Here is a 114,775-nt window from a genome sequence, read left to right as displayed (position 1 = left end):
GGGGCGTCATCACAAACACGTTGAGCGCACCAAACCGGTACTCACCCCGGCGGGTAGGCCGCAACTGATACCGAATCAACTGCGACTCGCGGGGGCTCAGCGTGGCCCGAAACAAGACGTCGCGCCGTTGAAACTGCACCGGAATTTCGTCAATTACGTCGACCGGTGTTCTGAACGGGTAGCGGCTTTCCAGAAAAATCGTCACCGGGTTCGCGTCGCCATTGCTGAACCGGTCGGGGGCTTCGCGTCGGGCAAACAAAGCATTTGGCCCCGTTGGCCGAAACAACAAAAGGGCCTCGATCAGCACCAGCAACCCAAACACAGCCAGAGCCACCTGCACCAAAGGCAACAAAACGGGAAAGGCATACGCCAACACAAACGCTACGGCAAACCCCAGCCAGGTAAGCCAGAACCGGATTGAGACGTACAGGGCACGAATAAAGGTCATAGGGAGGGCGGTAGCGGGGTCAGGAGGTAATCAGTTACTTAATTCAGCTTCGATGTCTTCTTCCGTAACCGGGTTGTTCGAATCTTCGGGTTGGGTGATGCCTTTTACGCGGTTGGCCTGCCAGAAAAACTGCGCATCCTGCAACGCCCGGCGGGCATCGGTCGGGCGACCCATCTGCCGGTACGCCCGGGCCTGGTAAAACAAGACCAGCGGGCTTTCGGAAGTGGCGTTTTTGGCCGCCTGTTCCAGATCAGCCAAGGCTTTGTCGGGTTGTTGTAGGGCCAGATACGCGATGGCCCGGCTCACGTACTGTTTGTAGTTGACCCACTCGGCTCCGTGTTTTTTGGCGAGCGAATCAATACCGATACTAAACTCCCGAATAGCTTCGGCATGGTGCCCCAAATTACGCTGGGCAAGGCCTTTATGGTAGCTAACCGGATAAATACCGTCGGTATCGTCGAAGCCGGGCGTGAGCGCGTCAAACGCATTGAGGTAATGGAGGGCCCGGTCATAATCGCGGAGGGTGTAGAGGTAAACGCTTCCGGCGTTGCGATACTGTTTCGGGTCGATTTGGGTGCTTTTTTCGAGCAGTGCAACCCCTTTTTCGTAGTCGCCCTGCGTCAGATACGCCATGGCTTTCCGGCTCAGGGTTTCGCCCGTAACGGCAGCCGTGGTATCAAGCCGGGCGAGCATTTTTTTAGGGCCAACGCCCCAATAAACGGTCTGCGTATTCCGGTTAAGAGTCAAAAGCCAGGCCAGTTCCACCGTCGAGTCACCCGGCCGAATCAGACCGACACGCCCCCGCTGCGGGTATGCCAGCAGCGGGCAAATGGCCAGAAACAGGAGCAATGAGGCTTTCATCAGAAGACGTCCGTAATCTGACCATTCGAGAGCCGAATCGTCAATGAAACATCGATATCGTATTGCCGGTCGGGATCGCTAAACAAGCTACCCGGCAACTGACTATTGATCAGCATCCGCAGCTGATCGGTTATTCGTTTATCAAACAGACGCCGTTTGTAGTCGGCGCTATATTCCTGAAATTGCAACGGTCCGCGCTCGCCCTGACAGTTTTGCACAAACGACACCCGAATTAAACCCGTCGCATCGGGCACATCGACAGGTTTGTATTGTTGGCGCAACAGGGCGGTTGTTTTCCGCAGACTTGCCGGGTTTACCGAAAACATACCAAAGTTGGCCCGCATACAGTTGGCGCAGGTCTGAAACCCCGTCGGGCCGAGGGGTTCGCCCGACCCTAAGGCCCGCACCCAACGGAGGGTTTCGTGGCAACTGTCGGGCCCTGAGCTGCCAACCAACCGGATGGTACCCACCTCATTGCTCACCACCTGCCAGCACTCGCGCACATCGCCAGATTGCTGACCGGCACTGCCCCGAATGAGCAAAAACACCGATCCATCCAGTTCGGTCAGTTGGGCATAATGGGCGGTTTGGGTCCGGGTTTGCCGATTCCGAAGGCCCACCCGCCCATCGGCCGCAAACAGATACTCTACCCGGTCCGATTGCCATACCTGCCCCGCCAGCCGTTGCCACACCACCTGCTTGTCCATAGTCACAGCCCGAAACCGCCGGAACGTCAGGGGCACCACCTGCCCAATGCGTAGCTGATTCCCCTGGAGTGTAACCAGGCCCGGCGCGTAGTGCGTGGTATCGAGCCGCAACACCGGCCCGGTCAGCGCCCACGTACCCGTTCGGGGCTCGTCGGTGTTATCGAGCCGCCCCAACTGCCAGGTACTGTCGGGGCGCAGGTCCATGTAGGCGACAAGTGGGCAAACCCGATCCAGGTCGTACTCGATAGCCACCCCAATCCAGCGTCCGGTGAGGGCCTCACGCGTGAGTGGCTGGGCGGGGGCTAAATAGGCCAGCAATAGGCCCCAAATACCCAGAAAAACCCGCACCGGTCTTCGCTGACTTATTCGTAACCCATCCGTTTGTACCGTTTTCATTCGTTATTACTGGGTATGCGTTCACTTACCGGGGCACCTCAATCCGTTCCACTATCTGCCCAATTACCTCGTCGGCGGTGCCGCCCTCCATCTCGCGTTCGGGCGTAAGCAACACCCGATGCCGGAGTACCGGGTAAGCCAGCTCCTGCACATCTTCGGGCGTTACAAAATCACGACCCCGCAACGTTGCCAGGGCTTTGGCACTGTTGAGCAAGGCCACCGACGCCCGGGGCGAGGCCCCCAGATATAACGATTTATTGGACCGAGTGTCGCGTACAATCTGCGCGATGTAGCCAAACAGATTGTCTTCCACATGCACGCGCTGCACACTGTCGCGCAACTGAGTCAATTGGTCGGCGGTGAGCACGGCCTGCACGGCCGCAATGGCATCGGTCAGGTGTCGGCGCTGATGGTGCCCGCGCAGAATAGCCACCTCATCGTCGGCTTCGGGGTAATCGACCACAATTTTGAACAGAAATCGGTCGAGTTGGGCCTCGGGAAGCCGGTAGGTTCCCTCCTGCTCCACCGGGTTTTGGGTGGCCAGCACCATAAAGGGCGGGTCGAGGTGGTAGGTGGTGCCGTCGTTGGTAACCTGCCGTTCTTCCATAACCTCAAACAGGGCCGCCTGCGTTTTGGCCGGGGCGCGGTTTATTTCGTCGATGAGTACGATGTTGGCAAACACCGGCCCCGGCCGAAACAGAAACTCCCCCGTTTTGGGTTGAAACACCGACGTACCGAGCACATCGGAAGGCATCAGGTCGGGGGTAAACTGAATCCGGCTGAATTGCACCGAAATGGTTTTTGCCAGCAGCTTGGCCGTGAGGGTTTTTGCTACACCCGGCACGCCTTCCAGAAGCACATGCCCGTCGGCGAGCAGGGCCGTCAGCAGCAGGTCGAGCGTATGCGATTGCCCAACGAGCACGTTGCCCACCTCGGCGCGGATGGTGGCGACGGTATCGGTTAGACTTTGTAAATCAATACGGGATTCGAACATATACGTGGTTAGTCGGAAGTCCAGACAAAAGGAGAGCAGAAAGGGCCGTCAATTGGCCACTGCCTGCCGAAAGTTCTCAATTTTTCCGTTCAGAATCAGCACATCTTCTTCTGAAAGGGTTACGGTGCGCCGGGCCGCCTGCAAGGCCTGTACCAGATCCTGCGCGTCGGATAGTTCAACGCCCGTTCGGCGGCTGAGGGCTTCGGCAAATTCAGAATCGAGCGTGGTGGTGACCAGCCCGTAGCGTTCGCGCAGGTGAGCCAGAAAAAACTGAATCATCTTCTGCCCCAAGTGGTTATGGTCGCCTTGCTGGTAATACACCCGGCCCACGGTCTGCACAAATTCAAGCGAGGTATTACGAGGGGGCTCCACCACCGGAATCACGCGTTGGGTGCGCTTGCCCGCCAGCAACGCGTACAGAAGCAGTCCCACTACCAGCAGGTAATACGCCCACGTCAGGGCGGGCTGACTCAGCACGTACCGAAAAATAGACTGCTCATCGTCGTCGAAGCGACCCTGTTTCTGGTACTCGTCCCAATAGGTTGGGCGGGCGGGCAGGTACGACAGCGTTTTGAACGCGTAGTCGCTCGTTTTACGGTCGAGCACAAAGAAATTGGTCAGGGCCAGCGGCAGGTTATGAATGTAAAAAAAGCCCTTACCGTAGCGAATCTGGATGTACGTCGGCTCGTTACGGCTGTTGCGGGCCAGCACTACCGTGTTGCGGGCGTCTTTGGTAACGAGATAGTTGCGCCCGTCGTCGTGAAAAAAATTATAGCCTCCGCGCTTTTGCAGAGCAGGGTTGGTAAACTGGTTAGTCAGCAGGGTGTCTTTGAGCCGGGGCGGTTTCACCAACGCCCGGAAGCCCAACACCCGGCCGAGGGTATCGGGGAAATAATAGGCCGATAAAAAGGCCGCGTTGCCCCGCCCTACGTACCGGAGCAACTGCCGCACATCGGTATCATCGAACCGGAGCGAGCGAGCCACAAACACGTAATTACTGGGGGTTACGGGTTTCAACTCGGTCAGAAAATTGTACACTGGTAACCGCACGCTTTTTACCGAAGCCTGCCCCATCACCGAGGGCAGCAACTCATACAAAGCCCGCGTACCGAACGGAATCTTGTCGGTGTTGCGGTAGGATGCCGACCAGTCAATGGGTTTGGGACGGTAAAACTCAAACAGCCCATAGGCCAGCACAAACGCCAGCAGGATGAAAAAGTAGCGGTTGAATTTCATGAGCGGGCCGGGTTTAGGGTGGGCAACTGACGACCAAACAAACCGAACTGCTCCTGAATCTGGGCAAACTGCTCTTTGCCGACCGGAAAGTTACCGTACCAGACGTACTCAAAATCGCGGGTGAGGGTGTTGAACATAGGGCCAAACGGTTGCCCGGCCAGCTCGTAGGCGTACTGCTGATTCGTTTTGTCGGGCTTCCAGTCAATGAGTCGGCGGTCGGCCAGTTGCTTCAGCGCTTGCAGGTACAGTAGCCGCACGGCCAACCGGAAATTCCCTTTTTCGGTGGCAGCTTCCAGCTCCTTCGCAAAGTCGATCCGGTGAATATCTTCGGTCAGGGTTTCGTAGTCGAGCGTCGTCCGGCCACCCCGGCCAGTCGACAGGAACCCCAGAAATTCGGCCTTCACGCCGAGGTACACCACCAGAGCCGCCACGGCCAGCAGAATGACGTACCGCCAGAAATTCTGGTACGACGGACTGGCGAAAAACTCACGCAGATTCCGAAAAAACCAGTTCAGCAATTTACCGATGAAGCTTTCGGGCGGGGGTACATCGTCGCCGTATTGGTACGCACGGTCTTGCCGGTATTCGTTTAGTTGCTCAGCGGTGGGGTAACGCACGGCCGGGGTTGAGCGGTCGTCGGGGGCGTTTACCGCTACCGTATCCGACGGGTTTTCGGGCACACCATCCACAAAATATTCGTCCAGTTCGTCGGTTTCGAGGGTATCCGTTTCGCGTCGGCTGCTATCGGCCACCACCGTCGAGTCGGTCGAAGCGCGTTGGGCCGCCACCGGACTACCCAGCCCCAGCACGAGGAGCACACCGTAAAACACGAGCTTACGCATACCATTCATCGTCTGTGTGTGATGGAGTTGTTTCGGGTGCGGCCGTACCGATGGAGTCGATGCGGGTAATCAGGCCGATATGCTCCCGTTTTTCAACCAGATTCAGGTACTGAAAGCCCACAGCCAGCACCACCACCACCGAAAACAACAGCAGGGCCAGCACCAGCAAAGCGCCCAGAAACGCGAGGGCCAGCGGAGGCAGGGCAGGCAGCTGAAACACGTTGCGTACAATTTCCCAAAGAAAGGTAGGCACCACAATCAGGCTCAACAGAGATACGTACACGAGCCCCATCACCACCAGCAGCCCCAGCGTTGACCACCAGTTGTTCTGAATCAGGGTCATACTCCGGCCCAGCGCATCGAACGGCCCACTGTTTTCCAGAAACACAATCGGCAGCATGAGCGAGAGCGTGACGCCGAAGTAAAGACCCGGCACGAAAAAGAACACCGACCCCAATCCATAGGCCAGCCCGTACAGACCAATAGCTACAACGGCCCGCCCGAACCCCCGGCGAACTTCACGCCAGACCGCCCCGACCAGCACCGGCACCTCGCCCCGCCCGTACACACTCATGTGCCCGTAGGTGACCATCGGCACCAGCCAGAACGCCAGCAGGTACGCCCCAAAACTCAGCAGCGACGCCCGGCTGAACAGCCCAAACTGGTTACCCCGCACCGACGATTCGCTCAGCCCACTCGCTATACCCGCCACCAGCACCACCGGCCCCGCAATGTACAACAGGGACAGCCCCAGGCTGCGGAAATGCTGCACGAGGTAGCGAAAGGTAGCGTTGATTTTCGCGCCAAAATCGCGCTGCTGATAAAGCTGCATCATAACAATGAACAGTGAACAACGAGCAAGGAACAACGAACAGGCGAGCTTTGCATTAGTGAGTACTGTTCGTTGTTCCTTGCTCGTTGTTTAACTGAATTGGATACCAGATAAAATACCAGCCAATGAACCCGGCCGACACCGCAATAATAGCCGCACTAATTACAGGCGGCAGCGTGAGCCGGGTCACGTAACTTTCGAGAAAACCGGCCACCACGAAAATTGGAATCAGGCCAATAGCGATTTTCAGACCTTGTTTGGCCCCCCGTTTAAACGATTCGAGCCGGGAGTACGTCCCCGGAAACAGGATACTGTTGCCCACGGTCAGGCCCGCGCAACCGGCAATGACGATGGCCGAAATTTCGAGAGTACCGTGAATCCAGATTTTCAGTACCGACTCCAGTAACAGGCCCCGCTCGTAAAAGAAATACTGAAAGGCTCCCAGCATCACACCGTTGTAAAACAGGATCACGATGGTGCCGAACGATGCCAGCACCCCCGCCACAAACGTGCGCAGCGACACCCCGATGTTGTTCACGGTAATGGCCAAAAACATACTGGCCCCGTCTTCGCGGCTATAAACACCCAGGGGGTCACCTTTTTTGATGTTTTCGAGGGTCATGTTTACGTAGCCGTCGCCCAGAATAAGGCGCACAAACGTACTGTCATTGGCCGCCGACAGCCACCCCACCGCGCAGGCCAGCCCAAAAAACACCGCCGACACCAGCAACAGCCGGTGCGACTGCCGAAACAACATGGGCAACTCGTGCGTCCAGAATTGGACAAACCGGTTCTGATCATCGCGTTTGTTCTGCATCAGACCCCGGTGCATGCGGCCGGCCACGCTGTTGAGGTATTTGGTAATGTTGGAATCGGGGTAGAAGGTCCGCGCGTACGAAAGGTCGTCGGTCAGTTCAATGTACCGGTCGGTGAGCTCGTCGGGGTCGGTGGTTGGGTTTTCTTCGTACGAGCGCCACTTTTCGGTGTTGCGCCGGATAAAAGCTGCTTCGCGCATGAGGCCACGGTTAAGCAGTCAAGATACAAAAAAACCTGCAAGCTCTTACGAACTGGCAGGTTTTGTATTCAGCTGAAAACCGTTAGTCAACTACGCTCAGCTTCACCGTATTGGTTTTGCTACGCTTAGCCAGTGGCATACTCAGGGTATTGATAAAGATGTCGCCGGCTTCGAGGGCACCCTGCTCCAGCAACACATCCTTGATCTTATCAACGGTCTGATCAATCGTGCTGTCGGCGTCGGGCGCGTAGGGCAGCACCTGCACCCCCCAATACAACCCAAGCTGATTCCGCAGGCGCGCATCGGCCGAGAAAATGTACAAATCGGCTTTGGGGCGGTGGTGCGACAACCGGAAGGCCGTGTAACCCGAGGTTGTAATGCCGATCACGGCTTTGGCTTTGGTATCGCGGGCCAGTCGGCAGGCGCTCATTACCACGTTGTCGTTCAGGACGTTCTCGGTCGGCTCCTCGTTGACGTGGGCGTGGTACCGGAAATAAATTTTGTCGGTCGAAGCCTCTACCTGACGAATGGTGTTGGCCATACTCTCGACGGCCAGAATCGGGTACTTACCCGACGCCGTTTCGGCGCTGAGCATGACGGCATCGGCTCCGTCGAGTACCGAGTTGGCAATGTCGTTAATTTCGGCGCGGGTGGGGCGGGGCGCGTCAATCATGCTTTCGAGCATCTGCGTCGCCACAATCACGGGCTTGGCGGCCCGGTTGCACTTTTCCACCAGCATTTTCTGGATCATCGGTACCTCTTCGGCCGGTAGTTCCACACCGAGGTCACCGCGGGCTACCATCAGGCCATCGGTAGCGGCTACAATCTCATCGATATTGGCAATGGCTTCGGGCTTCTCGATTTTAGCAATCACGCGCGACTTTTTGCCTTTCGACCGGATGTATTCTTTAATTTCGAGGATTTCTGACGCTTCGCGGACAAACGAGAGGGCAATCCACTCTACATCGTTTTCGAGGCCAAAGTCGAGGTCGGCCCAGTCTTTTTCGGTCACGGCCGGCATCGACACCTTCGTATTGGGCAGGTTTACCCCTTTCTTCGACTTCATGGGGCCGCCGTAAACGACTTCCGTAATTACGTCGGTACCCTGCGTTTCGATCACGCGCACTTCCAGCTTGCCGTCGTCCATCAGGATTCGCTCGCCGGGGTGAACGTCTTTGTACATATCCTTGTAGGGTGTACTCACGCGTTCGGAATTCCCGATAATATCATCGTTGGTAAACGTCAGCCGACTTCCCGGCAGCAGCATCACGCCATCTTTGTTCTCGACGTTACCAATCCGGATTTTGGGCCCCTGCAAATCCTGCAAAATGCACAGGTTCAGGTTGTACTCCTCATTCAGTTCGCGAATACGTTTAACGCGCTCTAAGTGATCTTCGTGGGTTCCGTGGGAAAAATTCAGACGAAAAACATTTACTCCGGCTTTTGCCAGCGCCAGCAACTGATCTTTCGCTTCGGAAGCCGGGCCAACAGTGGCAACAATCTTGGTTTTCTTGGACATGAGGACGCTATGCTTGGGTCGATTTCACCAACAACGGGGACAAAAATAACCGTATAGCCGTAAATGAACGCGAAAATTTTGCAAAGAGCCGATTATAACGAAGCCCGAACGAGTTTGGCACCGGCTACCATGTTGGTTAATTTCTGCTTTGCGGCCCAGCGCGCTGTCTGACTAAGGCCGCAATCGGGCGCTACAGCCAACTTATCGGCGGGTACGTACCGAAGGCATTGCCGGATGCGCCCGGCCACATCGTCGGGGGTTTCGATGTAATAACTTTTTACGTCAATTACCCCCACGGCTACGTCGAACCGCTCGGCAAAACGCTCCAGCAAGTGTATTTCCGAGAAATTCAGGATGGTCATCTCCGAGTGCAACTCATCGACGGTCATGTCCAGAAAATCGGGCAACATGGGTGCGATGGTCTTTTTCCCCACCGACCGGCCTTTGTAATTCCCAAAGCAGAGGTGCATAGACAGGCGGGTTTTGCCCACGCCCGGAGCCACCGTCCGGTTGAAAATATCGACAAACCGCTTGGTGTCTTCGCGGTAGGCATAACACGACATCGACGGCTCATCGACGCAAATTTCGGGCACACCCAATGCTACGAGGTCTTCGATCTCCTTCCGCACCAGCGGCAACAGAGCCTCGGTCACATCCCATCGATCTTTGTAATGATGCCCCGGCAGCAACCGGCCGCTGAGCGTGTAAGGCCCCGGAATAGACACCTTAACGCCCTGCCCGGCGGGGGCGAGTCGTTTCAGACGCTCGTACTCCTCGACTACCCCCAACCCGCGCGGGGCCGTGAGCGGCTCCACAATGTTGTGCTTACCACGCTGATCGTGGGCGGGCGGGCCAAACCGGCGCAACTCGGTATCGTTGTTCTGAATACCCCGGATATAGCCGTAAAACGACAGGTTGAAATCGAACCGGGTTTGTTCGCCGTCGGTGATGACGTCGAGACCGGCCGATACCTGATCGTGAATCGACGCAATCACGGCATCTTCAATCATCTCCTGAATGTCGGCCGGGCCGAAGGCGTTCAGGTTTTGGCTCGCAAATTCGAGCCAGCCGGGAAAGGGCATGGAGCCCACTACGGTTGTTTTGATGGGTACAGGTTGCAAGGTGTTTGGGGTTTAGGGATTGAAAACCATTTCAACTCGTCAAGCTCGTCAATGGCTTTGGTTAACGGATTACCCTGTTGCTTGTACACAGGAGCCCATTTTAAGTGAATGAACAATGTAAAACGTATAATGTACAATTGCGTTACCTACTGATAATCAGCTATATCATTGTACATTTTACACTTTTCACTTTACATTTAATTCTGTCTGACTTATATCCAGATACGTAAACAACTCCGTCAACGCATCGAGGGCGCTAAAGTGATCGTCAAGATACCATTACTCCCGTTCATTGAATACTAACTCCTGAGTTACCGGATATTCCCACCAAAGTAAGTCGTCCGTTTTTTCCATGAACCGGAAACCGACCTTTTGCAACACCCGCTGTGAGGCCAGGTTGTCGGCATCGGTATCGGCCATCACGCGCAACACCCCCGGTTGCGCAAATGCCCAGCCCAGGAGCCCGCGTACCATCTCGGTCATGTAGCCCTGTCCCTGAAAAGCCGGGTACGTGCCATACCCAATTTCAATGGTGCCGGTTTCGTCGGGCTCGCCTTTGAATTTGGCATCGGCCACAATCTGCTGCCGGTCGCGGTCAACCGCAATCCAGATGGTGTGGTAGAGCGGATCAAGGGCGGGGTCTTTCAGGCGCGGCACTGTAAAATGCGTAATTACCGACAGGAGTGGCTCGGTCACTTCGCGGTGGCCGGGTTGCAAACCAAGCGACGCTTCGAGCCCGGTACTATCGGCTACGTGCAGTTGAAGCTGCTCGAGGGTCAGCGGCCGAATGGTCAGTCGTGGGGTTTGGATCATACTCAATACACGAACCACACGCGCCGGATCAGTCCGTTTTTTACTTCGTAAATAGCCGTAGCCCGCACCTCGCGGTCGCCCCGGCCGGTTACTTTTTCCTGATCAATTACGGTGTTTCCCTGCACAATCCGGCCCAGCAGTGCCGCGTAATTGTTCGGGTTGTTTTTGAACAGTTCACCGTACGACTTTTCGAGGGCCGCCTTACCCTGCATTTGTAGCTTGTTGGGGAATCGGTAAATCTCGATGCTGTCGGCATAGGTAGCTACAAAAGCCGCCAGATTCTGTGCGTTATACGCTTCGAGCTGCCGTTGCACCACTTTTTCGGGAGCCTCCTGCTGGGCGCGGAGGGCGGGCGTCAGCCCCAGTAGGCAGGCGATAAAGAATACGTATTTCATGGAGTAAAGTTAAGAACCACTCACATAACTCGGTACGCCCACCTGCGCGTAGAGTTTGGCCAGCCGGTGCGCATGTTCGTCGTAAGCGGCCTCGAAGAGTTCAACGGCCCGCTCGGCGCCTACTACGGCCCCGGCACTGAGCACACGGGGCGGATGCCCGGCTTCGGTGAGCAGACGGGCCACCTCGACCTTAATGGTGTTCACAATTACGGCCCCACCCACCGTACTGCCGGGCGCCACGGGCGTATCGAGCCCCGGCACCTGCACCATGGCATCGCCCACGGGCGCCCCCGTGTCGAGAATCAGGTCGGCAAAGTCGCTTAGCTTTTTGCCATCGGCCCGCTTGCTGGTACTTTGGGCGGCATGGTCTTTGGTGATCAGGGCCACCACCTTCACCCCCCGCTGCTGGAATAGTTCGGCCATCTCAATGGGCACTACGTTGCAACCCGACGATGAAATAACCAGCGCCGTGTCCTGCTCCGAGAGGTCGAAGTTACGCAGGATACGGTCGGCGAGGCCGGGCACATTTTCGAGAAACATGGCCTGCCGTTGCCCGTTGGCGCCTACCACGAGGTTATGAAACGTAAGCGACAACTCCACAATGGGGTTGAAACCCGGAAACGAGCCGTACCGGGGCCACATTTCTTCGACCATGATCCGGCTGTGCCCCGACCCGAATACGTGGACCATGCGGCCGGCGAGTATGGTGTTGGCAAAGAGCCGGGCGGCCTGTTCGATCTGGGATTGCTGGGCTTCGACGGTGTCGAGAATGGCTCTGCACTTTTGTAAATAGTCGGTGATCATTGCGTTTGAAGGGAACACGGATTAAACGGATTTAAGCTGATGTTCATGCTCTGGTAAAATCGTTTCAGCAGCTTTCAGCTCGACAACAACACAGTCTTCCACTACGAGATCAGCGAAATAAGAACCTACTCGTTCTGTTTCATAGAATACGTTGATCGCCTGCTGAGTCTCACACTGAATGCCCTGTAGCCTTAGCTCATGCGCTAACGCATTTTCGTAAACCTTTTCCAGAAAGCCGTACCCAAGTTTATTATAGACTTTGTAGTAAGCTGCAATCACTACTTCCGTCGTCTCCTTATGCAACAGATCGCTATTTTCGTTCATAAGCCTTTCAGTAAAAAATCAGTACTAAAAATCCGTTCACATCCCTTCAATCGGTTCAATCCGTGTTCTTATTCAACCCCTGCTCTCCTTTCCCCTGCGCTGCTATCAGAAATCCATAGCCTGAATCGCAAAGCTGGCGGCACCGATAGCCCCGGCCATATCGCCAAACTGCGCCAGCCGGATGGGCGTCGTGTGGCCACCGGGGCGCCACTCGTACTGCTCCATAAACGTAGCCAACGGGAGCAACAGGTTATCTTCGGCCTGCGTGATACCCCCACCCAACACCACCATGTCGGGCGAGAAACAGTTGATGAGCGAACTAAGCCCGATGGCCAGTTTACGCACCGAGCTGAGCCAAACCCACTGCGCCAGATAATCACCCTGCTTGTAGGCTTCGAGCAGCTGATACGTACTGCTGAACCGCCCCAGTGACCGCAGCTCAACCGTGGCGTTGCCGATGGCATCTTCGAGGCTACCAGGCATTCCCGTAATGTCGCGCTCGCCATCAGCGTCGACCGTGATATGCCCCAAATGCCCCGCTTTCTGGAAATTACCCTGGTACAGCTTCCCGCCGATCAGAATGCCCCCGCCTACCCCCGTACCAAGCGTGAGCATCAGCACATTGGGCAAGCCCTTAGCCGCGCCAAAGCAACTTTCGGCCAGCAAAGCCGCGTGCGCATCGTTGACCACCCGCACCGGCGTGTTCAGAAAATGCCCCCAGTGAAAGTTTTCGAGCCCCTGCAACCGACCCGGCATGAAGGCAATGGCATCGTTGGCCGCATTGGGCAACCCCGGTGCCGACAACCCCACGGCCCGCACCTGCGCGTCGGAGTGTAAGGCCGTGGCCTCCTGCCGTAGCGCCCCTACCGAGTCGCGGACGGCTTCTTTCCAGTCTTTTTCGCCCGTGGTTGGCTGGTAAAGTTGTTTCAGCATTTCGCCCGTCTCAAGGTTCATTAGCACCCCTTTGATCCAGGTGCCGCCCAGGTCGATACCAATCGCTGTTTGCATGAATAAGGTTTGTGGTTTTTCGTTTGGGGGTTCAATGGTTGTTAAGCACTTTCGTTTGGGTACATACCTATCGTTTGGTGTACGCAAGGTGAGTACCGGGCAGTTGCCCCATTTGGAATGTGCCCCTCTTCGGAAATTTTTAGCGTCGGTTTGGGGTTGTTAGATGACGGCAGAAACCGAACAGGGACCGAATGTTTCCCGAATCCGGCACGGTCGGCTTGATCCTACAGAATGGAAGATTACGAACTACACACGCTGCCCAACGGCATCCGTATTGTCCATAAACAAATACTCCACACCCAGATTGCCCACTGCGGTATCATGCTCGACATTGGTAGCCGCGACGAAACGCCCGAACAACAGGGGCTGGCGCATTTCTGGGAACATATGGCGTTTAAAGGCACCGAAAAACGACGGTCGCACCACATCATTAACCGGCTCGAAAACGTAGGCGGGGAGCTGAATGCCTACACCACCAAAGAGAAAGTCTGTTTTCACGCGTCGGTGCTGGGGCTGCACTTCGAAAAAGCCACCGAACTGCTGGCCGATATTGCCTTTCACTCGGTATTTCCCGAAAAGCAGATTGAGCGCGAACGGGGTGTCATTCTGGAAGAGATGGCCATGTACTACGACTCGCCCGAAGACGCCCTGCAAGACGACTTCGACGGGCTTGTGTTTCAGAACCACGCCCTCGGCAGCAATATTCTAGGCACGCCCGAAACCGTAAACTCGTTCACGCGCGACGCCCTGCAGGGGTTTATCGCCGACAATTTCGATACCGAACGGATTGTGTTTGCCTCGGTCAGCAACGACCCTTTTGCGAAGGTGGTGCGGATGGCCAGCAAGTATCTGGCCGATATACCCCACCGCAAAACCACCCGGCAGCGGCAACCGCCCGGTAGCTACACCCCCCAACGGCAAACCGTAGAGCGACCCATTACGCAGGCTCAATGCGCCCTCGGCCGACCGGCGTTCTCGCTCTCCGACCCCAAGCGACTTCCGTTTTTCATGCTTGTCAACCTGCTGGGTGGGCCGGGTATGAACTCACGGCTGAATATGAACCTGCGCGAAAAGTTTGGACTTGTGTATAGCATCGACGCCAGCTTTACGCCCTACATCGACACCGGTTTTCTGGGTATCTATTTCGGCACCGACCCCAAAAAGGTGGATCGGGCCCACACGCTCATCCTCAAAGAAATGCAGCAACTGCGCGACAAACCGCTCACGACGCTCCAGCTGCACCAGACCAAAGAGCAGCTGATGGGCCAGCTGGCTATGGCCGAAGAGAGCAACCAGAGCTTTATGCTCATGATGGCCAAGAGTATTCTGGACATCGGCCGGGTGGAGTCGCTACCCGATATTTTTGCCGAAATCAAAGCCGTCACGGCCGACGAGCTACAGGCCATCGCGCAGGAAACCCTCCTCCCTGAGCAGATGAGCTATCTTACCTTCATGCCCGAAAAATAGGGTATCTGACCGCTATCGACCGGGTCGGTACCCGGCCTCTGTACTGCGTTTGTGCACCCAAACCGGTACCGAAGCCGGGCACCTGACCCGGTTTGTGTTTTTATCCTTTTCGGCTTTTATGCGTAATATGGGAGGCAATTTTGCTTTTGACTAAAATTTGGCCCAACCTACGTTCTACATGAGTCAACTGATTACGCTCGATTACGTCATTTTCCTGCTTTACTTCGTCGGGGTATCTGCCTACGGATACTGGATCTACCGGCAGAAAGAACAAAAGAAAACCGACACCAAAGACTTCTTTCTGGCCGAGGGGGCCCTCACCTGGTGGGCCATCGGTGCCTCGCTGATCGCGTCCAACATTTCGGCCGAACAGTTTATCGGTATGTCGGGCGATGGCTTCCGGTTTGGAGTCGCCATTGCCGTGTACGAATGGCTGGCTGCCATCAGCCTTATTATTGTGGCCGTGTGGTTTATTCCGATCTATCTGAAGAATAAAATCTACACCATGCCGCAGTTCCTGAGCACGCGCTACAATGAGACCGTGAGTCTGATTATGGCGGTTTTCTGGCTGTTTCTGTACGTTTTTGTGAACCTCACGTCTATTCTGTTTCTGGGGGCTCTGGCCATCAGCAACCTCGTCGGGGGCGACAGCTTTCACGTGATCGTGATCGGGCTGAGCCTGTTTGCCATCTTCATCACCCTGGGGGGCATGAAAGTAATCGGTTATACCGACGTGGTACAGGTACTGGTTTTGATTATCGGTGGTCTGGTTACTACCTACCTGGCGCTTACCAAAGTGAGCGAGACCTTCGGGTTGGGCAGCAGCGCTATTGCGGGGCTGGGGGCCATGATTAAGGATGCCGACGACCATTTCCACATGATTTTTGAGAAACCCGGCCCCGGTGCGTCGCAGGCCGAGGTAAACCGCTACCTTACCCTGCCGGGCATTGCCATGTATCTGGGTGGGCAGTGGGTAGTAAACCTCAACTACTGGGGCTGTAACCAGTACATCACGCAGCGGGCTCTCGGGGCCGATTTGCAGACCGCCCGCACCGGGATTCTGTTTGCGGCCATTCTGAAAATCTTCATGCCGATTATTGTGATGTTGCCGGGTATTGCGGCTTACGTGATTTACAAAAACGGCGGTTTGCAGACCGAAATGATGCGCGACGGTGTGGTGGTTGGCGACAATGCCTACTCGGCCGTGCTGACCTTCCTGCCCAGTGGTCTCAAAGGTATGTCGGTGGCAGCCCTGACGGCGGCTATCGTGGCCTCGCTGGCGGGTAAAGCCAACTCCATCTCGACCATTTTCACGCTCGACATTTACCACAAGTACATCAATAAGGAAGCAAGCGAAGCCCGGCTGCTCTGGATTGGCCGCGCTACCATTCTGGTGGCCATGCTGGTGTCGATCGCCTTTGCCTGGAGCGATGCACTCGGTATTGGGGGCGAAGGTGGCTTCACCTACATTCAGAAATACACCGGCTATATCAGCCCCGGTATTTTTGCGGTATTTATTCTGGGCTTCTTCTGGAAACGAACCACCGGTGCCGCTGCCATTGCGGGTGTGTTGGGTGGCTTTGCCCTCGTGGTGTTTTTCAACCACTTTGCTACCGATATTTTCGGCCCCGAAACCTTGCTCTACTCGGCCTTCCCCGACGGTCAGGGCGGGTATGTTATTCCGTTCCTGGTGGCTATGGGCCTATCGTTTTTCATGACCGTAGCCCTGATGGTGCTCATCAGCCTCGCCGGCCCGAAAGTCAACCCAAAGGGTCTGGAAATCGACGCGCAGATGTTCAAACTCTCGCCCACGAGCCTGACGATGATCGTGATTATTCTGATGCTGTTCTCGATGTTGTACGTCCGGTTCTGGTAATTCAAACCCGGCTACGCAAGCGCCCAAAACGAGGGGGGCTGGTTCACATGAACCAGCCCCCCTCGTTGTTTATAAATAATCAGACGGAATTAAATGTAAAATGAATAGTGTAAAATGTACAATGAGATGACTGATTATCAGTAGGTAATACATTTTACATTGTTCATTCACTTATAATGAACAATGTAAAATGTACAACAAAAAGGATGACTGTCAGCAGGCAACCCAAGTACTCATTATGCATTTTACATTACTCATTCACGTATGCATGTTGCTCACGCGTGCTCGCGCTCCCGAACCACCGTCGATTGCCGCTGTCCAAGGCGCTGGAAAATAGTCAGCAGAACGAGCAGCAACCCAATTGGCACCAACGAGAAGTAAAACGCCGTTTGTCCGCCGTACGCATCAAACACCCGACCCGTGATAATTGAACCCGTGGTGCCGCCCAAAGCCGAGAACACCACAATCAGCCCCGCCATAGGCCCATGTTGCCGCAGAGGCAGGCTACTCAGAATAGCCGAATTGATGGCCGGATAAATGGGGGCAATAAACAAGCCGATCAGCGGAAATATAAAAGCCGCCAACGGGGCATCGGCCCAGCCCGTTACGACTTGGCTACCCGCCGAGCTCGCTAGGGGCAACGCCAGCAGCACCAGCCCCGCCGACACCACCAGGCAAATCATCAGCAACCAGTACCACGACACCTTGCGCAGAATGAACCCCGCCAGAAACCGCCCAATGGCCGTTGAAGCCGCCAGAATACTCGCCATCTGAATACTAAGCGAGGTGGGCAGGTTCAGAATTTTGCTGTTGAACGTAGGCAGCCAGCTCATAATGCCCTGCTCCATGAGCACGTACACAAAGGCACACGCCACAAACACAAGCACTACAGGCCGGGCCACCAGGCGGAGCATGTCGCCCAGGTCGTCGGTGAGCGGGCGGGCCGCGCCCGAAGCCACTTTCGACTCATCGAGCGGGGTAGCCAGCAACAGCACAAACGCCAGCGCCGATACCCCCGCCAGCACATAATAGACCGAGAGCCAGGCCGTCGATTGCAGGTTCTGATCATCGACAAAGGCACTGAACAGAAAATAGCCCGACAACACCCCAATCATGAAAAACGACTCCAGAAAGTTCATAAAACTGGCGTGTTCATCGGTTGAGGGGCTGACGAGGCCAATGGTAGCAAACACCGATACTTTGATCAGGGCAAAACTGGCCCCAACGGCCGCAAACAGCAGTTTGGTCGTCCAGAATGCCGGCAATAACGGCATCAGCAAACAAGCCACCGTCACGATGCCCAGCGCCGTGAGCATAGCCCGCCGGTAACCGATCCGAACACTGTACGAGGCCACCCCAAACGACACCACCGCAATGCTCAGGTCTTTGAAGGCTTCGAGCACACTGGCCGACGTGGCCGAAACACCATAGTTGTTCTGAACCTGAAGAATCACCGTGCCAACACTATTGAGCAGGATGGCAAACACGAAGTAATTGAGAATGAGCGAAAGTTTAACGCGCCAGGTAGCCATGAAGTAAGTGGGTAAAGTAACGTTACGTGGGTACTTTTACGGGCCTGTTGAGCCCTTCTTTACCCTGCGAATTAGCGAATAAATCTAAAATATTGCGTTGTTTGTACCCGCAGATCCCGTTAAACTTGGGTTAACCCATCCGAACGATACAGGCACAGCGTTTTGTAGCTGTGACCCACTCATATTGTACCCATGATGCAAGTGCTTGCCCTCTCGCCCGATCAGTTGCTTGGCCGTCTTTTTGTCGATGTGCAACTGGGTCGGGTCTTCTCCGATTCCAAAACGTTTGTCGATTGTACGCCCAAACTCGACCCGGCTGAGATTGTAGCCCGGTACGAAGCCCAGAAAGACACGCCCGGCTTCGACCTGCACGCTTTCGTGTTCGAGCATTTCAATACGCCCAAACCAATAGCCGCCGATTTTGTCAGCGACACCTCGCTGCCAACTACCGAGCACATCAACCGGCTTTGGGACCGCCTGACACGCCCCGCCGACACGCCCGTGCCCCACAGTTCGCGAGTGCCCCTGCCCCACCCATATGTGGTGCCCGGCGGGCGGTTTCGGGAGATTTTTTACTGGGATAGCTACTTTACCATGCTCGGGCTACGCGAGGCCGGCCGTACCGACCTCATTCGCAGTATGGTCGACAACTTTGCTTACCTTATCGATCAGTTTGGCTTTATTCCAAACGGCAACCGGACGTACTTCCTGAGCCGGTCGCAGCCGCCCTATTTCGCCTTGATGGTGGGGCTCCTGGCCGATATTGAAGGAACTGAGGCTCTGCTCCGCTACCTGCCCCATCTACAGAAAGAATACGATTTCTGGACCAAAGGTGAAGATGACCTGTCGGACGCCCACCCGCGCGCCCGGCGGACGGTGCAGCTCCCCGATGGCCTGCCCCTCAACCGGTACTGGGACAATACGCCCACCCCCCGGCCTGAGGCTTACCGGCAGGAGATTGAACTCAACGAACAGGCCGAACAGGCGGGCGTTGCGTCGACGGTGCTGTACAACCACATTCGGGCAGCCTGCGAGTCGGGTTGGGATTTCAGCAGTCGCTGGTGTGCCGATGCGCATACGCTTGCCACCATCCACACCGCCGACCTGATTCCCGTAGACCTCAACTGCCTGCTTTACTCACTCGAGGCTACCCTTTCCGAAGCTTACGCCCACAACGGCGACCATGCCCACGCGGCCCTGTTTGAGCAGCTGGCTGCCGACCGCCATGCCTTAATTGAGCGTACGTTCTGGAACGCCGAAACCGGTTTCTTCCACGATTACGATGCTGTGCAGGCCACCCAAACCCCCGCCCTCACACTGGCGGGTGTGTTTCCGCTTTTCTTTAACCTGGCCACGCCCGAACAGGCGGCCCGCGTACATGACCGCCTGAAAGACGAATTTTTGCAGACCGGCGGCTGGGTAACCACCCTCAACCACTCAGGTCAACAGTGGGACTGGCCTAACGGCTGGGCACCGTTGCAGTGGATTGTGTACAGGGCCTTGATGAACTACGGCTTCACCGAAACCGCGCAACTTGGCCGCAACCGCTGGCTGGCGCTCAACGATAAAGTGTTTAAGGCCACCGGCAAGATGATGGAAAAGTACAACGTGGTTGATGCCGCCCTGACCACGGGCGGGGGCGAATACCCCAATCAGGACGGCTTCGGGTGGACCAACGGCGTGTATCTGGCCATGGATGCCGAGCGCTGGGCCGAAATGAGCGAGTCTTAGGCCCTCAGCTCAACCCAGACTTCATTGCCCAGCCGGGGCTTTACCGATACTAAACAGGGCTCCAGACGTACCGCACCAAAATTCGGCTCGAACAAGGTGCGGTACTCCGCTACCGACCCGCCAAAGGGTGGCCCTTCAAACGGAAACGTGGTAGCAAACAGAACGCCCGCTACCCGCCCGCCGGGCTTCAGCAGGGCACGCATGTGCTGCGCATAGGCCACCCGCAAGGCCGGGTCGAGCGCGCAGAAAAACGTTTGTTCCAGAATAAGGTCGTACTGCCCCTGATGGTCAAAAAAGTTGCCGACAAGGGTCGTCAGGCCGGCCGGTGTACCCACCCGCTCGCGCAGGCGGTCGATAGCGAGCGGAGCCAGGTCAATTACGGTCACATCGGTAAAGCCCTGTTGGAGTAAATAATCGACCTCGTAGCCCGAGCCCGCACCCGGAATCAGGATAGCCGCCTGTTTGTCGGTCACGGCATCGATAATAGCTTTGAGCGGGGGCGAAAGCTGCCCCAGATCCCAACCTGTCCGGCCGTCTTCGTACCGGGTATTCCAATAAGTAGCATCCATTCTTTTACCCAGAAAAAGCTGCACCGAGCCGCGCAGAGGAGGTTCTCTGTACGGCTCGGTGCGTTATTCGTTTCAACTTGTGTATGCTTACACGTCGAGCAGTAGGCGGGTCGGATCTTCGAGCAGTTGCTTGATCCGTACCAGGAAGCTCACCGACTCTTTCCCGTCGATAATACGGTGATCGTAGCTGAGAGCTACGTACATGATCGGCCGCACCACGATTTCGCCGTTCTGCACAACCGGACGTTCCACAATGTTGTGCATACCCAGAATAGCCGACTGGGGTGCATTGATAATCGGTGTCGACAGCATCGACCCAAAGATACCCCCGTTTGTGATCGTGAACGTGCCACCCTGCATCTGCTCGATGGTCAGTTTATTGTCGCGGGCCAAACCGGCTAACCGCACAATTTCTTTCTCGATCTCGTGGAACGTCATTTGCTCAGCGTTCCGAATCACCGGAACCACCAACCCCCGCTCCGACGATACCGCGATTGAAATATCGCAGAAGTCGTTGAATACAATCTGATCACCGTCGATCATGGCATTCACGGCCGGGAACTCTTTCAGGGCTACGCAGACCGCTTTTGTGAAGAACGACATGAACCCAAGGCCCACCCCGTGTTTCTCCTTAAACTTGTCTTTGTACTTGCCGCGCATGTCCATGATCGGCTTCATGTCAACCTCGTTGAAGGTTGTCAGCATAGCCGTTTCGTTTTTCACGGCCACCAACCGGCGGGCAATGGTCCGGCGCAGCGATGTCATTTTTTCGCGACGCTGGTTGCGGCTACCCGGCGCAGCTACCGGAGCCGGAGCTGGTGCCGGTGCGGCTGGCTTGGGCGCGGGGGCTGTAGCGGCCGGTTGAGCGGCAGGCTGTGCCTTCTGGGCATTCATGGCGTCTTCTTTGGTGATGCGCCCGCCCACACCGGTACCGGTCACGGCGGTGGCTTCTACCCCTTTTTCGGCCAGAATTTTGGCCGCAGCCGGTGAGGCATGATGCGCGGCATACCCCGTTTGACCATTAACGTCGGCGGTGGTAGCAGCCGCAGGTTGAGCAGCGGGAGCACTCGGAGCCGGAGCCGCCGGGGCAGCTGCCGCGCCAGTTTCGATCCGGGCAATGAGGCCACCAATCGGAAGTGTTTCGCCAGCCTGCGCCACAATCCGGAGGGTTCCGGCCGCTTCGGCGGGCAGCTCAAACGTAGCTTTGTCAGACTCCAGTTCGCAGAGAACCTCGTCGAGCGCTACCACGTCACCGTCTTTCTTCGACCACGATGCGATGGTTACCTCCGTAATCGACTCGCCTACGGCTGGTACTTTCATTTCGATCACCTGGCTACCGCTTGCCGCCGGCGCTGGCGTAGCGGGCTCGGGGGCCGGGGCCGCAACAGGCTGAGGAGCAGGAGCCTCGGCCTTGGGCGCTTCGGGAGCCGGTGCAGGGGCCGGAGCCGATGCGCCTACGGGCTCAATGGTACAGATAACAGCACCAATCGGCAGGGTGTCGCCAGCCTGGGCCAGAATATGGAGTACGCCTTCGGTTTCGGCCGGCAGTTCAAACGACGCTTTGTCTGAATCGAGCGTACAGAGCACGTCGTCGACCTTTACCGTATCACCTTCTTTTTTCAACCATTCGCCCACCGTTACTTCGGTGATCGACTCGCCTACTGCGGGTACTTTTATTTCAACAGCCATTTTTTTTCAGTTATCAGTGAACAACTGACAACGAACAACTGACAATGAGCGGTGAAGCAATTTTTAGGGAGCTTTATCCGGTCGTTGTCAGTTGTTCGTTGTTCACTGTTCGTTGTTCGTTGGTTGCTTATTCAAATGCTTTTGCTACGATCGCAGCTTGCTCCTGCGTGTGGTTTTTGGCGAAGCCGGTAGCAGGCGATGCAGCCGCCGGACGCGATACGGGGCGTAACCGCACCTCAGGCATTTCGCGCAGCAGGTAGGTGTAGTAACCCATGTTGAGGGGTTCTTCCTGTACCCACACCAGCTCGGCCTTCTTGTACTGAGCCAATACCGCGTCAATCTGCTTTTGCGGCAGCGGGTGCAGTTGCTCCAGCCGCACAATGGCGACGTCGGTACGACCTTCGGCCTGCTGTTTCTCCAGCAATTCGTAGTAAATCTTGCCGGTGCAGAGCAGCACGCGCTTCACCTTTTTCGGGTCGGCGTACGGGTCGCCCAGTACCTCCTGGAACCGCCCTTTGGTGAGGTCTTCCAGGGGTGAGATTACCTGCGGATGGCGCAGCAATGACTTTGGCGACATCACCACCAGCGGCTTACGGAACGGCCACGCCAGCTGACGGCGCAACATATGGAACAGGTTGGCGGGTGTAGTTACGTTACAAACCACCATGTTGTACTGAGCCGAGAGTTGGAGGTAACGCTCGGGCCGGGCGTTTGAGTGCTCGGGACCCTGCCCTTCGTAGCCGTGGGGCAACAGCATCACCACGCCGTTCTGAATACCCCATTTTGACTCACCAGCCGCAATAAACTGATCAATCATGGTTTGGGCACCGTTGGCAAAGTCACCAAACTGAGCCTCCCAGATCACCAGCGCGTGCGGAGTCGCCATAGCGTACCCGTACTCGAAGCCCAGTACCCCATACTCCGACAAGAGTGAGTTGTAAATCTGCATTTTGGCCGTGCCCTCACCCCCGATATGGTCGAGTGAGTAGTAGAGGCCGTTGTTTTCTGAGTCGTGCAGCACAGCATGACGGTGCGAGAACGTGCCCCGCTGTACGTCCTGCCCACTCAAACGAACCACTTTACCTTCGCTCAAAATTGAGCCGTAAGCGAGCAATTCGGCCGTACCCCAGTTTACCTGCTTCGACTCGGTCAGCATCTGCTTGCGGTCGCGCAGGAGTTTGTCAATCTGCTTCAGCGGCTTGAAGTTGTCGGGTACCGTGTACAGGGCCTGCCCTACGCGTTCGAGCGTTTCGAGCGAGACACCCGTTTCCGGCGACTGATCGAAGTCCTCGGGCTGTGACGTCCGCAGTTCGGCCCATTGCTGATCGAGCCGGAGTGGCTTGTACGGAATCTCGGCTTTCTGCTTCACGCGGTCGAGCCGCTCCTGCAACAATTTCTTGAACTCGGCGTCCATGTTGGCCGCCAGTTGCGCGTCTACCTCGCTCCGCTCTACCAACTGCTTGTTGTAGATGTCGCGGGGGTTGGCGTGCTTGTCGATCACGGCGTACATGGTCGGCTGCGTAAACTTCGGCTCGTCCGACTCATTGTGGCCGTACCGCCGGTAGCACACCATGTCGATAAACACGTCGCGCTTGAACATCTCGCGGAACTCAACAGCCAGTTTAGCGCAGAAGAACACCGCTTCGGGATCGTCGCCGTTGACGTGAAAAATCGGGGCGTCGATGATTTTGGCTACGTCGGAGCAATAAATCGACGAGCGGGCGTCATCAAAGTCGGTGGTAAAGCCCACCTGGTTATTGATCACAAAATGCACCGTACCGCCGGTTTGGTAGCCGGGTAGTTTGGCCATTTGCGTCACTTCATACACAATCCCCTGACCCGCTACGGCAGCATCGCCGTGAATCAGGATCGGCATGATCTTGGTGAAATCGCCTTTGTATTCTTCGTCGGCCTGCGCCCGCGTGAAGCCTTCTACTACCGGGTTTACGGCTTCGAGGTGCGACGGGTTGGGGGCCAGTTTCACGTTAATGCGCTTACCTGCGGGCGTTTCGGTCAGGCTGGCGTAGCCGAGGTGATACTTCACGTCGCCATCGCCATGAATACCGCTGGGCACGTTTCCTTCGAATCCGTCGAAAATACTTTCGTACGATTTACCCAGGATGTTAGCCAGCACATTGAGTCGGCCACGGTGCGCCATCCCGATCATTACCTCCTCAACGCCCATGTCGGCCGCCTTGTTGATAATGGCATCGAGGGCCGGAATAGTGGTTTCACCTCCTTCGAGCGAAAACCGTTTCTGACCCAGAAATTTGGTGTGCAGGAAGTTTTCGAAAACAGTGGCTTCGTTGAGCTTTTCCAGAATCCGGGTTTTCTCCTGAATAGTCGGATCAAACACCAGCGCTTCTTTCTCAATTTTGTTGCGCAGCCAGTTTTTTACGTCGATCTCGCGGATGTACATGTACTCGAAGCCGATCCGGCCCGCGTAGATTTTCTCCAGCGAGGCCATAATATCACGCAGGGTAGCGGGGCCAATGCCCAGCAGGTTGCCTGCTTCGAATACGGTATCGAGGTCTGCGTCTGAGAGGGCGTAGTCCGAGAGTTCGAGCCGGGGGTTGCGATCTTTGCGCGACCGAATGGGGTTTGTCTGGGCCAGCAGGTGCCCCCGGGAGCGGTAGGCTTTGATCAGGCTGGCAACCGATACTTCTTTTTCACTGTGCCGGGCATCAACGGGGGTCTTGGTCTGACCGTTGGTAGCTACCGGCGTAGTTTCCTTGTTTCGATTGGCGGCTTTTCCGCCATTTTCGCCATAGGTGAGCGAAAAATCAAAGCCTTCAAAGAACTTCTGCCAGCTTGCGTCAACCGAATTAGGATCTTGTTTGTACGCCTGGTACAACTGGTCAACGTAGGCTGCGTCTGAGTTGGCTATATACGAATAGTTATCCATGAATGCGACGCTTCTGTATTTAAGGGGCAAAGGTACAGCTTACGCCCGAAAGTAGGCCGCAAAATTTGGATTTTATAGATTTCTTCGCTAAGCAAACTAACGGGTCTATCTATCCAACAAAAACTGTTCACAATTGGTTACGGTATCTACTCTTCCTTAAATGCGTGACAATTAAGCCTTTTTTAATTAAATTCATGATCACTGTATGCACCATGCGGTGGTTGTAATCGTTTTTTATGCAGGCACATCAACCGTGAATCTCACGAGCTTTATCAACGTACTTCTCTCGTATGACATGTAAACCAATGCGCTGGCGTCCGGCTCTGTTGTCGGTAGCCCTCGGGGCGGCTCTTCTGAGCGCCTGTAAAGAACCACAGGTCGAGCTTAAGTCGCCTACTACCACCACGACCACTCCAACCAGTACCACGGGCGCTTTGACCGACCGGGAGGTAAATAACTGGGTGCTCGATTCGATGCGGATCTATTATTATTGGAACAACCGGATTCCGGCCACTCCGAATTTAAATCAGGACCCGGCGAGATTTTTTGAGTCGATTGTGTATCGCTGGGATCGTACGCTCCGACCCGATGGCGACCGATTCTCCTGGATTCAGCAAAGTGTTGATGAGTTGAAGAACTCATTACAGGGTATTGTAAGAGCAACCGGTATGGAGTTTCAGCTCTACCGGTGGCCGTCAGGCACCAACAATGTGATTGGACAGGTGCTCTATGTACAACCAAACTCGCCCGCCGTCCGGGCGGGTGTAAAGCGGGGCGATATTTTTACGGGCGTTAATGGGCAGACACTGACGATAAGCAACTATCAGGCGTTGCTGTTTAACGATGCTACGAGTCAGGCATTTACGTTTGCGACTATTGCCAGCAACAATACCACCACCAATCCGCAAACCCGCACGATTGACCAGGTGCAGCTTGTAACCGACCCCGTATACAAAGACAGCGTGTACACCATTGGCAGCCGCAAGATCGGCTACTTCGTGTACAACCAGTTCATTACCGGCCCCAACGGCCCCTCCGATGCCTCGTACGACACCAAAGTCGACAATGTATTTGCCAAATTCAAAGCGCAGGGCGTCAACGAGCTGGTGCTCGACTTGCGCTACAATCCGGGCGGTTATACCTCTTCGGCCCGCAACCTGGCGTCGTTGATTGGCAAAGGCATCAATACCAACGAGGTGTTTTACCGGCAGGAGTACAATGCCGAGCTGACGCGCGCTTTCGGGAGCACGCAGGTACGCTTCCTGAACAAACCGCAGAACATCGGGGCTAACCTAAACCGCGTGTTTGTGCTCACTACGAGCCGCACGGCATCGGCCAGCGAACTGATTATCAACGGCCTCAAACCGTTTATGACGGTTCAGGTGATTGGCGATACCACATCAGGCAAAAACGTAGCGTCGATCACGATTGAAGACAAGCGTAAGCCACGCCGAATCAACTGGGGTATGCAGCCGATCATTGCAAAGTCGTACAACAAACTGGGGCAGTCGGACTATACGGCTGGCTTTGCACCCGATCAGGTGGTGTTCGAGCCTCTGGTTCTGGCTCAGTTGGGCGACATTAACAATGAGCCCCTACTACGGGCGGCTGTGGCCCGAATTACCGGCAGTAGCCCGGGTGGTCGTATAGCCTCACCCGCAAAAACGCTATTCAGCATTGGCTCGTCGATTGACCGGAAAGCTGGTGGCAGCAATATGTTTATCGACAAGCTACCCAGCCAGTAGTGCAGGTTTCTGGTTTATCGTTTTTGGTTTCTGGCAACAATAAACCAAAAACAATGAACCAGAAACTCAACACAGAAAAGGCAACTCCGAGAACGGAGTTGCCTTTTCTGTGTTGAGGGAGCCGTTGCTACAAGTTTCGCCAGTCGCCCGAGGGGATCGGCACCAGTTTTGCCGTGGATTCGTTGTATATATACATCCAGCAGGTTAACCGTTGCTCGCCCACCCAAACGGACCGTTGCCGCCGAATGTACAGACCGATTCCGTCGGGGGCCACGTCTTCGTACTCGTCCAGAAACGAAAGGGTGTCTGTCGGGTTATGTAGTTGGTACACCTCACCCCAGATTTGGGTTTGGGCTGCCGGATCGGGAACTGCGCCCGGAAACCACGACACCCGAAACAGCCGACCTGGCAGGTGGCCTTGGCCCACCCATTGGCTCTGTTCGTGCAACCGCCGGGCGTACGGGTTATCGAAACCCTGCATCAGGGTCCCGTACACGAATACGTACTCGGGAGTGGGCGGCTGATACGGGTTTTGCATAAGGGTTTTAGTTTTGTAGTAAATTTAAGCATCAACAACCTGACGGTATGTACGAGAAAAATATAGGAACCAAACAAAAGGCGTTACGAATCAACCTCGACCGTAAGATTTACGGCTCTTTCGCGGAGATCGGTGCAGGCCAGGAAACAGCGGCCATATTTTTCAAAGCGGGGGGGGCGTCGGGTACGATTGCCAAAACCATCTCGGCGTACGATATGACATTTAGCGACGCTATTTACGGCCCCGAAGCCAGCGGACGCTATGTGTGCGAGTCACGGTTGCTGAAGATGCTTAACCGCGAATACAACCTGCTCAACGTGCGTTTAGCCGATAAACGCGGCTCCGACACGACCTTCTTTGCGTTTGCCAATACCGTAGTTGCCCTCAACTACCAGAAGACCAATGAGAGTCACGGCTGGCTCGGCTGCCGGTTTCAGGTGAATCCACAGGCGGCTTACAACGACGTGATTGTGCACGTGCGGATGCTCGACAACGAAAACGTGTTGCAGCAGCAGGCCCTCGGTATTATTGGCACCAACCTGATTTACGGCTGTTTTTACTACCAGAAATCGCCCGAAACCCTGTTGCAGTCGCTCATGGACGATTTGACGCCCGAGCGTATTCAGATTGATATGGTACGATTCGACGGGCCCGACTTTGCCGACGTCGACAACCGACTCATGAGCTTGCGACTGGTTCGGAACGGATTTACCGACGCGGCCCTCTTCGGCCCCGACGGGCGGGTGCTGCAACCCTCCGAAGCGTTGTACAAGAAGAATATTCTGGTGATGCGCGGCCGACTGCGCCCGGTCACCAACGTACACGTCGACATGATCGAAAACGGCCTGAAGCAATTTAAGGAGGAACAGGACGTAGACCCCGGCAAAGTAGTGATGCTCTCGGAGCTGACCCTACAGAACCTGAAAGCGAGCGACGCGGGTATCGACGAGAAAGACTTTCTAGACCGGGTCGATATTTTGTGTTCGTTGGGGCAAACGGTAATGATTTCGAATTACCACGAGTACTACCGATTGGTGGCTTATCTGGCCCGGCTTACCCGGCTCAAGATTGGCCTGATCATGGGTATTCCGAACCTCGAATACATTTTCGACGAAGCGCACTACGAGTTCTTACCGGGTGGCATTCTGGAGTCGTTTGCCAACCTGTTCAGCCGGAAAGTGAAGCTCTTTATTTACCCCACTCTCCGGCCCGACGGCAGCATATACGGTTGCGAAGATTTCCACGTATCGGAACACCTGGCCCCGCTCTTTATGTATCTGACCCAAAACGATAAGATCGAGAGCATCACAGACTACAACGAAGAGAACCTGCATATCTCCACCGACCGGGTGCTTGAGCTTATTCAGAACGGCGAAGAAGGCTGGGAGGGATTTGTGCCTGAGAGCGTGGCCAAACGCATTAAGGAAAAACATCTGTTTGGTTACCCAAGCGAGGTACAGTACGTACCCATCGGCGAGCAGGTGCGCCAGCAGGCTGTGCAGGCGTAGGGGCCACAACTCAAACCCTAAACCAAAAACAATAAACTAAAAACCAAAATTCAATACCGTTCGGCCTGCGCTTTGAGCTGCCACGACAGGGCTACGATGAGTGCGCCCAGAATAATCGGGAAGATGCCGACCATGCCCAGCGAGTCTTCGAATCCACGCGGCCGCATCAGAATCGTAAAGGCAAGCCCACCCGACACCAGTACGTTGGCAAAGTGGATGTATTTGGCCGGATAGTTGGTTACGGTAGCGCCCCGTGCCGACATGAATACGTACATGGCCTGTACTGATTGCAGGAAGGCATAAATCATGGCCCAAAAGCCCAGCACATCCACAAACCCTTTGATGGTGCCGTTGGAGTACACAAACATGGCAATACCGAAGGCAATATCGGCCACTCCGTGCATGATTCCCCAGATGTTATTGCGGTCGGCGCGTTCGTTGGTGAAGGCAAAAATGAAACCCAGAATACCTGCTACAGCGGCCAAAACCCCAATAATCGAGGCCGATTGCGCCGAGTAGCTGGCCGAAAACACAAACATGAATACACCAATCAGCACATAAATAACGCCCCGCGCTGATAAGAGCCACCAACGTTGAGCTGAGCGTGTCGTTTCCATAGTCGTTGAGTTTTATCTAAAAAGTCTACCTAACCTCTACTGAAAATAACCTTATTTTGTTTGCGTAGCCAACGGTTAAGTTAGGTAGGCAACGAACCCGGCGACGCTTCGTTTTTGGGTGGGTGTACGTAAGCCATCAGGATGAGAGCGCACCTAACCAGAAACAAAAAACCTAAAACAATACCCCGACAAAAGGCCCTTATTAATCAACGAACTACTGTCAAACTATATGAAATTCGGAACCAAAGCCATACACGCAGGCGTGCACCCCGACCCCACGACGGGCGCCATCATGACGCCCATTTACCAGACATCAACCTACGTGCAGGAGTCGCCCGGCAAGCACAAAGGGTATGAGTACGCCCGTACCCAAAACCCCACCCGCGACGCTCTTCAGGCCAACCTGGCTGCCCTCGAAAATGGGCAACACGGCCTCTGCTTTGCCTCGGGTCTTGGCGCTACCGACGCCATTCTGAAGCTTTTCAAACCCGGCGACGAGATCATTGCCAGTAGCGACCTCTATGGCGGTACGTACCGGATCATGGTTCGGGTATTCAGCGAGTTTGGGTTGACATTCCGGTTTGTATCGCTCGACGATCCGGCGAACCTCGAAGCAGCTCTGACCGACAAAACCCGCATGGTCTGGATCGAGACACCCACCAACCCCCTGCTCCGCATTGTCGATATTGCGGCTATTGCCCAGATCACCAAAACCCGAAACATCCGGCTGGTAGTCGACAATACGTTTGCGTCACCCTACCTGCAAAATCCACTCGACCTCGGGGCCGATATTGTGGTGCATTCCGTCACCAAATACATTGGGGGGCACTCCGACACCGTGATGGGAGCCATTATCACCAACGACGACGAAACGGCCAACCAACTCCGGTTTATTCAGAACGCCTGCGGGGCGGTTCCGGGGCCTCAGGATTGTTTTCTGGCGTTGCGGGGCATCAAAACGCTCCATGTGCGCATGGAGCGGCACTGCCAGAATGCCCAGCGTGTAGCCGAATATTTACAGCAACATCCCAAAGTAAGTCAGGTGTATTACCCTGGCCTACCCGACCACCCTGGTCATGAACTAGCCAAACGGCAAATGCGGGGCTTTGGCGGGATGGTCTCGTTTGAACTCGTGGGCGACTCGCTGCCCGAGGCTGTTCGGGTGATGGAGAGTTTCGAGGTGTTTTCGCTGGGTGAATCGTTGGGGGGTGTTGAGTCGTTGTGTACGCACCCGGCCAGCATGACCCACGCGAGCATTCCGAAGGCCGAGCGGGAGGCCAATGGCCTGAAAGATACCCTGATTCGGCTTAGTGTAGGCATTGAAGATGCCGATGATCTTATTGCCGATCTTGAACGGGCTATCGGTTAAGCAAAAAGCGATTCTAACGAAAGTGGGCTGGAGCTATGCTGAACTGTTAATACTCGAATACGATCTTGGCTAACAAGCTGATAAACTATTCGGTATTGCTTGAATAGCAGCTCCCTCACTTTCGTAATGCCAATTTCGGGCACCATTCGACCCATTTCCGGGAAGTTTCTGAGCAACTCGACCTTCTCAAAAACCTTTTCTACAAAAGCATTAACTAGGGGCTTTGAGTGTTGAGCCAGATATTCAGCAATATTATCGATATTCTCAAAAACCTGATTCGACCACTCTATTGCAACCATTTTGCAAGCTTCCCTTTCAGCTCCTCTGTTGTATATGTTTCGCCACGCTCCCCCTGCATAATCCCATTTTCAATTTTTTGGACAAACAGCAAACGTTCAACGAGCTCATCGATAGAGAACTCGGTCGGAAAGTCCTTGATGCTATCTAACAATTTGTCTTTCGTCAACATAATCCGAATCATTTTAAGTAAAGATAACCGATTAGGCCTTAAGTGGCATCACCGCCCAACGTCAAAAAACCGGACATCGGCCCGGACAGATTCGAGCAGCTGCCGGGTTCGTTCGGGCCGGGCATCGGTGATAAACAACTGCCCAAACGTATCGTGCTCCATCAGGTCAATTAGCTTGCCAATGCGCCGGTCGTCGAGCTTGTCAAAAATATCATCGAGCAGTAAAATCGGCTTTACGCCTTTCTCAGCCAGTAACTGATCGAACTGCGCCATTTTCAGCGCAATCACAAAGGTCTTCTGCTGTCCCTGCGACCCAAACTTTTTGAGGGGTACGGCCATCCGAGGTACGGCTGACCGGGGTACGGCTCCCGATTCGGCCTCGGCCTCTCCGCTCCCAATCGTGAACAGGTAATCGTCTTTGTGGATGCCCATCGTCGTGCGTTGCAAGACCATGTCGCGCCGACGGCTGGACCGGAACTCATCCACAAAATCGGGTTTGCCCACCTCCGACTCATACACGATGCCGACGGTTTCGCGGTCGTCGCTCAGAAAAGCGTAATGCTGGCAAAACGACGGCAGAAATTCGTCCACAAACCGTCGGCGCCGGTCGTGAATACGGCCCGCTAACTGGAGCAGGGGCTCGTCGTAGGTATCCAGCAGATCATTATCTACCTGATTGCGCTCGGCCAGAATTTTCAGCAGGCTGTTTCGCTGCTTAAGCACCTGTTGGTAGGCCAGATAGTCGCGCAGATAATCGGCATCGAGCTGCGACAGTACCCCGTCGAAAAAGTGGCGCCGGTCTTCCGAGTGCTCCCGCACCAGATCGGTATCATTGGGGGCCATGAGCACCACCGGAAACCGGCCAATGTGCTCGCTGACGCGTTCGTACACTTTTTTGTCGGCCATGACCACTTTGCGTTGGCCTTTTTGCAGGCTGATCGTAATCTGCGTGTGCCGGGCCGATTGGAGCTCAGGATGAGAAACTGTGGACTCACCCAAAACGAACATCCCGTCGATGATAAAAAAATCAGCCTCGTGATTGATGTTGAGAATGTCCTGACTGTGGAACGCACTCTTGGTGAGCGACAGGAAGTAGACCGCGTCGAGCAGGTTGGTTTTACCACTGCCATTTGGCCCCACAATCACATTAACCTGCTGCCCAAACTGGAACCGAACATCTTCGTAGCTTTTAAATTGGGTCAGACTGAGTTTTTCTAAATACATCAAATGGGCTGATACGAACGTAAGTAAAGCGGAAAGGCGCCAACAACAGGACAATTTTAGAACAAATAGAGGCCTTGTGCCAATGACAATTCTGAATGACGAACGACTAAATCGTTTTATGCGTAATTTCGCGCCACTGTCCGGCTACCGTTCCCTGCTCTAAGGAAACAAAGTTACCGGAAGCACTGTTCCGAATTGACTGTGTCACATACTGTGTTTCTGGTATCAATTCTTTAAAGCAGTACGGCTCAAATCTGGCCCGACTGACCTACGAAATAACCACTATGGCAAGCGTCAAAGAAAAGAAGCAGGCTCCCGCCAAAACGCAGCATCCGAAGGAGCGCTACATGTATTGGTACGAGTCGATGCAGTTGCAGCGGAAATTTGAGGAGAAGGCCGGCCAACTCTACGGCCAGCAAAAAATCCGGGGCTTTTGCCACCTATATATCGGACAGGAAGCGTGTTCGTCGGGGGCTTACTCCGCCCTTACTAAAGACGACAAGTGGATCACGGCTTACCGTGACCACGGTATTCCACTCGCTCTTGGCTCCGATCCCAAGGCCGTCATGGCCGAGCTGTTTGCCAAGCAAACCGGCTCCTCGAAGGGGAAGGGCGGCTCTATGCACATCTTCGACAAGTCGGTCAACTTTATGGGTGGCCACGGCATTGTAGGCGCGCAGATTCCGCTCGGAGCGGGTATCGCCTTTGCCGAGAAGTACAACAAGACGCAGAACCTCTGCATCTGCTTCTTCGGCGACGGAGCTACCCGGCAGGGGGCCCTTCACGAGGCCTTCAACATGGCCATGACCTGGAAACTACCCGTAATTTTTGTGGTCGAAAACAACGGCTACGCCATGGGAACCTCAGTAGCCCGGACCTCAAACGTTACCGAACTGTACACCCTCGGCGAGGCCTACGACATGCCGTCGGAGCCCGTTGATGCGATGGACGTGGAGGCCGTTCATGAAGCTGTAAGCCGGGCCGCAGACCGCGCCCGCGCTGGCGAAGGCCCTACGTTCCTGGAGTTCCGTACGTACCGGTACCGCGGCCACTCGATGTCGGACCCGCAAAAGTACCGGACCAAAGAAGAAGTAGAGCAGTACAAGCAACGCGACCCGATTGAGCAGGTGAAAGCCCGGATTCTGGAGCTGGGCCTGGCTACCGAAGCCGACCTTGAGGCTATCGACAAGAAGATAAAAGCGCAGGTGGATGAGTCGGTGAAGTTTGCCGAAGAGTCGCCCTATCCACCGGCCGAAGAAGCGTTCAAAGACGTGTACATGCAGAAAGATTACCCCTATCTGATGGAGTAATCAGCCCCTGTAGCGTACCTGTGCAAGGGGTAGTGCCACCTAAAGAAACAGGCTCTGACAGGCCTCATCTTTCGATGGCATTACCCTTTGTTTGTTTCGATGCGTTACATTTTCTGCTAAAGATTTGACGCTATGCTTTTTCACATTGTCAAATCTTCCTAATTTTGCGATTCAAATTGCAAAAATATGAGCAAGAAGAACACGGCATTGGAGTTTCTGGAAGACCCGGACGCACTGGCGGGTCAGTTGGAGAGAGCCGAAGATTTCTTTGAAAAGAACCGTAACATCCTTTTTGGTGTCGTGGGCGGCATCGTACTGCTGATCGCTGGCTACTTCGGGTATCAATACTACCAGAGTACGCAGGACGAAACGGCACAGAACGAGCTGTTCCCCGCCGTTTACAAGCTGGAGGCCGACTCACTCAAGCAGGCTCTCAATGGCACAGGTGCTAATCCCGGTTTGCTTTCGGTTGCCGACAACTACGGTTCGACCAATGCCGGTAACCTGGCCGAGTTTTACGCGGGTCTGGCTCTGTTGAAGCAGGGCAAGAACGACGAAGCCATCGAGCACCTGAAGAGCTTTAGCTCGTCGGACCTGCTGGTGCAGGCGCGTGCCTATGCGCTCATCGGCGACGCGTACATGGAGAAGAAGAGCTTCGACGAAGCGGCCGACTACTACCAGAAAGCAGCCGACTACAAGCCTAACAAATTTTTCTCACCGGCTTATTTGACCAAGCTGGCCGTTGCTTACGAGCAGGCTAAGCAAAACGATAAGGCGATTGAGACGTATGACTCGATCATCGAGAAGTACCCAGAATCGGTTGATGCCATCAACGCGAAGAAATATAAATCCATGCTCGAAGCGATGGCCGGTGAGTCGTAAGCGTAGGTGAAGCATGTAAAACACACTACAAAAGGACGAAGCCGGTAAGCGGGTTCGTCCTTTTCTTGTTTTTGTCATTCCGACGTCAGGAGGCATCTAACTCTCCTAACGGGCAACTACAAGATTTCTCCTGACGTCGGACTACCTGAACAATGTCTTCTGCCAATAAAAACCTGAGTGTTTTCTCAATCGATAACCTTCCCGACATCAGCACGCGCCGGTTTGCCCTCGTGGTAGCCGAGTGGAACGAGGAAGTTACCGAAGCCCTGTTTGAGGGAGCGTACCAAACCCTGCTCAACCACGGCGCCCAGCCCGACCATATCATCCGGGCCAACGTGCCGGGCAGCTACGAGCTGACCACAGCCGCTAATTGGCTCGCTCAACGCGCCGACATCGATGCTGTAATTGCCATCGGCTGCGTAATTCAGGGCGAAACCAAGCACAATGATTACATCAACCATGCCGTAGCGCAGGGGCTCACCAACGTATCTCTGAAAACAAACAAGCCGGTTATTTTCGGTGTACTGACCCCCAACACCCAGCAGCAAGCCCTCGACCGGGCGGGCGGCATTCACGGCAACAAAGGCGACGAAGCAGCCATTACAGCAATCAAAATGATTGGACTTTTTCAAAGAGTGAATGAGTGAACGAGCGAACGGGTGAAGGGTTGAGCCTGAAATCAATCGTTCACTCTTCCGCTTTTTCGCTCATTTACTCTTTCACTCTTTCACTCTTTATTCATGCACGTCTGGAAATTTGGCGGAACCTCGGTCGGTAAGCCCGAGCGGATGCACTCAATTCGGAATCTGGTCACTGGCGACCCCAACCGTAAAATCATTGTGCTGTCGGCCTTGTCGGGTACGACCAACGCCCTGCTGTCTATCGCTGAGTCGCTCAAGAGCAATCAGGAAGAAGAAGCCATCGAAAAGGCCGAACACCTGAAAGCCCATTACGATTCGTTTGTACGGGAATTGTACAAAACGAGCGAGGGCCTGGCCAAAGGGCAGCAGATTATTGAGAACGAATTTTCCATGATTCGGTCGCTCATCCGGATCCGGCCGTTTACGCTCAAGCAGGAGAAGGAGCTTGTTGCCGAGGGCGAATTGCTCAGCACCCAGATGTTTGCGGCTTACCTCGACGAGCAGGGTGAAAGCGCCGTACTCCTGCCCGCCCTGGAGTTTATGCGCATCGACGCCGACGGCGAACCCGAACTGGACGTTATCGAGCAGAAGCTGCGCGATATTCTAAAGTCGCATCAGGACAAGCAATTGATTGTTACGCAGGGCTTTATCTGCCGTAACCCACGCGGAGAGGTCGACAACCTGAAGCGGGGTGGCTCAGACTACACCGCATCGCTCATTGGCGGTGCCGTACGTGCCGACGAGATTCAGATCTGGACCGATATCGACGGTATGCACAACAACGATCCCCGGATCGTGAAAAATACGTTCCCGATTCGGGAGCTGACCTTCGACGAAGCCGCTGAGCTGGCTTACTTCGGGGCCAAGATTCTGCACCCGTCGACCATTACACCTGCCAAAATGCGGGGCGTACCTGTTCGGCTGAAAAACACGATGGACCCCGAGGCACCCGGCACCCTTATTGCCGACAAAACCTCCGGCGATTCGGGCGCGGTATTCAAGGCAATTGCCGCCAAAGACAATATCACGGCGCTGTACATCCACTCGACCCGTATGCTCAACGCATATGGTTTCCTGCGTCGGATTTTCGACATTTTCGAGAAGTACAAGACCCCGGTCGATATGATCACGACCTCGGAAGTATCGGTGTCGGTAACGATCGATAACACGGAGAATCTTGCTGCGATTCAGGCTGAATTGAGCCAATTCTGCGAGCTCGAAGAGCCCGACTACGATCAAACTATCATCTGTATCGTGGGCAATTTCTCGGCCGACAACTCAGGTATCGCACTCCAGGTGCTGAAAGCTATGGAAGGCATCCCGATTCGCATGATTTCGTATGGCGGTACCGAGCACAATATCTCACTCTTGCTGCACGGCAAGCACAAAGCCGAAGCGCTCAATGCGCTGAACGCCGGATTGTTCAGCGTGTAGTTTTTCACTTATCGGAAGTCAGGAGAATGTTACAAATACCATTTATCCGCGAAAACAAAGAGGTTACCCTGGCTGCATTGCGCAAAAAGCACGTTGCCAATGCCGAGGCAACAGTAGAGCAGTTGCTGAGCCTTGATAGCCAACGCCGGGATACCCAAAAAGAACTCGACGACACGCTGGCCCGCTCCAACGCCATGGCGAAGGAGATTGGCGGACTCATGAAGGCAGGCAAGAAAGAAGAAGCCGAAGCCGCCAAAGCCGAAACGGCCAACCTGAAAGTACGGGCTAAGGAGCTGGGCGATACGCTCACCTCACTCGAAGAGCAGGTGTACACGCTGCTGGTCACCCTGCCCAACCTGCCCCACAGCAGCGTGCCGGAGGGTCGTACTGCCGATGACAACGAGGTGGTGCTCGAACACGGCGACAAGCCCCAGTTGCCCGAAGGTGCCAAGCCACACTGGGAACTGATTGGGCAGTTTGGCCCCAACGGTTCGGCCATAATTGACTTCGAACTGGGCAACAAAATCACGGGGGCCGGTTTTCCGGTGTACCGGGGCAAAGGCGCCCGGATTCAGCGCGCGCTGATCAATTTCTTTCTCCAGCAGGCCTCAGAAGCCGGTTATCTGGAGATTCAGCCCCCAATCGTGATCAACGAAGCATCGGGTTTTGGGACGGGACAGCTTCCCGACAAAGAAGGACAGATGTACTTCGCCACCGAAGATAAGCTGTACCTGATTCCGACGGCTGAGGTGCCCATCACGAACCTGTACCGCGACGTGATTGTGGCCGAAACCGACCTACCGATCAAAAATGCAGGCTACACCCCCTGTTTCCGGCGCGAAGCGGGGTCGTGGGGGGCACACGTGCGCGGCCTCAACCGGCTCCATCAATTCGATAAGGTAGAGATTGTGCGGGTCGAGAAGCCCGAAAATTCCTACGCGGCTCTCGAAGAAATGAGTCAGTATGTACAGGGTTTGTTGCAGGCGCTCGAACTGCCGTACCGGGTGCTGCGGCTCTGCGGGGGCGATATGGGCTTTGCCTCGGCCTTGACGTACGACATGGAAGTATGGTCGGCGGGACAGGGACGCTGGCTGGAAGTGAGTTCGGTTTCCAACTTCGAAACGTTTCAGGCCAACCGCCTGAAGCTTCGTTACAAAGAAGACCGGGCCGGTAAAACCCAGTTGCTACACACGCTCAACGGCTCGGCACTGGCGCTCCCGCGTATTCTGGCGGCTATTCTGGAAAACAATCAGTTTATCACCGATGAGGGTAAGCTGGCCATTCGCATTCCGAAAGTTCTGGTGCCTTACTGCGGTTTCGAGGTTCTGGAATAACAGTTGCTTCTTCACATAAAGAGGTCGGGTAAGTAGCATTTTGAGCTAATCACCCGACCTCTTGCGTTATCACGGTTGGGGCTTTGTCCCCAGAAGGTTACCCCATCAACAGTCGCAGGAGTAACTTTCATACCCCGGAAATTTGGGCGAAATCGCCCCCGCAATCCGCACGATCCGGTCGATAGGTACCGTTTCGCCTGTACCCAACTCAACCGTATCGGGATTTACTTTTTTAACCAGCGCATCAGTTTTGATAAACTCGCTCAGGTCGGTCATGTACTCGATCCGAACGAATTTGCCGGGTACAATACCCGCCCGAAACGCTTCAAACTGGCTGTCGGTGGAGGGTTGCGTGGTGTTCATGGTTGCTTTCTGTCTTTTTTCTGGATAACAAAAAAACAGGCCATTGTATTCGTTTTGGTTCTGACCGGCCCACTTGAGCCAGTGCATCCAGAAACAACGGACCACATTGACCGTGCCATTGGCGGAATGTCTGGTTACGGCCAAAATCATGATGCGGCAGGTACCGGATAAGTGCCGAAAAATCGAGCGAGTTAGCCGCGACCCCGGCCCCGGCCCGCTGCCCGTCGAGGGCATTGCAATGCTGCTCGTAGTGGTTCGGCTGAGGCATCATCAGCACGGGTTTGTTCAGATAAAACGCTTCGCAAACCGACTCAAACCCCGCCGTTGTAACCACCGCCCGGCACTGCCGCATAGCATCGATAAACCGGGGGCCGTCGATCCGGTGGCACGTCATCGTCTCGTCGATGATCTGGTCGGGCTCGGTAGTGGCCGGGTTGAAAAACCGTAGCGGCACTTCGGGGTGTTGCCGGTGCGCTTCGTACAACCGCGTAGCCAGCCCCGGCTGGGTCAGGTAAGCCAGCCAATAATTGTTCAGGCCCGGCTCCTGCTGCGTCACCTCCCGGCGCAGCAAGGGCGGCACCACACGCAACCGCCGGGCCGGTACATGAGGCAGTGCATCGAACGAAAGCGCCAGCCGGGTCACCGCACCGATCGACGTTAGCCACGAATTGAACAGAAACGCCAGCCGGGATGGCCATTTACCCGCCGGAAACACAAACTGCGGATGAAACGCCAGATACTGATGCGCCACACACACCATGGGTACCCTGGGCCGATAGCGGGCATACGTGAGCCCGCCCAGAGGCTCGTAAAAATTAACCACCAAATCGGGCTTATAGCGGACAATAGCGTCATGGATCTGCCGGGTGCTTTGCCGTAACGACCGCAGTTGACCCACGGTGGCAAGCATCGTTTTGAGCATAAGCAGTTCATTGGTCCGGGAGCTGTACACCAACGCCGGGCTGGTTACGGCTTCGATAGAGGCTCCAAATGATTCGGTAAAAAATGGCGGAACCGGCCGCCCCTCGGCCACACCCACCAGGGCCGCTACGACCGTGTGCCCGGCCTCCTGCACAATCTGCGACAGGGCAATTGCCTGCGTCAAATGCCCACGCCCCTCGCCCTGTACCAAAAATAGCAGACGCATGCTCTTAGCTGTTTGGTTGGATTAGCGAATCGGGTGCCTGCCCGGCGGCTACCGGGACCGGAGCAGTCAGCGGCTTTTTCGTAATGATCCGCTCATCGTCATCATCAGCTTCCAGGTCGGCGGTGTAGTAGAGTAAACTCCAGTGCCCATCATAGTCTTCAACCAGCGCACTCAGCGACTCCACCCAATCGCCGGAGTTCATGTACAGGATACCGTCGTAATCGCGAATAGCCGGATGGTGAATATGCCCGCAGATAATGCCGTCGCAACCGCGGGCGCGGGCCAGCTCGGTCAGTTTGACTTCAAAATCAGAAATGTAGCTTACCGCCTGCTTGATGTGCCGCTTCACCTGCTGCGAAAGCGAGTAGTAAGGCAGTCCGCGCCAGGCCCGGTACTGGTTGTACAGTTTGTTGCACCAGAGCAGAAAGGTATAACCCAGGTCGCCGAGATACGCCAGCCACTTCATCTGCGATGTGATCGAATCAAACACATCGCCGTGGGTCACGTAGAGTTTGCGGGTACCCGACTGCAGCACGTAATCGCGCCGGATCGAGAAGTTTTTGCCTACTTTCAGAGGCATAATCTGGTCCAGAAAATCGTCGTGGTTACCCCGCAGATAAACTACCTTTGTGTCGTGCCGGATAATGAGTTTCATCACCGTCCGGAAAAAAGCGGTGTGTTTCTTTTTCCAGGCCCCGTACTGCTTAAGCTGCCAGCCGTCGATAATGTCGCCGTTGAGAATTAATTTCTGGCAGGAGTAGTTTTTCAGAAACTCGGTTGCTTCGCGGGCTTTGGAGCCAGCCGTACCCAAATGAATGTCGGACAAGACAATTGTACGGAAGTGCCGCTTCGTTTTCATGCACGAAACTATCGTTCGCCCATGACGTAATGTTTACGGAGCCATTACGAAACCGTTACGATTTAACGTCCTTATTTACAATCTGTTCATGCGCACGCCTACCTGAAAACCCGCGAACCAGAGTAGGTCGCTTTGGAGTTATTACCTCTATGGAAAATCCAGTTCTCATTTTTGGGGCCGGTAGCCTCGGCCAAACCGCCCTCGATATTTTTCAGCGCAACGGCGTCGTTGTGTACGGTCTTTTAGACGACAACAAAGACCTGCACGGGAAAGAATTCGGCGAAATATCGGTGTTGGGCGAAACCGACGATGACGGCTTCCTGAAGCTCATTGGCCAGAAATGCGAGGCTTGTGTGGCTATTGCCGACGCCCGCGTGCGGAAACGGCTCGTTAAGATGCTCAACGAACGCCGGAAGGTACAGCCCGTCAACGCCGTTCACGACACGGCCATTATTGCTCAGTCGGCGGGCATTGGGCACGGTAACCTCATCGGGGCACGGGTCGTTATTAACCCAGCCGCCGAGGTGGGGCAGCATTGCGTGATTCAGTCGGGAGCGATTATCGATGCGGGGGCTAAAGTCGGCGACTTTGTCCATATCGGTCCGGGGGCCATTGTCAACAGTAACGTCACGATTGAGCCTGAAGCGTTCATCGGAACAGGCGTCACCATAGTGGCTGGCATCACTGTAGGAAAAGGTGCCCGCATCGGGGCCGGGTCGGTGGTGGTGGAAAACGTAGCCGCTGGCGCTACGGTGTTTGGCAACCCAGCCCAGAAAATATAGTGGCAGCAGGCAGTAGCAGTAAGCAGATCTTGTGTATCAGCCACTGCTTACTGCTACTGCCTACTGCTGCTTACTTTTACTCGACGTATAATTCTTCGTTGGCCAGGAAATCCTGATACGTCACTTCCAGGCCCTGACGCAGATCGGTAGTGTGTTTCCACCCGAGGGAATGCAACCGCGATACGTCCATCAACTTACGGGGTGTACCATCGGGCTTATCGGTGTTCCAGCGGAGCTCGCCTTCATAACCTACTACCTCCTGCACCATTTCGGCCAGTTCGCGGATAGTCACATCTTCGCCCGTACCGATGTTCACAAACAGCTCTTCGTTGTAGTTGTTCATCAGAAACACACACGCATCGGCCAGATCGTCGGCGTGCAGAAACTCCCGACGGGGTGAGCCTGTTCCCCACACCTCAACAGTAGGCAGGTTGTTGATCTTGGCATCGTGAAACTTACGAATCAGGGCCGGTAACACGTGCGAGCCCTGCAGGTCGTAGTTATCATTGGGACCGTACAGGTTGGTTGGCATGGCCGAAATAAAATTGGCCCCGTACTGACTGCGATACGCTTCGCAAAGCTTAATGCCCGCAATTTTGGCAATGGCATACGGCTCGTTGGTAGGCTCCAGCAAGCCCGTCAGCAACGACTCCTCGCGGAGAGGTTGCGGGGCCATTTTAGGATAAATGCACGACGACCCCAGAAACAGCAGCTTGGTTACCTTGTTCTGGTACGCACTATGAATGATGTTCGACTCGATCATCAGGTTGTCGTACAGGAATTCGGCACGGTATGTGTTGTTGGCCAGAATACCGCCTACCTTGGCCGCAGCCAGAAACACATACGCCGGTTTTTCGGTCGCAAAAAATTCCGCTACGGCCGCCTGATTGCGCAGATCAAGCTCCGACGAGGTGCGGGTAATGATATTTTCGTAGCCTTTGGCCTGAAGATTCCGAACAATGGCCGACCCCACCATACCCCGGTGACCGGCTACGTAAATCGTTGCTTGCTGCTCCATGTTTTGGAGTGATGCGTTATAAATGATGAACGATGAGCACCTTCCGTGAGTATCAGCTACTCATCGTTCATCGCTTATCACTCATCACTGTTTTGTATCTTTGAAATAAAACGTGTTTGAATCACGTTGCAAAGTTAAGAAAGTTCTGGCCTTTACCTGCTCTACCAGGTAGCTTGTCATATGTTTACTGTTCGATTTTTAGCTATACTGATTACTGTCTGTCTAATAGGCCTCTTGCATACCGGTACGCTTGCTCAAAGCCGCACATCGACGCCCTCAGCCCTGACCACGGCAGGAGGGCCGCCCGTGAAAGCAAAAAAGCAAAGCTCGGTGCTGTCGAAGGTACCACTACCTGCAGCGGCCTCATCGGTCAGCTCGTTGGTCACTGACTCTACGGGCAGGCTCGCGGCTCCGTCCATGAACGAGCTTATGTCGGAAACCATGCCCGACCTCGGCCTGAAGGTTAAGCAACTCAAAAAGCGAAAAGACGAATTTAAGGAAGCGTTGCGCGAGGCCAAAAAGAAGCGCATGGCCCGCACCGAATACGAAGGAATTCCGATTGTACGGATCACCAATAAATTCGGCTCCGGCGACCGCACCGTAGTCGAGGAGTTTTACGTACTCAAACAGTACCAGAAACCAGCCGCCTACCTCCGCGATTTTTACTGGTTCGACCAGAAGGGCAACCGGGTTACCAATGCCGTACCGCGCGACCGTGAGCAGGCCGAAATTCAGATTCTGCACGGACCCTACAAACGTTTCGACAACGGGAACCTCACCGACGAAGGCTTTTATTATGTGGGTGCCAAAGATGGCCGCTGGGAAAAGTATGACCGCAACTTTATGCTGGTCGACAAGGTGCGCTGGCACCGGGGTTTCCCGGCCGAAGCCCGGATTACGTACTACGACTCGGCCCACACGCGGGTGAAAGAGGTAATACCCATTGAGTTTGGTAAGATAAAAGGTACGTACATGGCCTTCCACGAAAACGGCCGCTTAGCCGAAGAGGGCCGCTACGACAATGGCGTGAAAATAGGCCGCTGGACCGAATACTACCCCAATACTACCCGGCAGTTTCGGCGCAAACTGACCCAACACGCCCGCGATCAGTGGGATACCAGCTTTGAGCCCTACGTAATTAGTGAATGGGACGAAAAAGGCAAGATGACCTACGAACGCCCGAAAGAGAATACGGTAGTCGAGGAGGCAGACGATAATTAGCCGTTTACAGTCTGGGAAGCCACAAACCCATTGCCGCTCCTATAATCCCGATAACCATTAAGACCGTACAAAAAGCAATTAGGGTACCAACAGCAAGGCTCAGGGCTTTTACCTGTTTGCGCTGCGCATAGAGGTACAATTCTAGAACAATCAGTGGCAGGGGAACGGCATAGCTAAACAACGACAATATCGTAAGGAATGGACCGGTAAATGTTTTGGGGTCAAAACCTACCGGACCTCCATTGAGCACAAGCCAGCAGAGCAACCCAATCCGAAAAAACCACACTCCGTTGGCCACCATAAAAAGCCGCAATGCCCAAATCCGATGCATGGACAATTGACGCTTACGGGCACTGCGGATACAGAACAGTGCAAATAGCACAATATAAATGGCCTGGATGCTGTTGCTCAGATGCATAAAAGTGTCGCCGACAGCTCCCCGTGTCCAGATCATCCATACGCCTGCAGTACTGACTACCATTGCCGTGACGACATACGTTCGGCCGAGCCAACGGTGAAAATTGCAGAAGCGATTACGGACCTGCGGCATCAACTGTAATGGCCCTCCGAGCACCATAACAGCCGCTAACAGTACATGAGTACCGATGGCTACATTACCTTTCCAGTCACCCGGCACGTAGCCTCTCGGAAGCGCCTTGTTCCACTGTTCAAAATTGCCCATTATGGTCGATTTTCCGTAGAAAAGCACAATGTACAGGCCAAATAACCACTGGCCGGCAGTTGCCACCACAAACCAAATAGTCCCGGTCAGATTCAGAATTTTATTCGGATTAGGAGTAACGGTTTCGCTCAGCCGAGGTGTATCAGTTGTCATAGTAACAGGGTTATTATGTTTCTTCAAACCTACAACCCTCTTGTTGACAGCTTTTTGGACATTTGTCCAATACGGATGAGCGGCTTAAAAACGGGGACAAACAGTTAAGAAACTATCACCTTGCGCAACCGGCTCAGGTGCCGTTGGGTAATACCCAGGTATGAAGCCACATAGCCCAAGGGCACATGTTGCAGAATACCGGGTTTGTCTCGAATAAACTTACGGTATCGTTCGTCGGCCGATAAAGTGGCCATATCGGTCATCCGCATTTTATCTTCGTAGAGGTGTTTCTGCAAAATCTGAATCGTGTAATCTTTCTGCGTCAGGCTGTCTTTAGCTCCCGCTTCCACATCGTCCCGACTAATACGAAGCAGTTCGCAGTCAGTAATACAATGTAGGCTTTCTGGCGACACCGTCCGATTCATAAAATGAAAGTACGAGGTAAAAAATCGGGGGCCATCATTCAGGTCTGTCGTGATCTCGTTGTTGTCAGTGTCAAGATGGAAGTTCCGCATATACCCCGACACAATGAAGTTATGATACTGAGGGACCTGACCAGCCGACTCGATGATCGTGTCTTTGGGTACAAAAAACGGTTTAAATAACTGCCGAATGCTGGTTTTGTCGGCCTCAGGCAATTCAATTATTTGACCGACATAGTTGTAGAGCGTCTGGTAATAGCGTTCCATACGGGTTGGGTGAGTTGCTCATTTTAACAAACCTTTCCATTTTTCAATCGTTGAAAATAGTACAATTAGGCTATTAACGTTATGAAAAAGGAAGAGGAGAAAACCGTTAAAGTGGAAGACACCCAGATCAACGGGCGTACCCAAGGGCCGCAAGGCACCGACGGTATGGATGCGGATCAGGCGGTGCAGGACAACAAACGAACCGATTTGGTCGACGATTCGGCCAACGGTCTCGATAGCGTGCAGGTCCGGGGCGGTCAGGACGGCCGAAACATCCGGGGTTTTGGTGGCATCGACATGGACGGTAAAAACGGGGTTATCCGCAAGGGCGACACCGACAATAGCACCATGGAGGTAACCGAAGAAGGCGCCAAAAACGCAGCGGCCAGTGTAGCCCAAACCAACACATCGACCGTTGATGTGACCTCGGCCGGTCCCGACGATTACGCGTCGGCCGATACCGTGGGCGTACCCAACGCGCAGGAAGAAGCTCGCAAGGCCGGTGAGTCGACTGATGCTAACGACAGCGACACCAACGCGGCCACTTCACAGGAAAAAGAAAACGATGATATTGCCCGGACGGGCACGTCAACTGACCATCAGCCAGCGTATTGATTCTCCGTTTAGAGTTTTCTGTTTACGGTTTTTAGTTGGCTGGCGCGTTTGCTCCAGCGACAAACCATAGCCGCGGTGGTCAATCTCGGCAAACAGAAGACTCTAAAATGCAAACTGTTGATTATAAACTGTAAAACTCAACGATTATGAGCGTTTCAAGCAATTCACGGAAAGAAAGTACCGACTCGTATGCGTCGCAACAGATGCAGAACGGGGGCGATTTGCCCGGCACGGATCAGCTCCACCGCTTCAACCAGCCCGACAACCGGCAGGTGACGACGGAGCGTATTCAGAGTGATGACACCGATTTCTCGGATGACTTCGCCGAAATCGACGACTCAGTGACCGACGACGAAAGTAGCGTTCGGACACAAACCGATAACTCAGTGACGGGCTACCAGACGGGAGCAGCCTCAATGGGGGGTGATGGATACAACCAAACTCAACCGGCCGGTACGCACGTGGAAGATGCTGACTGGAATACCACAACCGAAGACGACGGTATGGCTCCAACCCGTACCGATGAACCCGACCGGGCGTACGGAAACAGTTAGGATGTTGGCATTTCGTCTATGCATGGCTCCGGTATTTTGATACCGGAGCTATTTTTTTACCCAAGCAACCTTTCAACAGCCTGTACGGGCAACAAATCGCCCGTTTTTACGGCTTGCTCGGCTTGTTGCAGCCGTTCGGACATACCGGGCTGTACGAAGAAGTGGTGCTCCAATCGCTGACGCAGGTACGTACGAAACCAGGTAATCTGCTGTTCCTGCCGCCGTTGTGCCCGAAACCCCTGCTGCTCGCCTTTCTGCTGATGCGCCTGAATCGTGGCCCACACTTCGCCAATGCCTTCGCCCGTCAGGGCCGAGCATGTCAGTACCGGCGGAAACCAGCCCGTGCCCGTGGGCGGGAACAAGTGCAGGGCGTTTTGGTACTCAGCCCGAGCGCGGTTGGCGGCCTGCTGATTGTCGCTGTCGGCTTTGGTGATGGCCAGCGCATCGGCCAGTTCCATAATGCCCCGTTTCATGCCCTGAAGCTCATCGCCCGCACCGGCAAGCATAAGCAACAAAAAGAAATCGACCATGCCGTGAACAAGCGTTTCGGACTGCCCCACCCCAACGGTCTCGATCAGAATGACATCGAACCCAGCCGCTTCGCACAGGAGCATGGTTTCGCGAGTGCGGTGTGCCACTCCACCAAGCGAGTCACCGGCGGGGGTGGGCCGGATGTACGCCTGCGGGTTCATAGAAAGTTGCTCCATCCGGGTTTTATCGCCCAGCAAGCTCCCCCCCGACCGTTGGCTCGTGGGGTCAACGGCCAATACCGCCAGGCGGTGCCCTTTTTCGATCAGATACAGCCCAAACGACTCAATAAATGTGCTCTTGCCCACGCCCGGCACGCCCGTAATGCCCACGCGCACCGAGCGCCCCGTATGCGGGGCTACCGCAGCCAGTACCTCCTGCGCCAGCACCTGATCCGTATCTAACCGGCTCTCGATGAGGGTGATGGCCCGGCTCAGCAGCAAGCGGTCTCCCGACAAAACGCCGTCGATGTACTGTTGGGATGAAAAACGTGGGCGCATGGTTTCAGACGAACTTTCGGCAAAAGTAAGCGTTACGGCTTATGCCACGAATTTTGCCTCTTTGTGGTTATCCCGAAACATGAGCCCGTTACTGACTTCTGCTTATTCGCCCGACACGTTTCGCCAGCAAGGCCACGCCCTGATTGATTTATTGGCCGATTTTTTGGCCGATGCCCAGGCAGGCAACCAACCACCCCTGCACTACCGTGAGCCCGACGACGAACTGGCGTTCTGGCAACGCGATTTTGAGCAACCTACCAACCCCGACCCGGCGGCTGTCTGGAAAAACTTGCTCACCCACTCCATTCAGTTGCATAATCCCCGATTCATGGGCCATCAGGTGTCGGCTCCGCTGCCACTGTCAGCGCTAACGAGTGCCCTTACCAGCCTGCTCAACAACGGACAGGCTGTGTACGAAATGGGTATGGCTGGCAATGCGCTCGAACGCCTGCTAACCCGGTGGCTCGCCGGGCGGCTTGGCCTCGGCCCCGAAGCAGGCGGCCTCATGACCTCAGGCGGCACCTTAGCCAACCTGACTGCCTTGCTGACGGCCCGCGCCCTGAAGGCACCCACCGACGTTTGGGCCGACGGCAGTACCGACCGGCTCGCCATCATGGTGTCAGAAGAAGCCCACTACTACGTCGACCGGGCGGCCCGAATTATGGGCCTCGGTTCGGCGGGCATTATCAAAATCCCGACTAATGACCGATTCCAGATGCAAACCGCCCTGCTGGGGCCGTATCTGAAGCAGGCACAGGCAGATGGTCTGACCGTATTTGCCGTGATTGGTTCGGCCTGCTCCACCTCGACGGGCTCATACGATGCCCTGACAGCCATTGCCGATTTTTGCGAGCAACACAACCTCTGGTTCCATGCCGACGGTGCTCATGGCGCTGTGGCGGCTCTCTCCGATACCTACCGACCGCTGGTGCGGGGTATCGACCGAGCCGACTCGGTGGTGGTCGATTTTCACAAGATGATGATGATGCCCGCTTTAGTGACGGCGGTGCTTTACCGGCGCGATGCCGATGCGTTCCGAACGTTTCAGCAGAAAGCCCAGTACCTCTGGGCCGACGCCAGTAGCCCCGACTGGTTCAATTCGGGCAAGCGAGCCTTTGAATGCACCAAACTCATGATGAGTGCTAAAGTTTACACGGCCTTGAAAACCTATGGTGAGGCCCTTTTCACCGAGTACGTAGAGGCTCAGTACGGCCTGGCGCGTCAGTTTGCAGAGCATATTGCCGGGCAAACGGATTTTGAAATAGCCGTGCAGCCCGAGAGTAACATTGTCTGTTTTCGGTACATTGGGGCAACCGTCTCTCCCGACCGCATCAACGAGCTCAATAGCGCTATTCGGCAGGCCATGCTTACCGATGGGCAATTTTACATCGTACAAACCAGCTTACGCGGGCATACCTGGCTGCGGGTCTCAATCATGAACCCACTGACCACGCTCGACCACCTTAAGCAGCTACTCGACGCGGTACGGCAGTTGGGGATAGGGCTGATCCGCCAGTACGGTATGTAATTATTTCCTAATTTTGAAAAAATTAGGAAATCTTGTGAAACCAGTTGAACCCGCACCTACTTACAAGGGCATACGCGACCTGCTTGTTCGCTTGAGTGAACAAGGCCAATCCGTATTCGCATCCGCGCTAGAAAGCCCAACTATTCAAGAGATTAACAATGAATACTATTACTGGGATAAAGTAAAATACAAAGTACCGGCTTCACTCAAAGGAGTATTGCAGCCAGCCGAGTTTTGGCAAATTGTGAAATACAGCCGTATCCTGAATCAGAAAACACTCAGCGTCGCGGGTCATGTTTTTCATTTTACACAAACCGATGGCTTATACAGCCTGCTTCATGAGTTTGACCTTAATCTCGGAGGCACTTTAGGTGGTCAGACGACATTAGACAAAACCGAACAACATAAATTTTTGATTGGGTCTCTGATGGAAGAATCTATCGCATCCAGTCAAATTGAAGGGGCTGTTACGTCACGCGTGGTAGCCAAAGACATGCTGCGCAAAGGTCGCTCACCACGTAACCTATCAGAGCGAATGATTTTGAATAATTACGAGACCATTAACTACATCGTTACCCAAAAAGATAAATTTCTCACGGCTGAGTCGCTGATGACGATTCATCGGTTGATAACAGCTGATACGCTGGAACACGAAGCCGATTCGGGTCGGCTTCGTACCCACAACGATATTCACGTTGTAGATGCTCTCAATGGCGAAATCATCCATACGCCCCCTTCACACCCTGTTTTACCCGATTTTGTCCAGGCCCTCTGCGAACTGTTTAACGATGAAAACCCACCATTTTTTCTACATCCGGTGGTCAAAGCCAGCATTATCCATTTTCTGATTGGTTACTTCCATCCATTCATCGACGGAAACGGTCGTACAGCCCGTGCCTTATTTTATTGGTACCTGCTTCGGAAAGGCTACTGGCTTACCGAATACCTGTCTATTTCACGGGTCATTATGCAATCCAGAAACCAATATTACCGGGCGTTCCAGTATGTAGAGAATGACAGCAACGATGTTACGTATTTTGTTCATTATCAGACCAACGCCTTAAAAAAAGCGTACAAGGACTTAAAACACTATATAGAGCGTAAAACGGCTGAACGAACCCAACGGGCTTCATTATTACGCCTGGGTGGACTCTCAGAGCGACAAGTTGAAATTTTACAGATTATTCGCGATGAGCCAACTCTTGCGCTGACAGTCAAAGAAATTCAAAATCGTTTTGGCACGTCTAACCAAACGGCTCGAAATGATGTAGAAAAATTAGTAGCCGCCCGCTTTTTGTCGGTTATAAAAATCAACCGAAAGGAACAGCGGTTTGTAAAGAGTGAGCAATTCGACAACCTTCTTAAACCGTAAGCGCCAGTTGAACTGGCGCTTTAGCCAGTAGTATTACGCTGCTTGCGGGGTTGTCGTTATATCTTTGTGCCATGCCCCGTATCTTCATCGACGCCGAACGCCTGCGTGACCCCTACAGTGGTCTGGGGCAATTTTGCCTGCACCTCGGCCACGAACTTACCCTTCAGAACCCTGACCCTGAGCGGTTTCAGCTCACGTTTGGGGTACCCAAAGCCGAAGTCGGCGTGTTTGGCGATACCGTCCGGTACCACCCGGTGTCGTGGCACGACCGGATCTGGCGCTCGGGCGAGTACGACCTCTGGCATAGCCTACACCAGGACGTTTCGATGCTACCGGCATCGGGCAAACGGCTGATTCTGACCATTCACGACCTCAATTTTCTGGAACGAACCGATTACTCGATTCCGAAAAAGGCGGGCAAGCTGATGGCTCTTCAACGGAAAATTGACCGGGCAACGGCCCTGACTACCATCTCGGAATACACAGCCTCGGTGGTGCGCGAGCACCTGAACGTGCCCGAGTCAAAACCGATGCGGGTGATCTACAATGGCGCGGCCGTGAACCCCGACGGCGCGGCCACCAAACCCGCCTTTCTGCCCGCTGAGGTTCCGCCTTATTTTCTGTTTCTGGGCGTGATTCACCCGAAGAAAAACGCCCACGTGCTACTGCCTCTGTTGCAGGCTTTCCCGGACTACCGGCTTATTCTGGCCGGCGACAACACGCACGACTACGCTCTGCACATTCGGCAACAAGCTGTAAAACTGGGGGTCTCGGAGCAGTTGCTCATGCCGGGGCCGGTCAGTCAGGAAGAAAAAGCGTGGCTGTATGGCCATTGCGAAGCCTTCTTGTTTCCGTCGTTGGCCGAGGGGTTTGGTTTGCCCGCTGTAGAAGCGATGGCCTACGGTAAACCCGTTTTCCTGTCGAAGCTCACGAGCCTGCCCGAAGTCGGGGGAATGGACGCGTTCTATTTTGAGTCATTTGAGCCCGACGATCTGGTAAACACCTTCCGTGAGGGCATGATGCAGTACCACGAAGACCCCCTCCGTGCCGATCGGCTACGGTGGCACGCCCGCCGGTTCAGCTGGAAAAAAGCGGCCAAAGCATACTGGGAGCTGTATCAGGAGGTGTAGCCACGCAAAGATGACATCTCTCAAAACGAGATGTCATCTTTGCGGCTATGTTCAGACAATGTCTGTCTATCGGAAATAAAATCCGCTGGGGGCAATCTCGACCCGTACCGAGTCGATCAGACGGGCAGTTGTTGGATTAAACCGCAGTACATATCCGGCCTGCTTGTATGAAGGCGTCACGCCCGCGTAGATAGTCCCGTCGCGGGGGTCAACGCCCAGACCCGAGAATAACCGGTTGATGTACGGAGTATTGGCCGGAATAGACGTATCGTTGATGGAGAAGCTGTACGTTTCGCCTTTCTGTTTGTACCCATCGGCCGGGTCGTAGAATGAGTACACAAACAGGATATTCTGCCGATTAGGGCCAAACGTAATATGGCTGGGACTTTTAGCGGTGCTATTCCCAACACGCATCCGGTTGACAACCGCCTTTGTCTGGGCATTCATCCGAATCATCTCATTGGCCGAATACACCCAAAGCTGCCCGTTGGCATCGAGCCCAATAGGCCGCGGGTTGTTACCCAGCGTAATTTTTTGTTTTACCTCATCGGTAGTCACATCTACCACGTACAGGTCTTTCTCGCCCCCGTCAGAGCCAACCAATACCTCCGAGCCGTTGACAACCAGCCGCTCGGCCCCTTTCGAAACCGTAATCTTCTTGACTACCTTCCGGCTCGCCAGGTCAACTACGGCAATGTAACCGGGATTAGGGTAAAAGTTGGAGAAATCGCCCGTAGCACCCCAGCACGAAATGTATGCCTTGTTAGGAGCCACCTGCACCACATGACGCGGGTTTTCAATGTCGGGAGCCGCCAGCGTTGCCAACGATTTAAACGTACCGACCTCCACAATTTCAACTTTGTCCTGCCCGGCCGTACTGTTATCGACCAGAATAACCCCTTTCCCGTCGACCTCGGTGTAGCCCTGCATACCGCCAATCAGAGAGCGGTTGTTGGCCTGCTGAAAAATGTTGGTACTGGCCGTAACGCTGTTGCGCGGCACAAACGACAGCGTACCGTTATTATCCGTAAAGTTGCCGGAGTTGAGCACGATAACCCCCTGCTCGTACGGCGACGGCTCAGGGTCGGTGGTTTGGCAGGCGGTTACGAAAAGTGCCGACGCCAGCGCCATTGCTATCGGGAAAGCCGCCGTACGTACAGGGCTGGTTTGGAGAGAGTTCCTGTTGAAGGAAGACTGATTCATGATTGTATTCGGATAAGTAAACTCGTTTAAAATACTATTCAGCGTGTATGTAAGACCACATTCAGGGCGTAGTTGCGACCCGGCATGGCATTCTGCTTGACGTTCAGAATTAAGGCGTCAAACAGATTATTCACCTGCCCCTGTACCTGCAACCGAAGCCCCCCTACCCGAACCGGTACCGATACCATCAGGTCGGTGAGCACAATGCCCGGCAGATACTGGGTGTTGTCGAACGTACTATACCGGCGCGATTGCAGTTGGGTCAGCAGCGTGAGCCGCCATTGGCGGTACTGCGTGTAGGCCATTGCTGAGGTGGTATGCACCGGCACGTATGGCAGTTGTTTGCCTACAATGTTCTGGGCATACACGTCGTAGGCCCGTAACTGCGACGACCGGGTGAGGCCGTAACTGAGCCGCCCGCCCACGCGCCATCGGCTTTGGGTGTACGTTGCCGTTGTGGCCAGTTCGAACCCACGGGCCAGCACCTGTTGCAGGTTTTCGACCCGATAGCCCCGGTCGGGGTTCCAGTACGTCCAGTCGTCGATTCGGTTGCGGTACGCTGTTCCATCGACGGTTACGAGCCAGGCCGCCGTCGGCTGCATCCGGGCCGACAGCCCTACTTCGGCGTTCAGCCCGTGTTCGGGCCGGAGGTCGGGGTTGCCGAGGTTTTTCCAGTACCGTTCGTTGAGTGTCGGCACCCGGTAGCTCCGCCCCACCGACGCCCGCGCACTCAGGCGGCTCCGGTCGCGCTGTATCAGCGTATAGTCGATACCCAGAGAGGGAGTCGGGGGCGGGTTAAAGCCCATTACAAACCCTTGCCGGAAGTTGGCCGAAGCCGTTAGCCGTCCGGTTTGGTATCGCGCCAACGCGTACACATCGGCCCGGTTTTCGGTAATCAACTGGCCTCCGTAACCATCCACGCGGGTTCGATAATGCACCACTTCGGCCCCAACACGCACCTGCCAAAGCGACACCCCGCCCCGGCTCACAACCAACTCGCGTTCGAGCCGGGTGAGCAGGCGGTCGGTAAGCGAGTGACTGGGCTTTGAGAAATCGGCCTTGGCGTAGTCGAGTACATCGCGCAACCAACCCGCGCGCACCGTCCAGCGGTCGGCCTCGTACGACGCCAGGAGCCGGTACCCCTGCGTGCGGGTTCGTTCGCGGCCCAGCGTGTCGGCGGGGGCAACAGTCACGGCATAGTCGGTAAGCCACGCATTAATCGACCACTGCCCGTTTCGGCGGTTACGCCAGAAGAAATCCTGCATCAGTCCGCGTTGCCAGGCGTTGGAGGGCTCCATGAAATAGTAGCCCCGCTCGCGGTACGGATACCGGTTGTTGAACTGATGATTGTATAGGGTGGTTTTGCCCGCTATTTGCCCAGCTACGGTAGGCCGACCGGCAAACTGCACCGATGCCTGCATCTGCCGGTTCTGAAAACTGGCCTCCCCGTACCCTACCGACGCCCGCACCCCCGTCTCCGCATAGCGCGGAAGCGACCTGAGCAACAAACTGCCCCCTACAGCGTCGGAGCCGACAACACTGCCCCCCGACCCGTACTGCACCGATACCTGGTCGAACCCCAAAGCGGGCAACCCCGAAAAGTCGGTTTGGCCAGTCATGGGCTGGTTTACGTTGACGCCGTTCCAGAGCACTGCCGTGTGGTTGGGCGAGGTACCCCGAAACGAAACCGTCGAGATTTGGCCCCCACCGTAGTTTTTGAAAACGAGCGGAGTCTGAAACGCCAGCAAATCGCTCAGGTTCTGAAACCGGAACTGCTGCAGGGCCGCCGAGTCGACACGTTCGAGTTTCTGACCGGCCAGAAACCGTTCGGGCGCAGAGGCCCGCACAGTCACCATCGACAGCGATACGGGTTCCTGTTGGCCGAAAACCGACACCGAACCAAATACCAGATGGGCAAGCCAAAGCCTGCCTACACATTGCTTTTGCACAAGATTGTTTTTCCAAACCCTGGCTCTAAACCAGACACAGCATCCCCTGAAGGTAGCCAATGCATTACTCAGAACAGGGTCATGTACGAACGGCTGTGCACCCGCATACGGGCTTACAACCAAACCGGCATCTTTCCTCCGAAAATGCGGCCAATAGTCAATTTGCGGCAGGTCTCCTGGCTTGTTTCCAGATGGCTCGGGCCTTCCCATGCCGCCGAAGCGGCACAGTGGCAAAGCAGGTTAGAACCATCTGCTTCATGAAACTTACAGTTGCGGGGACAGCTCCGGCTTTTCACCGGTATTCCCTATTAAGCCTTGAAAGCCACCGTGAAATGGCATCAGGCACCGTAAACCGGGGGCAAAGATAGAAAAAGGATTCTGGTTTGGTGCTTCCAGGAGACCAATTCAAGCAAGCGGTCAATAGCCGGTTTATTGCCGGGGTGCGTACCACATACCCATCGAATGGTGTACAAGTCCTATTTTTGGCCGTAAAATCGCTACAATATGAACGCACTCTCCACCTTGTGGACACTTCAGCATACGCACGCCTTAGTAACGGGCGGTACCAAGGGCATTGGCGAGGCTGTGGTCCGGCAACTCCTCGACCTCGGCGCGGCCGTTTTTATTGTCGCCCGCGACGCCGACCGGCTAGCCGAACAAGTAGCCGAATACCGGCAGCAAGGCTATACCGTCGACGGCATGGCGGCCGATGTGAGCAAGCCGGGTGTGGCGCAGACCGTGCTCGAAGCCGTAACCCAGCGCTGGGGCAAGCTCGATATACTAGTCAACAACGCCGGCACCAACATCCGGAAAGCCACCGCTGAATACACCCCGGCCGAGTACGATCAGGTGATGAACACCAATCTCCGGTCGGCCTATGAGATGTGCCAGGCTGCTTACCCCTTGCTCAAAGTATCCGGGCGCGGGGCCATTGTCAACATATCATCGGTGTCGGGGCTTACCCATACGAGCAGCGGGTCGCTGTACGGTATGAGCAAAGGGGCTATGAACCAGCTCACACGCAACCTCGCCGTAGAATGGGCACCCGACGGCATTCGGGTCAATGCCGTAGCGCCCTGGTACATTCGGACTCCACTGGCCGGACCGGTGCTCGACAACCCCGAAAAGCTGGGCCGGATTCTGCAACGCACGCCCATGAACCGGGTTGGTGAGCCGCATGAAATAGCCTCAACCGTGGCGTTCCTGTGTATGCCGGCTTCCAGCTACGTAACCGGACAAACACTGGCCGTAGACGGAGGGATTCTGGCCTGGGGATTCTAACCCTTTTGGGTAAGGGGCTGGCTCTGAGCGTGAGATTCGAGCCGTAACGGCCTTACTGAACGTATCACCCCACTGGACGTATGCGTATGGAAACACCCTCGGTTTGTATCATCGGTGCTGGCTCATCGGGCATTGTAGCCGCCAAAACCCTGCACGAGTACGGTATTCGTTTCGATTGTTTCGAGAAAGGATCGGCTATTGGCGGTAACTGGCGGTACAACAATGACAACGGCATGTCGTCGGCGTATCGGTCGTTGCATATCAATACCAACCGCGACATCATGGCCTACTCCGACTACCCGATGCCGCGCGAGTACCCCATGTTTCCGCACCATAGTCAGATTATCCGATACTTCGATAGCTACGTCGATCGGTTCGGAATCCGGCCCTTTATCCAGTTTAAGACCACGGTGGAGCGGGTATGGCCAGCCGACGGGGGCTACTGGGTCCAAACCGAATCGGGCGGGGTGCAGCAGAAACGCCTGTACCAACACGTGATTGTGGCCAACGGGCATCACTGGCATCCGCGCTACCCGACACCGCCATTTCCGGGTACATTCACGGGCGAAACCCTGCACTCGCACGATTACAAAACGCCGGATCAGATCGTGGGCCGCAAGGTGTTGATTGTAGGCATCGGTAATTCGGCCGTCGATATTGCCTGCGAAGCCGCCCGCCAATACAGCGAACCTGTTACGATCTCGACCCGCAGCGGGGCTTACATTCTGCCCAACTGGCTGATGGGCCGGCCGTTCGATTCGCTGGCCAACCCGCTTACATCGCGGTTGCCGCTGGGGCTGCAACGGCTGCTACTCCGGGCATCGCTACTGCTGGCGCGCGGGCGTCAGTCGGCCTATGGGGTACCTGTACCCAACCGCCCCCTCCTGAGCGAGCACCCTACTATTTCACAAGACTTATTGAACTTATGCGGCAGGGGCCTTGTTCGGTTCAAACCCGATATTCGGGCGTTTGCGGGGCATGAGGTGACCTTTACCGATGGCTCCCGCGACAGCTTCGACATGGTCATTTACGCTACGGGGTATCAGGTTTCGTTTCCTTTTTTTGATTCAGATTTTATATCTGCCGGAGACACCAACAACTTACAGCTTTACCACCGGGTTATTCACCCCGACCACCCCGGCTTATATTTTCTGGGCCTGATTCAACCCTTAGGCGCCATCATGCCGCTGGCCGAATTACAGGCCCAATGGATTGCCCGTTTGCTAACCGGACGCTGTACCCTACCCGACCGGGCCGAGATGCTTCGTTCTATTCAAAAACAGGCCGACCGAAACAGCCAACGGTACAAGCCATCGGCACGGCACACATTACAGGTCGACTTTTATCCGTACAAACGGCTACTTGAACGCGCCATGCAAACCCGCTGAGTGCATGGGCCTGCATTAAAATATAGTAAAAGCAGGTTACTAAAACCCGTTTAAACGGAAAACAAAAGCGTGGTAACGAAAAACTTGGCCCGAATAGTATATGAAAAGTTGCCATAAACTAAACCACACGCTAACTTGCCCGATTGAAACGGTAAGTCAAGTTCAGTAATAGTTGCCGCTCAACTATAACTCTTAATCCACAAGTACCGTAACGCAATGATTTCTAAAAAAGCTAAGTATGCCATAAAGGCCTTGAAGGTCTTGACGGAGGAATACGGGAAAGGCCCCGTACTCATTTCTTACATCTCAGCCAAAGAGAATATTCCGAAGAAATTTCTGGAGGCCATTCTGCTCGAACTCCGTAACCACGGGATTCTTCAAAGCCAGAAAGGCAAAGGCGGTGGGTATCTGCTACGGGTTGACCCCGCTCGGGTAAATCTGGCGCAGGTATTACGCGTGATCGATGGCCCCATTGCTCCCACGCCCTGTGTATCGCTGAATTTCTACGTGAAGTGCGACGACTGCGAAGATGAGGTAACGTGTGCGCTCAAACCCATTATGGAGCGCGTTCGGGACGCCAACCTCGGCGTGTACGAAAACACCACGCTGCTCTCGTTCCAGAATCCGTCGATGCTCGAAACAAAGGAGATTCCTATCGGGGGAGCTGCCAACGACCTGACCAACGAGGGTGAAGGAGCCGGCCGACTGACTGCTTAACAGGCAGACAGCCCATACTGAACATTGACAACCGCCCTTTAGAAAGGCATCATTCCAAATAAAAAAACCACGGTTCCGAGACCGTGGTTTTTTGTTTTATCTGCCAGAGTCTTACTGATGCTCTTCGCGTAGCAGATCGTTCACCGTCTTAACGGGGTTGAACGTGATGAGCGGCACTTCCACGAAAATGGTATTCCAGTCGGCCATAGCCCCATTCCAGAGACCGGGCAATTCCTGTGCTTTCAGGTCTTTACCGTCTTTCGACTTCTGCGTGATAAACCCGGTTTTCATATCGCGGTAGCGCGGCAAATCGTACTGTTTGCCATGCCGGTTTTTCAGGCCGCACACCAGATCGACGGGATTGAAGTGGGTAGCCGTGTCGAAAATGGCTTTCTGATCGGCATTGTCCATATCAAACTGCGCCGACTCGACAATCTGCAACGACGATGACCCGTCGGGGTTCATGGCCCAGAATGGTCCACCACCCGGCTCACCCACGTTTTTCACCATGCCACACACCCGGATAGGCCGGTCGAGTTTCCCTTTCAGATACGCAATTTTTTCTTCTTTGGTGTACGTATTGTACGCTTCCGGGTGATTGGTAAACAGGGTCATTTGCAAGAACTCGTCGGCCTCGGCTACGTAGCCATCGCTCACCTCGTCGGCTTCGAGCAGCTCCTGCAGCCGGAACAGCTGCTGTTGCGCATCGATCAGGATCATAGCCAACACCTTTTTGTAGGTAACGGTATCTTCCTTGATATCGTCGGGGACTACGTTATCAATATTTTTGATGAAAACGATCTCCGAGTCGATGTCGTTGAGGTTTTCGATCAACGCGCCATGCCCCGCCGGCCGGAACAGCAGCGAGCCGGGGTCGCCATCGGCATTGCGGAAAGGCTCGTTGTTCAGATCCACCGAGATGGTATCCGTCGACTTTTTCTGCTCCGAGAAGGTCACATCGTAGGCAACGCCCAACCAGGCTTCAAAATCTGGCTTTTCTTCAATAATCAGCTGCTCAAACCGGTCGCGGTGCTCAGGCGACACCGTAAAGTGCAACCGCACCAGGCCGTTTGAGTTGGCATAAGCCGCGCCCTCTACCAGGTGCTCTTCAACCGGCGTGCGGGGGCCGTCGGGGTACTGATGAAATTTGAGCAGGCCTTTGGGCAGGTTGCCATAATTGAGCCCTTCTTCGGTGAGCAGGAAACGCAGAACGGTAGTCGGCTCGGCGGTTTCGATATCATGCTCCCTGGCGGCCATAGCGGCTTTGAGATCTTCGTAAAAAGCAAAGTCTTTGATACGGGCAAAAAACTGCTCGACCGATTTGTCGGTCTTACCGTCGAGGGCCGCAAAAAGCGACTTGAACATACGGGTGGCAGCCCCCGAAGCCGGTACAAACTTCATGAGGGTATAGTTACCGGCTACTTCATCGTACCGACGGGTGTACGTTGGTAACTGCTCTTCATCGACCCGAACAATCCCATCGCCGATGGTAGCGGCCCGGATTACATTCAGGAAGGGAAACCCATCGATAAAATGCTGTATCTGCTGCTCAATTTTTTCTTCACTAATGCCCTGACTGGCAATTTGTACCTTGTCTTGTTCGGTAAACATGGTTTTATAGTATGGTTTCAGGCTTTGCGGGTCTAAACTAAGCCATTTAGACGACTACACGCAAAAAAAAGAGCACAGGGCCCTCAATTACGGCAGTGTCTGACAGTTGGGGCAGTACAGGGTAGTGCGCCCACCCACCTCCGAACGCTCGATCCGGGTCCGGCAACGCGGGCAAAACTTGTGCGCATCCGGGTCGTCGTGGGGAGGGCGGTCGTCCCACTCGCGGGCATGAATCAGAAACGAACTCGGAAAGTGCCGGTACGTAGCCTCGTGCCGAATGGCGGTTTCGAGCACCAGCCGGATAGCCTCATGCAGCGCATTAACCTCAGTATCGGTCAGGGTATGGGCAGGTTTTTCGGGATGTAGCCGGGCCTGATACAGTACCTCGTCGACAATCCAGTTGCCCAGCCCGGCCGTAGTAGCCTGATCCATCAGTACCGGCTTGAGCGGAGCCTTGCGTCGACGCACGCGCCAGCCAAGTTCTTCGGGTGTAATGTCGAGCCCGTCGGGCCCAATTTTCTTTTCGCGCAGAAAGGCATCGACATCCGTAACCAACCCCACCCGTTCGAACTTACGGGGGCACAAAAAGCCCAGATTAAAGCCATTTTCGAACCCAAACACGATCCGCGCAAAACGGGGCCGATCAAGTGAGGAGTGGTAATACGCCAGATCTCCGGTCATGCCGAAGTGCATCCGTACAATAATTTCGGGGTCGTCGGTAAACACAAACAGGTTTTTACCGACCCGGCGGGTGCCAACAAACGAGCGGCCAATGAGCCCCTCGGTCAGGATTGAATAATCGGTGGTCAGGAGTTTTTTATCCTCTACATCAACCGAAGCAACCGGTTGATGTAGCGACGATGCTTCCAGGTATTGTCGTCTAATTTCTACTTCGGGCAGTTCAGGCATATTGTTCGGAAGATTATCCCCTTCTATACAACAATAGTCCTGGGGGTTCGTTCTGAATAGGTCAAACCGACAGGCATAAATTAGCTCTCCGGGAACTAATGTTTACATATAACCCGTTAGCTAACAATACATTACTGATAGCGCGAAAAATGCGTTATCTTTCGTGGTCTTATTAATCCACTTAACCCCTTTGAATGATACAGTATTTACAAGTATCCTGTTTAACTGTTAAATTCAACTGATTATGGAGAATAATCCTCAGCAAAAATCGCGGACAAACGGAGCCCTTTTGGCTGCTCTGATTCTGATGACTGGCCTGGCCGGTGTTTCCAGCTACCTCTACTTCAACACGAAAGAGAAATCGGACAATCAGGAAGTAACTATTGCAGAGCGCGTCGAAGAGTTGTCGAATACTCGTGTAAAACTGGACTCTATTTCAACGGCCCTCGACGCCAAGATTGCCGAAGTTCAGAAACTGGGTGGTAACGTAGAAGAACTGCTGAAAGTGAAAGCCGACCTTGAGCGCGACAAAGAAGCGCTTCGGCGTGGTTACGCGGCCTCATCGCGGTCGTTGATTGCCAAATACGATGTTAAGATTAAAGAGTACGAAGCGTATTTGGTAGAAAAAGATACTCTGATTGCCAACCTCCAGCGCGAGAACGGCATTCTGGTAACATCGAACCAGACGCTGGCGACCGAAAATACGCAGGTCAAAACGGAGCGCCAGTTGGCTCGCGATTCGGTAGTGGCATTTGCTGCTCAAAATCAGGAACTGTCGACCAAAGTGACGCGTGCGGCTGCCCTGAAAGCACAAAATGTGAAAGTGTACGCCGTATCGTCGAAAGGCAAAGTACGTGACGATGACGCCTACAAAGCCAAGCGGTTAGACAAAATCAAACTGGTTTACACCCTGCTCGACAACCCACTGACGCGTGAGGAGCCCAAAGACGTGTATGTACGCGTACTTGATCCCGACGGCGCTATTGTGTCGGACATGGCCAATGGCTCAGGAACGTTTACGGTAGATGGTAACGAGACGGTTTACACCACCAAGCAGACGGTAAACTACGATAGCAAAGGCCAAACGGTTGAGCTGCTGTACACCCGTGGTACTGCTTATAAGCCAGGCAAATACACCGTTGAGCTGTATTCAGAAGGCTTCAAGATCGGTGCGGGCGAGTTTGCGGTTCGTTAATCACTCCTATTTGTATCAACAAAAAGCCCCGAGCCAATGGCTCGGGGCTTTTTGCTTTTGCCGTCTTTGAACACGGGCGGAACCGGAATTACTCTTCCTCCAGGTCATCGGCGCCAAACTGAGCAAACAACGTTCGCCAGTAGCGGGTTACGGTTGGATTATTGACCCGGCGCGAGGCCGTGGGCTCAAAGGGCAGCACAATACGGACGCTTGGCGAGCCTAATTCGAGATCACCCAACTGTTTGGCATCGGCTTTGGCCCACTCGTCGGCCTGTCCGTCATTGGCGGGTGGGGTTTTATGAAAGTCGCGGGCGGTGGCCGAGCCTGGGCGGACAGGCATGCTTTCGACCATATCGCTGAAATAGTACACGCTCAGCAGTTGGCCGTCGGCTGCGGCATCGGCAATTACCGACAAGCTCGCCAGAATATCGGTTCGCTGATTCGATACCGCTTCGTTGGTTTGGGCCATTTTGTTGCCCAGTTGTTTCCGAAACCGTGCCTTCTCGCGTTGCAACGCCAAATCAAAAGCGGCCTGAGCAGCCTCAACATCGGTGGGGCTGGCATTGGTCACATCGTCCATCTCGGTCCGTACCGTGAGCGATAAGGCACGCGCTTTGGCCGTGTTTTCGTGAATGTAGTAGACCGTAATCTGATCGCCGGTTGTCCGAACGTTGTTCTTCACAATATCGTCGAGCAGTTGGCCGTATTTCTGCGCAGCATATGCCTGATTCGTGTTCAGACTCAGGCTCTTGTCCATAAAAATGAGCGTGTGCATGGGCTCATCGGCCTTCGGTTTATCGTTCTCCGACGAACAGGCGCTCAGCACGCCCATCAGCACCCCGAAGAGCCAAAACCCATGCTCCAACAACCGGCGTTTGGCGTAGGTGGGGACAGAAAAAAAAGAAGCGTTCATAACGTCAGTTCCTTGCGCAGCACGCTATCGGCGGGCGCATTGTGGTTCCAGTAATCCGACAGAATCGTTTTCTGTAAAACCGCCCGAGAAGTCAGGAGTTTATCTTTTGATTTGTAGGTTTCCTCCCAGCCCACAATCCGGTGCGGGAAAGCGTCTTCAAACACAATTGTCAGTTTGCGGCCGTCGGCGGCATAGTCAACCGAGTATGCTTTGAGGGCATTACCCGAAAAGGCGCTTCCGGTATAGGCTTCGAGCTGCGCTTTGGCAGCCAATGGGTCGAGTCGTTTGTGCCGCAGCCGCCCCTGCACCGTGCCCGGAATGAGCGTCACATCGCCGGTAGGCAACTGGCCCGGATTCAGGCGGATACGGTTCCATAGTTCATCTTCGAGCAGCTGTTTCTTCACCGTGTACTCCTCGTTGGCTTCCTGCTCGAAATACGACCGGCCGTTTACCCGATACCCGTCGTTTTTCAGGTTCAGCTGCACGTAACTATGTCCGCACCACTCCTGCCCCGACGTGCTCACTTTCAGCGTATTCGGAAACTTGGGGTTTGATATTGGCGTGAATACCGACGTAAATAGCGAGTAGTCGTAAATACCCGTTGTGAACTTACGAACCAGGTTGGTTTTGAGTACCGGAATAGCCCGGTCTTTGCTGGCGTCAGTCTCCGACTTTACCTGCGTATCGGTCCGAAAATCTTCGGTAACAAAAATCAAAACCGCCGTGCCCCGGTTAAGCTCTCCGTACTGAGCCTGCTCCAGCCGGTAGCTGTTCAGTTCGGCCTTGCCTGCAAACCAGTATTCGGAGAAACGGGTATCGACAGCCGCGGCAGGTTTGGCCGGAGGGGTTTGCTGAAAAATAGTGGCTTTCATGGCTACGGCCACCAGCACGGCCAGCCCAATGGTGATGAGCAGAAAATTATTGATAATACGCTGTCGCATAGCTACCCGGTTGGATCGATCTTTTGCCAAAAGTACCAACAATACCTAAATTGCCCAATGTAGGGGCCAGAACACCCGCCCTCAAACTCCAACGTACTCACCCACGATACCTATGCGTTTTCTTTACTGCTGCGTTACCCTCATCGGGTTGCTAATCACCTGTGTACTACCTGTGCAGGGGCAGGTTGAAAAAGCCCCTGCCCGTAAAACCGGCGAGGGCGATGGCCCGTACGACCGGCTCATTATCCGGGGCGTTACGCTCATCAACAGCACCGGGGCACCGCCCATGGGGCCGGTCGATATTGTAGTCGAAAAGAACCGGATTGCCCAGATTCGGCCGGTTGGCTACCCCGGTGTACCTATCGACCCGGCAAGCCGCCCATCTGCCAAACCCGGCGACAAAGAGCTGAATTGCGACGGGATGTACCTGATGCCGGGCTTCATTGACATGCACGGGCACATTGGCGGACAGGCGCAGGGAGCCAACGCCGAGTATGTGTTTAAACTTTGGCTGGGGCACGGCATCACCACCATCCGCGACCCATCGGCCGGCAACGGTCTCGATTGGGTACTCGAACACCGCGCCAAAAGCAACCGAAACGAGATTGTCGCTCCGCGGATTCTGGCCTATACCGTATTTGGGCAGGGGGCCAAAGAGCCCATCATCACCCCCGAACAGGCCCGCGCCTGGGTGCAGCAAAACGCCAAACGGGGAGCCGATGGCATCAAATTCTTTGGCGCAGAACCGGCTGTTTTTCGGGCCGCTCTCGACGAAAACCGGAAGTTAGGCCTTCGCTCAGCCTGCCATCATGCCCAGCTCGAAGTGGCCCGGATGAACGTGCTGGCTACCGCCAAAGCGGGCCTGACCACCATGGAACACTGGTATGGCCTACCCGAAGCCCTCTTTGCCGACCGGACCGTGCAGGACTACCCGGCCGACTACAACTACAACAACGAACAACACCGGTTTGAGCAGGCCGGCCGCCTGTGGGAGCAAGCCGCCAAGCCCGGCACAGCCCGGTGGAATGCCGTGATGGACTCGCTTATCCGGCTCGACTTTACCCTCGACCCGACCTTCAACATCTACGAAGCCAACCGAGACCTGATGCTGGCACGCCGGGCCGAGTGGCACGACGAATACACGATGCCCAGTTTGTGGCGGTTTTACGGACCCAGCCGTATTTCGCACGGCTCGTACTGGCACAACTGGGGCACCGAGCAGGAAGTAGCCTGGAAACGTAATTATCAGCTCTGGATGCAGTTTATCAACGAGTACAAGAACCGGGGAGGTCGGGTCACTACCGGCTCCGACTCCGGGTTCATTTATCAGTTGTACGGGTTTGCCTACATCCGGGAACTGGAGTTGTTGCGCGAAGCAGGTTTTCATCCGCTCGAAGTAATTCGGGCGGCTACCATCAAAGGCGCCGAAGCCCTGGGCATGGCCGGGCAAATTGGCTCGGTAGAGGTAGGTAAGCTGGCCGATTTCGTGATTGTCAAAGAAAATCCGTTGGCCAACCTCAAAACCTTGTACGGCACCGGAGCCATTCACCTGAACGACAAAAACGAAGTAGAACGCGTAGGTGGTGTAACCTACACGGTAAAAGATGGCGTGGTGTACGACGCCAAAAAGCTATTGGCTGATGTGCGGGCTATGGTAGCCGACGCCAAGAAGAAAGAGAATTTCGAGATCCGGCAGCCGGGGAAATAAGTAAGGAGGAAAGGGAGAAGGGTAGGCGCGCTTGCGTTCCTTTCTCCCTTCTCCTTATTTCTATTGCTTATTGCTGTCGACTTTCAGGCGCTCTTCGCGGTTGGCTACCTCCCAGGCAGTGTAGAATACCAGACGAGCCGTTTTTTCGGCCAGGTTAAAGTCAATTTTCTCGATATCGTCGGTTGGCCGGTGGTAGTCGGCGTGCAATCCGTTGAAATAGAAAATGATGGGTATTTTGTGCTTGGCGAAGTTGTAGTGGTCTGAACGGTAATAGATACGCTCCGGGTCTTTCGGATCGTTGTACTTATAGTCCAGCTCCATTTGGGTGTACTGACTATTGGCGTTCTCGCTGATCCGGTGCAGATCCGACGACAGTTTGTCGGACCCAATCACGTAAATGTAATTGTCTTTGGGCGACTTGTTTTCGTGCAGATTATCGACCCGACCCACCATATCGATGTTTAGATCGCAGACAGTGTTAGCCAGCGGCAACACGGGGCTGAAATCTGTATAGTACTCTGAACCCAGCAGGCCTTTCTCTTCGCCCACCACCGTCAGGAAGAGCATCGACCGGCGGGGGCCGTTGCCTTCTGCTTTGGCTTTGGCAAACGCCTGCGCCAGCTCAAGCACCGACACCGTACCCGACCCGTCGTCGTTAGCACCGTTGTTGATTTGCCCATCGGGGCTAATACCGATATGGTCGTAATGGCTCGACACGATGACCACCTCGTCTTTCTTGTCAGTGCCCTCCACAAAACCCATTACGTTTTCGGTTTGTACATTCTCGTCTTTACGCTCGGCCTTTACGGCTACGGTACCTGCCAATTTACCAACGGTGCTCGTGCCTTTGCTCTTGATTTGCTCAATCGCTTTGGTGAGCTGTGCCGTTTTCTTGCCCAGCAGGGCAGCTGCCATTTCGGTCGAAATCATGAAGGTTCCTACCGTGCCGACGTTCTCCTGCCCCGCTTTCAGGCTCAACCGGTTGAAACGCTGCTGTAAGGCCGCCCTTTCTGTGAGTAGCCGCTTAAACTCATCGGCATTGGCCGCCGAGATGATAAACACCTGAGCCGCGCCTTTGTCTTTGGCCACCTGCGCGCGGTACCGCCAGCTGTCGGGCTTTCCCCAGCGCGAGGGCTCAGCCGAGTTGGTCACGGCCGAGGTTCCGTCGGCATTTTTGGGTTCGCCGTCGAGCATGACCACGGCTTTGCCTTTCACATCGAGGTTGACATAGTCGTTGAACTTATCGTCGACAATACCATAGTTGACAAACACGGTTTCGTAATTTGTTTCCTGCGGCAGGGCAATCAGGCCGTTGGTCAGAAAGTCTTTCAGGTAGACAAACTGCTTACCACCCGCTTTAACGTAGAAATCACCCCAGGTCTTTTTGTAGAGCGTAAACGGCTGCATGTAGCTCGTTTTGCCGTCGGCACCGGGCACAACAGCCCTGAGCCCAAGGGCCGAAAACTGGCCGGCAATGTATTCAGCTGCTTTTTTCTGGCCTCGGGTACCGGTTTCGCGGCCCTCCATATCGTCGGCAGCCAGAATGGTCAGGTGTTTGCGGAGGTCATCGGCTGTAACGGTCTGAGCGTATGTCTCTGGTTTGGCAGAGGGGGGTTGGGCAGCGGGCGTTTGCGCGAGGAGGGGAACAACCGAACTCGCAGTCAGGCAAATGGCTGTTTTAAAAAGCCAATGTTTCATGTATTTAGTTGATGGTTTAATTGATTTAAAAACGTTATGGAACAGTGGATATTGGACTTACTTCAGATCCCTTCTACTCAGGTGCGGTCATTTTTTCACGTTTCGCCTGAGCAATGAGAACCGGGACAATCAAAAAACTCAAGCTATTCAAAACCAAGTTGGTAGCCAACCCCATGGTATGTAAAAAAGTAGCAACAACTGTTCCCTGTACCGCACTCAACCCATATAGCACCAATATGCGGCCCACAAAAAAATGGAAAGTACCTACCCCGCCCTGCGTCGGAACGGCCAAGCCGCCAATGGACGCAACCGCCAGAACGGTAAGTGCTGCTGTTGGGGGTAAGTCGCGGGTACTCTCTACAGACAGCATGAGCAAATAAAGGTGTAGCCACGATAACACCTGGGTCATAATAGTCAGAATAACAAATAGCCTCGGGTTGGGGAGTTGCCGGATTGCAGCAAACCCATTCCAAAGGCCTTTGGCAAACCCCTCTAATTTAATAGTGAAAGGGTGCTTTCGAATAAAAGGACTGCGCCAAAGCCAAGTCAGGCCGACTAATGCAACCAGAAAAAGGCCCAGAAAAATGACCAGTCTTGATCCAGAAACAGACCAGGTCATACCTGAAAAATAACGGATCATCCGGCCTGACTCCAATACAAATGCCAGCATCATCACCACCAATAGCATCAGGAGATCCAGCACTCGTTCAGCCACCACAGACCCAAGCCCGTGCGACACTGGCACCTGATCGGTTCGCTGTAGTGTAATACACCGGGTAAGCTCTCCCGAACCAACCACAAGCATACTGGCGAAGGCCCCTGTCTGATAGGCCACCATTGCCCGAAATACAGTAGGGTGATGATTTAGGGCCAGTAATGATTGTTGCCAGCGCATAGCGCGTACCCAGTAGATCAGTACAACTACCAAACCAGACGCAACCACCCAGCCATAGTGAGCCTGCCGGAACTGCCCAACAATATCGGAAAACGAAATATCCTTCAATGCATAAACCAGCAAGGCAAGAGCAACTCCGATAAACAGCCCTCGAGTTAGCGTCTGCTTCATTTATTCTTTGAAATGACTGTAAAGTACCGAAATTTTAACGTCCTAATCACTTTCATCTACTTTGATCAACCAGTAGGGGATACTAATTTTGACTTTATGCGATTTAGGCATATTTATTGCCTATGTTGTTCTAATTCGTAATCAGCCCCGACCTATTACTTATGTCTAAATCGTCGAAAAAACGATCTCAATCTGGAAAACCGACCGAAAACGAGACATCACCAACCCGGCAGGCAGCCTCAGCAGTGCCGGTTCAACCCGTAAGCCCAGTTGTTGATCGTAGCCCAACATTACCTGCTACCTCAACTCAAGCTACTGACTCGTCGGTGTTGATTCGGTTTGACAAGCGGGTCAAAATAACCTTGGGGGCGTTTATAGGCATTTTTCTTCTGTTTGTTCTTTTCAAGTGGCACTATGTGTCGCTTCCTATCTGGAATACCCTCCTACCCGACGGGAGTGCCCCCAACCGTGGGTTGGTGGCAGGTACACCCAAGCAGATTCGGATGGACGACTATGCGGTGGGAGCTCCCTGGATTCTGTCTAATGTCAGCAATGAGTTTGGACATGAGAACGAGGGTATTGGTGGCCTGAAAGCCGCTTTGCTCGTTTCACCCACTAACCACATTGTGACCGTATTCAAGTTTATGCACTGGGGCTTTATGCTTCTCGACGCCGAACGAGGATACTCGTGGATGTATAACAGTAACCCTTTTCTGGTGCTGATCGGGTCTTTTTTGTTTTTCCTGCTTGTATGCCGTAACAATTACCTTTTGTCTTTGACAGGAGCCCTTACTCTTTTTCTGTCTTCAGGTACAGTACGCTGGTCGTTCATACCGGCTCCCATGATAGGCTACTGCGGTCTGGCTTTTGTGGCCGCTATCTATGTTCTGAAAGCCCAGAAGCCGACTCATATTGCTCTATGGGCTCTGCTGCTGATCTGGAGCGTTATTAGCTATGCTCTTTACCTGTACCCGCCGTACCAATTACCGATGGTTTACTTGTTTGCCTTTGTGCTGGTGGGATACCTAATCAATGAGCGTAAAAACCTTTTCCCAATTAACCGAGTGCCGATCCGATTGGGTGCCCTGGGCGGCATTGCCCTTGTAGCTGGCTTTGTATTATATGTGTTTTACAACGATGTGCAGGAAACCCTGAAGGCTCTCTCGAGTACGGTTTACCCGGGTCAGCGTAGCGAAACAGGCGGCACCGGATTCATTGCCAACGCTTTCTCTGAGTACTACAGCTGGTTTTTCGATGATCAAAAATTCCCCAAAAGCTGGTTGAACATCTGCGAGCTGTCACACTATCTCAACTTTGCCCCAATTATCATTCCCTTGTCGGTTCTGCTTTTCGTCAAAACACGCCGAATCGATTGGATGATTGTTGGCGGTAGTGTTTTTGTCCTGCTCATGTGGATCTGGATGGAAGTAGGCTTTCCAAAAAGTTTGGCCAAACTATCGTTGATGAGCATGGTACCAACCCGCCGGGGTCAGGTACCTATGGGCATCGGCGCAGTTGTGCTTCTGTTTCTATATCTGGGTGCCCTCAGTACGGCCAATACCGCAAAAGATGAGGTTAAGCTTCCAGTTTGGGCCAACGCTGTAGCTGTAATTGGTATTGCTGCCTTTATGATTTATACAGCCTATGTGAACATCAATGATTCAGAGGGGCTGATCAAGCCTTTTCAGACGTTTATCCCGGTTGTGTTTTTTACCATGATGGGGGTACTACTGGTATCATCAATTGCCATCCCCTACCGCCTGACTATTTTCTGTACAGGGCTGATTCTATTTCTGCTACCCAACCTTAAAGCCAATCCATTATCAAAAGGCCTCAGCCCCATAACGGAGAATGCTTTTTTCAGAACCGTCAAATCACTGGTCGAACAGAACCCTAACGCCCGGTGGATTGTCAATGGGAATCAGTTTATTACGTATATGGTCACGGCAACGGGTGCCAAGCAGATTACGGGGGTTAAATACATTCCGAATCGGAAGACAATCATGAGTGTACTTGACCCCAAAATGAAGCGCGATTCGGCGTACAATCGGTACGCTCACGTTACCAACCAATCGTACGTTGATGGTAAAGATTCCGTTGTGCTGGTCAATCAGTTTGAAGATGGCTACATTATCGCCATGGACCCCTGCTCGCCCAAAATGAAGCAACTGAACGTGAAGTATCAGGTATTCGACCATGCACCACAACCGGTTGAAGTGCGGTGCATGAAGCAGGTGGCTACACTGGGGTCACTGACAATTTACCAGACCAATTTCTAACGCTTTCCGGGCATGATAGCTGCTGTCGATTCGCACATATTGATCATTGTCCCTTGTTATAACGAGCAAGACACCATTGAGTCAGTAGTGGCGGGAATCTATCAAACCCGCGATAAGCATCGGTTAAACCTCGACGTACTGGTTGTCAATGACTGTTCGACCGACCGCTCTGTTGAAGCCATTCGCCAGACTGGTTGCTTATACCTTAATCTACCCACTAATCTTGGAATTGGCGGAGCAATGCATGCCGGCTATAAGTTTGCCTGGCGTAATGGGTACGATATTGCCGTTCAGATGGATGGCGATGGGCAACACCCCACCCATGAGCTGCCCAAGTTGCTGCAACCGTTGTTCAACAATCAGGCAGATGTGGTTATTGGCTCAAGGTTCATTACACGCGAGGGCTTTCAGTCATCAGCAACCCGTCGTATGGGTATTACCTATTTCCGATGGCTCAACCAGTTTCTGATCGGTCAGACTATCCACGACAGTACTTCTGGCTTCCGGGCATTCAACCGAAAAACACTCGCTCTGGTTGAGCGATATTACCCGGATGAATACCCGGAGCCAGAAGCTATCGTTCAATTTGGTCTTAACAAGCTCCGAATGCTCGAAGTCCCCGTTGTGATGAGCGAACGACAGGGGGGGGTGTCGTCCATCAACACTAGCCGGGCCGTTTACTATATGATCAAGGTAACTCTGGGAATTTTGTTCATCTTTTTGCGGCTCCGTAACCGCCCAGTTCTAACTCTCTGACGTATGGAATCGCTTCCGATAACCATTCAGTTCATCAGCATCGTAGGGGCGCTGATGTTCATGATTATGATTTTTCGGCTCATTATTAAAGGGCACCTCCGTGAGGAATATTCGGTTGTCTGGATTGTTTGCACCGGCTTCCTGCTGGTTTTCTCGTTTTGGCGTTCCGGGCTGGAGAAAATCTCCCTCCTGCTGGGTGTGTATTACCCACCTTCGCTTATTTTTCTGGTAGGTATTCTGGCAATCATCGTTTTTTTGGTCCACCTATCTGTGGTCATTTCGAGGCAACAGAACCAGATAAAGAACCTTACTCACGAGCTAGCCTACCTTCGCCAGGAGTTAGATCAGCGTCAGTCGGTCAACGTGAGCAAGCCCGAGCCTACGCAGCCAATGACTACCGTTAGCCCAATACCACCATCCTTATGAAGCCCCATACCGGGCCGACGCTAACGATCCTGATCGTTTCTTACAAAAGCATCGACGACCTGAAGCGCTGCCTACCGAGCATCTACCATCAGCCTAATAGCGCCAAATTTGAGGTACTGATTGTTGACAATTACCCATTTGATGGTGTAAAGAGCTGGCTAGCCCATACGTATCCTGATGCCCGGTATATTCCTAATCCGACCAATTCCGGCTACGCAGGCGGCAACAATCTGGGGCTACAACAAGCTGCAGGCGAGTGGGTACTTTTTCTAAATCCGGATACTGAATTGGGGGCAAACGCTATATCATACCTGCTCGAAACCGCTCGTTTGTACCCCAAAGCCTTTTTAAACCCCAAACTTCTTAATCCCAACGGAACCATCAATGCCTGTGGCAATCAGATGCATTACACCGGTATTACCACGTGTCGGGCTATCAATGAGCCCGGCTCTACACACAACACTCTTGAGGAGGTTCCTTTACTTTCAGGAGCTGCCTTAATGGCTCCAACCGAAGCTGTAAGAGAATTGGGCGGCTTCAACGAAGCCCATTTTATGTACTTTGAAGATGCCGACTTATCGCTTCGGGCTCGACTGGCTGGTTACGCTTTACTATGCGATGGGCGATCTGTAATCACCCACTACTACCGTTTAGGGATGACACCAACCAAGTTTTACTATCTGGAGCGAAACCGTGTTTTAACCCTTCTACGTACTCTGTCGGCTACTACCCGGCAACGTATGCTGCCCGCGTTACTCTTAACCGAGTTACTGACTTGGCTATTTGCGTTTAGGGGAATTCCTTACCTTAAAAGCCGAGCACGTGCCTACCGCTGGTTATGGTCAAATCGTGAATGGATAGGAAAGCAAAACCGGCAAATTCAGGCCACCCGCCAAATTTCGGATGCAGATTTGCTGGCGAGTGCTTCAACCCGGTTGCCGGTCGACCAATTGTCTTCGGGAGCTGTTAGCAAACTGGCTAACCAGTTGCTAACAGCCATTTATAGTTGGTTAAGACCAACTCAGTTGACCACAAAGCCCTGATCTAAAGGCTTGTAAGCATGGCTTCGACCATCGGTCAGATGCAACCATAAGGTGTACTGGCCTTTTTTCAGGGATGCCTTTGGCAATACCGAAGAGAAACCCGCTTCCGCAAATTGCATCGACTGCATTTGGTTGGCGACATCGTAGCGCATATGCTTTCCGGTATCAAAGGCGTAGGCCTGCCCCGGTGCCTGAGCAATAATCTCTGTACGGCCGGCATGCGCATCCATACCATCAGCCACTGCCCACGTATTCCAGAATACAATATGGTCTTTGGTCTCAAACGGCCGGGCCTCGGCCGTAATGGTCCCTTGCGGAACTACCTCCGCTGCATCCAGCTGACGGGGAGTACTGGCCAAATCGGCCAGCATGACCTTCGGAATTTGGTACGTTTTTCGGCGAAAGGCTTCATTAAGAATGCGCTGCCCTTCCTGCTGGGAGGTACCCCAATAAACCAGTAGGTTTTGCGGGTTATCGTTGTAAAACGCTGCACACAGTTGCAAAAGGCGGGTTCTGTCAGCTACCTTAACTTCATTGAGTTCTTGTGTGGTAAAGAAAAGATACACTGCCACCGCAGCAAAACCAAGCCCCACCGAAAGGCGGGCCCATTGATGTTTCACGGCTTCGACTAACAGCACGCCTATCCCCGCCACCAACACCACCGAAAGAATGCCGTATCGAGGGCTAGTAGCCTGTATAACGCCAAAACCAGAGCGGGTGGCCGTCAACAACAGGCAGGTGACATACACAAAGGTTACCATGCCCACCATGGGCAGGTAATCCGTTAATCGCCGGGTACGAATCAGGTAGACTAGTAAACCCAAATACAGTACCAACAGGACTTTTCCGGCTCGCGAGGGCGCTTCGGGGCTTGTGGCAAATACCGACCCTGTCAGGGTAAAGAAATAGTCGATAGCCCGTCCCGTATTTCCAATTAGTGAATCATAAACACTGGGTAGGTTCTCAGAACGCTCAAAGCCCCAGAAATACAAAACAGCCGTAAGCACAGCTATCCCACTCCATATGGCGGCATACCGGCGTTGGCCCAATAGCCAAAGCATCAGTGCCCCAACCGGAAAGGCAAACAGACCATTTCCGCTCGTAAACGTAGCCAGTATCGCGAAAGCACAAGCCCCCCAGAACGCTCGCGGACGGTTGGGCGTCCTATCAATCAGGTAAAAGCTCGCCATCACAAACACCAACACATACAGGTTCTGCAATGAAGCCATGCCCCATACTGTTAGCTCCCAAAAATGCAGTGTAAACAACACGTATGCTACAGGAACAAAGTAAAGCAGACGAGCTGGCAACGATAGAGAGCGAAGCGAAGCAAAGTAAAATAACCCTGTAAGAAACAGAAGGGAGCTATTACCAATCAGAATGAGTGTTCGGATATTAACCTGACCGCCAGTATAGTATTGGAGCAGAAAGACAAGTCGGTCAAAAACAATACGATGCTCATTGTGCTGGGCTACCAGCAGACCCAATTTCTGCCCCGCTGTTGTCTCTGCTTTTGTAAACCCATTGATAAATCGGAGCAGTGAGTCAAAATCGTCTTCAAAGGGGTAGTTGAAGGCACTTCCCCAAACAGTTTGATAGTACGACAAGGCCGGAAAAACCAATAACAGGAGGCCAACTCCAATTAAAAGATACCGTAAACTGGGCGATAGCATACGCGATCCATCGGCCGTAGCTGATTGAGCAGAAATCACCGGGTTAGGCTCCGCAACCGGTGAGGGCGATTTGGGAGACACTACTGGCTTGGAGACAGAACGAGAACGGGCAGATTTAGCCATAAACGAAGCGGGAAATTTTATCGATAAAGCTACGGTCAGGATACGAACTGACCAACAAATCGTTTGGTGACTTTTTCGGGAAGCTCATCAGCCTCTATATATCACAGTGATCGAACAGAATTACAGTATATTTCGAGCGCAATTGTACACGAATGAACCTTAAAACACTTATTCGGCAACTCAAAACTTCGCCCTGGCTCGCGCCGTTTCTGGCCGCCATCGACACTGTGCTTTGGCTCTCCGATTGGGTTGCGATCTTGAGCACTCCTCACCGACCACGCCCAGAAACGTTGCTCATACTCAGGCTCGATGTTTTTGGCGATTACCTGATGTTTCGGGGGTTTCTGGAGCAAATACGCCAATCGCCCACGTACAGCGGCCACCGAATTATTTATTGCGGTAATGCAGCTGTTCGGTCGGTTGCCGAAACGTTCGATTCGGCTTTTGTTGACGAGTTCATCTGGACCGATATCTATGCCCTCAGCACCAATCTGCAGTACCGGTTCCGGTTTGTGCAGCAGCTCCGTCGGCTAGGAGTCGAAACGGTCTTTTGCCCTACCTACAGCCGGGTATTGGTGCTCGATGACTTTCTGGCCTGGGCCAGCGGAGCGACACAACGCATTGGCTGCCGTACCGATTATGTAAATATCAAACGCTGGGAGGCTGCCCTTGGCGACCGGCTTTATACCCGCCTGATCGACTCAGGTCCCGGACTCCTGTTTGAGCACGAACGTAACCGGCGTATCGTGGAAGAGTTTCTGCAAAAACCCGTTCGTCAGTACGCCATTCAGCTCAATCCGGCTTTAGCGGCCGAAGTGCCCCTACCACAGCCTTACATTGTATTGTCCCTTGGAGCGGGCCAGGAATTTAGAGTTTGGTCAGCCGAACGATTTGCCAGCGTGGCCTATCAGCTTCAGCGCGAGTATCCAAACCATGCCGTTGTCCTGACGGGTTCACCCAGTGAGCAGGTTTACGCTGACCAGTTCAAACGAACCAACCCTCTACCCGAACCAACCATCGACCTGACCGGCCAGTTATCGATTCCGCAGCTGGCCTATGTACTCAGCCGGGCCAGTTTACTCATCAGCAATGAAACCGGTACGGTGCATTTGGCTGCCGCCACCCAAACGCCCACGGTCGTCATTTCGCAGGGAAAATCGCTTATCCGGTGGCACCCATACCCACCCGAACTAGCTACTCATATAGTGCATGTGTACCCCCCCGAGGTAGAGGCCAATCGGCATCGGTTAGAACAGATAGCCCCGGACCTGAACCCAGAGTCACCGTATCAGATCGCGACCATCAGCACCGACCGCGTTTACCAGTCAGCCGCCAACATGCTACAGGCAACAGGGGTACGCTGACTACTGCGCCAGATGTTCGGCTACCAGCCAGCCATGTTGCAGACTATGGGCAATGACCCGGAAATCGGGGCGGGTTTGTACATCAGCCAGGGACCTAAAATGTTTCAGGTGGTGAATATCGTCCAGAATAAGCCAATAAGGCCGATTACCCAGCGTATCCCGAACTGTCTGATACTCAAGCCAGCCGATGCCGCCGGCCGAGTCGAGCAAAACCAGAGGCCGATCATCCCGATGCCGCAAAACCAGCTGATGCAACAGATCCTGTGGCCGGTTGAGAAACGAATTGCCAAACCAGTCGACAGCCGAAATGATCAGATTCTTACCCAGCTTACCCTCTACTTCATTCGTGTAAAACTGAACAGGATTGTCGAGCGTATCTATAAAAACATCGGGGTACTTTTCGTGATTCTTCAGTACCTCATCTTGCCGGATAAAGGCCAGGGCCTTGTCTTTCGCAACTGTATCTCCCCAAAGTGGCTTTACAAACGACCATTTCCGCAGGTTAAACCGCGCGATGGTATGGAATGTCAGATTCCCCTCAATGGTATAATAGGCTTTGGGCGGTCGATTGGCTGGGAAAGCCGTTGCCAACGTTTGCGTAGAGCCTGTGCCAAGCCAGGTCCCAGTTTCAATAACGTAGTCGATTGGGTTATTGGCAAATAAGTCGATCAATGTCTGCCGAAACAAGGTATCTTTCGACATGGACACGGATTGATGAGGATAATCCTGATAACTTTTCATAGATATTTAACGGTCAAGGAATTAAGGCGCCTTCCTTCGTACGGGTTTCCAGCAGGGCAGCATCAGAGAGAATTCGACTTTTCATCAGTAATCCAATCAGATGGCCCAACCCAAACCGGCCAGCCAACACTAAAAATGAGAAGAAGAGGGAGGGCATCTGCTTGCGAGTAAACAGATGGTAGTTGCGGATGTTATAATAATTCAGCCCAAACTGTTGGCCCAGAATCTTCAAGGTTCGGGGCCGATACAAGGCCACATGTTGGCCGTGATGCGGGGCGTAGTACCACCATGTATCAACGGCGGGTGCCGGGTCGGGGCAAGGCTGCGTTGTAAAGAAAATCGTATCGGAGTACGCCAATATCTTTGTAATCTCCTCCGCGGGATTGACAAAATGCTCAAAGCATTCAAATGCAGTTGCCATTTCGTATCGACCCGGTGCAGCATCAAAACCACGGGCAATGATATTTTGGGCGTACAGATCTGTGCTATAAAAGTCGAATCCGACATCGCGCATGTAGCGGGTCAGTGTACCGTACCCACCCGCATAATCAACAAACCGACCCGATCGATTACATAGAAAATAGGCAATTGCCGCTGCCGACCTACCCATAATCAGGCTCCTTTGAAGTGTACCTGTATCAGTAGTAGTGAATGCGCTACTGTATGCTTCATCGAGCCAGTAAGGATTCTCGGTTTGTACAAATCCGCAGGTAGCGCACTCTTCATACTGTACATCGTACTTCCCCAGTACTTTGGCAGAAAAGAGTGGGCGGGTTTGACTTCCACATACCCGGCAGGATGAACGGATTGACGACACGATCAAGATTGGGAAAAGTTAACAGCACATAGAACCATCTACTTCTGCATAGAGCCTCTTGTGTACTATGTAAAAGTAGTAAGTTCTATACTAACCAGCCATTCCTTCTACAACTTTTATGCCGAAAGGAATCCTGTCTCCTGAAGAGTAAAATAAAATACCATGGCATGTAATTTCACAACCGCTAATAATACTTACAAAGGTCATTTTCTCACTCTCAATTGTTTGGGCTCTTAACTATTACACACAACCAAAACATACAAATATTACAGATTAAATAAACTTATTGTTGATAGTTTATTTAATTAGTTTTGCCGTGGTTACTTACTCATCCAATGCTCTTATCTACCCTCTTCTCGCACCAAGTCTTTTTCCATAGTGTGAACATATTGTTTTCGGTAGTCCTTCTAAGCCAACTTCGTACCCACCCTGCGAGGGTTCAACATAGCAACCGGGTCGATTCGGCGTTTTACACTACATATGAATCATTAACAAATCAGTGCCACCTAGACCATAAACCAGCAGCCAGCAGTAACCGGAATACCATAATACCCCGCACCACTACCGCCTTTGCCCTCACCGGCCTCTCCGCCAGCACCAGCTACGAGTGGCAGATCCGCTCTGTTTGCTCCGCTACCAGTACCTCTGCCTATTCATCCTCGGCTCTGTTTACAACCGCAACAGCCCCCGTCTGCATCACGATGAGCTCGGTCAAAACAGGCACCTGGACCGACCCCACCGTTTGGTCCTGTAACCGCCTACCCAACTCGGGCGATGCGGTCACCATTTCGGCGAGCCACACCGTCACCATCCCGGCAAACACCCTGGCCAAGGCCTACAGCCTCAAACAGGAAGGCACGTTGGTGTATGCCTCTCCGAGTGCTACGCTACAGCTGGGTTTCACGCCTTCAACGGGGCTGATTGCCTACTACCCATTTAATGGGAACGCCAACGACGAAAGCGGAAATGGACACCATGGGGTAGTCAACGGAGCCACCCTCACTACTGACCGATTTGGCAACACAGCTAAAGCATACAGCTTTAATGGCTTAAACAATACCATTAATATATTGAGTTTGAACAATTACCTTAACTCTATATCCACCGACTTCTCACTTAGCCTTTGGTTTAAACCTGGGGTAAACTTTACGAACACAACCACTCGGAATACATTTTTAAGCGTTCCAGAAGGGTTATATCAGTTGTATTATGAATCTGGGTTCATCAGGCTAGAAGTCTGGGCACAACCTCACTTTGCCCTGATCTATTCTGTACCAGCTACATTCAGCGCAAACTCCTGGAATCATATAGCCTGTAGTGTAAGAGCAGGCAACCCCATCAAGATTTACATTAACGGAAAAGAGCATATTGTCGGAACGGCACCACTTTATCTTGATACAGATGATGGAATTAAAACTATGATTGGTGCCGAACCATACGATGGATTCATAATGAACGGAGGATTAGATGATGTACGAATCTACGGGCGCGGTCTCTTTGACTCCGAAATCATGCATTTGTACAATTTAGAAGCCAACTAAGCCAATCCTTTTGGTACACATTAGCTATTCCATTAAACACACAACCCTTCGAAGTTCAAATACACTACCATCAGCAGTAGCTGACCCGAAAGTGGGCTCTAATTATCTACTAACTGTAGCTTTGCGCTCGCCCCCAGATCAACTCGGCCGCCAACCCCATACCTGACTGATAAAGCAGATCCAGTTTGAGCATCAGGAATGTTGACCACATGTTTAACCTCGACCGGATTGGCACTCGTGGGGATACAGTTGCATGACCAAGTGCCTGGGTCGAGCCAGCTACCTGTTTTAACGGACTGGATAGGTCCATTTTCGGCGATAAAAATAGACTTTATCTCCTGGTACGACAGGCTGCGGTTATAGAAACGTAGGTCATCTAAATCACCATTGAAAAAATCAGAAGAACAACTCGTTCCTCCAATAATAAGCGAGCTTTGATTGGAAGCTGAAAGATTAATGCTAAGCCCTCCTCTGGCTACTAAGTTACCATTAAGGTACAGACTTGTTTCTCCCTGCTCATAAGTCTGTGCCACGTGCATCCAAGTATCCAAACTAACTCTAGTAGAGGTACTTAGATAATTAGGTAGCACTCCTCCTCCTATATTCATTCTGGGCGGACCATCAGGAGCAGGGAGCATTCCAGCATACAAACGACCGGGTTCACAGTTTTTTGAGAAGATTGTTTGTACACCATCTGTAACAGATATAACACCTGTCGAGCTACTTCTTCCTTCAAAAGATCGTAGATTAAACCAACCACTAAATGTGTAAGCATCGTTCAGCGTAAGCGAAGAGCTGTTGGAGACGATAATCTTTGCACCGGCTGAAAACCGGTATGCTCCTGCAGGCATACCGCGTCGGTCTGGAACAAGTGTCACCCCCTGAATCGTACCGTTGTTATTATTGCCGCTGGCATCAGTTGCATTACCATCGAAGGTGTAATACGCAATCAGGCCATTTGGGGTGTTTATGGGTGGCGAAACCACATATACTAACACAGCTGGTATCCCCAGGCATTCAGTTGATGCATCAAACCGTCCGTTATTATTAGCATCTACATAGGGCGTCATTGTCTCGCTTATTACACCCGTAACAGAAGGATCTACGGTCGAATAAGGGCCATAAAACTTATTGAAATAGCGAGTATCTATATCTAATACAGAGCGGTCAACTTCCACAATGTACCCTGAACCGGCATTAACATTGCCATTTGAGGTGAGCTTATTGAAGAAGCGCAAGTTACTGGTTGATACGTTGGCCGACAGGGAGCTGATCTGCATGTAACTACCACTCTTTAAATTAATGGTCACACTGGCAGGTTGCGTCTGATTAGTTACTACAACGGTGTTATTGCCGGTCGCCGTATAGCTGAACGTGATGGTTGTGCAGTTCGGATTTGTTGGAGCTTGTGCCAGAGCGTCTGGCCCCGCGAGCGTAACAAATAAAGTGATGAATGCCAGAATAGTCAGGCTGGTGTAGTGCTGAAAAGACATTGTAGATGGTGGTATAGCTGTAAAAAGTGTTCGAGAAGGTGGCCTTATTCGGCTTATAGACACGAAACTCGGGCATCAATATACAATATCTGTGTACAGATTAAAATTCTTGAGATAGTAGGCTACTCAGATAGTGGCTCTGCCAACAGTTGTTGAAAGAAGTGATGGATAAGTCGGCACGTTTCTTCGTAATTTTGGGTTTGGTTTCTAAAGCATTGCGCTCATCTGCTAACTATGTCTCTTAATATCCGGTACCAGGAGTCATTCGAAGATCGCCATAACGGCGTACAGGATCAGGAATTTCGGCAAATGCTCGATACGGTGGGCGTTTCGTCCATCAGCGAACTGATCGATCAAACCGTGCCCGCCAGTATTCGACTGCCCCGGCCGCTCAATCTGCCCGAGCCCCAGTCGGAAGCCCAGTTTCTGGCGAATTTTCAGAAGATGGCCCGCCAGAACAAGGTGTTTACCTCGTACATCGGTCAGGGCTATTACGACACCATCACGCCGAACGTCATTCTGCGGAATATCCTCGAAAATCCGGCCTGGTACACGGCTTACACGCCTTATCAGGCCGAAATTGCACAGGGACGTCTCGAAGCACTGCTCAACTTCCAGACCATGGTCACGGAACTGACCGGGATGGAAATAGCCAACGCATCGTTGCTCGACGAAGGAACGGCCGCAGCTGAGGCTATGAGCCTGCTGTATGCCACCCGCCCGGCAAGCCGCAAAACCGCTGAAACCCTGTTTGTATCGGAGCTTTGCCACCCACAAACCATTGACGTGATTCGGACACGGGCAACGCCCGTCGGTATTCAGGTATTGGTTGGCGACCACCGTACTATAGATCTTACGCAGGGAAATATTTTCGGAATGCTGCTTCAGTACCCCGCCACCGACGGCGAGGTATTCGACTATACCGACCTGATTGCCGCAGCCCACGAACTGGGCATTACCGTGGCCGTAGCTGCCGACCTGCTGTCGCTTACCCTGCTCACCCCTCCGGGCGAAATGGGTGCCGACGTGGTGGTTGGTTCGGCCCAGCGGTTTGGTGTACCAATGGGCTACGGCGGTCCACACGCGGGGTTCTTTGCTACGCGTGATGCGTTTAAGCGGCAAATTCCCGGTCGTATTATCGGTGTATCGATTGACGCACAAGGCAAGCCTGCCCTCCGGATGGCGCTCCAGACCCGTGAGCAACACATCCGGCGCGAAAAAGCTACCTCCAACATCTGTACAGCGCAAGTACTGCTTTCGGTGATGGCGAGCAGCTACGCGGTATATCACGGCCCTAACCGGCTCCGCCAAATCGCCGAACGCACCCATGGCCTGACCAAACTGTTTGCAACCGCTCTGAAGCGGTGTGGACACACGGTGGTGACCGAAAATTACTTTGATACCGTAACCGTACAGGTGAGCGATGTCGATTCGCTGAAGAAATCGGCGCGGGCGGCTCAGATTAACCTGCGTTATCATGCCGATGAACAGCACGTGGGTGTGTCCTTTGATGAGGTAAAAACGTACGACGACGTAGTGAGCCTGCTCAATGTGTTTGGCGTTGATACTGACCTCGAAACGATTGCTCAGGAACTCGAAATTAGCTGGCCTGAGCGACTCGTTCGGACGTCGGACTACCTAACGCACCCGGTCTTCAACACGCACCATACAGAGCATGAAATGCTCCGTTACCTGCGGTCGCTCGAAGAAAAAGACCTTTCGCTGGTGCACTCGATGATTTCGCTGGGAAGCTGCACCATGAAACTGAACTCAACGGCCGAGATGATTCCCGTTACCTGGCCCGAGTTTGGCAAGATGCACCCCTTCGCTCCGAAAGATCAGGCAGCCGGCTACCACCAGCTGTTTACCGACCTCAATAACTGGCTTTGCGAGATCACGGGCTTTGCGGCTATGTCGCTGCAACCCAACTCGGGTGCACAGGGTGAGTACGCAGGTCTGATGGTGATTCGGGCATACCACCAGAGCCGGGGCGATCATCACCGCAACGTGGCTCTCATTCCGCAGTCGGCGCACGGTACCAACCCCGCCAGTGCCGTGATGGCCGGTATGAAAGTGGTCATTGTGAAGTGCGATGAACGCGGCAACATTGATGTTGAAGACCTCCGTGCTAAAGCCATCCAGCACAGCAACGAGCTGTCGTCGCTGATGGTTACTTACCCGTCGACCCACGGGGTATTTGAAGAGAGTATCAAGGAAATCTGTGCTATTGTGCACGAGCACGGTGGTCAGGTGTATATGGATGGTGCTAACATGAACGCGCAGGTGGGCCTCACCTCGCCCGCTACTATTGGCGCCGACGTTTGCCACCTCAACCTGCACAAAACGTTCTGTATTCCGCACGGCGGTGGCGGCCCCGGCATGGGACCTATCGGCGTAGCGGCTCATCTGGTGCCGTTCCTGCCGGGTCACGTTGCTGTTGCCAATGGCTCAGGGGCGGTGTCGGCAGCTCCGTATGGTTCGGCCAGCATCCTGACCATTTCGTACGCGTACATTGCTATGATGGGCGGTGAAGGGCTCACCCGCGCTACTGAACGCGCCATTCTGAACGCCAACTACATCAAAACGCGGCTCGAAGGTCACTACTCGGTACTCTACACCGGTACGAGTGGCCGGGCCGCCCACGAGATGATTATCGACTGCCGTCCGTTTAAAACAGCGGCCGGTGTAGAAGTAGAAGACATGGCCAAGCGTCTGATGGACTACGGTTTCCACGCGCCAACGGTGTCGTTCCCGGTAGCGGGCACGATGATGATCGAACCGACCGAGTCAGAGTCAAAAGGCGAACTGGACCGGTTCTGCGACGCCATGATTGCAATTCGGAACGAGATTCGGGAAATCGAAAACGGGCAGGTCGACAAAGCTGATAACGTGCTGAAACATGCTCCGCATACAGCATCGGTCGTACTGACCGACGACTGGAGCCGCCCCTACAGCCGTGAGAAAGCCGCTTTCCCGCTGCCTTACGTGCGCTCGCGCAAGTTCTGGCCGACGGTGAGCCGCATCGACAGTGCTTATGGCGACCGCAACCTCGTGTGCTCATGTGTACCTACCGATGCCTACGCCGAGGAGGTAGCCGAAGTAGTGGCTTAGGAATTGGGCAGCCGCCAAAACTAAAAATCCTATACACAGAAGCCCCGACCGGTTAGGTCGGGGCTTCTGCGTTGTTGAGCAAATCAGAAAGACTACTGCTTATCCCACCAAACGCGTGAGTACTGTGTGTCGGCTCCCTGACGGGCCACTACGTCCGCGTAGTTTTTCGCGTTGAGGGTCGTTTCGGTAACCGGGTACGCCAGCCGCCGGGGAATATCCGTACCGCCGTTGAGCGTAGTCGGAGCTGGTTTCAGCACGGGGAAGCCCGTCCGGCGCCATTCGTTCCAGGCTTCGGTACCCTGGAAGAACAGGGCAATCCAACGCTGGGTTGCAATACGCTCAATGGCGTTGGCTTCTGAGTAGGCTACGTTGGGCTGCGCAATGTACGCTGTGTAGGCTGCTTCGGTGTAGGCCGTACCCATCCACTGTTGCAAGGAGGCTTTTACCGCCGACTCGTACAGTGTTTTGGCGTTGCCGGTAGTCCAGCCCAGTTTGGCCGCTTCGGCCTGAGCAAACAATACCTGCGCGTAGGTCATCACATTAACGGGCGAGTCCTGCCGAGCCAGCGTGCTACCTGCCAGCGAGAAATTCTGAGCCGGACCTGGCGACGGGAACACACCATACGGCACCCCTACATACTCACCCCGCTGGTTGGGGGCCGCCATAAACGGCAAACGCGGATCATTGACCTGCTTGAGGTAATTCACAAACGTGTTGCTCACCGCAAAGTCTTTCCGGTTGGTCGTCTGGTAGTTGTTGTAAAGCGGGTTCTCGTTGTTGGCATCGGTCAGATACTTGTACTGAACATTGTCAGCATTTGAGGTAAACACCCCATCGGCCAAGGCCGCCATAAATTCAGCTTTCCCTTTGGCCGGATCCACTTTCGACAGGCGCAGGGCCGCGATCAAACGCAACGAGTTGGCAAACTTCTTCCAGCGGTCCGTGTTGCCCCCGAGCAGAATATCGCCCTGTACGGTTGCGCCATTATCAAACTGAGCCACAGCCTCTTTCCACTCTTTAAACAGGTCATTGTAAATATCCTGCTGCTTGTCGAACGCGGGCGAGAAATTCTCGTTGCCCTTCAGCGCCTGCGTGTAGGGTACGTCGCCCCAGCGGTCGGTGATGAACTGGAAGAAGTACGCTTTCAGGATCCGGGCAATTGCAATCTGGTTGTTGTTCGAACCATAAGCGGCTACAGCGGCTTTGGTGGTCGGGTCGGTGTTCAGGTTGATTACCTGCTGGAGGTTGACCAGCGGCCCTGAATACAGCCCATTGTAGCTAAAATTGACCGTTTTGTAGCGCGAGTCTTCGATGTACGTAACATCGCCAAACTGCTGCACGTACATGGCCGGTACAATGTTGAACGAACCCGGCCCTACCTGCGCGTTCACCGTACCAACGTTACGCACAGCGCCCGTCAGCAGGCTCCCCGTATTAGCCGTCAGCGGACTATTCGGGTTGACGTTTATCTCGTCAAATTTGTTGCAGGCCGTGGTCGTTGCCAGTAAGCCTGCCAGGAGTATGAATTTGTGCCCTTTCATGGGAGTTTCGACAGAATTAAAATTATAGACCTAACCGAACGTTAACCCCGAACGAACGAACCGGTGGCAGCTGCCCACCCTCGTACCAGATGGTTTCTGACTCCGAAATGTCGATACCACCGCCAATGGCGCTGTAAATCAACAGCGGGTTCCGGGCAATGAGCGATACGTTGGCCGACTTGATGAACCGACCCAACACGCGGGTTGGCAGGTTGTAGCCAATCGACACCTCGCGGAGCTTCACATAGGTTTTGTCGTAGATCCAACGCTCGTTGAGGGCAAACAGCCAGTTCTCGTACAGGTTTTGTGCTTCCACACGGGTCGTATTGGGACGGCCCTCTTCGGTCACACCTTCGAGCAGAATACCACCACCGTCGGCTACAGGGTCGCGCTTGGGGTTACCCAACTCGTTCAGGCCCGCCGTTTCGGCCGCCAGACCCGAGTAGGCGTTAAACATTTTCGTGGTCGAGAAGAATTTGCCACCTACCACAAAATCAGTGTTTACGCGCATGGTTACGCCTTTGTAGGCGAAGGTGTTCAACCAGCCACCTTTGAACTTGGGCAGTACCGAACCGAGATATACGTTGTCTTCTTTCACGTACAAACCTGCGTTGGTGCCCGAGCCGTAGATCAGCGGTTGCCCGTTGGCGTCTTTCTTGATGCCCTGACCGTACAGAGCGCCCCAGTCCTGACCCACGCGGGCATTCAGGGTCAGGGTACGCCACTGCGGACCATCTACCTGATAGTTGGTCAGCCCTTCGGCCAATTCTACCACCTTAGAGCGGTTGCGGTCGAAGTTCAGGTCGAAATCCCAGTTGAACCCATTTGCCGAACGAATCGGGCTGGCAAACAAGTGCAGTTCCAGACCCGACGTCTGAATCAGACCGGCGTTGATGATCGCGTTGGTGTAGCCGCTCGTGGGCGCTACCGGCAACGGGATAATCTGGTTCCGGTTGTTGTTCTGATACGCCGTAAACTCCAGCCCGAACCGGTTGTTGAGGAAACGCAAGTCGATACCCCCTTCGTACGACGACGACAGACCCGGCAACAGGCCCGCGTTGGGCAACGTGCCCGGCAGGAAGAACGTTGAGTTGTTGCCGTACGACGTACCTACCGAGTAAGCCAGCGCCGTTTGGTACGGGCCTACGTCGGTACCCACCTGAGCGTAACCGGCCCGAATTTTACCGTACGACAGCACGTTGTTACGCGGAATCAGCTCGGTAAACACCAGACCCGCCGATACCGAGGGGTACAGGTACGAGTTGTTGCCAGCAGGCAGGGTCGACGACCAGTCGTTGCGCAACGAAGCCTCCACGAATACAAAATCGCGGAAACCAATGCTCACGTTACCGAACAAGCTATTTACCTGACGTTCAAACAGGTAATTGTTGGCCACAGGGCGACTGATCGAACCCGCTATGTTGTAAAAGCCCGGTGCCGACAAGCCACCAACCGTGGCCTGAAACAAGCCATCTGTCCGGTTGTAACGGATGTTACCCCCAGCATTGGCCACAATCGAGAGGTCTTTGAAATCCTGGGCGTAGTTCACCAGCAATTCGTAGTTGTTCTCCCGTGAGCTCGACGATAGCGTTGAGAAACCACCCCGGCCACCCTCGTTGAGCGTGCCTGTGGCAATGCGGCCCTCCTGGTAATAGTTGTTCTGATCCCGGCGTACCGTAGCCGAGGCCTTCAGGCTTGGCGTAAACTGATAAGTCAGGCCAAAGTCACCGAACAAGCGGTCGCCCCGGTTCACGTTGGTGTTTTCGTAGGCCTGCGTAAAGGGGCTGTCCCAATACTTGGGCCGGGGGTCGGTTGGTCCGCCAATGTTCCAGCTCCGGAACGTACCGTCGGGGTTTTTGTAGTTGCGGAGGTCGTCCATGCGCAACTGCCGCTGAAACCACTGGTTAAACGAGCCGATGGTTTGGTTGTAGCCATTCAGAATGGCATTTGATACGCCAATCGGGCTACCACCGGGCGTGGTCCCCCCCGACGAGCCGTACCGGTCGGCGGGTTGGTTCACGGTGCGGGTCGAGGTGTAGTTCAGGTTCAGGTTGGCCGTCAGGTTCTTGCCAAACACAATCGAGTTTTTAGCACTGATGAAATCCCGCGACTGCGCTGAGTTGGGAATGATACCGTTGTTGGTGATGTGTGAGTAAGAAATCCGGCTCTGAAAGGCTTCGGTGCCGCGCGAGAATGCAATGTTGGTGTTGTTGCTGATGGGCTTCTCGAAGAAGTCGCGTACGTTGTTAGGCTGCGGAGAGAACGGCGTCAACTGCCCAAACTCAGGCCCCTGCTGCCACGAGAACGCCGAGCGGTGGGGCGACCCATCCAAGCGGGGTCCCCAGCTTTCGTCGGCCGAGTAGTCCAGAATCTTCTGCCCGTTAAACGAGGCCCAATTGGCCGGGTGAATTTTGGGGTCAAACTCAAACGTTTCCCAATCCTGCGAATAGCCACCACCGTATTCGTTCTGATATTTGGGCAACATGGCCACCATATCGAGCGTCGTGCTGTGGTTAATATCGAGCCGGGTTTCGCCCGCTTTCGCGCGCTTGGTCGTAATCACAATAACCCCGGCCGAGGCCCGGTTACCGTACAGGGCCGTGGCCGAAGGTCCTTTCAGTACCGACAGGTTTTCGACATCGTCCATGTTTACCTGGCTCACGTCGGTTGGCGTACCGTCGACTACGTAGAGCGGGTCGTTTCCGGTGAGCGAGTTCACCCCCCGAATCCGGATCGACGGTGTACCGAACTTAGCCCCCGACTGCCCGAGTACCTGCACCCCGGCAATTTTACCGGCGAGGGCATTGGCTACGTTCTGCTCGCGGGCAATGTTCAGTTTCTCCTGCTTAATTTCCTGAACCGCATAGTTGAGCGCTTTTTTGTCGCGGGCAATGCCGAGCGCCGTTACAACCACTTCCTGCAACTGCGACGCATCGGTAGCCAACGCGAGGTCAATTGTCGAACGGCTTCCTACTGCTACTTCCTGCCGGGCGAATCCGATAAAACTAAAAACAAGGGTTGCGCCTTCGGGTACGTTGAGTCGGTACTGGCCATCTACGTCCGTACTGGTTCCCCGTGAGGTTCCTTTGACCGTAACGTTTACACCAGGTAGCGTGGAGCCATCCTCTGCTGATGTCACTTTGCCCGTCACCACCCGATCCTGGGCCAGCAAGGGCAAACTGAACATGCACAGCAAAAGCTGTACAATTAAAAGTTTACGCATGTTTGTTAAGATGATTGACTTTAGTTAGGAGACAAATATCTTAAAATTTGTTAACAGTTAAAGATTCTGTCAAATACCTACTTTGCAGAATATCATTACGACTATCAATAAAATAACGATTAAAAATGATAAAAATATTACTTTTCCTACCTCTCAAGTATATTAAACAGAAACCCTACATGTTACGCAGATCTTAAGTAATTTACTTATCACTTTTTTAAGATAACAGCTGTTTACTAAGGCCAATAATAGGCTCATTTATAGGCCTATTTTAACGTTACGTTAATCTATATACGATACTACTTAAACTTGTCTGCATACTAATTAGCAAAGCAACTAAAAGAATACAGACGAAGTAATTTTACTCAAGTATGGCCATGCCGGTATTAGGAAAATAACGAGTGAGGGGTCGCCAGAAAAGATACATAGTCTTTAATCTTATTTTAATAACCTCCCGATTTAGCGGTCTCTGTTCCGTATCTAACTTTCTGCTCAGGTTACCGCATCCGCTTGGCCCGCAGAAACCGTTTCCACTCGTATTCGTTGAAATGAGGAGCCTTGGGATCAAGGCTTGCGACCCGAATCTGACCCGACGCGTGAATAAATTCGCCGTTGCCCAGCCACATACCCACGTGCACTACCCGCTCGGGCTTATCGGCGGTAGCGGGCGTCCCGAAAAACAGCAGATCGCCCGGCCGTAGCTGGGAGAAATCGTGGTCGGGTGTGGGCACCAGAGTCCCCTGATGTACCTGCTGCGAAGCATCGCGGGCGAGCATGGTGCCATTGAGCGCGTACACCGTTTTGGTGAAGCCGCTGCAATCCATCCCCTTGGTCGAGGTGCCGCCCCAGAGGTACGGAATGCCCATGAGTCGGCGGGCTGTTTGGGTCAGCGACGCTTCGGTAGCTGCGGCTTTGGCCTTCCACTCGGTATAGGGTTGGGCCTCCGCCCGGCTCACAAATCCCGCGCGGCCGTCGGGGTAACGCACTTCGTAAAACGTTTTGGTAGTAGCTACCAACGTTAGCAGGTTCCCGGCAACCAGATCCGAAACAGTCTGCGACTCCCGGTCGGGCTTACTAAAGCAAAACCCAAACGGTTGGGTATATATGAGCTTGGGCGTTTGTTCCCAGGCCTCAAACTGGGCTTTGGTCATGCGCTCAAAACCACCGAAATCGACCCAGGCAATGTATCCATCGGGCGTTTGTACCTGATACCAGCCCCGATCTTTATCCCAAACGCGCAAAGGCATGCCCAGCAGCGCCTGCGTAGCCAGTTCGGCCGCATCGCGGGGGTTTGAGCGCAGGTTAGCCACCGAAACCGTCACAACGGCATAGGTTTTATCCTCGAGCGAAGGGGCAGGTAACACCTGAATCTGCTCCCGAAAAGGCATCTTTCGGGTATTCAGCCGCGTGAGCAACGCTTGTTTGGCTTCGGGCAGGTTCGTTTTGCCGACGATTGTCCCGGCCGAGTCGAGGGTTACCTGAAATAGAGCCACCCGGCCGTCGGGCGCGTACTGCTGCCGAACCGAGTCGATAACCGAGGAAAGCGATTGAGCCAGACCTACCGAATGGAGCAGTACGGCAATACCTACCGAAAGAAGAAAGCGCATCATACTACAAAATAAACAAAAAGAGGCCAGCAACAGCCAAAACCGCTACCGGCCCCGTAAGCCGTTGGCTATGTTATTGCCGTTTGGCTTCGACCACTAACCGCTCGCCGTTTTCGGTAAAATCAAGTTTGATGGTATTGCCATCGGTCGTACCGTAGGTAGCCCCGTTGAAATTCAGGTTCAGCGTTCGGCCGCTCTCGGCCAGGTCAAAATCCTGCAAATCAAGGTTCTGATCTTGCTCCCCCGTCGTTTTTATGGTAATCACAATGGTTACGGCATCATCGCGGTTATTGAATCGCTGCGCCACCAGTGTTCCCGACTGCGACACCCCATTGACCGACCGGGGCAGGGTCACATCGTAATCGTCGACCGTACCGGGCGCGTCGTAGGCAATCCGGCTCACTACGTATGTACCCGCTACACGCGCACTCGCTACGGGCATTGGTTCATCTTCTTTTTTACAGGATGCAAAGGCCAGCAGGCCCACCAGCAATAGCAATAAGTGTTTCATGGCGTTTTTTCTGCATGATACCGTATTGCCGAACCCTCAAACCAACATACTGAGCAAACGGGCATTATCTGCTTCAATGGCCCCCAAAAGCCTGTACCACCTCACTTAGGCGCTCGATGTCGGCGGGCTCGTGAAACGCGCTGATGACGATGCGGGTATTGGCTTTGTCGCGCGGGGTTGGGTAGGCAAACGAGTAAATGAACAGGTCGTGCTGTAGCGCGTGGGCGTACAGATCATCGTGCTCGGTATAAAAAACGGGGTAATGCGGTGCCTGCCTGAACAGGCCCGTTGGGAGCAGAACCTGCTCGGCCAAGGCTACCAGCCGGGTCAGTCGGGCTTGTGCCTCGGTATACAACTCCTCGGCCCCGGCAAAAGCGGCCAACGTAGCCGGAGCCATCGGCGAGGCCCCTCCGAAAAACGAAGTGTGCCGGATAGCCTCCACCATAGGCGTGTCGGCTAGTACCAGCCCGCCCGGCAAGCCCATAGCCTTAGCTAGTGAGGCCGTCACCACCAACCGAACCGAGGGCGGCAACTGCGCGGCCAACTCGGCCCAAACACCCCGGCCACGTACCCCGATCCCATGCGAATCGTCGACAACCAGCGTCAGGGCCGGGTGATAGGGTAATTGCCCGACCCAATCGAACGGATACGCCACCGACCGCACGGCATCGAGCGAGTTCATGGCCAGCACCAGCGGGCGGTGCCTGTGCTGCTGTACCTGCGCGGGCAGGTCGGCCGCCCAACTGTCGAACGATTGTTGGGGCAAACGGACCGAGGTCTGGTGCCACAGGGCCGGGTGGGTGTGCGGGCCGTACAGAAACACCGTGTCGGGGTTGGCGGCCAGATGTTGCATCACCACCTGCCCGGCCATCATGCCCGACGATACCGTCAGAGCCGCCGGGGCCGAGGTCCAGCGGGCCAGTGCCCGTTCGGCCTCTTCGTACACCCGAAGCCGCAAATTGCCATTGCGCGAACTGCCAAACACAGTGCCGTACTGGCTCATGGCCTGAACAACCCGTGCCTGAAACGCCGGATTCTGGCTCATACCGAGGTACGAGGTGCCCGAAAAAAACAGGCATTGCCGACCGGCGTAGTTTACAAACCGACCGGGCAGTTGATCAATAGTTAGGTGGGTATCTGAGCTCAACAGGGCAGCGTTTGGGCGTTTCGGGAGAAAGAATAGATAAATTAGGGGGTTAGCATAGCGCCGGTTCCGTTTTCGGGGGCGTAAATCACCCGACCGTAATCAAGCGTGACGCCCGACGCCGGATTATTGGTAATGAGCAACGTGCCGTCCATATCGACATAATCGAGCAGGGGCAACAGCTGCGCAATGGCCGAAATCCCAACGCTGCTTTCCGTCATACAGCCCACCATGACCGACATGCCCGCTCCTTTGGCCCGGTCGATCATGCGTCGGGCGGGGGTTAGGCCTCCGCACTTGGTCAGCTTGATATTCACACCGTGAAACCGGTTTATACACTTATCCACATCGTTTTCCACAATGCAGCTTTCGTCGGCCACTATCGGCAAGGCACTTTCGGCAAACACCCGTGCCTGTCCGGCGTAGTCGTCGGCCGGGAGGGGCTGCTCGATAAATTCAACGTTGAGGGTTTTCAACTCCGGGGCGAACCGAATCGTTTGCTCGGCCGTCCAGCCGCAGTTGGCATCGACCCGAAACCGGGCCTCGGTATGTTGCCGCAGTTCGCGCACAATGGCCATATCGTCGGGCGTACCCAGCTTAATTTTGTACAGAGGCCACGGCAACTCCTGCATTTTGGCCACCATTTTCTCTACCGTATCGATGCCGATCGTATAATTGGTGATGGGGTTACGAGCCGGGTCGAGATGCCAGTATTGGTAAAGCGGCACGCCCGCCCGTTTGGCCACCAGATCGTGCATCGCTTCGTCGAGGGCACACTGCGCAAACGGATTATCGCGCAGGTAGGGGTGTACAAGTGTCCAGAGGCTCTCGGCCGAATGGGTATCGGCTTCGCGCTCAATCAGATCCCGAATCGCTTCCAGATCAGCCACCATACGGTCAATCGTGATCCCGTAATATTTGTTGGCCGTAGCTTCGCCGAAGCCGCGCCGGCCGTTGGCATCGCGGAGTTCGACCACCAGCGTCTGTTGCACATCGCGTGAGTCGTGGGCAATCGTAAACGTATGTTTCAGGCGCAGGTCGAACCGGTGAAAAAAGAGTTTCATAGCCCGTAAAACTACAGAGATATGCGGTTGAATACCCGGCCGATGGGCAACAATGTTAGGTAAACGAAGTCGACGGGCAATTTTTCCGAGCGGGTTTCTGCTTTGCGCCGGAAGCCGGATATTTGCAGTATGACAACGAATCTGATTCTATTCGATGATCCTGCCATCCGGGTGCATCTGTTGCCGTTTACGTTTACGCGCCCCGTGGCCGAACTTCGGGTAGGTATTCTGACCATTGCCGAAAAATGGGCTACCTGGCTTCAAACGAAGCCTTCGTATCTGACCCAGCCGTATTTGCAAACTAAGTTTCCGCATCAGACCAACGCACCTGAGCACCTGTACATCAACGGTAGCTTGTGCCCCACGGCCGCTTTGGTCGAGGCCGTGCAGACGCTGGCGGTGGGCGAATCGCTGGTAGCGCCCGACGGGCAACTGTTGGCCGTTCGGAGCCGCGAGCCCCTGCGCCAGCCGCCCCAAACCGACGCATGGGTGGCCCGCCCGTTTGCCGAGCCAATCACGCTTATCAGCCGAATCTGGCATATGCTGGCCGAGAACGGGGCACAAATCCGGGTCGATTTGGCCAAAATCACCGAGGGGCGCACCTCACAACCCATCACTGACCCATTTACGCACTGCTACGCGCCCGAAAATATTTTTCTGGAACCCGGCGCTCAGGTGCGGGCGTCGGTTCTGAACGCCGAAAATGGTCCCATCTATCTCGGCAAAAACGCTGTGGTAAGCGAGGGCTCCGTAGTTATTGGACCATTTGCCCTGGGCGAAGACTCCACCGTGCAGTGGGGTAGTCGTATGCGGATGAACACCACCATTGGCCCTTTCAGCAAAGTGGGGGGCGAGGTAGGCAATTCCATTCTGATTGGCTATGGTGCCAAGCAGCACGACGGGTATCTGGGCAATTCGGTGATTGGCGAATGGTGCAACCTTGGGGCCAACACCAACAATTCGAACCTCAAAAACGACTACACCAACGTCAAGCTGCATAGCTACGCCACCGATCAGCTCGAGGATTCGGGGCAGATGTTTGCCGGGCTGTTTATGGGCGATTTCACGCGGGCGGGCATCAGCACCATGTTCAACACGGGCACGGTGGTGGGCGTCAATGTAAACGTGTACGGTGGTGGGTTTCAGCCCAAATACATCCCGTCGTTTTCGTGGGGCGGGGCCGATACGGGCTTTGCCACCTACCGATTCGAGAAAGCTTTGCAGGTGGCCCGCGAAGCCTTCGTTCGGCGTGGCCGGGAATTCGATGCGGTGGAAGAGGCTATTTTGCGCACTATTTTCGAGCAGGAAACCCGCCGGTACCAATCCCCCGAAGCGCAGTAACCCCGGCCCTACCGACGTTTTTTGGCCGTTCGATATTCTCCCCGTAACCCATGCTCTTCCGCGATATTATTGGTCACGACGACCTCAAGCAACACTTAGTTCGGGCGGTGCAGCAGAATCACCTCGCCCACGCCCAACTGTTCGACGGGCCTACCGGGAGTGCCAACCTCGCCCTTGCGCTGGCGTTGGCTACGTACGTCAACTGCGAAGACCCGCAAGGCACCGGTACGCCCGAGGCCGATGCCTGCGGCCGGTGCGCGTCGTGCATCAAAATGAATAAACTGGTACACCCCGACCTGCATCTGGTGTTTCCGGTGGCCAACATGGGCAGCAAGGCTAAAACCAGCGAGGCTTTTCTGACCGATTGGCGGCAGATGGTGCTTCAGTCGCCCTATCGTACCCTGCCCGAGTGGCTCGAACAAACCGGGGCCGATAACAAACAGGGCAATATTTCGGCCGAAGAAGCCCGCAGCATTATTCAGAAACTGGCGCTCAAAGCCTACGAAGGCCGGTACAAGATCATGCTGATCTGGCTACCCGAGCTGATGAACGTGGCCTCGGCCAACGCCCTGCTCAAAGTGCTTGAGGAACCCCCTGAGCGCACCTTGTTTCTGCTGGTGACCAATCAGCCCGACAAACTGCTGATCACTATTCTGTCGCGGACGCAGCGGGTGGCCGTGCGGGCCTTTACCGATGACGAGGTGGCTCTGTACCTGCGGCAGGCGCAGAATCTCGACGAAATCCGGGCCCGACAGGCGGCTTTTCTGGCCAATGGCGATATGGCCGCGGCCCTGCAACTGCTCCGCACCGAACCCGAAAGCAGCCCCGACCGGCACAGCTGGTTTGCCGACTGGATGCGGGCCTGCTACCGGCAGGATTTGACCGCGCTGGTAAAGCAGGCCGATCAGTTCGACGGGTTCAGCAAGGAGAAACAAAAGGGGCTTATGGAATACAGCCTGCGGTTGTGCCGCGACCTGTTTTTGTGGCAGCAGGGAGCCGAATCGCTGCTCCGCTTGCCCGAGGACGAACTCACGTTTGTGAAAAACTTTGCGAAGGTGTTGCAGCCCGTACACATTGAGCGGATCATCACCGACATTAACGAGGCCGCGTACCACATCGAACGAAATGCCCGCGCCAAAATGGTTTTGCTGGATCTGTCGCTGACGTTTAGCCGCCTGATCCGATGAAAGCGGCCCGGCTGTCCAAGCCCAAACAGGTAATCGGCATGACCGACGTGACCGATTTTCCGGACCTCGGTCTATTGGATGTAGAGGCCAAAATTGACACGGGCGCGTACACCTCAGCCCTGCACTGTAAAGATGTCCGACTGATTGAGTCGGCCGAGGGCACGTTGCTAAGTTTTTGTGTCATTGGGCATAACGGCCACTTGTCCGAGCGTTATTACAGTGATACATTTACACAACGAACCATCCGTAACTCCTTTGGTGTCGCCGAAAGGCGGTACGTAATCAAGACCCGAATTGTCTTATTCGGGCGCCGAATCAGGGCCGAGTTTACCCTGGCCGACCGGGAGCGTATGCGTTATCCGGTGTTGCTGGGGCGCAAACTTCTTCGCAACCGGTTCGTGGTGGATGTATCCCAGAAAAACCTTTCCCAACAAGCCAAAGTCAGTACCCGCACTCACTGACCTACTCTCATGCGTATTGCCATCCTGTCGGCCAATCCAAAGCTTTACTCAACGCAACGTTTAGTCAAAGCCGCCGGGAAACGCGGTCACGAGGCCGTCGTTATAGACCATATGAAGTGCCAGGTTGTGATCGAAAATGACCGGCCGGCGGTGCTGTATCAGAACAGCGTAATTGATTCCATCGACGCCATTATTCCCCGCATTGGGGCCTCCGTAACCGACTACGGCTGCATTATTGTCCGGCAGTTTGAGCTTATGAAGGTTTTTACCACTGCCAAATCGCAGGCAATCAGCCGGGCCCGCAACAAGCTCCGAAGCCTGCAAATCCTGTCGAAAGCCGGGGTGGGCCTTCCCAAGACCGTTATGGCCAACCACCCCAAAGATGTAAAGCAGCTCATTGAGTTGGTGGGCGGTCCACCCGTTGTGATCAAGTTGCTGGAAGGCACGCAGGGCATCGGGGTGGTACTGGCCGAAACGGCCAAAGCGGCCAAATCGACCATCGAAGCCTTTACAGGACTGAAACAGAACGTACTCGTTCAGGAGTACATCGCTGAGTCGAAAGGAACCGATGTACGGGCTTTTGTGGTGGGCAATCAGGTGGTAGGCGTCATGAAGCGACAGGGACCAGAGGGCGAGTTTCGTTCCAACCTGCACCGGGGTGGCCGGGCCGAGGCCATTCCGCTCACGCCCGAAATCGAATGGACCGCCCTGACCGCCACCAAAGCCCTGGGCCTGCGCGTAGCCGGAGTCGACATGCTGATTTCTAACCGGGGGCCGCTGGTGATGGAAGTCAACTCATCGCCCGGACTCGAAGGCATCGAGAAAGCCACCCGTCGCGACGTTGCCGACGATATCATCAATTTTGTTGAAGAAAAAATACGCGCCGACGAAAGCGATATTGTGGGAGTGTAGAAAAGAGGGAGGAGGGAGGAAGGAGGAAAGGAGAAAGGAACGCAAGCGTGGCTAACCTTTCTCCTTTCCTCCTTCCTCCCTTCTCTCCTATTCAAATTCCTTTGGTAACCCAAGTTGCCGGGCGTAGTGGGCCGGGCAGTAAGTATGTACACGGTGGAGGAGCGAATTCATGTCGTCGGCAAATTCCACAAAATAATCGGGGTCGAGTTTGAGCAGCTTTTTCAGGATTTGATCGGTCCGTTTGGCAATGTACAACGCACATTTGTCTGTGCGGCTATTGTAGGTACGTAGCTGATCGGGGCGCTCTTCGAAAAACGAATTGAGCATATACATTCCCAATTCTACCTCCCCATACTTGTCTTTGGTTACCTTGCCATGCCGGGTTATGTAGCCGCTGATGGTACGCATGTCCATCATAATCCACCCCGCCGAATCCTGCTTGAGCCGTACCGTGCGGTCGATAAACTCTCGAATCACCATCCGGCGCTCGTCGACCGTCTGCCCATGCTCAATCAACTCAAACTGAAGCCGTTCGAGCAGCAGCGCATCTTTGGTAATGAGCCGTAGCAGCAGTTTATCTTTTTCGTTTTCGGGGAGCCGGACAATGGCACGTTTGAGATCGGGATCGATAGCGGGCATAGGCACAGTGAACAGGTAACAACGAACAGTTCTTCGCTGCAAAGAAACAGATAATTGGTATTAACCGTTACTTCATAACTGACCAAACCATTTATGTGAGGTGGTATTGGTTGTTCTCTGCATTATGACTATTCTGATCACGGGCGGCACCGGAAGCATTGGCCGCCGACTCACCCAACTCTTACAACAGAAAGGCCACACGGTTGCCTGGCTAAGCCGCTCTGAGCAGTCGGTTCCCAATGTGCAGGTGTACCATTGGGATGTCCGAAAAAGCCAGATCGATGCGCGGGCCGTTGCCGACGCCGATGCCATTATTCACCTGGCTGGGGCCGGTATTGCCGACGAACGCTGGAGCGACGCCCGCAAGCGCGAAATTCTGGAAAGCCGCACGCAATCGACCGCGTTGCTGGCCCAGGCGCTGCGCAACACGCCCAACCGGGTGCGGGTTTTCGTGTCCTCATCGGCCATCGGGTACTACGGGGGCGATACCGGCGACCGGCCCATGACCGAAACCAGCCCGGCGGGCAGCGATTTTCTGGCGCAGGTGACCCGTGCCTGGGAGCGATCGGTTGAGGAAATTGACACCATCAAAACAACCGAGGGGCAGCCCATTCGCACGGTACGCATCCGCACGGGCGTGGTGCTCACCATGGCGGGCGGGGCCTTGCCCAAACTGGTACAACCCATTCGGCTGGGGGCCGGGGCCGCCATCGGGTCGGGTCAGCAGTATATTTCGTGGATTCACGTCGACGATATCTGTCAGTTGTTTATCCAGGCCGTCGAAACAGAGTCGTGGAAAGGCGCTTACAATGGCGTAGCCCCCGACCCAGTTACCAACGAGGCCCTTACCCGCGAAATCGCCAGTGTGCTCAAGCGGCCGCTCATTCTGCCCAAAGTACCGGCCTTTGCCATCAAGCTCGCTTTTGGCGAACTGGCCGTAACCGTGCTCGGCAGCAGTCTGGTCCTCAACAAGCGGATTGCCCACGAAACCACGTTTGCGTATAAATTCCCCAAGCTACGCGACGCCCTTGAGGACTTGTTGAAGTAAACGATTGCCTTGTAACTTGCTTCTATGAAAGAACTCTTGCAGTATGTATGCACTCAACTGGAAAACCACCAGATCCCGTATATGCTTTCTGGAAGTATAGCCATGAGTCTTTACACGATACCTCGTTTTACAAGAGATATTGACTTAATTATTGTACTAGAAGAAAAAGACGTAGATACTCTTTCGAGGATTTTTAGCAAAGGCTTTTACTTCCACCGACCGTCTGTTGAGGAAGAAGTTCGTAGAAAAGGCTTTTTTAACGTTATTGACGAAGCGAGTGGTTACAAAGTCGATTTTGTTATCCGTAAACAAGATTTATTTCGTCATACAGAATTTGCCCGCCGACGACGAGATATGGTTTATGGAGTCGAGGCTTGGGTAGTTACTGTAGAGGATCTAATTCTGTCGAAGTTGATTTGGATACAAGACTACCAAAGTGGACAGCAAATTATAGACATCGAACATTTGATCGCTGATAACAACATAGACATCGAGTATGTAAGACACTGGCTGCAACAACTCCATTTAAACACATTCGGACTTCTATGAACGATACCCCTTATTATATCTACGAAAAGCAGCTAGCCATTTTCAATGCCATGAAGCCAGGCCAACGCATTGAGGTATGCTTATCGATGATCGAGGATGGACGCCAGCTTGTATTGGACCAACTTCGCTATAAGCACCCTGAATGGACGCAAGGTCAATTGATCGCAGGTCTGGCCGAACGTTTATATGGTAAAGAGTTTCCAGCCGATAAAATGGAAGCAATTCGACAATCCATTATTTCCTTTCACGATACCCCTGCCTGAACGGAGACGTTTTACGGCACTTGTCTAACTTTCATCTCAAAACAAACTTTAAACTAGTCGATAATGGCAGACGCTTTCATCTACGACGCTGTGCGCACCCCTCGCGGACGGGGCAAGAGCGATGGGTCGCTCCACGATATTCAGCCTATTCAGTTATTAACCAGTGTACTGGTCAACCTGCGCGACCGCAACGGGTTGGACACCAGCCTGATCGACGATGTGATTATGGGCTGCGTAACACCCGTAGGCGAGCAGGGTGCCGATATTGCCCGCACGGCTGTACTCGAAGCAGGCTACGCCGAATCGGTAGCCGGGGTGCAACTCAACCGGTTTTGCTCATCAGGACTGGAGGCTATCAACATGGCCGCAGCCTACGTGATGTCGGGGCAGGTCGATGCCATTGTCGCCGGCGGGGTAGAGTCTATGTCGCGGGTACCGATGGGAACCGACGGGGGCGCCTTGTTCATGAATCCACAGATTGTAGCCCGGCACAATATTGTTCCGCAGGGAATCTCGGCCGATCTGATTGCTACCAAATACGGCTATACCCGGGCCGCTGCCGATGCTTTCGCGGCCGAATCGTACCGCCGGGCTGAGGCCGCACAGGCCGACAATCGGTTTGCCCGAACCCTGGTACCCCTCCGTGATGAGATTGGACAGGTAGTGCTCGACCGCGACGAGGGCGTCCGCCCCGGCACAACGGCCGAGAGCTTAGGCAAGCTCAAACCAGCGTTTGAGATGATGGGGCAAATGGGCCTCGATGCACTCGCTCTGCTCAAATACGCGGAGTACAACAAAATTAACCACGTGCACCATGCCGGCAACTCGTCGCAGATTGTCGACGGGTCGGCGGGTGTGCTGATCGGAAGCAAAGAATTCGGCGAGAAAGCGGGTTTGAAGCCCCGCGCCCGCATCAAAGCGTTTGCTATTGTCGGTTCTGAACCGACAATCATGCTCACCGGCCCTATTCCGGCCACACAGAAAGTGCTCAGAAAAGCCGGCATGGCTATCAGCGACATCGATCTGTTCGAGGTCAACGAGGCTTTTGCCGCTGTTCCGATGCTGTTTATGGACGAGTTGGGTGTAGACCACAGCCAACTCAATGTCAACGGGGGTTCTATTGCGCTGGGGCATCCGCTGGGGGCAACGGGGGCCATTATCTCCGCCACCCTCATCGACGAACTGGAGCGCTCCGACAAGCAAATCGGCCTATCGACCTTGTGCATCGGTGGAGGCATGGGCATTGCTACCATTTTCGAGCGGGTGAATTAAAAAAGAAGGAAAACGGAGAAGGGAGGAAAGGAGAAAGGTTATGCCGCATTTGCGTAGACCTTCTCCTTTCCTCCCTTCTCCTTTCTACCCCTTACTCTTATTTCCGACTACCGTTGCGCGAGCCGCTATGGCCCGAATGCCCGTGCCCACCCCGCTCATCGGCCAATTGCTCTTTCGATTTAGCCTCGTGGTGGTCGTCTTCGGGTTCCTGCTTCGATTTGTGTTCATTGCCCATCACCTGTTCCATGTTCGGGCGTCGTCCGGTCGTGTCGTAGCCATGCTGATGATTGGGCTCCGAGCCGGGTTGCTGGGTTGTTTTGTTGTTAGCCATACCGATTGAGTATTTGTTTAGGCTAATAACCTACCAGAAACGTAGATTGTTATACGAAAGGAGGAACGGAGAAAGGAACAGGAAGCAGATACGCTATGTTACTCATTTCTGCTAAAAAGCAAAACGGCGACTCAGTTGTGAGCCGCCGTTTTTGGGGTTGCAAACCGTGTTTGCAAATTACTTAGCTGAATCAGCAGGCATAGCAGCGGCTGAAGAATCCGTAGCCATCGTGCTGTCAGTTGCTACAGTAGCTGATGAATCCATCGTCATTGACGTAGAGTCAGCAGTCGTAGTCGTTTCAGTGCTTTCAGCTTTCTTCTGGCAAGAAGTAGCCAGAGCGATCATTGCCAGGAAGAAGAATGAAGATTTTACCAGAGCTTTCATGATATTGGGGTAGTTTAACGTTAACGATTAATACCAACCTTAATACCCGACCGAGAAATAGGTAACCCACGTTTTTTGAAAAATTTTAAAACTTTTTTTTGGGTTACTATTTTGGTCAAACTGTATTAACTAATGAGCGCGATTAATGAGGGAGACGATTCGTTTGCACTGGACTGACGAAGCCCTGCTGGATGGCCTGGCAAGCGGATCGGACGCGGCTCTGAATCAGTTGTATCAGCGGTATTTCCCAATGGTACTGCATTTGATTTTGAGCAACAGCGGAAGTGAAGACGACGCGAAGGACATTTTTCAGGAAGCGTTGGTTGTTTTGTACGAGCGTGCTCAGGACGAGACGTTTGCACTAAGCGCCCAACTCAAAACGTACCTGTATTCGGTGTGCCGACGCCTTTGGCTCAAGCAGCTGTCCCGACGGGGGCGTTTCGGAGGCCTCGCGGCCGACGAGCTAAACGAGTCAGACGAGCTTCTGTCGGTAGACGAAGACCTGACCGAGCACGAGCGCCGGAATGAGCAGTTTGATGTAATGGCAGCCTCACTGGCAAAACTGGGCGAGCCCTGCCGCACGTTACTTGAAGATTTTTATATCCGTCAGTTGTCTATGCAGGACATCACGGAAAAGTTTGGTTACACCAATACCGACAACGCGAAGACGCAGAAGTACAAGTGCCTGATGCGATTGAAGCGATTGTTTTTTTCTGACTACCAGGAGTAACGGTTTTTGTATTCAGTATTTCGCCTGACCGCGCTGCTGAAGGCTAAACCACCCAAGAAAATGAACGAGGAAAAGCAAATTACCGACGCCCTTGAGCAGTATGGTCGCCGGTTGGTTTTTAGGGAACGTTTGGCAAGGGCTCAGGCGAGCGTCGATATGGATGCGATGCGCCAACGAGCTCAGATGCTGGCTACCGACGCCGAGCCGCCCGTAAAGCGGATTGGCCGCGTGCGCGAGCTTTGGCAGACCTACCGCTCTACCTTTGCGGTAGCCGCGGCTGTAGCCATCGTAACTACCTTCTCGACCCTGTTTTTGGTTCGCTATTACCGCAACACCACCCAACAGCAGGAGCAGTACAGCATGCTACGTCGGGATGTGCAGGCCATTAAGCAATCGCAGAACCGGATTCTGGACGGGCTTAGCGTCCGCCGGAAATCGCTTATTACGGTCAACCCCGGTCAGATTGCCGGCACCAGCTTTCTGCTTAACTCGGACGGCTATCTGGTCACCAATAACCATATTGTGCAGGGCGCTGATTCCGTTTATGTGCAGAGTCAATCGGGCGATGTGTACAAGGCCCGGGTTGTGTACGCCGATAAAGGCTACGATCTGGCAATTCTGAGTGTTCGCGACGACAGCACGTTCCGGCCCGGTCAGGTAGTCCCCTACGGATTTGACCCACGCCCGTCGGATCTGGGCGAGCGGGTGTTTACCCTCGGTTTCCCCCGCGACGAGATTGTGTACGGCGAAGGGTATGTAAGCAGTGGCACCGGCTACCGCAACGATTCATCGGCGTATCAGGTAGCCATCAGCGTGAATCCTGGCAACTCGGGTGGTCCGCTGCTCGATGGCAGTGGCAACGTAATCGGGATTATCAGCGGTAAGCAGGTTTCGAGCGAAGGGGCTTCGTTTGCGATCAAAACCGACTTTCTGTACCGTGCCATCAGCGCCATTCCCAACGATTCACTCAAAGGGCAACCCCTCAAGCTGAGCCGCCGGAGCGCTCTGAGCCGCCTGCCGCGTACCCAGCAGATCAAGCGGGTACAGCAGAACGTGTACATGGTGAAGGTGTTTAAGCATAAGGAGTAGCGCGTATCGAATACCCGAAACAGCTCCGTTTTATTCATAAAAAAAGCCCGCTTCAAGTTGAGCGGGCTTTTTGGTATCAGGTTGTTTAACGATTGAGTGAATCAGAGAGCAATAAGGTTAAAACCGGTGCGAAACCGTCAGCATTCCGCGGGCACCGGGGGCTTTGATGTAGTCGGCATCGCGGGCGGCCCACTGCGAAATAGCCGGGTAATAATCCGCGTTGAGCAGGTTTTCGATACCCAGCGTCAGGGTCGTTTTGGTTGTCAGATTGAATGAGCCATTCAGGTTTACGAGCGTGTAGGGCGTTACCGGTCCCTGCCCGTAGGTGTACAGGCCGCGCGCGTTAGGGGCAAACCGGTTGCGCTCACCCGACCGCAGTGCATTGACCGTCAGGCTCCACCGTTGGCTCGGAGTCAGGCGTACATACGCCGTTGTTTTAGGGGCCATAATCCGGTCGCTGCCGAGGTAAGCTTCGTAGGTACCATCGTTATTCGCATCGGTTTTCCCTTCTACGTAGGCGTACCCACCCCCAATAGCCAGAAACCGCGTTGGTCGCAGCTCAGCAGCCAGCTCGTAGCCCCACACGTTCTCGGGCGAGCGCACAATCTCGAACACACCCGAGGCACTTTGCCGGAACGATGCCCCCAGTGCCGACCGGCTGCGGAACAAGGCCAGATCGTAGTGAAACAAGCGGCCTACATCGCCCGCAACGCCGGCTTCGTAGTTGTTCACGATGATCGGTTCGGTAGGTAGCTGCGACACGATGCTCCGTTGCGAGGTACGCAGAATCCGGCCCAGTTCATTAATCGAAAAGGCTTGCGAATAGCTCACAAAAGGCTGGAAGAACCGGAGTCCGGCATAGCGGAGACCCACATTACCCACAAAAGCCTCGTAGCGGAGGTTGCCCCCCTGCACGGCCACACCGCCATCGTATTTCTGCGTACTGGCATTGTAGGTTTTAAGGGTTGTAAAGTCCGACACCCGCACACGAATATTCTCGAAACGGGCACCCGCTTTCAAAATCAGGTTGTTCAGGATGTCGAGTTTAAGTTGCGCGTAGGGGGCCAGATTTTGCATAGCCATGTCGGGGGTCCAGAAGCGGCCATCCTCCAGTTTCTGGGCCGTGTTGTCACCCAGCAGGTCAAGACCATACAGGAGCTCGCCATCCAGCGCCTTACCCAGCCGGAAGGGCGTGTTCAGGTTTAACCGGACACCCTGCTTGTTCGAAACGACGTTGGACTGACCACCGTTCTCAAAAAACTGAGCCTCATAGCCATAGACCGTGCGGAAACGTTGGCCATACAGCACCACTTCGAGCCCAGTACCGCCCAGTAGTCGGTCGTAGGTGTACCGTAGCGTGAGGTTGTGGTTGTAGGGCGTTCCCTGCGGAGTACCGGGCATCTCGTTGGTGGTGGGCACGCCGATGGTAGGCGTTTTACCGTAGGTTCCGAGCTTTTCTACGTACCCCAGTTTCGACTGACTGGCGTAGTAGTTGTACATCAGCTCAACCCGCTGCCGGTCGGTAAGGGTATGCCCTACTTTAGCGAGCAGGTTGTAATTGTTCATCTGGCCCGTATTGTAAAACGGCGAGATAACAGCCCCGTTGGCATCTTTGAGTAAGCCCGACCGCTCGTAAGTACCGTTCAGCACGTAATCGGTCCGGCCGGTTTTGCCGGTAAACTGCTGACTTAGTCGGAACCCTTGCGTACCCGAGGCATGACTCAGGCCGCTTGTCAGGCCCGCCCAGGTTTGGCTCGAAAACGGCTTACCCGTTTCGGGGCGTTTTGTGATATAATTGATAATGCCCCCATCGGCACCGTTGCCGTAAATTGAGGTAGCCCCTTTGATGACTTCAATGCGTTCGAGGGCCGAGGGATCGATGATGCGCAGGTCGCGGCCACCATTGCGGAGCGGAGTCGACTGCGGCACCCCATCAACCAGCACCAGCACCTGCCGACCGCGTAGCGTTTGCCCGGTGTTGCTGGTACGACCGGTAGCTACAGCCAAGGCCGGTACCGTGTACTGCAACAGGTTGGTTACGTCGGCATTGATGGCGGTTTGTTCGGCAATTTGACGCTTACCCACAATGGTCACAGCCGAGGGCACCTCGTTGATGGTTTCGGCCCGACGGCTCGCCGTTACCACCACCTCATCAAGAGCCGACTCGCGCTCCTGCATGGTCAAGTTGAGCGTTGTGGTGTCGGTATCGTTCACGGTAAGCGACTGACGGACCGATTCGTAGCCAACCATTGTGGCCGTCAGCGTGTACTGACCCGCCGGAACCGTAAGCGTAAAACGTCCCTGCTCGTCGGTTTGGGTACCGTAACGTGTACCCGGCAAACTGACCGTAGCCGACGGAATCGGCTTGCCCTGCCCATCGAGCAGCACACCCGTCACCGTTTTTAAAGCCGACTGGGCCAAACTAAGTATGGAAAAACACAGGCTAAGCCCAATTACTAAAAGACAGTTTTTCATTCGTTAAAGCCATTCAGGCATACAATTCTGGGGCAAAGGTAGGCTCAGTTTAGAATCGTTCAAAATAAACCCTAAATTATTTGGATTAAATCTAAAGAACCAGGAACTTTGAGGTACGCAACCAGACAAACGCCAGATCGTGAAGGGAAAGGGCTTTATCAAATCTGCATTAGGTAAACTGCACTTGTGGCTGGGGATGGCTACGGGGCTTGTTGTGCTGATCGTGAGCCTGACGGGCTGTTTGTTTGTGTTTGAGCAAGAGCTGCAACGGCTTATCTATCACGACCAACTGACCGTACAAGCGCAAAAGGGCCAGTTACTTGCACCGGGCACCATTGCCGACCGGGTATCGGCCACCTTCCGGAAAACGGCTATTCAACGAATTTACCGCCGATTAGCCTCCCCCGATCCCGCCCTGACCGACACCTATCAGGTGATCCTAAAAGACAAGCGGCTGGTCTCCATCGACCCGTATCAGGGTCAGGTATTAGGCGTTCGGAACCTGAAAACAGACTTTTTTGCGGTTGTCCGGGAGATTCACACCACCCTGATGCTGGGCAAGACCGGGAGCCACATTATCGGCTGGTCGGTTATTGTCTATTTATTTCTGCTCATTTCGGGACTGGTGTTGTGGTGGCCCCGGTACAAGGCAGCCATGAGCAAAGCCGCCCTGAAACAGAAATTTACCATCCGCTGGTCGGCGCGGTGGCGTCGGGTCAATTACGACTGGCATAGCGTCGGCGGTTTTTACGCCCTCTGGATTCTGGTGGTCATTGCCTGTACGGGCCTGATCTGGTCGTTTGAATGGTGGGAAAACGGTCTGTATAAACTCACTGGCTCCCCCCCGCGCGACCGTACCAAAGCCGTTTCGACCTTGCCGGCCGCTCGGCAGACCCAGACAACCGGGCGCTCAACCCAAATTGACGCGATGGTAGCCCGTACCAATGCCCTTGAAACCGGCGCAACTGAGTTGTACGTCATTTTCCCAGCCGATTCGGTGGGCGCTTACCGGGTACAGTTTCGCTACGATGAGGGCTCGTTTTACCGGAAATACACGATTCAATACTACGATCAATATTCGGGGCAGTTGGTAACCGGCAAACGGTACAGCGACTTCTCGGCGGGCGACAAAGCGCGCGGAGCCGCCTACGACCTGCATACGGGTGGATGGCTGGGATTACCGGGCAAAATTCTGGCGTTTCTGGCCAGTTTGTTTTCGGCTTCGCTACCCGTCAGTGGATTTCTGGTGTGGTGGGGCCGCCGACGCAAAGCCTGTCAGGTGGTCGATGCCCCGGTAAAACCGGCATCGGTCCGCCGAAAGCGTCAGGCCGAGCCGGTAGCCAATGTTTAACGAGGTAACCTGCAAGGTCTCAAAGACCTTACAGGTTTGGTAAGAGCCAAGATTATTGCACCCGACGGGCAAAGTAATAGTTGATACCTACTTTGGCCCGGCCACCGCGGTTCCGACCGGCAAGCGGGTTGCTACGGTCGTAGTAGTTGGTTTCGAGCGAGGCTTCAACGCCCAAATTCCGCCGAACGTAGAACATGGTACCCACTTCGAGCGTGATGCTGTTGAAACGTGCCTTTTCATTATCGCCAATATTACTGGCCCGCTCGCGCCCAAAGTTATACCCCGCCCCTACAAAACCGCTGATGCGGGTGCGTATGGGGTAGTACCGGGCAAACACGCCCACCTCCTGCGACCGGAAGCTGGTCGACAACCGACGGTCGTAGCTCAGGCGAATGCCGCCCATAAAACCAGGCTGAAAAAAGTAGCCTAAACGCGGGTTGAGCACCATGTACGAGCCACTGCCCTTACCTAGGCCCAGCCCTACCGAGCCACCCAGCATCACACTGCCTTTTTCGAACCAGGGCAAGCCATAGCGGTCGTTCCGGTAACGCGTGTTCTCCACCTGCTCGCGTACTTCTTCTTTGATCTCCTGACCAGCCTGCTGGGCCTCCTGCTTTATTTCCTGGCGAGTATCACGTGTGTTTTGTTCCAGCTCGCGGGCTCCTTCGCGGATGTCTTCTTTTACTTCCTGCGCTTTCTCGCGCACCTCCTGTTTTGTTTCCTCCTTAATCAGTGGCCGGTTTTCCCGGGTCTGATTGGTTTCGGACTGGGCAAAGGTTGCCGCAGCCAAAGCCAGCAACAAGCCCATCGTTGTAAGAATCGTTTTCATCGTCGTTGAGTATGTAAAAATGCTACTGATTAAACTTGGCCGACGGGAAAAGGTTTTTTGGGGCTTGCACGCCATCTACGAAAGAGTCAACAAAAAAAGCCCCTGAGCGCTGCTCAGGGGCTTTTGCCTGTCTATTATGCTATTTCTGCATGACTTTAATTAACTCGCTCACCTGCTCTGCGGACACCGCCGGAAAGTTGGCAATACGGATCTGGGTTTCTTTCAGCTTACCGTACCCACTGCCAATGATCATCCCCTGCTGCCTGGCGGCTTCCATTACCCCTTTGGCCGGTCCGTCGGTGTTTAGCACCACAACCGTTTGCGAGCGATGGCGCTCCTGCTGCACAAAGGGCGTGTAGCGGTCGCTGCTTTCGGCAAACCGGTACAGTATCCGGGCTTTCTCTTCGGTCTCCTTACGCACCGTTTCAATCCCGATCCGGTTGAGGTCTTCGGCAATTTTGCCCAGCAGATAAATGCCCAGAACATTGGGGGTAGCCGGGGTTTCAAAGGTCTGGTAATTTTTCCAGAGCGTCGGCAAATTGTGATGGGCCCCAATCGTGAGCGAATCGTACCGCTGAAGCCGCTCAGCCTTTTCGAGGCAGGCCTGACTCGCAATCCAGACCCCCAAACCGGCGGGCATCCCAAAGGCTTTCTGCACCGAGAAATACGCCGAATCGATCAGACCAAAATCCAGATCCGGGTACGGTGCCGACGACACCATATCCACGCAGAACAGCTTTTGAGCGTACTTCCGCTTCAGCTTGTGCATGTCGGCGGGGCGCATCTGCACACCCGCCGATGTTTCGTTGTGCGTCAGGCAAACCAGCTCAGCGTATTCGGGTATGTCTACCTCGGCCGCATCGAATCCTTCACCCAGGGGTTTTTCCTGCAAGTGGGCAAACTTGTGCAGCGACTGCGCGTAGTCATAAAACTTCCGCGAGAACGACCCATTAACCAAATGAAAACTCTCGTGCTCTACGCAGTTGAGCAACAGCCGCTCCCACACCTCCGAGGCCGAGCCCGTGAAGAAGATCCCGTGCGTAGCCGGAATATTCATCAACGCCCGTAGCTGCTCATCGGTATGCCGGTAAATATCCCGGAACCGGGCGCTCCGGTGCGAAATGGAGCCCAACTGCTCATCCATTGCCGTTTGCAAATGGGCAGCAAACGTGGGGTAAAGTTCGGCCGGGCCGGGAGTGAAGTAGGTGTATTTCATAAAAAGCGAAAGAGTGAAAGAGCGAAAGAGTGAAGTAGCTCCCGCGCTCTTTCACTCTTTCGCTCTTTCACTCTTTAGTAAAGTAGCCTAAACTTAATCGTGTTTTCCACATTCCGCAGTTCAGCAACCACATCTTCGTCGTACTCCTTGGCAATGTCGGTGATTACATAACCAATGTGTTCGTCGGTTTTGAGGTACTGCCCTTTGATGTTAATGTGGTGCTTGGCAAAAATCTGGTTCAGTTGCGACAAAATCCCCGGTACATTGCGGTGAATGTGCAGCAGCCGGTGCGACTCTTTCAGGAGGGGCAGCTGGAGTTCGGGAAAGTTGACGCTCCCGTAGGTGCTACCATTGTTGATGTACTCCAGCAATTTGCCCGGTACAAACGTGCCGATGTTTTCCTGAGCCTCCTCGGTGCTACCGCCAATGTGCGGGGTCAGAATCACGTTGGGCAGCCCCCGCAGCTCGTTGATAAACTCCTCGCTGTTGGTCTTTGGCTCATACGGGAACACGTCGATACCGGCCCCTGCTACTTTGCCCGACTTGATGGCTTCGACCAGCGCCGGAATATCGACAATATGCCCGCGCGACAGGTTCAGGAAGATGACGCCCTCTTTCATAAGCCCAAATTCGCGGGCTCCTATCAGGTTTTTATTGTCTTTGCGGCCATCGGTATGCAGGCTCACAATGTCCGACACGGCCAGCAAATCCTCCAGCGTGCGGCACTTGCGGGCGTTGCCCAGGGCCAGTTTATCCACTACATCGTAGAAATAAACTTCCATGCCGAGGGCCTCAGCTACTACCGACAGTTGGGTGCCGATGTTGCCGTAGCCAATCAGACCGAGTTTTTTCCCCCGAACCTCAAAGCTGTTGTTGGCCGACTTGTCCCAGATACCCTCGTGCATTTTGTTGCTCTTGGTCACCACGTTGCGAATCAGCATGATGATCTCGCCAATGGCCAGCTCAACCACCGACCGGGTGTTGCTGTAGGGGGCGTTGAACACAGCAATGCCCCGCTCCGAACAGGCCGTCAGGTCGATTTGGTTGGTGCCAATACAAAATGCCCCGATTGTAATGAGCCGGTCGGCATGTTCGAGTACGCGCCGACTCACGTTGGTTTTCGAGCGGATGCCCAGAATATGAACGCCCCGAATGGCTTCGATCAGCTCGTCTTCGTCGAGGGCACCTTTCCGGATCTCCACGCTGAAGCCCTCCTGCTCAAACAGGTGCACGGCTACCGGGTGTACGTTTTCCAGCAGCAGCACCTTGATCCGGCTTTTGGGGTACGAGTGGCTGCGGCTCAATTTATTATCGAACAAAAAATCGTCGAGTGAAGGTGAAACATAATCGGCTTTCTCAACCACACTGGGCCGGAGCACGTTTTCGGTAAAGGCATAGAACCGATTGGCCAGACCCGACTCCCGGATTTCGTAATCCGTGTAGCCGTCGCCAATCACGTACACATCGCCATCGAGTTGCAGGCTACGCATGAGTTTCACCTTGCCCCCGTCGGTAGCCAGCGGGTTTTCGCAGTCGCAACCCACAATATTGCCTTTTTCGTCGTACTCAAACGTATTGGCAAATACGTGGTCTTCTTTGACACCCAGCGCCGTCACAATCGGCACGATAAACTCTTTGAAACCACTCGAAACAATGTAAATCTGATCGGCATGTTCGCTCAGGAACGAGCGATTACGCTGAAACGAGTCCGACACTTTGGTCATGAGTGTCTCGATCAGCGCGGGCAGATGATCGCGGTGGGCGTTGAGTAAGCGGAGCCTCTGCTCAAGCGACTGAGCCAGCGACAGCTCGCCCGCCATCCCCCGGTCGGTAATGGTCCGAATCTGATCCAGCACATCGTCGCGGTCGGGCCGGCCGATCAATGAAATTTCGCCCAGCACGTCGAGGGCCTCTACTTTGGTAAACGTACTATCGAAGTCGATAATGAAGTACGTTTGTTCAAGCGGTTTTGTTAGCATGAGAACAAGGTTCTGTTGTCACAGGTTGGTCGCAACGCCTGGCTGGTTGCGAAGTGTTCTTTAGCTTGTTGACGTACCACAAAGGTAGGCATTCCGTTGGGGTATCGGAAAACAACAGCGGGGCCGTTGATACTTCCTTGCTCAAAAAAGGCCGAAACGGGTCAAATTAGTTCAACCGAAGGGGCTTGCGGGCAAAAGATCGGTACTGCCGCACGACCGAAGCGACTCCCAGATGCCCCACAATGCTGGCATACATGGCCGCATCGGCCACGAACCCCTCCACGGGGCCGCGCTTCTGGGTCTTGTAGGTGTTTTTGGCTGACCAGGGCACCCAGCAAACCCGCTTCTGGTGCTGCTGCATGTATTCGTTGATGGCAACTTCGAGCTGAAAGCGCTCCACAGGCCCGCTCAGTACGGCTTCCAGATCGGCCCGTCGGATGATTCGTTCGCCCGAAAGCAGCACATCGGCCCGGCTCATACGCACGAACCAATCCGCCCGGAGCCGCCGGAGAATAAGCATATCAGCGGGGCAACCTTGCCGCACCTGCCGCACAATCCGGCTTAGTTCGGCCCGGTTCATTTGTTGAAGATCGGCATCCATCAGCAACACATAATCGGCCCGAATCTCGCTCAGCCCGTGCCGAATGGCGGCTGTTTTACCTTTGTTATCAGGCAGTTGAAGCAACCGGATGCGTGGCCAACGCTGCCGGATTGTTTGAGCCAGTTCGGGGTCGTTGGAGCCATCGTCTACACACACAATCTGCGCCAGCCCCGGCACGCGCGTTACCACGTCGAGTACCGCCAACAGACGGTCGCCCTCGTTGTAAAACGGAATCAGGCAAGCTATGGAACAGGGTGTGTGCATACCATGAGTGACTGCGGTTACTCCGCATCTCCCTAAAAACAAACCCTGTAGATATAATAGTTTTATTTATTACCTACTGGCCGTCAGTTACCTGTTCGATCCGCTCCGACGAAAACGCCAGGGGCTTATCGGCAAATAGTTTTTTGGTGGCCGCCCAGGTAGTCCGGAAAAGGTCGCTCTGTCGGTAAGCATCGAGGGCTTCGGCCGAGGCCCAGTAACTGTACGTGATCCGAACGGCCGGGTTATCGAGGTCACGCAACAGTTCGAGGTGCTGGCAGCCCGGAAAGGCACGAATCTGGTGTTTCGATCTATCAAAAATTTGCCCAAACGCTTCCAGCTGGTCTTCCTGAAAGGTCATCCGAACGATACGAATAAGCATAGTGATCTTTTTGTCAAAGTTGCCGAAAAAAGGCGGATTGGTTTCGGTTTGTGCACAGGCTTTTCCAAAAAGCGGCTCTACAGGCAGTAGGCCCGACCGGTCTACCTGATTATAGAGACGTAGAGGGCAAATGGGTTTGCCCGTGCATCTTTGTGCTTCGTTTTACCGATTATCCTTATGCAATACAGAACCTTCGGCCGCACAGGCTGGCAAGTATCCGACATTGGCTACGGCATGTGGGGCCTCGCGGGCTGGACAGGCTCCGAGCGCGAAACCGTCGACCGCGCCCTCGACCGTTCCGTTGAACTGGGCTGCAACTTTTTCGATACCGCCTGGGGCTACGGCGAAGGCCTGAGCGAAACCATTCTGGGCGACCTCATGAAGCGGTATTCCGACAAAACCCTGTTTGCCGCGACTAAGATTCCGCCCAAAAATCGCAAGTGGCCTTCAAAATCGCACTTCTCCATTGACGATGTATTCCCGGCCGACTACATTGTGGAGTACACCGAAAAGAGCCTTAAAAACCTGGGTGTGGATACCATCGACCTGCAACAGTTTCACGTTTGGGAAGACGCCTGGGCCAACCGCGACGAGTGGAAAGAGGCCATTCAGAAACTCACCCAGGCCGGTAAGGTACGGGCCTGGGGCATTTCGGTAAACCGCTGGGAGCCCGACAATGTGCTCAGCACGCTCCGCACGGGCCTGATTGATGGCGTGCAGGTGATCTACAACATTTTTGACCAGGCTCCCGAAGACAACCTCTTCCCGCTCTGCCGCGAGTTGGGCGTGGGGGTGATTGCCCGCGTACCATTCGACGAAGGCACACTGACGGGTACGTTTACGAAAGAAACCACGTTCCCAGCCGAAGACTGGCGCTCGACCTACTTCGTCCCCGAAAACCTGAACGCCAGCGTCGACCATGCCGATGCGCTCAAACCGCTCATTCCGGCTGGCATGACCATGCCCGAAATGGCCCTGCGGTTTATTCTGAGCAACCCCGACGTGGCCACTACGATTCCGGGTATGCGGCAACTCCGCAACGTGGAAGCCAATTGCGCCACCAGCGACGCCGGCCCACTTGACCCACAACTACTGGCCGAACTGAAGGGCCACCGCTGGGACCGTACGCCCACGGAGTGGAGTCAATAGGGTGAAAGAGTGAAAGAGCGAAAGAGTGGCGGACGCACAAGTAAAACCGGTGCGTCGCCAGTCGGAATGCCGTTTTTCGCTCTTTCACCCCTTTCGCTCTTTCACTCTTTCACTCTTTCACTCTTTTATAATTCGTCAAATAACCCGGCACAGTCACACTGGCATCCTGAAGCGGGTCCTGAATCGGGGCACCGTACTGTAGGCTGACGGGTACAACGCCCGCCCAGTGTGGTAAGTCCAGGTCTTCGGGGTCATCGTTGACGTTGCCAGTCCGGACCTTTGCCGAGGCCTCTTCGATTTCAATGGCCAGCACCATCGTCTTTTTCATCTCGCTTGCGCTGGGTGGGCGGGTATCGGCCCAACGGCCGGGCATCAGATGCTCAGTAATGCGCTCCAGGGCCGCCCAGGCTTCGGTCGGGTCATCAACCAGCCGGGTTTGCCCAAACAGCACCACCGACCGGTAATTGACCGAGTGACTGAACGCCGACCGGGCCAGCACCAACCCATCGACGTGCGTGACCGCCACACAAACCGGCACTCCTTGCGCCAGCTGGCGAAAAAAGTGGCTCCCCACCGACCCGTGAATGTACACCGTGTTGTCGATACGGCCGTAAGCGGTTGGAATCAGAAACGGTTGCCCGTCGAGCTGGTAACTCACATGGCACACCAGCCCCGCATCGAGAATAGGGTAAATAGTGGCCGCATCGTGATGGCCACGCTTCGGCAGCCGCGAGAGTTTGGTTCGGTTCGTTGGATTCATGCGCGTACAGTTAAGCGGTATGTTTGACCCGGAACGGGCTACGTCCTGAGTCTAACATACCCCAAAGCTATACGGATTCCGGACCATACCACTCGTCCACTTTTTCAAAATAGACTAGTCCGGTTAATTCGCTAATACTCCTGCGACAGCGGGTGAATCATAAACTCATCGACCACAACGTGGGCCGGGCGGCTGATGAGAAACAGCATTGACTCGGCCATGTCTTCGTTCTTAAGCCAGTTTTTCGAGGTTTCGTGCCCGTGCCCTTTGGCATGAAAATGCGAGTCGACCAGGCCCGAGTACACCCCCGTCACTTTGATACCAAACGACCGCACCTCTTTCCGGAGGGCCCCCATAAAGGCCTCCTGCGCGTACTTACTCGCCGTGTACAGCGAGCCGCCCGCAAAGGTGCGCTTGGCTACATCGGAGGCTACCACCACCACATGACCCGAGCCCTGTGCTTTCAGCGTGGGCAAAGCAGCTTTGGTAAGAACAAACGTGCCTTTCACGTTTGTGGCCATCAGTTCGTCCCACTCGGTTACGGTCAGCTCGTCCACATTTTTGAAGACGCCGTAGCCTGCGTTGTTAATGACTACGTCGATTTTCCCAAAGCGATCAAGGGCCGTTTGGACTACCGTTGCCATGTCGGCCTCGTTGGCTACGTCGCCGGGAACGGCCACAATGCCGGGGTGCTCTAATTCGAGCGATTTCAGGTCCTGGGCGTTGCGGGCGGTAGCCACTACCCATGCCCCTTTCTGGGCCAGCAACAGAGCCGTAGCGCGTCCGATACCACGGGAGGCCCCCGAAATAAGTACAACTTTGTTTGTTACATCCATAAAACAAAAGTACGCCTAACCCGCACAAAAAAACCCAGCTCAAGCGAGCCGGGCTTTTCTCCTGTGGATTTGATTATCTATTCTAACAAGCCTACCATCAAACACCTGTGGTTTCTTATTTAGGCATCAGCACGGTATCGATCGTGTGAATCACGCCGTTTGACTGATACACATCGGCGATGTCGACCATAGCTGAACCACCTTTCTCGTCAACAATTTCAATACCCTTGCCTTTCATTTTGGCCGTCAGGGTGCCACCAGCTACGGTCTTCAGCGTAGCCGAGCCGTTGCCGTCTTTAATTTGTTTGGCCAACGCCTTGCTGTCAACCTTGCCAGCTACCACGTGGTACGTCAGAATACCGGTCAGGGTGCCTTTGTTCTCAGGCTTCACCAACGTC

104 protein-coding genes and 1 riboswitch (2 of these 105 running past the window's edge) are annotated in these 114,775 nt (G+C 54.2%); of the genes, 42 read left to right on the top strand and 62 right to left on the bottom strand.

What is annotated here, in order from left to right; translation table 11 throughout:
* From RUDLU_RS0115065 to RUDLU_RS0114995, 15 genes are all read right to left on the bottom strand, one after another.
* Positions 1-448: the beginning of a DUF58 domain-containing protein gene (locus tag RUDLU_RS0115065; RefSeq protein WP_019989230.1), read on the bottom strand. The gene continues 905 nt to the left of window position 1, outside the view; 448 of the gene's 1,353 nt are visible here — the first part of the coding sequence; its start codon is at positions 446-448; the stop codon falls past the left edge of the window.
* Between the two features lie 30 nt (positions 449-478).
* Positions 479-1,309, bottom strand: a complete 831-nt coding sequence (locus RUDLU_RS27495; RefSeq protein ID WP_019989229.1) for a tetratricopeptide repeat protein — start codon at positions 1,307-1,309, stop codon at positions 479-481.
* Positions 1,309-2,412, bottom strand: a complete 1,104-nt coding sequence (locus tag RUDLU_RS0115055) for a hypothetical protein (RefSeq protein ID WP_157580224.1) — start codon at positions 2,410-2,412, stop codon at positions 1,309-1,311. Before RUDLU_RS0115055 ends, RUDLU_RS27495 begins: the two co-directional genes overlap by 1 nt.
* 25 nt (positions 2,413-2,437) lie before the next feature.
* Positions 2,438-3,406, bottom strand: a complete 969-nt coding sequence (locus tag RUDLU_RS0115050; protein ID WP_019989227.1) for an AAA family ATPase — start codon at positions 3,404-3,406, stop codon at positions 2,438-2,440.
* A gap of 48 nt (positions 3,407-3,454) precedes the next feature.
* A complete protein-coding gene (locus RUDLU_RS0115045; protein WP_019989226.1) occupies positions 3,455-4,642 on the bottom strand; it encodes a DUF4350 domain-containing protein in 1,188 nt (395 codons plus the stop codon).
* Entirely contained in the window at positions 4,639-5,484 is an 846-nt protein-coding gene (locus RUDLU_RS0115040) for a DUF4129 domain-containing protein (protein WP_169578046.1), read from the bottom strand. Before RUDLU_RS0115040 ends, RUDLU_RS0115045 begins: the two co-directional genes overlap by 4 nt.
* Complete coding sequence (locus RUDLU_RS27490; protein ID WP_019989224.1) at positions 5,477-6,319, bottom strand: hypothetical protein; 843 nt, start codon at positions 6,317-6,319, stop codon at positions 5,477-5,479. The genes RUDLU_RS0115040 and RUDLU_RS27490 overlap by 8 nt, the downstream gene beginning before the upstream one ends.
* A gap of 52 nt (positions 6,320-6,371) precedes the next feature.
* On the bottom strand, positions 6,372-7,331 hold the full coding sequence (locus RUDLU_RS0115030) for a stage II sporulation protein M (protein ID WP_019989223.1): 960 nt from the start codon (positions 7,329-7,331) through the stop codon (positions 6,372-6,374).
* An 82-nt stretch (positions 7,332-7,413) separates the two neighbouring features.
* On the bottom strand, positions 7,414-8,850 hold the full coding sequence (pyk, locus tag RUDLU_RS0115025; protein WP_019989222.1) for a pyruvate kinase: 1,437 nt from the start codon (positions 8,848-8,850) through the stop codon (positions 7,414-7,416).
* A gap of 92 nt (positions 8,851-8,942) precedes the next feature.
* A complete protein-coding gene (locus tag RUDLU_RS0115020; protein WP_019989221.1) occupies positions 8,943-9,971 on the bottom strand; it encodes a methionine synthase in 1,029 nt (342 codons plus the stop codon).
* Between the two features lie 279 nt (positions 9,972-10,250).
* Positions 10,251-10,784 (bottom strand): GNAT family N-acetyltransferase, encoded by a 534-nt coding sequence (locus RUDLU_RS0115015; protein ID WP_019989220.1) that lies wholly within the window; start codon positions 10,782-10,784, stop codon positions 10,251-10,253.
* Between the two features lie 2 nt (positions 10,785-10,786).
* The gene (locus RUDLU_RS0115010) at positions 10,787-11,179 is read right to left on the bottom strand and encodes a nuclear transport factor 2 family protein (protein ID WP_019989219.1); all 393 of its coding nucleotides are present in this window, start codon (positions 11,177-11,179) and stop codon (positions 10,787-10,789) included.
* A 9-nt stretch (positions 11,180-11,188) separates the two neighbouring features.
* Positions 11,189-11,983 (bottom strand): sugar isomerase domain-containing protein, encoded by a 795-nt coding sequence (locus tag RUDLU_RS0115005; protein ID WP_019989218.1) that lies wholly within the window; start codon positions 11,981-11,983, stop codon positions 11,189-11,191.
* A gap of 21 nt (positions 11,984-12,004) precedes the next feature.
* Positions 12,005-12,307, bottom strand: coding sequence for a GxxExxY protein (locus RUDLU_RS0115000; RefSeq protein ID WP_019989217.1), 303 nt, complete (start codon positions 12,305-12,307; stop codon positions 12,005-12,007).
* 105 nt (positions 12,308-12,412) lie between these two features.
* Positions 12,413-13,315 carry an ROK family protein gene (locus RUDLU_RS0114995; RefSeq protein ID WP_019989216.1) on the bottom strand — a complete coding sequence of 301 codons (903 nt, stop codon included), beginning with the start codon at positions 13,313-13,315 and terminating at the stop codon, positions 12,413-12,415.
* 231 nt (positions 13,316-13,546) lie between these two features.
* Between RUDLU_RS0114995 and RUDLU_RS0114990 the strand changes: the two genes are divergently transcribed.
* Both RUDLU_RS0114990 and RUDLU_RS0114980 read left to right on the top strand, forming a co-directional pair.
* Positions 13,547-14,782: a M16 family metallopeptidase gene (locus RUDLU_RS0114990; protein WP_019989215.1), complete on the top strand. Its 1,236-nt coding sequence runs from the start codon at positions 13,547-13,549 to the stop codon at positions 14,780-14,782.
* Positions 14,783-14,960: 178 nt separating this feature from the next.
* Positions 14,961-16,658, top strand: a complete 1,698-nt coding sequence (locus RUDLU_RS0114980) for a sodium:solute symporter family transporter (protein WP_019989213.1) — start codon at positions 14,961-14,963, stop codon at positions 16,656-16,658.
* Between the two features lie 275 nt (positions 16,659-16,933).
* Here the strand turns inward: RUDLU_RS0114980 and RUDLU_RS0114975 are convergent, their stop codons facing one another.
* Positions 16,934-18,190, bottom strand: a complete 1,257-nt coding sequence (locus RUDLU_RS0114975; RefSeq protein WP_019989212.1) for an MFS transporter — start codon at positions 18,188-18,190, stop codon at positions 16,934-16,936.
* Positions 18,191-18,382: 192 nt separating this feature from the next.
* Between RUDLU_RS0114975 and treF the strand changes: the two genes are divergently transcribed.
* Complete coding sequence (gene treF / locus RUDLU_RS0114970; protein ID WP_019989211.1) at positions 18,383-19,921, top strand: alpha,alpha-trehalase TreF; 1,539 nt, start codon at positions 18,383-18,385, stop codon at positions 19,919-19,921.
* Here the strand turns inward: treF and RUDLU_RS0114965 are convergent.
* The 3 genes from RUDLU_RS0114965 to RUDLU_RS0114955 all read right to left on the bottom strand — a co-directional run bounded on the left by RUDLU_RS0114965 (position 19,918) and on the right by RUDLU_RS0114955 (position 25,084).
* Positions 19,918-20,490: a methyltransferase gene (locus RUDLU_RS0114965; protein ID WP_019989210.1), complete on the bottom strand. Its 573-nt coding sequence runs from the start codon at positions 20,488-20,490 to the stop codon at positions 19,918-19,920. The two genes, treF and RUDLU_RS0114965, sit on opposite strands and share 4 nt — an antisense overlap.
* 87 nt (positions 20,491-20,577) lie before the next feature.
* Positions 20,578-22,179, bottom strand: a complete 1,602-nt coding sequence (gene odhB, locus RUDLU_RS0114960) for a 2-oxoglutarate dehydrogenase complex dihydrolipoyllysine-residue succinyltransferase (RefSeq protein ID WP_019989209.1) — start codon at positions 22,177-22,179, stop codon at positions 20,578-20,580.
* A 127-nt stretch (positions 22,180-22,306) separates the two neighbouring features.
* Complete coding sequence (locus tag RUDLU_RS0114955) at positions 22,307-25,084, bottom strand: 2-oxoglutarate dehydrogenase E1 component (RefSeq protein WP_019989208.1); 2,778 nt, start codon at positions 25,082-25,084, stop codon at positions 22,307-22,309.
* A gap of 290 nt (positions 25,085-25,374) precedes the next feature.
* On the opposite strand from RUDLU_RS0114955, the gene RUDLU_RS0114950 reads away from it, so the two are divergent.
* Positions 25,375-26,829, top strand: a complete 1,455-nt coding sequence (locus RUDLU_RS0114950; RefSeq protein WP_027303084.1) for a S41 family peptidase — start codon at positions 25,375-25,377, stop codon at positions 26,827-26,829.
* 127 nt (positions 26,830-26,956) lie between these two features.
* Here RUDLU_RS0114950 and RUDLU_RS0114945 read toward each other — a convergent pair whose 3' ends face one another.
* Positions 26,957-27,367 carry a gamma-glutamylcyclotransferase family protein gene (locus RUDLU_RS0114945; protein WP_019989206.1) on the bottom strand — a complete coding sequence of 137 codons (411 nt, stop codon included), beginning with the start codon at positions 27,365-27,367 and terminating at the stop codon, positions 26,957-26,959.
* A 47-nt stretch (positions 27,368-27,414) separates the two neighbouring features.
* Between RUDLU_RS0114945 and RUDLU_RS0114940 the strand changes: the two genes are divergently transcribed.
* Positions 27,415-28,875 carry a hypothetical protein gene (locus RUDLU_RS0114940; protein ID WP_019989205.1) on the top strand — a complete coding sequence of 487 codons (1,461 nt, stop codon included), beginning with the start codon at positions 27,415-27,417 and terminating at the stop codon, positions 28,873-28,875.
* Between the two features lie 50 nt (positions 28,876-28,925).
* Here the strand turns inward: RUDLU_RS0114940 and RUDLU_RS0114935 are convergent, their stop codons facing one another.
* On the bottom strand, positions 28,926-29,492 hold the full coding sequence (locus RUDLU_RS0114935) for a DUF308 domain-containing protein (protein ID WP_019989204.1): 567 nt from the start codon (positions 29,490-29,492) through the stop codon (positions 28,926-28,928).
* A 229-nt stretch (positions 29,493-29,721) separates the two neighbouring features.
* Between RUDLU_RS0114935 and RUDLU_RS0114930 the strand changes: the two genes are divergently transcribed.
* Positions 29,722-30,861, top strand: coding sequence for a cystathionine gamma-synthase (locus RUDLU_RS0114930; RefSeq protein WP_019989203.1), 1,140 nt, complete (start codon positions 29,722-29,724; stop codon positions 30,859-30,861).
* Here the strand turns inward: RUDLU_RS0114930 and RUDLU_RS30615 are convergent.
* The 3 genes from RUDLU_RS30615 to recF are packed head-to-tail and all read right to left on the bottom strand — an operon-like array spanning position 30,858 to position 32,554.
* The gene (locus RUDLU_RS30615) at positions 30,858-31,160 is read right to left on the bottom strand and encodes a type II toxin-antitoxin system RelE/ParE family toxin (protein WP_019989202.1); all 303 of its coding nucleotides are present in this window, start codon (positions 31,158-31,160) and stop codon (positions 30,858-30,860) included. The two genes, RUDLU_RS0114930 and RUDLU_RS30615, sit on opposite strands and share 4 nt — an antisense overlap.
* Positions 31,148-31,330, bottom strand: a complete 183-nt coding sequence (locus RUDLU_RS0114920; RefSeq protein ID WP_027303082.1) for a hypothetical protein — start codon at positions 31,328-31,330, stop codon at positions 31,148-31,150. The genes RUDLU_RS30615 and RUDLU_RS0114920 overlap by 13 nt, the downstream gene beginning before the upstream one ends.
* Before the next feature lie 48 nt (positions 31,331-31,378).
* Entirely contained in the window at positions 31,379-32,554 is a 1,176-nt protein-coding gene (gene recF, locus RUDLU_RS0114915) for a DNA replication/repair protein RecF (protein ID WP_019989200.1), read from the bottom strand.
* 284 nt (positions 32,555-32,838) lie between these two features.
* Between recF and pdhA the strand changes: the two genes are divergently transcribed.
* The 5 genes from pdhA (at position 32,839) to serS (ending at position 38,155) form a co-directional block, all read left to right on the top strand.
* The gene (gene pdhA / locus RUDLU_RS0114910) at positions 32,839-33,864 is read left to right on the top strand and encodes a pyruvate dehydrogenase (acetyl-transferring) E1 component subunit alpha (RefSeq protein WP_019989199.1); all 1,026 of its coding nucleotides are present in this window, start codon (positions 32,839-32,841) and stop codon (positions 33,862-33,864) included.
* Positions 33,865-34,050: 186 nt separating this feature from the next.
* Positions 34,051-34,746 carry a tetratricopeptide repeat protein gene (locus RUDLU_RS0114905; RefSeq protein ID WP_019989198.1) on the top strand — a complete coding sequence of 232 codons (696 nt, stop codon included), beginning with the start codon at positions 34,051-34,053 and terminating at the stop codon, positions 34,744-34,746.
* Between the two features lie 152 nt (positions 34,747-34,898).
* On the top strand, positions 34,899-35,393 hold the full coding sequence (ribH, locus tag RUDLU_RS0114900; RefSeq protein ID WP_019989197.1) for a 6,7-dimethyl-8-ribityllumazine synthase: 495 nt from the start codon (positions 34,899-34,901) through the stop codon (positions 35,391-35,393).
* Between the two features lie 93 nt (positions 35,394-35,486).
* Complete coding sequence (locus RUDLU_RS0114895; protein ID WP_019989196.1) at positions 35,487-36,821, top strand: aspartate kinase; 1,335 nt, start codon at positions 35,487-35,489, stop codon at positions 36,819-36,821.
* A 26-nt stretch (positions 36,822-36,847) separates the two neighbouring features.
* Complete coding sequence (gene serS / locus RUDLU_RS0114890) at positions 36,848-38,155, top strand: serine--tRNA ligase (protein WP_019989195.1); 1,308 nt, start codon at positions 36,848-36,850, stop codon at positions 38,153-38,155.
* A 105-nt stretch (positions 38,156-38,260) separates the two neighbouring features.
* On the opposite strand, the gene RUDLU_RS0114885 is transcribed toward serS, so the two are convergent.
* Genes RUDLU_RS0114885 through RUDLU_RS0114875 form a run of 3 tightly spaced genes read right to left on the bottom strand, consistent with a single transcriptional unit; the run spans position 38,261 to position 40,524 of the window.
* Positions 38,261-38,518 (bottom strand): hypothetical protein, encoded by a 258-nt coding sequence (locus RUDLU_RS0114885; protein ID WP_019989194.1) that lies wholly within the window; start codon positions 38,516-38,518, stop codon positions 38,261-38,263.
* Positions 38,481-39,665, bottom strand: coding sequence for a glycosyltransferase family protein (locus RUDLU_RS0114880; protein ID WP_019989193.1), 1,185 nt, complete (start codon positions 39,663-39,665; stop codon positions 38,481-38,483). Before RUDLU_RS0114880 ends, RUDLU_RS0114885 begins: the two co-directional genes overlap by 38 nt.
* Before the next feature lie 4 nt (positions 39,666-39,669).
* On the bottom strand, positions 39,670-40,524 hold the full coding sequence (locus tag RUDLU_RS0114875) for a UDP-2,3-diacylglucosamine diphosphatase (RefSeq protein ID WP_019989192.1): 855 nt from the start codon (positions 40,522-40,524) through the stop codon (positions 39,670-39,672).
* Positions 40,525-40,673: 149 nt separating this feature from the next.
* On the opposite strand from RUDLU_RS0114875, the gene RUDLU_RS0114870 reads away from it, so the two are divergent.
* Complete coding sequence (locus tag RUDLU_RS0114870) at positions 40,674-41,306, top strand: acetyltransferase (protein WP_019989191.1); 633 nt, start codon at positions 40,674-40,676, stop codon at positions 41,304-41,306.
* Between the two features lie 76 nt (positions 41,307-41,382).
* On the opposite strand, the gene fcl is transcribed toward RUDLU_RS0114870, so the two are convergent.
* Together fcl and RUDLU_RS28785 are read right to left on the bottom strand one after the other, a co-directional pair.
* A complete protein-coding gene (gene fcl / locus RUDLU_RS0114865; RefSeq protein ID WP_019989190.1) occupies positions 41,383-42,324 on the bottom strand; it encodes a GDP-L-fucose synthase in 942 nt (313 codons plus the stop codon).
* A 254-nt stretch (positions 42,325-42,578) separates the two neighbouring features.
* Positions 42,579-42,767 (bottom strand): hypothetical protein, encoded by a 189-nt coding sequence (locus RUDLU_RS28785; RefSeq protein WP_019989189.1) that lies wholly within the window; start codon positions 42,765-42,767, stop codon positions 42,579-42,581.
* Here RUDLU_RS28785 and RUDLU_RS27485 point away from each other — a divergent pair.
* Positions 42,766-43,545, top strand: a complete 780-nt coding sequence (locus RUDLU_RS27485; protein ID WP_019989188.1) for a toxin-antitoxin system YwqK family antitoxin — start codon at positions 42,766-42,768, stop codon at positions 43,543-43,545. The genes RUDLU_RS28785 and RUDLU_RS27485 overlap by 2 nt on opposite strands.
* 4 nt (positions 43,546-43,549) lie before the next feature.
* Here RUDLU_RS27485 and RUDLU_RS0114850 read toward each other — a convergent pair whose 3' ends face one another.
* Both RUDLU_RS0114850 and RUDLU_RS0114845 read right to left on the bottom strand, forming a co-directional pair.
* Positions 43,550-44,380 (bottom strand): DUF2306 domain-containing protein, encoded by an 831-nt coding sequence (locus RUDLU_RS0114850; RefSeq protein ID WP_019989187.1) that lies wholly within the window; start codon positions 44,378-44,380, stop codon positions 43,550-43,552.
* 104 nt (positions 44,381-44,484) lie between these two features.
* The gene (locus tag RUDLU_RS0114845) at positions 44,485-45,069 is read right to left on the bottom strand and encodes a Crp/Fnr family transcriptional regulator (RefSeq protein WP_019989186.1); all 585 of its coding nucleotides are present in this window, start codon (positions 45,067-45,069) and stop codon (positions 44,485-44,487) included.
* 81 nt (positions 45,070-45,150) lie between these two features.
* Here RUDLU_RS0114845 and RUDLU_RS0114840 point away from each other — a divergent pair, with 81 nt between their 5' ends.
* A complete protein-coding gene (locus RUDLU_RS0114840; RefSeq protein WP_019989185.1) occupies positions 45,151-45,684 on the top strand; it encodes a hypothetical protein in 534 nt (177 codons plus the stop codon).
* A gap of 146 nt (positions 45,685-45,830) precedes the next feature.
* Entirely contained in the window at positions 45,831-46,238 is a 408-nt protein-coding gene (locus tag RUDLU_RS0114835) for a hypothetical protein (RefSeq protein ID WP_019989184.1), read from the top strand.
* 56 nt (positions 46,239-46,294) lie between these two features.
* On the opposite strand, the gene meaB is transcribed toward RUDLU_RS0114835, so the two are convergent.
* Positions 46,295-47,266, bottom strand: a complete 972-nt coding sequence (meaB, locus tag RUDLU_RS0114830; protein ID WP_019989183.1) for a methylmalonyl Co-A mutase-associated GTPase MeaB — start codon at positions 47,264-47,266, stop codon at positions 46,295-46,297.
* Between the two features lie 79 nt (positions 47,267-47,345).
* Here meaB and RUDLU_RS0114825 point away from each other — a divergent pair, with 79 nt between their 5' ends.
* The 3 genes from RUDLU_RS0114825 to RUDLU_RS0114815 all read left to right on the top strand — a co-directional run bounded on the left by RUDLU_RS0114825 (position 47,346) and on the right by RUDLU_RS0114815 (position 51,296).
* Positions 47,346-48,794 carry a pyridoxal phosphate-dependent decarboxylase family protein gene (locus RUDLU_RS0114825; protein WP_044130366.1) on the top strand — a complete coding sequence of 483 codons (1,449 nt, stop codon included), beginning with the start codon at positions 47,346-47,348 and terminating at the stop codon, positions 48,792-48,794.
* Between the two features lie 13 nt (positions 48,795-48,807).
* Entirely contained in the window at positions 48,808-50,166 is a 1,359-nt protein-coding gene (locus RUDLU_RS0114820; RefSeq protein ID WP_157580220.1) for a Fic family protein, read from the top strand.
* A 71-nt stretch (positions 50,167-50,237) separates the two neighbouring features.
* Complete coding sequence (locus RUDLU_RS0114815) at positions 50,238-51,296, top strand: glycosyltransferase family 4 protein (protein ID WP_019989180.1); 1,059 nt, start codon at positions 50,238-50,240, stop codon at positions 51,294-51,296.
* A 66-nt stretch (positions 51,297-51,362) separates the two neighbouring features.
* Here RUDLU_RS0114815 and RUDLU_RS0114810 read toward each other — a convergent pair whose 3' ends face one another.
* Together RUDLU_RS0114810 and RUDLU_RS0114805 are read right to left on the bottom strand one after the other, a co-directional pair.
* Entirely contained in the window at positions 51,363-52,499 is a 1,137-nt protein-coding gene (locus RUDLU_RS0114810; RefSeq protein ID WP_245581673.1) for a DUF5074 domain-containing protein, read from the bottom strand.
* A gap of 38 nt (positions 52,500-52,537) precedes the next feature.
* Positions 52,538-54,448 carry a TonB-dependent receptor gene (locus RUDLU_RS0114805; protein ID WP_019989178.1) on the bottom strand — a complete coding sequence of 637 codons (1,911 nt, stop codon included), beginning with the start codon at positions 54,446-54,448 and terminating at the stop codon, positions 52,538-52,540.
* A 149-nt stretch (positions 54,449-54,597) separates the two neighbouring features.
* Positions 54,598-54,793: riboswitch (cobalamin riboswitch) on the bottom strand.
* 159 nt (positions 54,794-54,952) lie between these two features.
* Between RUDLU_RS0114805 and RUDLU_RS0114800 the strand changes: the two genes are divergently transcribed.
* The 3 genes from RUDLU_RS0114800 (at position 54,953) to RUDLU_RS0114790 (ending at position 57,834) form a co-directional block, all read left to right on the top strand.
* Positions 54,953-55,729 carry an SDR family oxidoreductase gene (locus RUDLU_RS0114800; RefSeq protein WP_019989177.1) on the top strand — a complete coding sequence of 259 codons (777 nt, stop codon included), beginning with the start codon at positions 54,953-54,955 and terminating at the stop codon, positions 55,727-55,729.
* Between the two features lie 80 nt (positions 55,730-55,809).
* A complete protein-coding gene (locus RUDLU_RS0114795) occupies positions 55,810-57,117 on the top strand; it encodes a flavin-containing monooxygenase (protein ID WP_245581672.1) in 1,308 nt (435 codons plus the stop codon).
* Between the two features lie 216 nt (positions 57,118-57,333).
* Complete coding sequence (locus tag RUDLU_RS0114790; protein ID WP_019989175.1) at positions 57,334-57,834, top strand: RrF2 family transcriptional regulator; 501 nt, start codon at positions 57,334-57,336, stop codon at positions 57,832-57,834.
* Positions 57,835-57,945: 111 nt separating this feature from the next.
* Here RUDLU_RS0114790 and RUDLU_RS0114785 read toward each other — a convergent pair whose 3' ends face one another.
* Together RUDLU_RS0114785 and RUDLU_RS0114780 are read right to left on the bottom strand one after the other, a co-directional pair.
* Complete coding sequence (locus tag RUDLU_RS0114785; RefSeq protein ID WP_019989174.1) at positions 57,946-59,445, bottom strand: DUF4301 family protein; 1,500 nt, start codon at positions 59,443-59,445, stop codon at positions 57,946-57,948.
* A gap of 87 nt (positions 59,446-59,532) precedes the next feature.
* Positions 59,533-60,354 carry an Fpg/Nei family DNA glycosylase gene (locus RUDLU_RS0114780; protein WP_019989173.1) on the bottom strand — a complete coding sequence of 274 codons (822 nt, stop codon included), beginning with the start codon at positions 60,352-60,354 and terminating at the stop codon, positions 59,533-59,535.
* Between the two features lie 244 nt (positions 60,355-60,598).
* On the opposite strand from RUDLU_RS0114780, the gene RUDLU_RS30295 reads away from it, so the two are divergent.
* Positions 60,599-61,549 carry a hypothetical protein gene (locus RUDLU_RS30295; RefSeq protein ID WP_027303080.1) on the top strand — a complete coding sequence of 317 codons (951 nt, stop codon included), beginning with the start codon at positions 60,599-60,601 and terminating at the stop codon, positions 61,547-61,549.
* 88 nt (positions 61,550-61,637) lie between these two features.
* Here RUDLU_RS30295 and RUDLU_RS0114770 read toward each other — a convergent pair whose 3' ends face one another.
* Both RUDLU_RS0114770 and RUDLU_RS0114765 read right to left on the bottom strand, forming a co-directional pair.
* Positions 61,638-62,462 (bottom strand): hypothetical protein, encoded by an 825-nt coding sequence (locus RUDLU_RS0114770; protein ID WP_019989171.1) that lies wholly within the window; start codon positions 62,460-62,462, stop codon positions 61,638-61,640.
* Positions 62,459-63,403 carry a hypothetical protein gene (locus RUDLU_RS0114765; protein ID WP_019989170.1) on the bottom strand — a complete coding sequence of 315 codons (945 nt, stop codon included), beginning with the start codon at positions 63,401-63,403 and terminating at the stop codon, positions 62,459-62,461. Before RUDLU_RS0114765 ends, RUDLU_RS0114770 begins: the two co-directional genes overlap by 4 nt.
* Before the next feature lie 112 nt (positions 63,404-63,515).
* Here RUDLU_RS0114765 and RUDLU_RS0114760 point away from each other — a divergent pair, with 112 nt between their 5' ends.
* Entirely contained in the window at positions 63,516-65,111 is a 1,596-nt protein-coding gene (locus RUDLU_RS0114760; protein ID WP_019989169.1) for an amidohydrolase family protein, read from the top strand.
* 60 nt (positions 65,112-65,171) lie between these two features.
* Here the strand turns inward: RUDLU_RS0114760 and RUDLU_RS0114755 are convergent, their stop codons facing one another.
* Positions 65,172-66,809 (bottom strand): M28 family peptidase, encoded by a 1,638-nt coding sequence (locus RUDLU_RS0114755; RefSeq protein WP_019989168.1) that lies wholly within the window; start codon positions 66,807-66,809, stop codon positions 65,172-65,174.
* A gap of 73 nt (positions 66,810-66,882) precedes the next feature.
* Positions 66,883-67,875, bottom strand: coding sequence for a lysylphosphatidylglycerol synthase transmembrane domain-containing protein (locus tag RUDLU_RS0114750; RefSeq protein WP_019989167.1), 993 nt, complete (start codon positions 67,873-67,875; stop codon positions 66,883-66,885).
* Positions 67,876-68,036: 161 nt separating this feature from the next.
* Here RUDLU_RS0114750 and RUDLU_RS0114745 point away from each other — a divergent pair, with 161 nt between their 5' ends.
* From RUDLU_RS0114745 to RUDLU_RS0114730, 4 genes are read left to right on the top strand one after another with little or no spacing between them, the layout of a single operon-like run.
* Positions 68,037-70,154, top strand: coding sequence for a DUF7657 domain-containing protein (locus tag RUDLU_RS0114745; protein ID WP_027303079.1), 2,118 nt, complete (start codon positions 68,037-68,039; stop codon positions 70,152-70,154).
* A gap of 12 nt (positions 70,155-70,166) precedes the next feature.
* The gene (locus RUDLU_RS0114740) at positions 70,167-70,910 is read left to right on the top strand and encodes a glycosyltransferase family 2 protein (RefSeq protein WP_027303078.1); all 744 of its coding nucleotides are present in this window, start codon (positions 70,167-70,169) and stop codon (positions 70,908-70,910) included.
* A gap of 3 nt (positions 70,911-70,913) precedes the next feature.
* Positions 70,914-71,336, top strand: coding sequence for a DUF2304 domain-containing protein (locus RUDLU_RS0114735; RefSeq protein WP_019989163.1), 423 nt, complete (start codon positions 70,914-70,916; stop codon positions 71,334-71,336).
* Positions 71,333-72,379, top strand: a complete 1,047-nt coding sequence (locus tag RUDLU_RS0114730) for a glycosyltransferase family 2 protein (RefSeq protein WP_019989162.1) — start codon at positions 71,333-71,335, stop codon at positions 72,377-72,379. Before RUDLU_RS0114735 ends, RUDLU_RS0114730 begins: the two co-directional genes overlap by 4 nt.
* On the opposite strand, the gene RUDLU_RS0114725 is transcribed toward RUDLU_RS0114730, so the two are convergent.
* Positions 72,358-73,608, bottom strand: coding sequence for a hypothetical protein (locus RUDLU_RS0114725; RefSeq protein ID WP_157580218.1), 1,251 nt, complete (start codon positions 73,606-73,608; stop codon positions 72,358-72,360). The genes RUDLU_RS0114730 and RUDLU_RS0114725 overlap by 22 nt on opposite strands.
* A gap of 719 nt (positions 73,609-74,327) precedes the next feature.
* Here RUDLU_RS0114725 and RUDLU_RS0114720 point away from each other — a divergent pair.
* A complete protein-coding gene (locus RUDLU_RS0114720) occupies positions 74,328-75,539 on the top strand; it encodes a glycosyltransferase family 9 protein (protein WP_019989160.1) in 1,212 nt (403 codons plus the stop codon).
* Here the strand turns inward: RUDLU_RS0114720 and RUDLU_RS0114715 are convergent, their stop codons facing one another.
* Together RUDLU_RS0114715 and RUDLU_RS0114710 are read right to left on the bottom strand one after the other, a co-directional pair.
* Positions 75,540-76,241, bottom strand: a complete 702-nt coding sequence (locus RUDLU_RS0114715; RefSeq protein ID WP_019989159.1) for a hypothetical protein — start codon at positions 76,239-76,241, stop codon at positions 75,540-75,542.
* Between the two features lie 52 nt (positions 76,242-76,293).
* Positions 76,294-77,097, bottom strand: coding sequence for a class I SAM-dependent methyltransferase (locus RUDLU_RS0114710; protein WP_157580216.1), 804 nt, complete (start codon positions 77,095-77,097; stop codon positions 76,294-76,296).
* Between the two features lie 701 nt (positions 77,098-77,798).
* Between RUDLU_RS0114710 and RUDLU_RS0114705 the strand changes: the two genes are divergently transcribed.
* Positions 77,799-78,638, top strand: a complete 840-nt coding sequence (locus RUDLU_RS0114705; RefSeq protein ID WP_027303076.1) for a LamG domain-containing protein — start codon at positions 77,799-77,801, stop codon at positions 78,636-78,638.
* Between the two features lie 98 nt (positions 78,639-78,736).
* Here RUDLU_RS0114705 and RUDLU_RS29295 read toward each other — a convergent pair whose 3' ends face one another.
* Complete coding sequence (locus tag RUDLU_RS29295) at positions 78,737-80,131, bottom strand: LamG domain-containing protein (protein WP_083940583.1); 1,395 nt, start codon at positions 80,129-80,131, stop codon at positions 78,737-78,739.
* A gap of 234 nt (positions 80,132-80,365) precedes the next feature.
* On the opposite strand from RUDLU_RS29295, the gene gcvP reads away from it, so the two are divergent.
* Positions 80,366-83,242, top strand: coding sequence for an aminomethyl-transferring glycine dehydrogenase (gene gcvP, locus RUDLU_RS0114695; protein WP_019989155.1), 2,877 nt, complete (start codon positions 80,366-80,368; stop codon positions 83,240-83,242).
* Between the two features lie 92 nt (positions 83,243-83,334).
* On the opposite strand, the gene RUDLU_RS0114690 is transcribed toward gcvP, so the two are convergent.
* The 6 genes from RUDLU_RS0114690 to RUDLU_RS0114665 all read right to left on the bottom strand — a co-directional run bounded on the left by RUDLU_RS0114690 (position 83,335) and on the right by RUDLU_RS0114665 (position 92,332).
* The gene (locus tag RUDLU_RS0114690; protein WP_019989154.1) at positions 83,335-84,783 is read right to left on the bottom strand and encodes a SusD/RagB family nutrient-binding outer membrane lipoprotein; all 1,449 of its coding nucleotides are present in this window, start codon (positions 84,781-84,783) and stop codon (positions 83,335-83,337) included.
* Between the two features lie 22 nt (positions 84,784-84,805).
* The gene (locus RUDLU_RS0114685; RefSeq protein WP_019989153.1) at positions 84,806-88,006 is read right to left on the bottom strand and encodes a SusC/RagA family TonB-linked outer membrane protein; all 3,201 of its coding nucleotides are present in this window, start codon (positions 88,004-88,006) and stop codon (positions 84,806-84,808) included.
* A gap of 497 nt (positions 88,007-88,503) precedes the next feature.
* The gene (locus tag RUDLU_RS0114680; RefSeq protein WP_211220209.1) at positions 88,504-89,616 is read right to left on the bottom strand and encodes a C40 family peptidase; all 1,113 of its coding nucleotides are present in this window, start codon (positions 89,614-89,616) and stop codon (positions 88,504-88,506) included.
* Positions 89,617-89,686: 70 nt separating this feature from the next.
* Positions 89,687-90,124, bottom strand: coding sequence for a hypothetical protein (locus RUDLU_RS0114675; RefSeq protein ID WP_157580212.1), 438 nt, complete (start codon positions 90,122-90,124; stop codon positions 89,687-89,689).
* Between the two features lie 73 nt (positions 90,125-90,197).
* Complete coding sequence (locus RUDLU_RS0114670) at positions 90,198-91,271, bottom strand: aminotransferase class I/II-fold pyridoxal phosphate-dependent enzyme (protein WP_019989150.1); 1,074 nt, start codon at positions 91,269-91,271, stop codon at positions 90,198-90,200.
* Positions 91,272-91,312: 41 nt separating this feature from the next.
* Positions 91,313-92,332, bottom strand: a complete 1,020-nt coding sequence (locus RUDLU_RS0114665) for a dipeptide epimerase (protein WP_019989149.1) — start codon at positions 92,330-92,332, stop codon at positions 91,313-91,315.
* Between the two features lie 129 nt (positions 92,333-92,461).
* On the opposite strand from RUDLU_RS0114665, the gene RUDLU_RS0114660 reads away from it, so the two are divergent.
* From RUDLU_RS0114660 to rimK, 4 genes are read left to right on the top strand one after another with little or no spacing between them, the layout of a single operon-like run.
* Positions 92,462-93,673, top strand: a complete 1,212-nt coding sequence (locus RUDLU_RS0114660) for a putative sugar nucleotidyl transferase (RefSeq protein WP_019989148.1) — start codon at positions 92,462-92,464, stop codon at positions 93,671-93,673.
* A 50-nt stretch (positions 93,674-93,723) separates the two neighbouring features.
* On the top strand, positions 93,724-94,860 hold the full coding sequence (locus RUDLU_RS0114655; RefSeq protein ID WP_019989147.1) for a DNA polymerase III subunit: 1,137 nt from the start codon (positions 93,724-93,726) through the stop codon (positions 94,858-94,860).
* Positions 94,857-95,321, top strand: coding sequence for an ATP-dependent zinc protease family protein (locus RUDLU_RS0114650; RefSeq protein WP_019989146.1), 465 nt, complete (start codon positions 94,857-94,859; stop codon positions 95,319-95,321). Before RUDLU_RS0114655 ends, RUDLU_RS0114650 begins: the two co-directional genes overlap by 4 nt.
* Before the next feature lie 9 nt (positions 95,322-95,330).
* On the top strand, positions 95,331-96,233 hold the full coding sequence (gene rimK / locus RUDLU_RS0114645) for a 30S ribosomal protein S6--L-glutamate ligase (protein ID WP_019989145.1): 903 nt from the start codon (positions 95,331-95,333) through the stop codon (positions 96,231-96,233).
* A gap of 87 nt (positions 96,234-96,320) precedes the next feature.
* Here rimK and RUDLU_RS0114640 read toward each other — a convergent pair whose 3' ends face one another.
* A complete protein-coding gene (locus RUDLU_RS0114640) occupies positions 96,321-96,872 on the bottom strand; it encodes a hypothetical protein (RefSeq protein WP_019989144.1) in 552 nt (183 codons plus the stop codon).
* 124 nt (positions 96,873-96,996) lie between these two features.
* Here RUDLU_RS0114640 and RUDLU_RS0114635 point away from each other — a divergent pair, with 124 nt between their 5' ends.
* The 4 genes from RUDLU_RS0114635 (at position 96,997) to RUDLU_RS0114620 (ending at position 100,004) form a co-directional block, all read left to right on the top strand.
* Positions 96,997-97,920: a TIGR01777 family oxidoreductase gene (locus tag RUDLU_RS0114635; RefSeq protein WP_019989143.1), complete on the top strand. Its 924-nt coding sequence runs from the start codon at positions 96,997-96,999 to the stop codon at positions 97,918-97,920.
* 24 nt (positions 97,921-97,944) lie between these two features.
* Positions 97,945-98,469: a nucleotidyl transferase AbiEii/AbiGii toxin family protein gene (locus RUDLU_RS0114630; protein ID WP_019989142.1), complete on the top strand. Its 525-nt coding sequence runs from the start codon at positions 97,945-97,947 to the stop codon at positions 98,467-98,469.
* Positions 98,466-98,732, top strand: coding sequence for a hypothetical protein (locus RUDLU_RS0114625; protein ID WP_019989141.1), 267 nt, complete (start codon positions 98,466-98,468; stop codon positions 98,730-98,732). Before RUDLU_RS0114630 ends, RUDLU_RS0114625 begins: the two co-directional genes overlap by 4 nt.
* Positions 98,733-98,795: 63 nt before the next feature.
* Positions 98,796-100,004 carry an acetyl-CoA C-acetyltransferase gene (locus RUDLU_RS0114620; RefSeq protein WP_019989140.1) on the top strand — a complete coding sequence of 403 codons (1,209 nt, stop codon included), beginning with the start codon at positions 98,796-98,798 and terminating at the stop codon, positions 100,002-100,004.
* A gap of 97 nt (positions 100,005-100,101) precedes the next feature.
* Here the strand turns inward: RUDLU_RS0114620 and RUDLU_RS0114615 are convergent, their stop codons facing one another.
* A complete protein-coding gene (locus RUDLU_RS0114615; protein ID WP_019989139.1) occupies positions 100,102-100,335 on the bottom strand; it encodes a hypothetical protein in 234 nt (77 codons plus the stop codon).
* Positions 100,336-100,512: 177 nt separating this feature from the next.
* Positions 100,513-100,719: a hypothetical protein gene (locus RUDLU_RS30155; protein ID WP_157580210.1), complete on the bottom strand. Its 207-nt coding sequence runs from the start codon at positions 100,717-100,719 to the stop codon at positions 100,513-100,515.
* 145 nt (positions 100,720-100,864) lie between these two features.
* Between RUDLU_RS30155 and RUDLU_RS0114605 the strand changes: the two genes are divergently transcribed.
* Together RUDLU_RS0114605 and RUDLU_RS0114600 are read left to right on the top strand one after the other, a co-directional pair.
* A complete protein-coding gene (locus tag RUDLU_RS0114605; RefSeq protein WP_019989137.1) occupies positions 100,865-101,449 on the top strand; it encodes an RNA polymerase sigma factor in 585 nt (194 codons plus the stop codon).
* A 60-nt stretch (positions 101,450-101,509) separates the two neighbouring features.
* Positions 101,510-102,538, top strand: coding sequence for a S1C family serine protease (locus RUDLU_RS0114600; protein ID WP_019989136.1), 1,029 nt, complete (start codon positions 101,510-101,512; stop codon positions 102,536-102,538).
* Between the two features lie 117 nt (positions 102,539-102,655).
* Here the strand turns inward: RUDLU_RS0114600 and RUDLU_RS0114595 are convergent, their stop codons facing one another.
* Entirely contained in the window at positions 102,656-105,013 is a 2,358-nt protein-coding gene (locus RUDLU_RS0114595) for a TonB-dependent receptor (protein WP_083940582.1), read from the bottom strand.
* Positions 105,014-105,152: 139 nt separating this feature from the next.
* Between RUDLU_RS0114595 and RUDLU_RS0114590 the strand changes: the two genes are divergently transcribed.
* Positions 105,153-106,364: a PepSY-associated TM helix domain-containing protein gene (locus RUDLU_RS0114590; protein WP_245581671.1), complete on the top strand. Its 1,212-nt coding sequence runs from the start codon at positions 105,153-105,155 to the stop codon at positions 106,362-106,364.
* A gap of 52 nt (positions 106,365-106,416) precedes the next feature.
* Here RUDLU_RS0114590 and RUDLU_RS0114585 read toward each other — a convergent pair whose 3' ends face one another.
* From RUDLU_RS0114585 to RUDLU_RS0114565, 5 genes are all read right to left on the bottom strand, one after another.
* The gene (locus tag RUDLU_RS0114585; protein WP_019989133.1) at positions 106,417-107,193 is read right to left on the bottom strand and encodes a hypothetical protein; all 777 of its coding nucleotides are present in this window, start codon (positions 107,191-107,193) and stop codon (positions 106,417-106,419) included.
* 139 nt (positions 107,194-107,332) lie between these two features.
* A complete protein-coding gene (locus tag RUDLU_RS0114580; RefSeq protein ID WP_019989132.1) occupies positions 107,333-108,409 on the bottom strand; it encodes an aminotransferase class V-fold PLP-dependent enzyme in 1,077 nt (358 codons plus the stop codon).
* A gap of 74 nt (positions 108,410-108,483) precedes the next feature.
* The gene (gene serA, locus RUDLU_RS0114575) at positions 108,484-110,388 is read right to left on the bottom strand and encodes a phosphoglycerate dehydrogenase (RefSeq protein WP_019989131.1); all 1,905 of its coding nucleotides are present in this window, start codon (positions 110,386-110,388) and stop codon (positions 108,484-108,486) included.
* A gap of 166 nt (positions 110,389-110,554) precedes the next feature.
* Positions 110,555-111,253 (bottom strand): glycosyltransferase family 2 protein, encoded by a 699-nt coding sequence (locus RUDLU_RS0114570; RefSeq protein ID WP_019989130.1) that lies wholly within the window; start codon positions 111,251-111,253, stop codon positions 110,555-110,557.
* 73 nt (positions 111,254-111,326) lie between these two features.
* Positions 111,327-111,632 (bottom strand): putative quinol monooxygenase, encoded by a 306-nt coding sequence (locus tag RUDLU_RS0114565; RefSeq protein ID WP_019989129.1) that lies wholly within the window; start codon positions 111,630-111,632, stop codon positions 111,327-111,329.
* Positions 111,633-111,809: 177 nt separating this feature from the next.
* Between RUDLU_RS0114565 and RUDLU_RS0114560 the strand changes: the two genes are divergently transcribed.
* On the top strand, positions 111,810-112,781 hold the full coding sequence (locus tag RUDLU_RS0114560) for an aldo/keto reductase (protein ID WP_019989128.1): 972 nt from the start codon (positions 111,810-111,812) through the stop codon (positions 112,779-112,781).
* 109 nt (positions 112,782-112,890) lie between these two features.
* Here the strand turns inward: RUDLU_RS0114560 and RUDLU_RS0114555 are convergent, their stop codons facing one another.
* The 3 genes from RUDLU_RS0114555 to RUDLU_RS0114545 all read right to left on the bottom strand — a co-directional run.
* The gene (locus RUDLU_RS0114555) at positions 112,891-113,541 is read right to left on the bottom strand and encodes a pyridoxamine 5'-phosphate oxidase family protein (RefSeq protein ID WP_019989127.1); all 651 of its coding nucleotides are present in this window, start codon (positions 113,539-113,541) and stop codon (positions 112,891-112,893) included.
* Positions 113,542-113,672: 131 nt separating this feature from the next.
* The gene (locus RUDLU_RS0114550; protein WP_019989126.1) at positions 113,673-114,377 is read right to left on the bottom strand and encodes an SDR family oxidoreductase; all 705 of its coding nucleotides are present in this window, start codon (positions 114,375-114,377) and stop codon (positions 113,673-113,675) included.
* A 115-nt stretch (positions 114,378-114,492) separates the two neighbouring features.
* On the bottom strand, positions 114,493-114,775 hold the 3' portion of the coding sequence (locus RUDLU_RS0114545) for a fasciclin domain-containing protein (protein WP_027303073.1). The gene runs 272 nt beyond the window's last position; 283 of the gene's 555 nt are visible here — the last part of the coding sequence; its start codon lies off the right edge, out of view; the stop codon is at positions 114,493-114,495.

The sequence above is a fragment of the Rudanella lutea DSM 19387 genome (assembly GCF_000383955.1).
Taxonomy (GTDB): domain Bacteria; phylum Bacteroidota; class Bacteroidia; order Cytophagales; family Spirosomataceae; genus Rudanella; species Rudanella lutea.
This window is presented reverse-complemented; position numbering and strand designations above follow the sequence as displayed.

Excerpts from the sequence above, each read along its gene's own strand:
- RUDLU_RS0114675 (WP_157580212.1), bottom strand. The coding sequence starts at position 90,124 with ATGAAACACTTATTGCTATTGCTGGTGGGCCTGCTGGCCTTTGCATCC.
- RUDLU_RS0114720 (WP_019989160.1), top strand. The coding sequence starts at position 74,328 with ATGAACCTTAAAACACTTATTCGGCAACTCAAAACTTCGCCCTGGCTC.
- RUDLU_RS0114975 (WP_019989212.1), bottom strand. The coding sequence starts at position 18,190 with ATGGCTACCTGGCGCGTTAAACTTTCGCTCATTCTCAATTACTTCGTG.
- RUDLU_RS0114930 (WP_019989203.1), top strand. The coding sequence starts at position 29,722 with ATGAAATTCGGAACCAAAGCCATACACGCAGGCGTGCACCCCGACCCC.
- RUDLU_RS0114550 (WP_019989126.1), bottom strand. The coding sequence starts at position 114,377 with ATGGATGTAACAAACAAAGTTGTACTTATTTCGGGGGCCTCCCGTGGT.
- RUDLU_RS0114760 (WP_019989169.1), top strand. The coding sequence starts at position 63,516 with ATGCGTTTTCTTTACTGCTGCGTTACCCTCATCGGGTTGCTAATCACC.
- RUDLU_RS0114810 (WP_245581673.1), bottom strand. The coding sequence starts at position 52,499 with ATGAATCAGTCTTCCTTCAACAGGAACTCTCTCCAAACCAGCCCTGTA.
- RUDLU_RS0114585 (WP_019989133.1), bottom strand. The coding sequence starts at position 107,193 with ATGAAAACGATTCTTACAACGATGGGCTTGTTGCTGGCTTTGGCTGCG.
- RUDLU_RS0114595 (WP_083940582.1), bottom strand. The coding sequence starts at position 105,013 with ATGAAAAACTGTCTTTTAGTAATTGGGCTTAGCCTGTGTTTTTCCATA.
- ribH (WP_019989197.1), top strand. The coding sequence starts at position 34,899 with ATGTCTTCTGCCAATAAAAACCTGAGTGTTTTCTCAATCGATAACCTT.
- RUDLU_RS30155 (WP_157580210.1), bottom strand. The coding sequence starts at position 100,719 with ATGAAAGCTCTGGTAAAATCTTCATTCTTCTTCCTGGCAATGATCGCT.
- RUDLU_RS0114995 (WP_019989216.1), bottom strand. The coding sequence starts at position 13,315 with ATGCAAACAGCGATTGGTATCGACCTGGGCGGCACCTGGATCAAAGGG.
- RUDLU_RS0114680 (WP_211220209.1), bottom strand. The coding sequence starts at position 89,616 with ATGATGCGCTTTCTTCTTTCGGTAGGTATTGCCGTACTGCTCCATTCG.
- RUDLU_RS0114785 (WP_019989174.1), bottom strand. The coding sequence starts at position 59,445 with ATGTTTACCGAACAAGACAAGGTACAAATTGCCAGTCAGGGCATTAGT.
- RUDLU_RS0114640 (WP_019989144.1), bottom strand. The coding sequence starts at position 96,872 with ATGCCCGCTATCGATCCCGATCTCAAACGTGCCATTGTCCGGCTCCCC.
- RUDLU_RS28785 (WP_019989189.1), bottom strand. The coding sequence starts at position 42,767 with ATGGTTTCCGACATAAGCTCGTTCATGGACGGAGCCGCGAGCCTGCCC.
- RUDLU_RS0114770 (WP_019989171.1), bottom strand. The coding sequence starts at position 62,462 with ATGAACGCTTCTTTTTTTTCTGTCCCCACCTACGCCAAACGCCGGTTG.
- RUDLU_RS0114795 (WP_245581672.1), top strand. The coding sequence starts at position 55,810 with ATGCGTATGGAAACACCCTCGGTTTGTATCATCGGTGCTGGCTCATCG.
- serA (WP_019989131.1), bottom strand. The coding sequence starts at position 110,388 with ATGCTAACAAAACCGCTTGAACAAACGTACTTCATTATCGACTTCGAT.
- RUDLU_RS0114880 (WP_019989193.1), bottom strand. The coding sequence starts at position 39,665 with ATGCGTCTGCTATTTTTGGTACAGGGCGAGGGGCGTGGGCATTTGACG.
- RUDLU_RS0114755 (WP_019989168.1), bottom strand. The coding sequence starts at position 66,809 with ATGAAACATTGGCTTTTTAAAACAGCCATTTGCCTGACTGCGAGTTCG.
- RUDLU_RS0114685 (WP_019989153.1), bottom strand. The coding sequence starts at position 88,006 with ATGCGTAAACTTTTAATTGTACAGCTTTTGCTGTGCATGTTCAGTTTG.
- fcl (WP_019989190.1), bottom strand. The coding sequence starts at position 42,324 with ATGGAGCAGCAAGCAACGATTTACGTAGCCGGTCACCGGGGTATGGTG.
- RUDLU_RS0114920 (WP_027303082.1), bottom strand. The coding sequence starts at position 31,330 with ATGTTGACGAAAGACAAATTGTTAGATAGCATCAAGGACTTTCCGACC.
- RUDLU_RS27495 (WP_019989229.1), bottom strand. The coding sequence starts at position 1,309 with ATGAAAGCCTCATTGCTCCTGTTTCTGGCCATTTGCCCGCTGCTGGCA.
- RUDLU_RS0114630 (WP_019989142.1), top strand. The coding sequence starts at position 97,945 with ATGAAAGAACTCTTGCAGTATGTATGCACTCAACTGGAAAACCACCAG.
- meaB (WP_019989183.1), bottom strand. The coding sequence starts at position 47,266 with ATGCGCCCACGTTTTTCATCCCAACAGTACATCGACGGCGTTTTGTCG.
- RUDLU_RS0114560 (WP_019989128.1), top strand. The coding sequence starts at position 111,810 with ATGCAATACAGAACCTTCGGCCGCACAGGCTGGCAAGTATCCGACATT.
- RUDLU_RS0114655 (WP_019989147.1), top strand. The coding sequence starts at position 93,724 with ATGCTCTTCCGCGATATTATTGGTCACGACGACCTCAAGCAACACTTA.
- odhB (WP_019989209.1), bottom strand. The coding sequence starts at position 22,179 with ATGGCTGTTGAAATAAAAGTACCCGCAGTAGGCGAGTCGATCACCGAA.
- RUDLU_RS0114565 (WP_019989129.1), bottom strand. The coding sequence starts at position 111,632 with ATGCTTATTCGTATCGTTCGGATGACCTTTCAGGAAGACCAGCTGGAA.
- RUDLU_RS0114715 (WP_019989159.1), bottom strand. The coding sequence starts at position 76,241 with ATGTCGAAAGATACCTTGTTTCGGCAGACATTGATCGACTTATTTGCC.
- RUDLU_RS0114950 (WP_027303084.1), top strand. The coding sequence starts at position 25,375 with ATGACATGTAAACCAATGCGCTGGCGTCCGGCTCTGTTGTCGGTAGCC.
- RUDLU_RS0114990 (WP_019989215.1), top strand. The coding sequence starts at position 13,547 with ATGGAAGATTACGAACTACACACGCTGCCCAACGGCATCCGTATTGTC.
- RUDLU_RS0114765 (WP_019989170.1), bottom strand. The coding sequence starts at position 63,403 with ATGCGACAGCGTATTATCAATAATTTTCTGCTCATCACCATTGGGCTG.
- RUDLU_RS30295 (WP_027303080.1), top strand. The coding sequence starts at position 60,599 with ATGGAGAATAATCCTCAGCAAAAATCGCGGACAAACGGAGCCCTTTTG.
- RUDLU_RS0114965 (WP_019989210.1), bottom strand. The coding sequence starts at position 20,490 with ATGGATGCTACTTATTGGAATACCCGGTACGAAGACGGCCGGACAGGT.
- RUDLU_RS0114725 (WP_157580218.1), bottom strand. The coding sequence starts at position 73,608 with ATGGCTTCATTGCAGAACCTGTATGTGTTGGTGTTTGTGATGGCGAGC.
- RUDLU_RS0115040 (WP_169578046.1), bottom strand. The coding sequence starts at position 5,484 with ATGCGTAAGCTCGTGTTTTACGGTGTGCTCCTCGTGCTGGGGCTGGGT.
- treF (WP_019989211.1), top strand. The coding sequence starts at position 18,383 with ATGATGCAAGTGCTTGCCCTCTCGCCCGATCAGTTGCTTGGCCGTCTT.
- RUDLU_RS0114620 (WP_019989140.1), top strand. The coding sequence starts at position 98,796 with ATGGCAGACGCTTTCATCTACGACGCTGTGCGCACCCCTCGCGGACGG.
- RUDLU_RS0114690 (WP_019989154.1), bottom strand. The coding sequence starts at position 84,783 with ATGAAAGGGCACAAATTCATACTCCTGGCAGGCTTACTGGCAACGACC.
- RUDLU_RS0114600 (WP_019989136.1), top strand. The coding sequence starts at position 101,510 with ATGAACGAGGAAAAGCAAATTACCGACGCCCTTGAGCAGTATGGTCGC.
- RUDLU_RS0114895 (WP_019989196.1), top strand. The coding sequence starts at position 35,487 with ATGCACGTCTGGAAATTTGGCGGAACCTCGGTCGGTAAGCCCGAGCGG.
- RUDLU_RS0114730 (WP_019989162.1), top strand. The coding sequence starts at position 71,333 with ATGAAGCCCCATACCGGGCCGACGCTAACGATCCTGATCGTTTCTTAC.
- recF (WP_019989200.1), bottom strand. The coding sequence starts at position 32,554 with ATGTATTTAGAAAAACTCAGTCTGACCCAATTTAAAAGCTACGAAGAT.
- RUDLU_RS0114905 (WP_019989198.1), top strand. The coding sequence starts at position 34,051 with ATGAGCAAGAAGAACACGGCATTGGAGTTTCTGGAAGACCCGGACGCA.
- RUDLU_RS0115015 (WP_019989220.1), bottom strand. The coding sequence starts at position 10,784 with ATGATCCAAACCCCACGACTGACCATTCGGCCGCTGACCCTCGAGCAG.
- RUDLU_RS0115045 (WP_019989226.1), bottom strand. The coding sequence starts at position 4,642 with ATGAAATTCAACCGCTACTTTTTCATCCTGCTGGCGTTTGTGCTGGCC.
- RUDLU_RS29295 (WP_083940583.1), bottom strand. The coding sequence starts at position 80,131 with ATGTCTTTTCAGCACTACACCAGCCTGACTATTCTGGCATTCATCACT.
- RUDLU_RS27485 (WP_019989188.1), top strand. The coding sequence starts at position 42,766 with ATGCCCGACCTCGGCCTGAAGGTTAAGCAACTCAAAAAGCGAAAAGAC.
- RUDLU_RS0115010 (WP_019989219.1), bottom strand. The coding sequence starts at position 11,179 with ATGAAATACGTATTCTTTATCGCCTGCCTACTGGGGCTGACGCCCGCC.
- pdhA (WP_019989199.1), top strand. The coding sequence starts at position 32,839 with ATGGCAAGCGTCAAAGAAAAGAAGCAGGCTCCCGCCAAAACGCAGCAT.
- RUDLU_RS0114650 (WP_019989146.1), top strand. The coding sequence starts at position 94,857 with ATGAAAGCGGCCCGGCTGTCCAAGCCCAAACAGGTAATCGGCATGACC.
- RUDLU_RS0114815 (WP_019989180.1), top strand. The coding sequence starts at position 50,238 with ATGCCCCGTATCTTCATCGACGCCGAACGCCTGCGTGACCCCTACAGT.
- RUDLU_RS0114825 (WP_044130366.1), top strand. The coding sequence starts at position 47,346 with ATGAGCCCGTTACTGACTTCTGCTTATTCGCCCGACACGTTTCGCCAG.
- RUDLU_RS0114980 (WP_019989213.1), top strand. The coding sequence starts at position 14,961 with ATGAGTCAACTGATTACGCTCGATTACGTCATTTTCCTGCTTTACTTC.
- RUDLU_RS0114745 (WP_027303079.1), top strand. The coding sequence starts at position 68,037 with ATGTCTAAATCGTCGAAAAAACGATCTCAATCTGGAAAACCGACCGAA.
- RUDLU_RS0115050 (WP_019989227.1), bottom strand. The coding sequence starts at position 3,406 with ATGTTCGAATCCCGTATTGATTTACAAAGTCTAACCGATACCGTCGCC.
- RUDLU_RS0115055 (WP_157580224.1), bottom strand. The coding sequence starts at position 2,412 with ATGAAAACGGTACAAACGGATGGGTTACGAATAAGTCAGCGAAGACCG.
- RUDLU_RS0114850 (WP_019989187.1), bottom strand. The coding sequence starts at position 44,380 with ATGACAACTGATACACCTCGGCTGAGCGAAACCGTTACTCCTAATCCG.
- RUDLU_RS0114840 (WP_019989185.1), top strand. The coding sequence starts at position 45,151 with ATGAAAAAGGAAGAGGAGAAAACCGTTAAAGTGGAAGACACCCAGATC.
- RUDLU_RS0114935 (WP_019989204.1), bottom strand. The coding sequence starts at position 29,492 with ATGGAAACGACACGCTCAGCTCAACGTTGGTGGCTCTTATCAGCGCGG.
- RUDLU_RS27490 (WP_019989224.1), bottom strand. The coding sequence starts at position 6,319 with ATGATGCAGCTTTATCAGCAGCGCGATTTTGGCGCGAAAATCAACGCT.
- gcvP (WP_019989155.1), top strand. The coding sequence starts at position 80,366 with ATGTCTCTTAATATCCGGTACCAGGAGTCATTCGAAGATCGCCATAAC.
- RUDLU_RS0114605 (WP_019989137.1), top strand. The coding sequence starts at position 100,865 with ATGAGGGAGACGATTCGTTTGCACTGGACTGACGAAGCCCTGCTGGAT.
- RUDLU_RS0114635 (WP_019989143.1), top strand. The coding sequence starts at position 96,997 with ATGACTATTCTGATCACGGGCGGCACCGGAAGCATTGGCCGCCGACTC.
- RUDLU_RS0114705 (WP_027303076.1), top strand. The coding sequence starts at position 77,799 with ATGAGCTCGGTCAAAACAGGCACCTGGACCGACCCCACCGTTTGGTCC.
- RUDLU_RS0115005 (WP_019989218.1), bottom strand. The coding sequence starts at position 11,983 with ATGATCACCGACTATTTACAAAAGTGCAGAGCCATTCTCGACACCGTC.
- RUDLU_RS0114835 (WP_019989184.1), top strand. The coding sequence starts at position 45,831 with ATGAGCGTTTCAAGCAATTCACGGAAAGAAAGTACCGACTCGTATGCG.
- RUDLU_RS0114740 (WP_027303078.1), top strand. The coding sequence starts at position 70,167 with ATGATAGCTGCTGTCGATTCGCACATATTGATCATTGTCCCTTGTTAT.
- RUDLU_RS0114790 (WP_019989175.1), top strand. The coding sequence starts at position 57,334 with ATGATTTCTAAAAAAGCTAAGTATGCCATAAAGGCCTTGAAGGTCTTG.
- RUDLU_RS0114955 (WP_019989208.1), bottom strand. The coding sequence starts at position 25,084 with ATGGATAACTATTCGTATATAGCCAACTCAGACGCAGCCTACGTTGAC.
- serS (WP_019989195.1), top strand. The coding sequence starts at position 36,848 with ATGTTACAAATACCATTTATCCGCGAAAACAAAGAGGTTACCCTGGCT.
- RUDLU_RS0114665 (WP_019989149.1), bottom strand. The coding sequence starts at position 92,332 with ATGAAACTCTTTTTTCACCGGTTCGACCTGCGCCTGAAACATACGTTT.
- RUDLU_RS0114800 (WP_019989177.1), top strand. The coding sequence starts at position 54,953 with ATGAACGCACTCTCCACCTTGTGGACACTTCAGCATACGCACGCCTTA.
- RUDLU_RS0114885 (WP_019989194.1), bottom strand. The coding sequence starts at position 38,518 with ATGAACACCACGCAACCCTCCACCGACAGCCAGTTTGAAGCGTTTCGG.
- RUDLU_RS0114845 (WP_019989186.1), bottom strand. The coding sequence starts at position 45,069 with ATGGAACGCTATTACCAGACGCTCTACAACTATGTCGGTCAAATAATT.
- RUDLU_RS0114615 (WP_019989139.1), bottom strand. The coding sequence starts at position 100,335 with ATGGCTAACAACAAAACAACCCAGCAACCCGGCTCGGAGCCCAATCAT.
- pyk (WP_019989222.1), bottom strand. The coding sequence starts at position 8,850 with ATGTCCAAGAAAACCAAGATTGTTGCCACTGTTGGCCCGGCTTCCGAA.
- RUDLU_RS0114625 (WP_019989141.1), top strand. The coding sequence starts at position 98,466 with ATGAACGATACCCCTTATTATATCTACGAAAAGCAGCTAGCCATTTTC.
- RUDLU_RS0115000 (WP_019989217.1), bottom strand. The coding sequence starts at position 12,307 with ATGAACGAAAATAGCGATCTGTTGCATAAGGAGACGACGGAAGTAGTG.
- RUDLU_RS0114570 (WP_019989130.1), bottom strand. The coding sequence starts at position 111,253 with ATGCACACACCCTGTTCCATAGCTTGCCTGATTCCGTTTTACAACGAG.
- RUDLU_RS0114660 (WP_019989148.1), top strand. The coding sequence starts at position 92,462 with ATGACAACGAATCTGATTCTATTCGATGATCCTGCCATCCGGGTGCAT.
- rimK (WP_019989145.1), top strand. The coding sequence starts at position 95,331 with ATGCGTATTGCCATCCTGTCGGCCAATCCAAAGCTTTACTCAACGCAA.
- RUDLU_RS0114875 (WP_019989192.1), bottom strand. The coding sequence starts at position 40,524 with ATGAAAACGAAGCGGCACTTCCGTACAATTGTCTTGTCCGACATTCAT.
- RUDLU_RS0115030 (WP_019989223.1), bottom strand. The coding sequence starts at position 7,331 with ATGCGCGAAGCAGCTTTTATCCGGCGCAACACCGAAAAGTGGCGCTCG.
- RUDLU_RS0114750 (WP_019989167.1), bottom strand. The coding sequence starts at position 67,875 with ATGAAGCAGACGCTAACTCGAGGGCTGTTTATCGGAGTTGCTCTTGCC.
- RUDLU_RS0114780 (WP_019989173.1), bottom strand. The coding sequence starts at position 60,354 with ATGCCTGAACTGCCCGAAGTAGAAATTAGACGACAATACCTGGAAGCA.
- RUDLU_RS0114870 (WP_019989191.1), top strand. The coding sequence starts at position 40,674 with ATGGAAAATCCAGTTCTCATTTTTGGGGCCGGTAGCCTCGGCCAAACC.
- RUDLU_RS0114580 (WP_019989132.1), bottom strand. The coding sequence starts at position 108,409 with ATGAAATACACCTACTTCACTCCCGGCCCGGCCGAACTTTACCCCACG.
- RUDLU_RS30615 (WP_019989202.1), bottom strand. The coding sequence starts at position 31,160 with ATGGTTGCAATAGAGTGGTCGAATCAGGTTTTTGAGAATATCGATAAT.
- RUDLU_RS0114940 (WP_019989205.1), top strand. The coding sequence starts at position 27,415 with ATGTACGAGAAAAATATAGGAACCAAACAAAAGGCGTTACGAATCAAC.
- RUDLU_RS0114555 (WP_019989127.1), bottom strand. The coding sequence starts at position 113,541 with ATGAATCCAACGAACCGAACCAAACTCTCGCGGCTGCCGAAGCGTGGC.
- RUDLU_RS0114945 (WP_019989206.1), bottom strand. The coding sequence starts at position 27,367 with ATGCAAAACCCGTATCAGCCGCCCACTCCCGAGTACGTATTCGTGTAC.
- RUDLU_RS0114735 (WP_019989163.1), top strand. The coding sequence starts at position 70,914 with ATGGAATCGCTTCCGATAACCATTCAGTTCATCAGCATCGTAGGGGCG.